The organism is Halorhodospira sp. 9628 (assembly GCF_022228075.1).
Classification (GTDB): Bacteria; Pseudomonadota; Gammaproteobacteria; order Nitrococcales; family Halorhodospiraceae; genus Halorhodospira; species Halorhodospira halophila_A.
This window is the reverse complement of sequence record NZ_JAJNRF010000005.1, coordinates 109,406-200,631: the sequence shown is the minus strand read 5'-3', so window position 1 is coordinate 200,631 and position 91,226 is coordinate 109,406. Positions and strand designations below refer to the sequence as shown.

General features: G+C 69.1%; 81 protein-coding genes, 1 tRNA gene and 1 riboswitch (1 of these 83 cut by a window edge). Of the genes, 48 read left to right on the top strand and 34 right to left on the bottom strand.

Features of this window, described 5'->3' with window-relative positions; all coding sequences use genetic code 11:
- Positions 1–106: 106 nt before the first annotated feature.
- The 4 genes from gyrB to dnaA all read right to left on the bottom strand — a co-directional run bounded on the left by gyrB (position 107) and on the right by dnaA (position 6,314).
- A complete protein-coding gene (gene gyrB / locus LRG10_RS07470; RefSeq protein ID WP_238634246.1) occupies positions 107–2,530 on the bottom strand; it encodes a DNA topoisomerase (ATP-hydrolyzing) subunit B in 2,424 nt (807 codons plus the stop codon).
- Between the two features lie 58 nt (positions 2,531–2,588).
- Positions 2,589–3,638, bottom strand: coding sequence for a DNA replication/repair protein RecF (gene recF / locus LRG10_RS07465; RefSeq protein ID WP_238635057.1), 1,050 nt, complete (start codon positions 3,636–3,638; stop codon positions 2,589–2,591).
- A gap of 5 nt (positions 3,639–3,643) precedes the next feature.
- On the bottom strand, positions 3,644–4,744 hold the full coding sequence (gene dnaN, locus LRG10_RS07460) for a DNA polymerase III subunit beta (protein WP_201170215.1): 1,101 nt from the start codon (positions 4,742–4,744) through the stop codon (positions 3,644–3,646).
- A 220-nt stretch (positions 4,745–4,964) separates the two neighbouring features.
- Complete coding sequence (gene dnaA / locus LRG10_RS07455; protein WP_201170217.1) at positions 4,965–6,314, bottom strand: chromosomal replication initiator protein DnaA; 1,350 nt, start codon at positions 6,312–6,314, stop codon at positions 4,965–4,967.
- Positions 6,315–6,540: 226 nt separating this feature from the next.
- Here dnaA and rpmH point away from each other — a divergent pair, with 226 nt between their 5' ends.
- The 23 genes from rpmH (at position 6,541) to uvrD (ending at position 29,034) form a co-directional block, all read left to right on the top strand.
- Entirely contained in the window at positions 6,541–6,681 is a 141-nt protein-coding gene (gene rpmH / locus LRG10_RS07450) for a 50S ribosomal protein L34 (protein ID WP_011814026.1), read from the top strand.
- 19 nt (positions 6,682–6,700) lie between these two features.
- Positions 6,701–7,069, top strand: coding sequence for a ribonuclease P protein component (gene rnpA, locus LRG10_RS07445; RefSeq protein ID WP_201170220.1), 369 nt, complete (start codon positions 6,701–6,703; stop codon positions 7,067–7,069).
- The gene (gene yidD / locus LRG10_RS07440) at positions 7,054–7,287 is read left to right on the top strand and encodes a membrane protein insertion efficiency factor YidD (protein WP_201170223.1); all 234 of its coding nucleotides are present in this window, start codon (positions 7,054–7,056) and stop codon (positions 7,285–7,287) included. The genes rnpA and yidD overlap by 16 nt, the downstream gene beginning before the upstream one ends.
- Positions 7,288–7,293: 6 nt before the next feature.
- Complete coding sequence (gene yidC / locus LRG10_RS07435; RefSeq protein WP_238635056.1) at positions 7,294–8,946, top strand: membrane protein insertase YidC; 1,653 nt, start codon at positions 7,294–7,296, stop codon at positions 8,944–8,946.
- Entirely contained in the window at positions 8,904–10,313 is a 1,410-nt protein-coding gene (gene mnmE / locus LRG10_RS07430; protein ID WP_201170229.1) for a tRNA uridine-5-carboxymethylaminomethyl(34) synthesis GTPase MnmE, read from the top strand. The genes yidC and mnmE overlap by 43 nt, the downstream gene beginning before the upstream one ends.
- A gap of 112 nt (positions 10,314–10,425) precedes the next feature.
- Positions 10,426–12,327 (top strand): tRNA uridine-5-carboxymethylaminomethyl(34) synthesis enzyme MnmG, encoded by a 1,902-nt coding sequence (gene mnmG / locus LRG10_RS07425; protein ID WP_201170232.1) that lies wholly within the window; start codon positions 10,426–10,428, stop codon positions 12,325–12,327.
- On the top strand, positions 12,317–12,946 hold the full coding sequence (rsmG, locus tag LRG10_RS07420) for a 16S rRNA (guanine(527)-N(7))-methyltransferase RsmG (RefSeq protein ID WP_201170234.1): 630 nt from the start codon (positions 12,317–12,319) through the stop codon (positions 12,944–12,946). Before mnmG ends, rsmG begins: the two co-directional genes overlap by 11 nt.
- Positions 12,947–12,984: 38 nt before the next feature.
- The gene (locus LRG10_RS07415) at positions 12,985–13,779 is read left to right on the top strand and encodes a ParA family protein (protein WP_201170236.1); all 795 of its coding nucleotides are present in this window, start codon (positions 12,985–12,987) and stop codon (positions 13,777–13,779) included.
- 38 nt (positions 13,780–13,817) lie between these two features.
- Positions 13,818–14,711, top strand: a complete 894-nt coding sequence (locus tag LRG10_RS07410; RefSeq protein WP_201170239.1) for a ParB/RepB/Spo0J family partition protein — start codon at positions 13,818–13,820, stop codon at positions 14,709–14,711.
- Between the two features lie 76 nt (positions 14,712–14,787).
- On the top strand, positions 14,788–15,210 hold the full coding sequence (locus LRG10_RS07405; protein WP_201170242.1) for an ATP synthase subunit I: 423 nt from the start codon (positions 14,788–14,790) through the stop codon (positions 15,208–15,210).
- A gap of 39 nt (positions 15,211–15,249) precedes the next feature.
- Positions 15,250–16,050, top strand: coding sequence for a F0F1 ATP synthase subunit A (atpB, locus tag LRG10_RS07400; RefSeq protein WP_201170245.1), 801 nt, complete (start codon positions 15,250–15,252; stop codon positions 16,048–16,050).
- Positions 16,051–16,090: 40 nt separating this feature from the next.
- The gene (gene atpE / locus LRG10_RS07395; protein ID WP_011815220.1) at positions 16,091–16,378 is read left to right on the top strand and encodes a F0F1 ATP synthase subunit C; all 288 of its coding nucleotides are present in this window, start codon (positions 16,091–16,093) and stop codon (positions 16,376–16,378) included.
- 47 nt (positions 16,379–16,425) lie between these two features.
- The gene (locus tag LRG10_RS07390; RefSeq protein WP_201170247.1) at positions 16,426–16,896 is read left to right on the top strand and encodes a F0F1 ATP synthase subunit B; all 471 of its coding nucleotides are present in this window, start codon (positions 16,426–16,428) and stop codon (positions 16,894–16,896) included.
- A 9-nt stretch (positions 16,897–16,905) separates the two neighbouring features.
- Entirely contained in the window at positions 16,906–17,442 is a 537-nt protein-coding gene (locus LRG10_RS07385; RefSeq protein WP_201170249.1) for a F0F1 ATP synthase subunit delta, read from the top strand.
- Positions 17,443–17,454: 12 nt separating this feature from the next.
- Positions 17,455–18,996: a F0F1 ATP synthase subunit alpha gene (gene atpA / locus LRG10_RS07380; protein ID WP_201170251.1), complete on the top strand. Its 1,542-nt coding sequence runs from the start codon at positions 17,455–17,457 to the stop codon at positions 18,994–18,996.
- Positions 18,997–19,059: 63 nt separating this feature from the next.
- Positions 19,060–19,929, top strand: a complete 870-nt coding sequence (gene atpG / locus LRG10_RS07375; protein WP_011815216.1) for a F0F1 ATP synthase subunit gamma — start codon at positions 19,060–19,062, stop codon at positions 19,927–19,929.
- Positions 19,930–19,993: 64 nt separating this feature from the next.
- Positions 19,994–21,370: a F0F1 ATP synthase subunit beta gene (atpD, locus tag LRG10_RS07370; protein ID WP_201170253.1), complete on the top strand. Its 1,377-nt coding sequence runs from the start codon at positions 19,994–19,996 to the stop codon at positions 21,368–21,370.
- A gap of 12 nt (positions 21,371–21,382) precedes the next feature.
- Positions 21,383–21,808 (top strand): F0F1 ATP synthase subunit epsilon, encoded by a 426-nt coding sequence (locus tag LRG10_RS07365; RefSeq protein WP_011815214.1) that lies wholly within the window; start codon positions 21,383–21,385, stop codon positions 21,806–21,808.
- A gap of 20 nt (positions 21,809–21,828) precedes the next feature.
- A complete protein-coding gene (gene glmU / locus LRG10_RS07360; protein WP_238635054.1) occupies positions 21,829–23,250 on the top strand; it encodes a bifunctional UDP-N-acetylglucosamine diphosphorylase/glucosamine-1-phosphate N-acetyltransferase GlmU in 1,422 nt (473 codons plus the stop codon).
- Between the two features lie 9 nt (positions 23,251–23,259).
- A complete protein-coding gene (locus LRG10_RS07355; protein ID WP_238633377.1) occupies positions 23,260–24,087 on the top strand; it encodes a universal stress protein in 828 nt (275 codons plus the stop codon).
- Position 24,088: 1 nt separating this feature from the next.
- Complete coding sequence (gene glmS / locus LRG10_RS07350; protein WP_201170260.1) at positions 24,089–25,921, top strand: glutamine--fructose-6-phosphate transaminase (isomerizing); 1,833 nt, start codon at positions 24,089–24,091, stop codon at positions 25,919–25,921.
- Positions 25,922–25,934: 13 nt separating this feature from the next.
- On the top strand, positions 25,935–26,861 hold the full coding sequence (locus LRG10_RS07345) for a LysR substrate-binding domain-containing protein (protein ID WP_201170264.1): 927 nt from the start codon (positions 25,935–25,937) through the stop codon (positions 26,859–26,861).
- Position 26,862: 1 nt separating this feature from the next.
- On the top strand, positions 26,863–29,034 hold the full coding sequence (gene uvrD, locus LRG10_RS07340) for a DNA helicase II (RefSeq protein WP_238635053.1): 2,172 nt from the start codon (positions 26,863–26,865) through the stop codon (positions 29,032–29,034).
- Here uvrD and LRG10_RS07335 read toward each other — a convergent pair.
- Complete coding sequence (locus tag LRG10_RS07335; RefSeq protein WP_238635052.1) at positions 29,024–29,389, bottom strand: DUF2782 domain-containing protein; 366 nt, start codon at positions 29,387–29,389, stop codon at positions 29,024–29,026. The two genes, uvrD and LRG10_RS07335, sit on opposite strands and share 11 nt — an antisense overlap.
- A gap of 13 nt (positions 29,390–29,402) precedes the next feature.
- Complete coding sequence (locus LRG10_RS07330) at positions 29,403–30,128, bottom strand: TIGR00730 family Rossman fold protein (RefSeq protein ID WP_201170269.1); 726 nt, start codon at positions 30,126–30,128, stop codon at positions 29,403–29,405.
- Positions 30,129–30,218: 90 nt separating this feature from the next.
- Here LRG10_RS07330 and polA point away from each other — a divergent pair, with 90 nt between their 5' ends.
- The 8 genes from polA to LRG10_RS07290 all read left to right on the top strand — a co-directional run bounded on the left by polA (position 30,219) and on the right by LRG10_RS07290 (position 41,849).
- Positions 30,219–32,933 carry a DNA polymerase I gene (gene polA / locus LRG10_RS07325; protein ID WP_238635051.1) on the top strand — a complete coding sequence of 905 codons (2,715 nt, stop codon included), beginning with the start codon at positions 30,219–30,221 and terminating at the stop codon, positions 32,931–32,933.
- A 150-nt stretch (positions 32,934–33,083) separates the two neighbouring features.
- The gene (locus LRG10_RS07320) at positions 33,084–34,496 is read left to right on the top strand and encodes a cytochrome ubiquinol oxidase subunit I (protein ID WP_238635050.1); all 1,413 of its coding nucleotides are present in this window, start codon (positions 33,084–33,086) and stop codon (positions 34,494–34,496) included.
- Positions 34,497–34,505: 9 nt separating this feature from the next.
- Positions 34,506–35,507 carry a cytochrome d ubiquinol oxidase subunit II gene (locus tag LRG10_RS07315; protein WP_238635049.1) on the top strand — a complete coding sequence of 334 codons (1,002 nt, stop codon included), beginning with the start codon at positions 34,506–34,508 and terminating at the stop codon, positions 35,505–35,507.
- A gap of 3 nt (positions 35,508–35,510) precedes the next feature.
- On the top strand, positions 35,511–37,256 hold the full coding sequence (gene cydD / locus LRG10_RS07310) for a thiol reductant ABC exporter subunit CydD (protein ID WP_238635048.1): 1,746 nt from the start codon (positions 35,511–35,513) through the stop codon (positions 37,254–37,256).
- Positions 37,249–38,916, top strand: coding sequence for a thiol reductant ABC exporter subunit CydC (cydC, locus tag LRG10_RS07305; protein ID WP_201170277.1), 1,668 nt, complete (start codon positions 37,249–37,251; stop codon positions 38,914–38,916). The genes cydD and cydC overlap by 8 nt, the downstream gene beginning before the upstream one ends.
- 78 nt (positions 38,917–38,994) lie before the next feature.
- Positions 38,995–40,749 carry an arginine--tRNA ligase gene (argS, locus tag LRG10_RS07300; RefSeq protein ID WP_238635047.1) on the top strand — a complete coding sequence of 585 codons (1,755 nt, stop codon included), beginning with the start codon at positions 38,995–38,997 and terminating at the stop codon, positions 40,747–40,749.
- Positions 40,750–40,758: 9 nt separating this feature from the next.
- Entirely contained in the window at positions 40,759–41,400 is a 642-nt protein-coding gene (locus LRG10_RS07295) for an SPOR domain-containing protein (protein ID WP_201242119.1), read from the top strand.
- 101 nt (positions 41,401–41,501) lie between these two features.
- A complete protein-coding gene (locus tag LRG10_RS07290) occupies positions 41,502–41,849 on the top strand; it encodes a hypothetical protein (protein WP_201170283.1) in 348 nt (115 codons plus the stop codon).
- Between the two features lie 47 nt (positions 41,850–41,896).
- On the opposite strand, the gene LRG10_RS07285 is transcribed toward LRG10_RS07290, so the two are convergent.
- Both LRG10_RS07285 and speA read right to left on the bottom strand, forming a co-directional pair.
- Positions 41,897–42,766, bottom strand: a complete 870-nt coding sequence (locus LRG10_RS07285; protein ID WP_201170285.1) for an NAD(P)-dependent oxidoreductase — start codon at positions 42,764–42,766, stop codon at positions 41,897–41,899.
- Between the two features lie 38 nt (positions 42,767–42,804).
- A complete protein-coding gene (speA, locus tag LRG10_RS07280; protein ID WP_238635046.1) occupies positions 42,805–44,685 on the bottom strand; it encodes a biosynthetic arginine decarboxylase in 1,881 nt (626 codons plus the stop codon).
- A 121-nt stretch (positions 44,686–44,806) separates the two neighbouring features.
- Between speA and speE the strand changes: the two genes are divergently transcribed.
- Entirely contained in the window at positions 44,807–45,643 is an 837-nt protein-coding gene (gene speE / locus LRG10_RS07275; protein ID WP_238633390.1) for a polyamine aminopropyltransferase, read from the top strand.
- 38 nt (positions 45,644–45,681) lie between these two features.
- On the opposite strand, the gene fetB is transcribed toward speE, so the two are convergent.
- The 5 genes from fetB to LRG10_RS07250 form a co-directional block, all read right to left on the bottom strand.
- Entirely contained in the window at positions 45,682–46,479 is a 798-nt protein-coding gene (gene fetB, locus LRG10_RS07270; RefSeq protein ID WP_201170290.1) for an iron export ABC transporter permease subunit FetB, read from the bottom strand.
- Positions 46,476–47,081, bottom strand: a complete 606-nt coding sequence (locus LRG10_RS07265) for an ATP-binding cassette domain-containing protein (protein ID WP_238635045.1) — start codon at positions 47,079–47,081, stop codon at positions 46,476–46,478. The genes fetB and LRG10_RS07265 overlap by 4 nt, the downstream gene beginning before the upstream one ends.
- 9 nt (positions 47,082–47,090) lie before the next feature.
- Positions 47,091–47,861: a hypothetical protein gene (locus LRG10_RS07260; RefSeq protein WP_238635044.1), complete on the bottom strand. Its 771-nt coding sequence runs from the start codon at positions 47,859–47,861 to the stop codon at positions 47,091–47,093.
- Positions 47,862–48,005: 144 nt separating this feature from the next.
- Positions 48,006–49,175, bottom strand: a complete 1,170-nt coding sequence (locus LRG10_RS07255; protein ID WP_370645245.1) for an ammonium transporter — start codon at positions 49,173–49,175, stop codon at positions 48,006–48,008.
- A gap of 111 nt (positions 49,176–49,286) precedes the next feature.
- A complete protein-coding gene (locus tag LRG10_RS07250; protein WP_201170298.1) occupies positions 49,287–49,625 on the bottom strand; it encodes a P-II family nitrogen regulator in 339 nt (112 codons plus the stop codon).
- Between the two features lie 224 nt (positions 49,626–49,849).
- Here LRG10_RS07250 and LRG10_RS07245 point away from each other — a divergent pair, with 224 nt between their 5' ends.
- Entirely contained in the window at positions 49,850–50,131 is a 282-nt protein-coding gene (locus LRG10_RS07245; protein WP_201170300.1) for an accessory factor UbiK family protein, read from the top strand.
- A gap of 60 nt (positions 50,132–50,191) precedes the next feature.
- Positions 50,192–51,703, top strand: coding sequence for a YifB family Mg chelatase-like AAA ATPase (locus LRG10_RS07240; RefSeq protein ID WP_238635043.1), 1,512 nt, complete (start codon positions 50,192–50,194; stop codon positions 51,701–51,703).
- A 47-nt stretch (positions 51,704–51,750) separates the two neighbouring features.
- On the opposite strand, the gene LRG10_RS07235 is transcribed toward LRG10_RS07240, so the two are convergent.
- Entirely contained in the window at positions 51,751–52,449 is a 699-nt protein-coding gene (locus LRG10_RS07235; protein WP_238635042.1) for a TorF family putative porin, read from the bottom strand.
- A gap of 281 nt (positions 52,450–52,730) precedes the next feature.
- Between LRG10_RS07235 and LRG10_RS07230 the strand changes: the two genes are divergently transcribed.
- Together LRG10_RS07230 and LRG10_RS07225 are read left to right on the top strand one after the other, a co-directional pair.
- A complete protein-coding gene (locus LRG10_RS07230) occupies positions 52,731–53,117 on the top strand; it encodes a SirB2 family protein (protein ID WP_201173568.1) in 387 nt (128 codons plus the stop codon).
- Between the two features lie 55 nt (positions 53,118–53,172).
- Positions 53,173–53,631, top strand: a complete 459-nt coding sequence (locus tag LRG10_RS07225) for an Rrf2 family transcriptional regulator (protein WP_201173565.1) — start codon at positions 53,173–53,175, stop codon at positions 53,629–53,631.
- A 40-nt stretch (positions 53,632–53,671) separates the two neighbouring features.
- Here the strand turns inward: LRG10_RS07225 and LRG10_RS07220 are convergent.
- A tRNA-Gly gene (locus tag LRG10_RS07220) sits at positions 53,672–53,745 on the bottom strand.
- Positions 53,746–53,845: 100 nt separating this feature from the next.
- On the opposite strand from LRG10_RS07220, the gene thiS reads away from it, so the two are divergent.
- From thiS to trmB, 3 genes are read left to right on the top strand one after another with little or no spacing between them, the layout of a single operon-like run.
- The gene (gene thiS, locus LRG10_RS07215) at positions 53,846–54,049 is read left to right on the top strand and encodes a sulfur carrier protein ThiS (RefSeq protein WP_238635060.1); all 204 of its coding nucleotides are present in this window, start codon (positions 53,846–53,848) and stop codon (positions 54,047–54,049) included.
- Between the two features lie 36 nt (positions 54,050–54,085).
- The gene (locus LRG10_RS07210; RefSeq protein WP_201173561.1) at positions 54,086–54,874 is read left to right on the top strand and encodes a thiazole synthase; all 789 of its coding nucleotides are present in this window, start codon (positions 54,086–54,088) and stop codon (positions 54,872–54,874) included.
- A complete protein-coding gene (gene trmB, locus LRG10_RS07205; protein WP_201242683.1) occupies positions 54,871–55,566 on the top strand; it encodes a tRNA (guanosine(46)-N7)-methyltransferase TrmB in 696 nt (231 codons plus the stop codon). The genes LRG10_RS07210 and trmB overlap by 4 nt, the downstream gene beginning before the upstream one ends.
- Before the next feature lie 18 nt (positions 55,567–55,584).
- Here the strand turns inward: trmB and LRG10_RS07200 are convergent, their stop codons facing one another.
- Positions 55,585–57,645, bottom strand: a complete 2,061-nt coding sequence (locus LRG10_RS07200; RefSeq protein WP_238635041.1) for a M3 family metallopeptidase — start codon at positions 57,643–57,645, stop codon at positions 55,585–55,587.
- Positions 57,646–57,759: 114 nt separating this feature from the next.
- On the opposite strand from LRG10_RS07200, the gene gorA reads away from it, so the two are divergent.
- Complete coding sequence (gene gorA / locus LRG10_RS07195) at positions 57,760–59,121, top strand: glutathione-disulfide reductase (protein WP_238635040.1); 1,362 nt, start codon at positions 57,760–57,762, stop codon at positions 59,119–59,121.
- Between the two features lie 16 nt (positions 59,122–59,137).
- Positions 59,138–59,668, top strand: a complete 531-nt coding sequence (locus LRG10_RS07190) for a gamma carbonic anhydrase family protein (RefSeq protein WP_201242679.1) — start codon at positions 59,138–59,140, stop codon at positions 59,666–59,668.
- Between the two features lie 60 nt (positions 59,669–59,728).
- Here LRG10_RS07190 and LRG10_RS07185 read toward each other — a convergent pair whose 3' ends face one another.
- From LRG10_RS07185 to LRG10_RS07175, 3 genes are all read right to left on the bottom strand, one after another.
- Positions 59,729–61,090, bottom strand: coding sequence for a sodium-dependent transporter (locus tag LRG10_RS07185; RefSeq protein WP_201243102.1), 1,362 nt, complete (start codon positions 61,088–61,090; stop codon positions 59,729–59,731).
- A 72-nt stretch (positions 61,091–61,162) separates the two neighbouring features.
- On the bottom strand, positions 61,163–61,996 hold the full coding sequence (locus LRG10_RS07180; RefSeq protein ID WP_201173534.1) for an endonuclease/exonuclease/phosphatase family protein: 834 nt from the start codon (positions 61,994–61,996) through the stop codon (positions 61,163–61,165).
- A 128-nt stretch (positions 61,997–62,124) separates the two neighbouring features.
- Positions 62,125–62,769, bottom strand: a complete 645-nt coding sequence (locus tag LRG10_RS07175) for a cytochrome c (protein WP_201243101.1) — start codon at positions 62,767–62,769, stop codon at positions 62,125–62,127.
- A gap of 180 nt (positions 62,770–62,949) precedes the next feature.
- Here LRG10_RS07175 and yihA point away from each other — a divergent pair, with 180 nt between their 5' ends.
- Positions 62,950–63,570: a ribosome biogenesis GTP-binding protein YihA/YsxC gene (gene yihA / locus LRG10_RS07170; RefSeq protein WP_238635039.1), complete on the top strand. Its 621-nt coding sequence runs from the start codon at positions 62,950–62,952 to the stop codon at positions 63,568–63,570.
- A 231-nt stretch (positions 63,571–63,801) separates the two neighbouring features.
- Here the strand turns inward: yihA and LRG10_RS07165 are convergent, their stop codons facing one another.
- From LRG10_RS07165 to LRG10_RS07150, 4 genes are all read right to left on the bottom strand, one after another.
- A complete protein-coding gene (locus tag LRG10_RS07165) occupies positions 63,802–64,047 on the bottom strand; it encodes a hypothetical protein (protein ID WP_201173519.1) in 246 nt (81 codons plus the stop codon).
- Between the two features lie 252 nt (positions 64,048–64,299).
- A complete protein-coding gene (locus LRG10_RS07160) occupies positions 64,300–64,872 on the bottom strand; it encodes a porin family protein (RefSeq protein ID WP_238635038.1) in 573 nt (190 codons plus the stop codon).
- A gap of 185 nt (positions 64,873–65,057) precedes the next feature.
- Positions 65,058–66,536: a PAS domain-containing sensor histidine kinase gene (locus LRG10_RS13255; protein ID WP_238635037.1), complete on the bottom strand. Its 1,479-nt coding sequence runs from the start codon at positions 66,534–66,536 to the stop codon at positions 65,058–65,060.
- Positions 66,533–67,897 (bottom strand): sigma-54 dependent transcriptional regulator, encoded by a 1,365-nt coding sequence (locus LRG10_RS07150; protein ID WP_238635036.1) that lies wholly within the window; start codon positions 67,895–67,897, stop codon positions 66,533–66,535. Before LRG10_RS07150 ends, LRG10_RS13255 begins: the two co-directional genes overlap by 4 nt.
- Before the next feature lie 324 nt (positions 67,898–68,221).
- Between LRG10_RS07150 and LRG10_RS07145 the strand changes: the two genes are divergently transcribed.
- The 3 genes from LRG10_RS07145 to LRG10_RS07135 all read left to right on the top strand — a co-directional run bounded on the left by LRG10_RS07145 (position 68,222) and on the right by LRG10_RS07135 (position 71,601).
- A complete protein-coding gene (locus LRG10_RS07145; RefSeq protein WP_238635035.1) occupies positions 68,222–69,184 on the top strand; it encodes a DmsE family decaheme c-type cytochrome in 963 nt (320 codons plus the stop codon).
- A 36-nt stretch (positions 69,185–69,220) separates the two neighbouring features.
- On the top strand, positions 69,221–71,215 hold the full coding sequence (locus LRG10_RS07140) for an MtrB/PioB family decaheme-associated outer membrane protein (RefSeq protein ID WP_238635034.1): 1,995 nt from the start codon (positions 69,221–69,223) through the stop codon (positions 71,213–71,215).
- Between the two features lie 65 nt (positions 71,216–71,280).
- The gene (locus LRG10_RS07135) at positions 71,281–71,601 is read left to right on the top strand and encodes a high-potential iron-sulfur protein (RefSeq protein ID WP_238635059.1); all 321 of its coding nucleotides are present in this window, start codon (positions 71,281–71,283) and stop codon (positions 71,599–71,601) included.
- Positions 71,602–71,690: 89 nt separating this feature from the next.
- Here LRG10_RS07135 and LRG10_RS07130 read toward each other — a convergent pair whose 3' ends face one another.
- Positions 71,691–72,728: a Wzz/FepE/Etk N-terminal domain-containing protein gene (locus LRG10_RS07130; RefSeq protein WP_238635033.1), complete on the bottom strand. Its 1,038-nt coding sequence runs from the start codon at positions 72,726–72,728 to the stop codon at positions 71,691–71,693.
- Positions 72,729–72,903: 175 nt separating this feature from the next.
- On the opposite strand from LRG10_RS07130, the gene LRG10_RS07125 reads away from it, so the two are divergent.
- Together LRG10_RS07125 and LRG10_RS07120 are read left to right on the top strand one after the other, a co-directional pair.
- Positions 72,904–73,506, top strand: a complete 603-nt coding sequence (locus LRG10_RS07125; protein WP_238635032.1) for a hypothetical protein — start codon at positions 72,904–72,906, stop codon at positions 73,504–73,506.
- A gap of 160 nt (positions 73,507–73,666) precedes the next feature.
- Entirely contained in the window at positions 73,667–75,715 is a 2,049-nt protein-coding gene (locus LRG10_RS07120) for a BCCT family transporter (protein ID WP_238635031.1), read from the top strand.
- A gap of 56 nt (positions 75,716–75,771) precedes the next feature.
- Here the strand turns inward: LRG10_RS07120 and LRG10_RS07115 are convergent, their stop codons facing one another.
- From LRG10_RS07115 to LRG10_RS07080, 8 genes are read right to left on the bottom strand one after another with little or no spacing between them, the layout of a single operon-like run.
- Positions 75,772–76,881, bottom strand: a complete 1,110-nt coding sequence (locus LRG10_RS07115; RefSeq protein ID WP_238635030.1) for a glycosyltransferase family 4 protein — start codon at positions 76,879–76,881, stop codon at positions 75,772–75,774.
- 53 nt (positions 76,882–76,934) lie between these two features.
- Positions 76,935–78,725, bottom strand: coding sequence for an allophanate hydrolase (gene atzF / locus LRG10_RS07110; RefSeq protein ID WP_238635029.1), 1,791 nt, complete (start codon positions 78,723–78,725; stop codon positions 76,935–76,937).
- Entirely contained in the window at positions 78,722–82,324 is a 3,603-nt protein-coding gene (gene uca, locus LRG10_RS07105; protein WP_238635028.1) for an urea carboxylase, read from the bottom strand. The genes atzF and uca overlap by 4 nt, the downstream gene beginning before the upstream one ends.
- 5 nt (positions 82,325–82,329) lie before the next feature.
- A complete protein-coding gene (locus LRG10_RS07100) occupies positions 82,330–82,971 on the bottom strand; it encodes an urea amidolyase associated protein UAAP2 (RefSeq protein WP_370645244.1) in 642 nt (213 codons plus the stop codon).
- Positions 82,972–82,985: 14 nt separating this feature from the next.
- Positions 82,986–83,723: an urea amidolyase associated protein UAAP1 gene (locus tag LRG10_RS07095; protein WP_238635027.1), complete on the bottom strand. Its 738-nt coding sequence runs from the start codon at positions 83,721–83,723 to the stop codon at positions 82,986–82,988.
- Entirely contained in the window at positions 83,720–84,460 is a 741-nt protein-coding gene (locus LRG10_RS07090; protein ID WP_201173464.1) for an ATP-binding cassette domain-containing protein, read from the bottom strand. Before LRG10_RS07090 ends, LRG10_RS07095 begins: the two co-directional genes overlap by 4 nt.
- A complete protein-coding gene (locus tag LRG10_RS07085) occupies positions 84,457–85,281 on the bottom strand; it encodes an ABC transporter permease (protein ID WP_201173456.1) in 825 nt (274 codons plus the stop codon). The genes LRG10_RS07090 and LRG10_RS07085 overlap by 4 nt, the downstream gene beginning before the upstream one ends.
- A 59-nt stretch (positions 85,282–85,340) precedes the next feature.
- Entirely contained in the window at positions 85,341–86,432 is a 1,092-nt protein-coding gene (locus LRG10_RS07080) for a putative urea ABC transporter substrate-binding protein (protein ID WP_238633411.1), read from the bottom strand.
- A 53-nt stretch (positions 86,433–86,485) separates the two neighbouring features.
- Positions 86,486–86,588: riboswitch (guanidine-I (ykkC/yxkD leader) on the bottom strand.
- 339 nt (positions 86,589–86,927) lie between these two features.
- Here LRG10_RS07080 and LRG10_RS07075 point away from each other — a divergent pair.
- A complete protein-coding gene (locus LRG10_RS07075) occupies positions 86,928–88,388 on the top strand; it encodes an RtcB family protein (protein WP_238635026.1) in 1,461 nt (486 codons plus the stop codon).
- A 16-nt stretch (positions 88,389–88,404) separates the two neighbouring features.
- On the opposite strand, the gene cysN is transcribed toward LRG10_RS07075, so the two are convergent.
- Positions 88,405–90,318: a sulfate adenylyltransferase subunit CysN gene (cysN, locus tag LRG10_RS07070; RefSeq protein ID WP_201173448.1), complete on the bottom strand. Its 1,914-nt coding sequence runs from the start codon at positions 90,316–90,318 to the stop codon at positions 88,405–88,407.
- 2 nt (positions 90,319–90,320) lie between these two features.
- Positions 90,321–91,226: the 3' portion of a sulfate adenylyltransferase subunit CysD gene (gene cysD, locus LRG10_RS07065; protein ID WP_207190396.1), read on the bottom strand. It continues 9 nt past the right edge of the window; the window shows 906 of its 915 coding nt (coding positions 10–915); its start codon lies off the right edge, out of view — the gene reads right to left on this strand; it ends in the stop codon at positions 90,321–90,323.

Sequence of the window (91,226 nt, the reverse complement as noted above, 5' to 3'; positions counted from 1 at the left end):
CCCCCCCGGGGGGGGCGGGCGCCCCCCCCCCCCCCCCCCCGGGGGGGGGGGCCCCCCCCCCCCCCCCCCCCCCGCCCCGCCGTGGTCGCCGGGGACGACCGCGGTATTAGACGTCGAGGTTGGAGACCGCCAGTGCGTTGCGCTCGATGAAATCGCGCCGCGGCTCCACGTGATCTCCCATCAGCGTGGTGAAGATCTCGTCGGCGGCCACCGCGTCGTCGATGGTCACCCGCAGGAGGCGGCGGGTCTCCGGATTCATGGTGGTCTCCCAGAGCTGATCCGGATTCATCTCGCCCAGACCCTTGTAGCGCTGAATGGTCTGCCCGCGCTTGGCCTCCTCCATGAGCCAATCCACCGCCTCGCGGAGGCTGCCGACCGGTCTCCGCCGCTCGCCACGGAGCACCTCGGCGCCTTCGTGCAGGAGACCGTCGAGCAGCGAGGCGAGGGCCTTCAGCGTCTCGTACTCCGCCGAGAGGAAGAACTGCGGGTTAAAACGGTACTCCTGATCCAGGCCGTGGCGACGCCGGGTAACGACGGCTTCCTGGAAGCCCCCGTCGGGGCCGCGCTGGACCGTCACGCGATAACGCATGCTGGCATCGGTGGCGGCTTCCACCCGCTCGACCAGCTGTTCGAACCACGCCTGCATGGCCGCGGCATCGGTGATGTCGTCCTCGCCGCGCGGGGCCAGGGTGGTCATCTGCTCGAGGATGGCCGGATCCCAGCGCCGTGAGACGTGCTCGATCAGCTCCATCGCCTCATAGTAACGACGGGCCAGCCGACCCAGGGCCTCGCCGGTGATCGGCGGGGCACCACCGCCGGGGTGGAGGGCGGCGCCGTCAAGGGCCAGCTCCAGCAGGTAATCGGTCAGCTCGCGCTCATCCTTGACGTAGTGTTCCTGCTTACCCCGCTTGATCTTGTACAGCGGGGGCTGGGCGATGTAGACGTTGCCGCGTTCGACCAACTCACGCATCTGCCGATAGAAGAAGGTCAGCAGCAGGGTGCGGATGTGCGAGCCGTCCACGTCGGCGTCGGTCATGATGATGATCCGATGGTAGCGCAGCTTATCCGGATCAAAGTCATCACGGCCGATGCCACAGCCGAGCGCGGTGATCAGGGTGCCCACCTCGGCGGAGGAGAGCATCTTGTCAAAACGCGCCTTCTCCACGTTGAGGATCTTGCCCTTGAGCGGCAGGATCGCCTGGGTGCGCCGGTCCCGTCCCTGTTTGGCAGAGCCGCCGGCGGAGTCGCCCTCCACTAGATAGATCTCCGACTTGGCCGGGTCGCGCTCCTGGCAGTCGGCGAGCTTGCCGGGCAGACCGGCGATGTCCAGGGCGTCCTTGCGCCGGGTCATCTCGCGGGCCTTGCGCGCCGCTTCGCGGGCGCGGCTTGCCTGGATGACCCGCTCGGCGATGGCGCGAGCCTCCGGCGGGTGCTCGGCGAGGAAGGTCTGCAGCGACTCCGAGAGCAGGGATTCGACAATCCCCTTCACCTCGGAGGAGACGAGCTTGTCCTTGGTCTGCGAGGAGAACTTGGGATCCGGCGCCTTGACCGAGACCACGGCGGTCAGACCCTCGCGGACATCCTCGCCGCTCGGAGTGGACTTGAGCTTCTTCAGGTAGCCCTCGGCCTCCAGGTAACCGTTCACCGTACGAGTCAACGCCCCGCGGAAGCCGGCCAGGTGGGTGCCGCCGTCGCGCTGCGGGATGTTGTTGGTGAAACAGAAGATATTCTCCTGGTAGGAGTCGTTCCACTGCATCGCCACATCCACGCCGACACCGTCTCGCCAGGCGGTGACGTAGAACACCGTCGGGTGCAGCGGGGTCTTGTTGCGGTTGAGGTGCTCCACGAAGGCGCGGATGCCGCCGGTGTACTCGAAGACGTCCTCTTTCTCGGTCCGCTCGTCCTTGAGGACGATGCGCACCCCGGGATTGAGGAAGGAGAGCTCCCGGAAGCGCTTGGCGAGGATGTCGTAGTTGTACTGGACCTCGGTGAAGACGGCCTCAGAGGGCTTGAAGGTGATGCGCGTACCGGTCTGCTCGGTCTCCCCGACGACCTTGAGCGAGGTGACCGGAGCACCGTCGGCATACTCCTGCACGTGGACCTTGCCATCGCGCTCGATGACCAGCCGCAGGCGCTCGGAGAGGGCGTTCACCACCGAGACACCGACGCCGTGCAGGCCGCCGGAGACCTTGTAGCTGTTGTCATCGAACTTACCCCCGGCGTGCAACACGGTCATGATGACCTGCGCCGCGGGGACGCCCTCCTCAGCATGGGTGTCCACCGGGATGCCGCGACCGTTGTCGGTCACGGTGACGGAATGATCCGCGTGGAGGGTGACGGTGATCTCGGAGCAGTGTCCGGCGAGGGCCTCGTCGATGGAGTTGTCGAGGACCTCGAAGACCATGTGGTGGAGGCCCGTGCCGTCGTCCGTATCGCCGATGTACATGCCCGGGCGCTTGCGGACGGCATCGAGCCCGCGCAGCACCTGAATGCTCTCGGAGTCGTACTGCGGCGTAATCTCCGTGGTCATCGATGATTCAGCCTCTCAAGGGGTGCGTCTGGACCGGGGGTCCGGCCGTAAAACGGCATTATACCATCGCTGACAGGCTGCCTTCGCGTACGTCGTACCAGTGGCCCGGGGGCAGATTGACCGGGAGGGCGTCGCCGTCGATGGCGGTCAGGAAGATCTGGGTCGGCTGATCGGTCACGGTGTGCAGCACCGTGCGCAAGTGCACCGGATCGAGTTCGGCAGGCAGATCATCGATCAGGAGCAGGGGCGCCAGACCCTGGCGTGCCCAGAGCTGAACTTCGGCGACCAGCAATGCGACGACCAGCAGCTTCTGCTGGCCCCGGGAAAGGGCGTCGGCGGCAGGGATGCGCTCGCGGCTGAGTAGCAGGTCGGCCCGGTGCGGGCCGCGGTGGGTGAAACCGGCGGTGCGGTCGCGCTCGAGCTGCTCATCGAGGACATCCTCCCACGGGGCTTCGGCGGCAGCGCCCCGATAGTAGCGCAGCTCCAGGTTCTCCAGGCCGAGCCACTGGCGCGCCAGATCGGCCCACGTCGGGCGGAGGGCTTGGATAAAGCGGTGGCGGGCGGCATCGACGGCCGTCGCGCAGTGGATGAGCACAGGGGTCCAGGCTTGCTCGCTGCGGCGGTCACCAACCCGCAGGGCGGCGTTGCGCTGGCGCAGCGCGTGTTGGTAGCGCTGCGCCAGCGCGCGGTAGCCGGGCTCCAGGTGGAAGGTGCCCCAGTCGAGGAACTGGCGGCGGACCCGGGGTCCATCGAGCAGCAGGCGCTGGTGCTCGGTGTTGATCAGCTGCACCGGTAGGCGGGCTGCCAGCGCCGACCGGGTGCTGGCGTCGGCGCCGTTGAGACGCAGCCGGGTATGGCCGGGGGAGCGGGCCACCCCCAGGCGATCCTGGCCGCGGCCGGCGATGACCCGCGCCTCGTCCGCCCCCCAGCGGATCAACCGATCGCTCTGCCGGGTGCGGAAGGAACGAACCCGCGAGAGGAAGTAGATTGCCTCGAGCAGGCTCGTCTTGCCCGCGCCGTTGGGCCCGGTCACCACGTTGACGTGAGGGTGGGGCCGCAGCTGGGTCTCATCCAGATTGCGGAAGCCGTGGACCTCCAGGCGTTCCATTCAGCTCAGAGCCGCATCGGCATCACGACGTAGCGGGCGTTGTCCAGGCCCTCCCCGCGGATCAAGCCGCTGCTGCTGGCATCGGTCAGGGTGACCTGCACGCGTTCGGTGTCCAGGGCGCCGAGGGCGTCGAGGAGGTAGTTCGCGTTGAAACCGAGCTCCACGGCGTCACCGCCATAGTCGACGCTGACTTCCTCCTCGGCCTCTTCCTGTTCGGGATTGTGCGAACCGATGCGAAGGGTGTCGCCCTCCACCGCAAAGCGGATGCCCCGGTATTTCTCGTTGGAGAGGATGGCGACGCGGGTCAGGGCCTGACGCAGGTATTGGCGGTCGATCAGCACGTGCTTGTCGCCGTCCTGGGGGATCACCCGATTGTAGTCGGGGAAGACACCATCGATGAGCTTGGAGGTGAAGCGCACCGATTGGAGGGTGACGCGAACGTGGTTGGTGCCGAATTCCAGGGTGGCGGATTCATCAGCGTCATCGAGCAGGCGCAAGAGCTCCTGGACACCTTTGCGCGGCACGATGACCTGCCGAGGTTGGGAGACGCTCACCGGGCTGTCGCTCTCGGCCAGGGCGAGGCGGTGACCGTCGGTGGCCACCGCACGCGCGCCGCTGCCGGTGAGCTCGAGGAGCAGACCGTTGAGGTAGTAGCGGACGTCGTGCTGCGCCATGGAGAAATGGGTGCGCTCGATCAGTTTGCGCAGCTCCGTGCGTGGTATATCGACGGACTCGGTTTGGCCGATGGACTCTACCTCGGGGAATTCGTCGGCCGGCAGGGTGGCGAGGGAAAAACGGCTGCTGGCGGCACGAAGCGTAGCGCGATCCTGGTTCGTTTCGATGCTGATCGAGGCACCTTCCGGAAGATTACGGCAGATATCCAGCCATTTCCGCGCAGGAAGAGTAATGACACCCTCGTCTTGGGTGTGAGCCTCGAGGTAGGCGACGAGTTCCACCTCGAGGTCGGTGGCGGTCAGCTGGAGCTGTTCCGGGCGTGCTTCGACCCGGATATTGCCGAGAACGGGCAGGGTCTGGCGGCGCTCGACGACCCCGACGATGGACTGGAGAGCGGCGAGCAGGGGTTCGCGTTGGACCTCGAAGCGCATGTTCGTCCTCGTTGGCTGTAATGACTGCTTAGGAAAAGAGAAAGCTTGTTGTTGTTATTGGCCCCGCGTCAACCTGTGGAAAGCGTTGATAAGGCACTGTCTGGGAAGGAACAAAGAGTTCACAACAAGTACCGGTGCCAGTGGTGTGCCACGTGTGGAAAACCTGGGGAGGAAAATGAGGCGGGAAAGCCTCCACGGGTTTTCCACAGCTTGCCCCCGGTTAAGTGCTCAGGGTTCTCAACAGGTTGTCGTAGTCCTCGGCGAGGCGTGCATCGTCCTCGATCAGCGATTTGATGTTGCGGCAGGCGTGGAGGACGGTGCTGTGGTCGCGACCGCCGAAGGCGTCGCCGATCTCGGGCAGTGAGTGGGAAGTCAGTTCCTTAGCCAGGACCATGGCCATGTGGCGGGGCCGCGTGATGGACCGGCTGCGACGCTTGGAGAGCAGATCGCCGACGCGGATCTTGTAGTAGGCCGCCACGGTCTTCTGGATGTTGTCGATGGTTACTAGCTTGTCCTGGAGCGCGAGGAGGTCGCGCAGGGCTTCCTTGGCGAAGTCGACATCGATGGCGCGGCCGGTGAACTGCGCATTGGCGGTGATGCGGCGCAGGGCGCCCTCGAGCTCGCGGACGTTCGAGCGCAGGCGTTTGGCCACAAAGAAGGCGACTTCATCGGGGAGGTCGACGCCGTCGCGGATGGCCTTGCTTTTGAGAATGGCGACGCGGGTTTCGAGTTCGGGTGGCTCAATGGCCACCGTGAGCCCCCAGCCGAAACGGGACTTCAGACGCTCTTCGAGGCCGTTGACCTCCTTCGGGTAGCGATCGCAGGTCATGATCACCTGCTGCTCACTTTCGAGCAGGGCGTTGAAGGTGTGGAAGAACTCCTCCTGTGAGCGCTCCTTGCCTGCGAAAAACTGGATGTCGTCGATGAGCAGGGCATCCAGGTTGCGATAATGGCGCTTGAACTCGTTGATCGCATTGTGCTGGAGCGCCTTGACCATCTCGGCGACGAAGCGTTCCGAGTGCAGGTAGAGGACGCGGGCCTCGGGGCGGGCCGTGCGGATGGCGTTGCCGACGGCGTGCATCAGGTGGGTCTTGCCGAGACCGACCCCGCCGTAGAGGAAGAGGGGGTTGTAGGCGCCGCCCGGGTTGTCGGCGACCTGCATGCTGGCAGCACGGGCAAGCTGGTTTGACTTGCCCTCGACGAAGGAATCGAAGGTGAAGCCGGGGTTGAGATTGGAGTCGACGGGTCGCTGTCGCGGTTCGGAGCTGCGCTGCGTGGACGCCTGCGCCGTACCGCCGGTGCTGCCCTGGCGCTGTTCCGGCGTGGGCGGGGAGCCGATCTCAAGCTCCACGCGCAGCGCTTCACCGGGTCGGATCTCGGCGAGGAGTTCGCCGATGCGCGCGGAGAAGTTGTCGCGCACCCAATCGAGGACGAAGCGGTTCGGCGCATAGAGGCGCAGGGCGTCGCCCTCGAGCTGCGCCTGCAGGGGTCGAATCCAGGTGTTGAGCTGCTGCTCGGGGATCTCGCGCTCTAGCTGCTGAAGGCACGCGCTCCAGACCGAGTCGTCCATCGTGACGGCTACCTCGTTGTTCCGGTTGGTGGGCCGGGAAGGCCGGGGGTTGTGGACGACACAGTCTAAATGGGGGTCCGGAGGTTATCCACAGGTTTCCCCGGTTTTCCACAGCAACGCGGTGCGTCGCTGTAGCAATTGACAGGCCCTTGATGGCGAAGTAGATTCGCGGCTCACTGGCCGGAGGACGGCCTCCCGATCCCTTTCTATGAACGAGTCGTGAACCATGAAACGCACGTATCAGCCGAGTAATATCAAGCGTAAGCGGACCCACGGGTTCCGCGCCCGCATGGCCACCCGGGGCGGTCGCCTCGTGCTCAAGCGCCGCCGCGCCAAGGGGCGCAAGCGTCTGACCCCGACGGCCTGATCCGGGTCCCTGCTTCCTCTTGTCGGTCGACGAGAGGTTCCCGCGGGCCGCACGGCTGCTCCAGCGTGCGGAGTTCGAGGGAGTGCTCCGAACCCCGGAGTGGCGGGCGTCGAACCGCTACTTCCGCATCAGCGCGCGGCAAAATGGGTGCGGGCGCCCGCGGCTGGGGCTGGCCGTGCCCAAACGGGTACTGCGCCGGGCCACACAACGGCACCGAGTCAAGCGGATCATCCGCGAAAGTTTCCGGGTCCGGCAGGCGGCTCTGCCGGACCGCGATTTTGTGGTTGGGGTGCGCGGTGCCGTCGCCGAGGCGGACAACGCGACCCTTTTCAGCGCGCTGGAGGAACTCTGGGCGCACGCGCGGGGGCGGCCATGCGATGGCTCCTGATCGGGGTGATTCGAACCTATCAGTATGTGGTGAGCCCGTTTCTGGGGCCGCGCTGCCGTTTCCTCCCGACCTGTTCTGAATACGCCGCAGAGGCGATCTCCCGTCACGGTCCGTGGCGCGGAGGTTGGCTGGCGGTGAAGCGTCTGGGCAAATGTCACCCGTGGCATCCGGGCGGGCTCGACCCCGTACCGGAGCGCACCGACCGTACGCGAGAGTAGATCCCCATGGAGAATCAACGCCTCATCCTCCTGATCGCCCTGGCCGGGATCAGCCTGCTGTTGTACTTCGCCTGGGAGCGGGAGCAGATGGAACCCGCGGAAACAGTGGTGGAGGAACAGGAGGTCGAAGTCGACGACGAGGCACCGGATGCACCGTCCCGGGCCGAGGAGCCCGACGCCGGGGACCCGATGGCGGAAGGGGTCGTGGATCCGGACGAGGAGGATGCCAAGTGGGTGCGGGTGAGGACCGATCTGGTTGAGGCGGAGATCAGCACCCGGGGCGGTGACATTCGGCAACTGGATCTGCTCAAGCACCAGAAGGCTTCGGACGACCCGACGCCGTACCGGCTGTTGCGCGATGAGGGTGAACCGTTGTTCGTCGCTCAGGCGGGGCTCGGCGGCGATGGACCTGTACCAGGCCGAGACGCCCGCTACGAGGTGGAGCAGGAGGCGTTCGAGCTCGGCGAGGGTGAGGACACCGTCGAGGTTCCGTTGGTCTGGGAGCAAGACGGCGTCAAGGTGCGCAAGGTCTACACCTTCCGGCGGGACAGCTACCTGGTGGATGTCCGCCACGAGGTCGAGAACAACGCCGAGGCGGACTGGAGCGGGTTCCAGTTCATCCAGCTGCGTCGGCGGCCGGATCCGCCGGGCACCACGCCGTGGTACATCCACAGCTTCACCGGGGGGTCGCTGTATACGCAGGAGGATCGCTTTAGCCGGATCTCCTTCAGCGACATGGAGGACTCGGACCTGTCGCGGGACGTGCGTGACGGGTGGGCGGCCATGCTCCAGCACTACTTCCTCGGGGTGATGATCCCGGAGCGTGGCGAGACGTACCGTTACTACACGCGGGCACTCCCGCAGGAGACGTACCTGCTCGGCATGTCTTCGCCGTGGCTGCAGCTCGAGGCGGGGGAAAGCGGGCAGAAGACGAACCGGCTGTTCATCGGCCCGAAGGAGCAGGACCGGCTTACGGCGGTGGGGTCGGCGCTGGAGGTCGACGACCTGCGTCTGACCGTGGATTACGGGTTCCTGACCATCCTCGCCAACCCGCTGTTCTGGGCGTTGGATCAGATCGAAAACCTGGTCAAGAACTGGGGCGTGGCGATCCTGATCCTGACGCTGTTGATTAAGATCGCCTTCTATAAGCTCTCTGCGATCAGCTATCGCTCGATGGCGAAGATGCGCAAGGTTCAGCCGAAGATGCAACAGATCCGGGAGCGTTACTCGGATGATCGGCAGCAGATGAACCAAGCGCTGATGGAGCTCTACAAGAAGGAGAAGATCAACCCGCTGGGCGGCTGCCTGCCGATCCTGGTGCAGATCCCGGTGTTTATCGCCCTGTACTGGGTCCTGGTCGAGAGTGTCGAGCTGCGGCACGCGCCGTTCATGCTCTGGATCCAGGATCTGTCCAGCCGCGATCCCTACTTCATCCTGCCGTTGCTGATGGGCGCGAGCATGCTGGTGCAGATGAAGCTGAACCCGCCGCCGATGGATCCGATCCAGAAGCGGGTGATGCAGGTGCTGCCCTTCGTGTTCACCGGCTTCTTCATGCTGTTCCCGGCGGGACTGGTACTCTACTGGCTGACCAACAACATCCTGTCGATCGCACAGCAATGGTACATACTGCGTCAGGTGGAGAAATCCGACACAGCGTAGACGACGGCCGGCAGGCCGACACGATCTGTGCGATGGCGACCCCGTCCGGGCAGGGCGGGGTCGCTGTCGTTCGGGTATCCGGTCGGCGGGCACTGGCGGTCGCGGAAGCGGTGGCCGGTCCGCTGCCGGCGGCGCGGGAGGCGGCACTGCGGCGCTTTCGGGATGCGGCCGGGGAAGTGCTCGATCAAGGGCTGGTTCTGGTTTTCAAGGCGCCGGCGTCGTATACCGGGGAGGACGTGGTGGAGCTGCAGGGCCACGGGAGCCCTGCGGCGGTGGGAGCGATCCTCGGGGCGCTCTGCGCGGCGGGAGCGCGTCCGGCTGGGCCCGGGGAGTTCTCGGAGCGCGCCTTCCTCAATGGTCGGCTGGATCTGACGCAGGCCGAGGCGGTGGCGTCTTTGATCGAGGCGGAGACGGACAGCGCTCGTCGGGCGGCGCTGCGCGCTCTTTCCGGCGCTTTCGGGCAGCGGGTGGATCGGCTCGGGGAGCGCATGCTCGAGCTGCGGGCGCATGTGGAAGCCTTCCTGGATTTCCCGGACGACGAGGACGTGCCGGCCGATCCGCCGGAGCTCGGCAGAGAGGTTCGGGGTTTGCTGGGGGAGCTTGAGGAGATTCGGCGGCGTGCATCGGCAGGGGTCCGACTCGGCGATGGAATGCGGGTGGTGCTCATTGGGCCGCCGAACGCGGGGAAATCGAGCTTGCTGAACGGACTGAGCGGGGAGGAGGCGGCGATTGTCTCGGGTCGCGCAGGCACCACGCGGGATGTGGTGCGGCAGCGGGCGGTGATCGGGGCGAGGCGGGCGGAGCTGCTGGATACGGCCGGATTACGGCGTGCCGAGGAGCAGGACGAAATCGAGGCTGAAGGCGCCCGGCGTGCACGGGCGGCTGCAGCGGAGGCGGATCTGCTTTTAGTGGTTGTGGAGGCCGGTGGGGCGCTCGACGGGGAGCTGCGAGAGCGGCTGGAGGCGCAGGCGCCCGGGCCGGCGGTTGTGGTCTGGAACAAGATCGACGAGACCGGGGAGGCACCCGGGTGGGAAGAGGGTGGCGCACTCGGTGGGCACGTGTCGGTGGCGCGGGTCAGTGCGCGGACCGGGGCTGGCATGGAGGCGTTTCGCGACGGTTTGGAGTCGCTGGTGGCCGGCGAGGCTGGGGACGACGCCTGGGCGGCGCGGCAGCGTCATTTGGATGCGCTGGATCGGGCCGCCGGAGAACTCGAAGAGGCGCTGGGGGCAGCGACGCGGGGCGGTGAGGAAGAGCTGGTCGCGGAGGCCTTGCGTCGGGCGCAGAGCTCGCTGGGCGAGATTACAGGCCGCGTCAGCCACGAAGCACTACTGGATCGGATCTTCTCTGGGTTCTGCATCGGCAAGTAGTTCCACGTGGAACACTCCGGTTTTGGGGAGGGGAGCCCAGTCGGGGGGTGTGCACTGTTCCACGTGGAACATCCCCCTTGAGGGTTCTGCCCCGGCGGCCCAAAATCCCCGCATGAACACCAACCGCTACGATGTCATCGTTATAGGCGGCGGCCATGCCGGCACCGAGGCCGCCGCTGCGGCCGCCCGTCTGGGGCGTTCGACCCTGCTGATCACGCACAATCTTGAGACTATTGGTGCGCTCTCCTGCAACCCCGCCATCGGCGGGATCGGTAAGGGGCACCTGGTGCGTGAGATTGATGCCCTTGGCGGCGTCATGGGGCGCCTTGCCGACGCCTCGGCTATCCACGCGCGCGTGCTGAACCAGCGCAAGGGCCCAGCGGTTCGTGCGACCCGCATCCAAGCGGACCGACCGACGTACGCCCGTGCCGCTCGACAGGCACTCGACGTCCTTCCCAGCCTCGCGCTCTTTCAGGATGCTGCCGACGAGCTGCTGATCGAGGGTGATCGCTGTTGCGGCGTACGGACCGAAAGCGGTGCCCGCTTCCATGCCCCAGCAGTGGTCATCACGGCCGGAACCTTCCTGGCCGGACGGATCCACATCGGGGCCTCCCGCCACAGCGCGGGGCGTGCCGGCGATCCGGCGGCCGATCAGTTGGCGGCATCGTTGCGCGATCTCGGTCTGCCGGTTCAGCGGCTGAAGACCGGCACCCCGCCGCGCATCGACCGCCGCAGCGTCGCGGTTGACCGTTTAGACGCCCAACACGGGGACAACCCGCGCCCACTGTTCTCGCCGTTCTGTCCGCCGGAGCGCCCGCTCCCCGAGGCGGCTTGCCTGATCAGCTGGACGACCCCCGAGACCCACCGCATCATCCGTGATGCGCTCGACGAGTCGCCGATGTACAGCGGTGCCATCCAGTCCTCTGGGCCGCGCTACTGTCCGTCCATCGAGGACAAGGTGGTACGTTTCGCCGATCGCGATCACCATCAGGTGTTCCTCGAGCCCGAGGGGCTCCACGCCACTGAGCTCTACCCCAATGGCGTCTCCACCGGGCTCCCATTTGCCGTTCAGGAGGCCCTGATCCGCAGCATGCCGGGCCTCGAGCAGGCACAAATCACCCGCCCCGGCTACGCCATCGAGTACGACTATCTCGACCCCCGCGGACTGACCCCTTGGCTGGAAAGTGCCACCGTCGGCGGGCTCTATCTGGCTGGGCAGATCAATGGCACCACCGGCTACGAGGAGGCCGCCGCCCAGGGACTGATCGCCGGACTCAACGCAGCCCGTGTACCCGCCGGCGAGGATCCTTGGTTCCCGACGCGGGATGAGGCTTATATCGGCGTGCTGATCGACGATCTGGTCACCACCGGCGTCACCGAGCCGTACCGAATGTTCACCAGCCGTGCCGAGCACCGACTGCGTCTGCGTGATGACAACGCCGAGGACCGCTTGACGCAGATCGGCCGCGGCCTGGGCTCGGTCGGAGAGGCGCAGTGGGCCGGCTTCGCGCGCTACCGGGATGCGCTGGAGAGCGAGCGCCAGCGCCTGCAGGCGACGCGTGTTCAGCCGGGGGGGCTCTCCGCTGCGCAGGAGGAGCGTCTGGGCGCACGTCTTCGGCGCGATCAGAGCCTCTACGACCTTCTGCGCCGCCCCGAACTCTCGTACGACGATGTCCGATTCATCGGCGCCCTGGAGACCGACCGGCCAACCGAGCGTGCCGTGCGGCAGCTGGAGATCGAGGCGCGCTACGACGGCTACGTGGAACGGCAGGACCTGGAAAACCAGCGCCACCAGCGCTATTCGAGCGTCCGTATCCCGGACGCCCTGGACTATGGGGCCATCGATGGCCTCTCGACCGAGGTGCGCGAGCGGCTGACCCGTATGCGCCCAACAACGGTGGGGCAGGCCGCACGCCTGCCCGGCGTGACCCCTGCTGCCATCTCGCTGCTGCTCATTCATCTGCGCCGCCGCGGGTGGCTGCGGGCTGTCAGTGAGGATGAAGATGCCGCGTAACCACCTGAATGCGCGCCTTGAGGAGCTCGATATCGACCTCGATGGCCCTGCCCGGCAGCGCCTCGAGGCGTACCTGTCCCTGCTCATGCGCTGGAATCGCGCGTACAATCTCACCGCTGCGCGGGATACCGGGACGCTCATCGATCGCCACCTGCTCGACAGCCTGGTGGTGCGGCACCATCTCCCGCCCGGCGCCCTGGCGGATGTCGGCAGTGGCGCAGGGTTCCCCGGTCTCGCTCTGGCCCTGGTGGAGCCCGAACGGCCGGTCACCCTGATCGACAGCAACGGCAAGAAGACGCGCTTCCTCCGCCAATGCGCCACCGAACTGGGTCTGAGCCACGTCCAGGTCCGTCAGGCGCGCATGGAATCGTTCGACCAGCGCACCTTTGCGGTTGTCACCGCACGTGCCGTTGCCCCACTGGTCAGACTGATCGAGGGAACACGGTGCCTGCTCGCGCCGGGCGGGGCGTTGCTCGCCCTCAAGGGCGAGCGCATCGAGGAAGAGTTGGCCGAGCTTCCCGGCGAAATTGCCGCGGAGCTCGAGGTTCACGAGTTGCCGGCCATCGCCGGTCAGGGGCGCGCCCGACTCGTCATCCGCCGCGCGCCCGTTCAACCCTGACCCCGGCCTGGCCGGGAGCCGAAACGCAGGAGAGTGTCATGGGTCGGATCATCGCAATCACCAATCAGAAGGGCGGCGTCGGCAAGACCACCACCTGCGTCAACCTGGCCGCCTCGCTGGCCGCCAACCGCAAGCGCGTCCTGCTCATCGACCTGGATCCGCAGGGCAACGCCACCGTCGGCTCGGGGCTGGATCGCCGCGCGATTGCCCCGACCGCCTACGAGGTCTTGGCCGAGCAGGCGGCTGTCTCCGAGGCGATCCATGCCATCGAGGGCGCCGGCTTTGACGTCCTGCCCGCGAACGGAGACCTGACCGCCGCCGAGGTCGAGTTGCTGGAGGCGGACCGACGTGAACAGCGACTCAGTCGTCAGCTCCGCGCCGTCACCGAGGACTACGACTACATCCTCATCGACTGTCCGCCCTCGCTGAATATCCTCACCCTAAACGCCCTGGTGGCCGCTCACGGGGTTCTGATCCCGATCCAGTGCGAGTACTTCGCCCTCGAGGGATTGACTGCGCTGCTCGATACCGTCCGCGGAGTCCAGGCCAGCGCCAACCCGAGCCTCGCCATCGACGGGCTGCTGCGTACCATGTATGACGCCCGCAATAACCTGGCCAATCAGGTCGGTGAGCAGCTCGCCGCCCACTTCGAGGCGCAGCTCTATCGCACCATGATCCCGCGCAACGTGCGCCTCGCCGAAGCGCCCAGCCACGGATTACCGGCCCTTGCTTACGATCGCGCCTCGCGCGGCGCCCTGGCGTATATGGCCCTGGCCACCGAGATGGAACGCCGCCACCGCAGCGGCCAGGCGGCCACGGCCGCCTCCGCCTGATCGACTCACCGCACGCAACCCGAGGAGAGAGCAGACGTATGTCGAACAAGAAGCGTGGTCTCGGCCGCGGCCTGGATGCCCTGCTCGGTGCCGAGCCCGGTGCCGTCGCCGCCGGCCAGCCGGTGGATGGCGGCGAGCTTCATGACCTGCCCGTGGATCTGCTGGAGCGTGGCCCCCATCAGCCGCGGCGCCACTTTGACGATCAGGCCCTGCAGGAGCTGGCCGACTCCATCCGCGCCCAGGGCGTCGTCCAGCCGCTGGTGGTTCGCCCCACCGAGGCCGGCCGCTATCAGATCGTCGCAGGTGAGCGCCGCTGGCGGGCCGCTCAACGCGCCGGTATCGACCACGTGCCGGCGCTGGTCCGCGACATCCCCGACGAGGCCGCCATTGCCGTCGGTCTGATCGAGAACCTCCAGCGCGAAGACCTCAACCCGCTGGAGGCCGCCGGTGCCCTGCAGCGGCTGATCCACGAGTTCGGCCTCTCCCATCAGAAGACCGCCGAGGCGGTGGGGCGCTCCCGTACCGCGGTAACGAACCTGCTGCGGCTGCTCGAACTGAATGAGGATGTACAGCGATTGGTCAGCGAAGGCCGCCTCGAAGCCGGGCACGCCAAGGCCCTGGCCGGACTGACGGGCACCGCGCAGAGCGAGGCGGCCGCCCGCGTAGCCCGCGATCAGCTGACCGTGCGCCAGACGGAATCCCTGGTCCGCCGCTACCAGAAGGCCGCCGCGGCGCCCTCGGAGAGCGAACAGGAGCAGGGCGGTGATGCCCGGCGCCTCGACCCGGATGTCGAGCGACTGCGCGATACGCTCGCCGATCGGCTGGGGGCGCCGGTGGACATCCAGCACAGCCGCCGCCAGGGCAAGGGTCGGCTGGTCATCCGTTACAGCAGCCTCGAGGAACTCGATGGCATCCTCGGACGTATCCGTTGAGTAAGGGAGCCTGATTTGACCCCCCTGATGCCGCCGTTTAGACTCCGCCACTTATCGATGCCGTAGGGCGTAAAGCGTGGAAGTGAGCGAAGCCCTCAATCAGGATTACGAGCCACAGGGCATGTGGCGCAGCCGCCGCCCGGCGTTACGGGTGGTTATCGCCGTCCTGCTGACCCAAGCCGGCGTTGGCACCATAGCCACTGGCCTCTGGCTCCTGGACGGTGGTTGGTCGGCCATCGCCGCGGCCTGCGGTGCCGCGATCGCCATCGTCCCCTCGGCCTACTACGCGGCCCACGTCTTTTCCAAGGCGCCGGGGACGGCGCCCCGGCAAGTGCTCAGGGCTTTTTACATCGGAGAAGTCGTGAAGTTGATTCTCACGGCGGTGCTCTTTATTATCGCGCTCCGATGGTTAAGCGGGCACTTTCTGCCGCTGATAACAACGTACGCAGCCGCCCTAGGCACCTACTGGTTCTTCTTCTTGGGGGCCCTCCGTACCTAGCGCATCCGCGCGGTACCAAACCGGGGAGCAACGTTTGCCATGAGCGCCGACAGCGAGTTCGACGCGACGGACTACATCCAGCACCACCTCACCAACCTTCGCCTGGACCTGACCGAGGGTACGATCGACTCCGGGGCCACCGGCTTCTGGACGCTCCATATCGATACCCTGATCATGTCGTTCGGTCTCGGCGCGTTGTTCTGCTACGTCTTCTGGCTGGCCGCCCGCCAGGCCACGCCGGGCGTACCGGGTGGGCTGCAGAACTTCGTCGAAGCCATGATCGAGTTCATCGACAAGACGGTGAAGGAGACCTTCCACGCGAAGAGCAAGGTCATCGCGCCGCTGGCGCTGACCATCTTTTGCTGGGTCTTCCTCTCCAACCTGATGGACCTCGTGCCGATCGACATGGTGCCGAGCATCATGATGGCCGTGGGGGTGGACTACTGGAAGATCCTTCCCAGTGTCGACCTGAATTTCACCTTCGGCCTGTCCCTGAGCGTGCTGGCGCTGATCATCATCTACGGCGTGATGGGCCAGGGTGTCGGTGGCTGGCTCAAGAGCTGGGTCACCCATCCCCTGGGCCCGTGGCTGGCTCCGGCCAACCTGATCCTCAACGTCGTGGAGTTCATCGCCAAGCCGGTGTCGCTCTCCCTGCGACTGTTCGGCAACCTCTACGCCGCAGAGCTGGTCTTCATCCTGATCTCTCTGCTCCCGTGGTGGATCCAGTGGGCGCTCGGCACGCCCTGGGCGATCTTCCACATCCTGGTCGTGCCGCTGCAGGCCTTCATCTTCATGATGCTCACCGTGGTCTATCTGGCCATGGCGTATGAAGAACATTAAACTGCCCCACTTTCGATACTGAGAATCCGGGAGGAATCACATGGAACTCGCAGAGCTCATTGCTAACGTCCAGGGGCTGACCGCCCTGACCGTGGGCATCCTGATCGCCGGCGGCGCCATCGGCACCGGTATCGGCTTCGGCCTCCTCGGCGGCAAGTTCCTCGAGGGCGTCGCCCGTCAGCCCGAGATGGCCCCGATGCTGCAGGTTCGCATGTTCCTGGTCGCCGGCCTGCTCGACGCCGTCGCCATGATCGGCGTTGGTATCGCGCTGTTCTTCACCTTCGCCAACCCGTTCCTGGGTGCTGTCGAGGCCGCCGCCGGCGCGTAAACACACGCCGGCGCTTTTAAGCCGCCAGCTCGATCGGAGGTGAAACCGTGAACTTTGGTGCCACGTTCTGGGGGCCGATGATCAGCTTCGCGCTGTTCGTCTGGTTCACCATGAAATTCGTCTGGCCGCCGATCCAACAGGCGCTTGCCGACCGGCAGAAGCAGATTGCCGACGGCCTCGCCGCCGGTGAACGCGGCAAGGAGGAGCTGGAGAAGGCTCAGGCCGAGGTCGACGCCATGCTGCGGGACGCCCGCGAGCAGGCCAGCCAGATCATCAACCAGGCCAACAAGCGTCAGGCCGAGATGATCGAAGAGGCGCGGGCCGAGGCCCGCACCGAGGCCGACCGGATCCTGGCCTCCGCCCGTGAGGAGATCGATCAGGAGATCCAGCGGGCCCGCGAGGACCTGCGCAAGCAGGTCTCAACCATCGCCGTGCAGGCGAGCAGCCAGATCCTGAAGCGCGAGGTGGACGCCAAGGCGCACAAGGATCTGATCGACGATCTGGCGACGCAAATCTAGGGAGGCGCCATGGCCGAGCGCAGCACACTGGCCCGACCATACGCGCGCGCCGTCTTCGAGCTTGCCGGTGACGACGCGACCGAGCGCGAGGCTTGGTCGCGTCGGCTTGCGGCGGTGGCCGAGGTGGTGCAGGTGCCCCAGCTCGCCTCGCTGCTCACCCACCCGCGGATCAGTGCCGAGGAACTCGCCGGCACAGTCTGCGAGGCGGCAGGCGACATCGGGCAGGCCGGGAAGAATTTCGTCCGGCTGCTGGCGAGCAACCGGCGCCTGCAGTACGCGCCGGAGGTCGCCCGGGTCTACGAGCAGCTGCGTGCCGAGGCCGAGGGCATCGTCGATGTCGAGGTGCTTTCGGCGACCCAGCTCGAGGACGCGCAGCAAGAACGCCTGGCCGAAGCGCTCCGCAAGCGCCTCGGCCGAGAGGTGCGGCTGCAGACGCGGATCGACGAGTCCCTCATCGGGGGGGCGATTATCCGCGCTGGCGACACCACCATAGACGGCTCGGTGAAGGGCAAACTGGCCCGCCTCTCGAGTGCACTGGTTCATTGACGAGGTAGGACGATGCAAGTCAATCCATCGGAGATCAGCGAGCTCATCAAGCGTCGCATTGAGAACTTCGACGCGGCGGCTGAGGCCCGCAACGAAGGCACCGTCGTCAGTGTCGGCGACGGCATCTGCCGCATCCACGGCCTCGCCGACGTCATGTTCGGCGAGATGCTGGAGTTCCCTGACGACACCTTCGGCATGGCCCTGAACCTCGAGCGGGACTCCGTCGGTGCCGTCCTCCTCGGTGACTATCAGCACATCAAGGAGGGGGCCACCGTCAAGTGCACGGGCCGCATCCTCGAGGTGCCGGTCGGTGAGGCTATGCTCGGCCGTGTGGTCGACGCCCTGGGCCGCCCCTGCGACGGCAAGGGCCCGATCAAGACCGAGGCCAGCGAGCCCATCGAGAAGGTCGCTCCCGGCGTTATCACCCGTGAGGGCGTCGATCAGCCGGTGCAAACCGGCCTCAAGGCGATCGACTCCATGGTCCCGATCGGCCGGGGTCAGCGTGAGCTGATCATCGGCGACCGCCAGACCGGCAAGACCGCGGTGGCCGTCGACGCGATCATCAACCAGAAGGACAGCGGCATTAAGTGCATCTACGTCGCGGTCGGGCAGAAGAACTCGACGGTGGCCAACGTGGTGCGCAAGCTCGAGGAGCATGGCGCGATGGACAACACCATCGTCGTCAACGCCGGCGCCTCCGAGTCGGCCGCCATGCAGTACATCGCCCCCTACGCCGGCTGCGCCATGGGCGAGTACTTCCGTGACCGCGGCGAAGATGCGCTGATCATCTACGACGACCTGACTAAGCAGGCCTGGGCCTACCGCCAGGTCTCCCTGCTGCTGCGCCGGCCGCCGGGTCGTGAGGCGTACCCGGGTGACGTCTTCTACCTCCACTCCCGGCTACTCGAGCGCGCCTCGCGCATCAACGCCGAGGAAGTCGAGCGTCGCACCAATGGCGAGGTCAAGGGCCAGACGGGGTCGCTGACCGCGCTGCCCATCATCGAGACCCAAGCCGGCGACGTGTCCGCCTTCGTGCCGACGAACGTGATCTCGATCACCGACGGGCAGATCTACCTCGAGACGGACCTCTTCAACTCGGGCGTGCGGCCCGCGGTGAACGCCGGTCTGTCGGTCTCCCGCGTGGGTGGCTCGGCGCAGACGAAGATCATCAAGAAGCTCGGCGGCGGTGTCCGCCTGGCGCTGGCCCAGTACCGCGAGCTGGCGGCGTTCTCCCAGTTCGCCTCCGATCTGGACGAGACCACGCGCCAGCAGCTCGAGCGCGGCAAGCGCACCATGGAGCTGATGAAGCAGGGGCAGTACGAGCCGCAGTCGGTCGGTGAGATGGCCTTCGTGCTCTTCGCCGCCAACGAGGGTTATGTCGACGACGTCGAGAACGACCAGGTGGTTCGTTTCGAGAAGGCGCTGCTCGACTACCTGCGTGCCGAGCACGCCGAGCTGCTCCAGCGCATCACGGAGACCGGCGATTACAACGACGAGATCCACGCCGAGATGCAGAAGGCGATGGACGCGTTCAAGAAAAATCGCACGTGGTGAGCACGCGCTGCCGGGGAGCTGCACGCTCCCCGGCCGGCCCCTTAACGACACATAGGTGACGGCATGGCCGGGGCGAAAGAAGTAAAGACCAAGATCAAGAGCGTTCAGAACACGCAGAAGATCACAAGCGCGATGGAGATGGTCGCCGCATCGAAGATGCGGCGTGCCCAGGAGCGTATGGAGGCGACGCGGCCGTACGCCGAAAAAATCCGGCAGGTCATCGGCCACCTCGGCCACGCCAATCCGGATTACCGCCATCCGTTTCTGGTCGAGCGCGACGAGGTCAAGCGCGTCGGCTACATCGTCGTCTCCACCGACCGCGGTCTGTGCGGGGGTCTGAACGTCAACCTGTTCAAGGCGGCGATCAACGACCTCAAGGGCTGGCAGGAGCAGGGCGTCGGCGCCCAGGTCGTGCCCATCGGCGCCAAGGGCATCGGCTTCTTCGAGCGCACCGGGGTCGAGATCCCCGCCGAGGTCCGCGACATCGGCGACCGCCCGAAGCTCGAGCAGATGATCGGGCCGATCAAGGTCCTGCTCGACGCCTACGTGGACGGCACCATCGACCGGGTGAACCTGGTGAGCAACCAGTTCGTGAACACCATGACCCAGCGGCCGCAGGTCCAGCGGCTGATCCCGGTCGAGCCGGTTCGCGAGGAGGAAATGCTCGAGAACTGGGACTACATCTATGAGCCGGACGCTGCCTCGCTGCTGGATGATGTGCTGCGCCGCTACGTCGAGTCCCAGGTCTATCAGGGCGTGGTCGAGAACATCGCCTGCGAGATGGCAGCGCGAATGATCGCGATGAAGAGCGCCTCCGACAACGCCGCGGAGATCATCGACGACCTGCAGATCACGTACAACAAGGCCCGCCAGGCGGCGATCACGCAGGAGCTGACCGAGATCGTCTCGGGCGCCGAGGCCGTTTCGGGCTAATACCGATTTCCAATATCAACGGCGGGCCTGCGCGGCCCGCGAGAAGCTATCTGAGGGGATCCGAATGAGCGCTGGAAAGATCGTTCAGGTGATTGGTGCAGTGGTCGACGTGGAATTTCCGCGTGACCAGGTGCCGCAGATCTACGACGCCCTCGTGGTCGACGAGCGGGGCCTGACCCTCGAGGTCCAGCAGCAGCTGGGCGACGGCGTCGTCCGCACGATCGCCATGGGGTCCTCCGACGGCCTGACGCGCTCGGAGAAAGTCTCGAACACCGGCGGCCCGATCTCGGTGCCGGTCGGCCAGGGGACCCTGGGGCGCATCATGGACGTCCTCGGCGAGCCGGTGGACGAGGCCGGCGACGTGAAGACCGAGGAGCGCTGGCCGATCCACCGCAACGCGCCGACCTACGAGGACCAGTCCGGCGGCCAGGAGCTGCTTGAGACCGGGATCAAGGTCATCGACCTGCTGTGCCCGTTCGCCAAGGGTGGCAAGGTCGGCCTGTTTGGCGGCGCCGGCGTCGGCAAGACGGTCAACATGATGGAGCTGATCCGCAACATCGCGGTGGAGCACTCCGGTTACTCCGTCTTTGCTGGTGTCGGCGAGCGCACCCGCGAGGGCAACGACTTCTACCACGAGATGAAGGACTCCAACGTCCTCGACAAGGTCTCGCTGGTCTACGGCCAGATGAACGAGCCGCCGGGTAACCGCCTGCGCGTCGCGCTGACCGGCCTGACCATGGCCGAGTACTTCCGCGACGAGGGGCGTGACGTGCTGATGTTCATCGACAACATCTACCGTTACACCTTGGCCGGCCAGGAGGTCTCCGCGCTGCTCGGCCGCATGCCGTCGGCAGTCGGCTACCAGCCGACGCTGGCCGAGGAGATGGGCAAGCTCCAGGAGCGCATCACCTCCACCAAGACCGGTTCCATCACATCGGTGCAGGCGGTCTATGTTCCGGCCGACGACCTCACCGACCCGGCGCCGGCGACGACCTTTGCTCACCTGGACGCGACCATCGTGCTCTCGCGCCAGATTGCCGAGCTCGGTATCTACCCGGCGGTCGATCCGCTGGACTCCACCTCGCGCCAGCTCGACCCGCTGGTCATCGGCCAGGAGCACTACGACGTCGCCCGCGGGGTCCAGGGTGTCCTGCAGCGTTACAAGGAGCTCAAGGACATCATCGCGATCCTGGGCATGGACGAGCTTTCCGAGGAGGACAAGCTCACCGTCTCCCGGGCGCGGAAGATCCAGCGCTTCCTGTCCCAGCCGTTCTTCGTGGCGGAAGTGTTTACCGGCATGTCCGGTAAGTACGTCCCGCTGAAGGACACCGTCGCGTCCTTCAAGGCGATCATCGACGGCGAGTACGACCACCTGCCCGAGCAGGCGTTCTACATGGTCGGTACCGTCGAAGAGGCCGCCGAGAAGGCCAAGAACCTGTAATCCGGGGGTGCCATGAGCACGCTCCAAGTCGACATCGTAAGTGCTGAAGAGCAGCTGTACGCCGGCCAGGCGAGCATGGTCATTGCGCCGGCGGCCGAGGGTGACGTGGGTATCGCCCCGCGTCACGCCCCGCTGCTGACCCGGCTGCGTCCGGGTGAGCTGCGCATCACCCCGGAGGGCGACGAAGAGGAATTCTTCTTCTACGCTTCCGGGGGCCTGCTCGAGGTCCAGCCGCACAAGGTGACGGTACTCGCCGATACCGCAGTGCGTGCCCGTGACATCGACGAGGCCGCGGCCCTGGAGGCCAAGCGGCGGGCCGAGGAGAAGCTCCGCGAGCAGAAGGACGAGGTGGATTACAGCTCCGTCCAGGCGGAGCTTGCCGAAGCCATGGCGCAGCTGAGAACCCTCGAGAGCCTGCGCAAGCGGGCCAAGCGCTGACGCGAACGGAGGAACCGACCATGCGGGCACCTGTTGCCGTGGTCATACTGGCTGCGGGCAAGGGGACCCGCATGCGCTCGGCCCAGCCTAAGGTGCTGCAGCCGCTGGCTGGGCGCTCCCTGCTCTCCCACGTGCTCGATACGGCCCTCGCCTTGGGGCCGGAGCAGGTGCACGTGGTCTATGGTCACGGCGGCCAGGAGGTCGCCGCGGCGCACGCCGACTATCCGGTGCACTGGGTCGAGCAGCCCGAGCAGCTTGGCACCGGCCACGCGGTCGCCTGCGCCCTACCGCAGATCCCCGATGATCATCGGGTCTTGGTCCTCTACGGCGATGTCCCGCTGGTTACCCCGGCCACCCTCGAGCCGCTGGTGGACGGCCACGGCTTGGAGCTGCTGGCCGCCCGGGTGCCCGATCCCACCGGCTACGGGCGCGTGATCCGCGATGCAGCCGGGGGCGTGGTGGCGATCGTCGAGGAGAAGGACGCCGACCCGGGGCAGCGGGGCGTAGATGAAATCAATACCGGGCTTATTGCGGCTCCGGCCGCCGACCTGCGCCGCTGGATGGCAGCCCTGTCGGCGGACAACGCCCAGGGGGAGTACTACCTGACCGATGCGGTGGCCGCTGCTGTCGCGGACGGCGTCCCGGTGCTCGCCCGGTTCACTGCGGACCCCGGCGAGGCCAGCGGCATCAACGACCTTGTCCAGCTCGCGGAAGTCGAGCAGGCGTACCAGCGCCGCGAGGCCCGGCGGCTGCTGCGCGGAGGCCTGCGTCTGGTGGCCCCCGAGCGTTTCACTCTGCGCGGTCAAGTGCGCTTCGGCACCGACTGCGCCATCGACCCCGACTGTACCCTGGAAGGCGAGGTGGCGCTCGGCGACAACGTGCACATCGCCCAGGGCACCGTGCTCCGGGACTGCGTTGTCGAGGACGGGGCGCGCCTCGGCCCCTATACTGTCATCGAGCAGGCCCGGATCGGCCCCGGGTGCCGGATCGGCCCCTTCGCCCATCTCCGTCCCGGGACCGTGCTCGAGGAGGGCGCCCGGGTGGGGAATTTCGTCGAGACCAAGGCGGCTCGTCTGGGTCCCGGGGCCAAGGCCAATCACCTCACCTACGTCGGCGATGCTGAGGTCGGGGCCCGGGCCAATCTCGGCGCGGGGACCATCACGTGCAACTACGACGGTGCCCGCAAACACCGCACGCGGATCGGCGACGACGCCTTCATCGGCTCGGGAAGCCAGCTGGTCGCCCCGGTCCAGGTGGGTGACCGGGCGACCATCGGTGCCGGAACAACGTTGACCAGCGACGCGCCGGCCGACGCCCTGACCGTCGCGCGCAGCCGCGCCCGGACCATCCCCGGCTGGCAGCATCCCGGCTTGACGGGCCGTCGCGGACCTCCCGATGATAGCGATGCCACGCCGGCGTCCGACGGTGCCAAGGAAGAGTAAGGAGCGAGCATGTTCGACCACACAGTCGTTGCGGTGCACTTCGAGTCCCCCTACCAGCCCCTGCTCGATGCCATCGGTGAGCTGCACAAGTTCGGGGCGAAGCAGTTTACGCTGGTCGATGTCCTGCGCATCGATGACCCGGACGATCTCAGCGAGAGCCATCGCGCCGAGGCCCGTCGGCGTCTGGCCCAGAAGCAGTCAGACCTCCAGGCGGCCGGCTACCAGGTCGACATCCAGCAGCCGATCGGCTTCCCCGCGCCGGAGCTCGCCAAGATCGGCCGCGGCTACGGCGCGCAGCTGATCCTGCTCGGCTCGCGCGGCGAGGGGCTGCTGCGCGAGTTCTATCACGGCTCCACGGTCCTCGAACTCGCCCGGCAGACCGCGCTGCCGGTGCTCATGGAGCGCATCGCCCCGGACCCGAATACCTTCGGCCACGGCGAGACGTTCCAGCGGCCCATGCTGGCCACCGACTTCTCCAAAAAGGCTGCCGCGGCCCAGTCCCTGGCGCTGGATATCGGCGAGCACACCGGTGCGCTCACCGTGCTGCACGTCACCGACGAGGACACCCGGACCGAGGGCCAGGAGCGCCTGCAGCACTTTGCCGAGCAGGCCGAGGCGCGGGGCATCGAGGTCACGACCCGGCTGGAGACCGGGACCCCGTCGCGGGTGATCCGCAACGTCGCCGAGAAGGAGCGCAGCAGCATGGTCGTGGTGGGCAAGCGCGGTGACGGCCCCGGGCGTGACCTCGCCCTGGGCAGCACGGCGCAGCAGGTCTGCCGCAATTGCCCCTGTTCGGTGCTGCTCGTGCCCAACGAGCAGGGCATCTGGATTCGCTGATATGTGCGGAATCGTCGGTGCCTGCGCGCAGCGAGACGTGGCCCCGGTCCTGCTGGAAGGCCTGAGGCGTCTGGAGTACCGGGGGTACGACTCCGCCGGAATGGCTGTTATCGATCCCGACGGCCGTCTGTCACGGACCCGGGTCGCCGGCCGGGTCGATGACCTGGCCAGCGCACTCGAGCCCCGGCTGCCGGCCGGCGGCACCGGCATCGCCCACACGCGCTGGGCCACCCACGGTGTCCCCAACGACATCAACGCCCACCCGCACACCGCCGCCGGCGAGGTGGCCCTGGTCCACAACGGCATCATCGAGAATCACGAGCGGCTGCGCGAACAGCTGCTCGCCGCTGGTTACGAGTTTCAGTCGGAGACCGATACCGAGGTCGCGGTCACCCTTTTCGCCGACCGCCACACCCGCGGCGGCGTCGATCTGCTCGAGGCGGTACGGGGCGGGCTGCCGGAGCTCGAGGGCGCCTACGCCTTCGCTGTGGTCTCCGCCCGCGAGCCGGGACGGATGATCGCCTGCCGGCGCGGTAGCCCCCTGGTGATTGGTGTGGGTATCGGCGAGCACTTCGTCGCCTCGGACGTGGCGGCGCTGCTGCCGGTAACCCGTCAGTTCATCTTCCTCGAGGACGGCGATCTCGCCGACCTCTCGCGGGACGGTGTCACCATCTACGACGCCGAGGGGCGACCGGTCGAGCGACCGGTGCGCACCTCCGAGCTCAGTGCCGAGTCGGTGGAGCGGGGCGGCTACCGTCACTTCATGCTCAAGGAGATCCACGAGCAGCCGGCGGCGGTGGCCGAGACCCTGGAAGGCCGCCACGCGGACGGCCGCGTCCTCGAGGCGGCGTTCGGCCCCGGCGCCGAACAGCTCCTCGACCAGGCCGAGCGTCTGCAGATCGTCGCCTGCGGCACCTCGTACCACGCCGGGCTGATCGCCCGTTTCTGGGCCGAGACCTACGCTGGGCTGCCCTGCGATGTCGAGGTGGCCAGCGAATTCCGATATCGGGCCCACGCCGTCCCGCCGGGCACGTTGGTGGTGGTGATCTCTCAGTCCGGCGAGACCGCCGACGTACTCGCCGCGCTGCGCGAGTCGCGCCGGCTGGGTTACGGCGGGGTGATGGCCATCTGCAACGTCCCCGAGAGCTCGCTGGTGCGCGAGGCCGACCTGACCCTGCTGACCCGGGCCGGGCCCGAGATCGGCGTCGCCTCGACCAAGGCCTTCACCACCCAGCTGACCGCCCTGTTGCTGCTGGTCGGCGCCTTTGCCCGCCGCCGCGGCCGCCCGCAGGCCGAGCAGGAGTTGGTCCGGGCCGCGGTGCAGCTGCCCGGCGCCCTGGAGCGCGCCGTGGCCATCGAGCCCCAGGTGGCCGAGCTGGCCGAGCAGTTCGTCGACCGTGCCCACGCCCTCTTCCTGGGCCGTGGCGCTCACTACCCCGTGGCGCTGGAGGGCTCGCTCAAGCTCAAGGAGATCTCCTATATCCACGCCGAGGCGTACCCCGCCGGCGAACTCAAGCACGGCCCCCTGGCCCTGGTCGACGACGGCATGCCCGTGGTGGCGGTCGCCCCTCGGGACGATCTGCTCGACAAACTGCACTCGAACCTCCAGGAGGTTCGCGCCCGTGGCGGGCGTCTGTTCGTCTTCGCCGACGACGCCGCCGCCCTGCGCTCCGCGCGTGGTTTCCACGTCCTCCCAGTGCCTGCCGGCCCAGAGGCCATCTCGCCGGTGATCCACACTGTCCCGCTGCAGTTGCTCGCCTACCACGTGGCGGTCCTGCGGGGCACCGACGTGGACAAGCCGCGCAACCTGGCCAAGTCGGTCACCGTCGAATGACAGGACCCGTTGTATGAACCTGCGCGACCTCCGCTATCTGGTCGCCGTGGCCGAGCACCGGCATTTTGGGCGAGCGGCGCGTGCCTGCTACGTCAGCCAGCCGACGCTCTCCACGCAGCTCAAGAAGCTCGAGGAGTACCTGGAAGTCCAGCTGGTCGAGCGCAATCGCCGGCGGGTGCTGCTCACGCCGCTGGGTGAGCGGCTGGCGGAGCGGGCCCGCGGGATCCTCAGCGCCGTCGACGACATGGTCGAGGTGGCCCGTGCCCAGGCCGAGCCGATGACCGGTGATGTCCGCCTGGGGGTGATCCCCACCGTCGGACCGTACCTGCTGCCCCACGTCATCCCGGATCTGGCGCAGACCTTTCCCCGCCTGCGCCTGCACCTGCGCGAGGACCTGACGCAGCGGCTGCTCGATCAGCTGCGTGCCGGCAGCCTCGACGGTGCCATCCTTGCATCGCCGATCGGCGGTGACGACCTGGTCTCGGCGCCACTGTGTCACGAGCCGTTCTACCTGGCCGTGCCCCGTGGCCACGCGCTGGACCATCCGGAACCGGTCCACACCAGCGATCTGCAGCAGACCGAGCTGATGCTCCTGGAGGAGGGGCACTGCCTGCGCGAACAGGCCCTGGAGCTGTGCCGGCGCAACGACGTCGGCGAGGCGGCGGCTTTCCGTGCCACCAGCCTCGAGACCCTGCGCCAGATGGTGGCCGCCGGGGTCGGGGTCACCCTGCTGCCGGCCCTGGCGGCAGGCGCCTCCCGCCACGGGCCGGACCGCGGCGCCATCAGCCTCCGGCCATTCGCTGAGCCTGTACCCAGCCGCGACCTGGCTCTCTACTGGCGGGCCGGGACCGCCCGAGAACCCACTTTCCGGGAGCTGGTCGAACGCATGTGCACCGCCCCTGTCCTTCAGGATCCTACCGAGACCCTGCCTGCTGCCTGATATGCCGATCGATGGCCTGACCACAGACCTCAATGACGCCCAGCGCGAGGCCGTCTGCCTGCCCCCGGGACGAGCCCTGGTGCTCGCCGGCGCCGGCAGCGGCAAGACACGCGTGCTCACCCGGCGCGCCGCCTACCTCGTGCAGGCCGAGGGCGCCTCGCCGTTCTCGATCCTGGCGGTCACGTTCACCAACAAGGCCGCCGGCGAGATGCGCGGCCGCATCGGCGAGCTGCTGGGTATCGCCACCGCCGGCATGTGGGTGGGCACCTTTCACGGCATCGCTCACCGGCTGCTGCGCCAGCACACCCAGCGTGCGGGGTTGCCCGAGGGCTTCCAGATCCTCGACGCCGACGATCAGCTACGGGTGGTCAAACGGGTCCTGCGCGCCCGCGGCACCGACGACTCCCGTTTTCCGCCCCGCCAGGTGCGCGGCTTTATCAGCGGCCGCAAGGAGGAGGGCGAGCGTCCCGCCGACGTGACCGAGGCCGCCGGCGACTATCAGCAAGAGCTGCTGGCGATCTATCACGACTACGAGCAAGCGTGCCGGCGGGGCGGGTTGGTGGACTTCTCCGAGCTGCTACTGCGCGCCTACGAACTGTTGCGCGACGACCCCGAACTGCTCGGTCACTACCAACGTCGTTTCGAGCATATCCTCGTCGATGAGTTCCAGGACACCAACGCCCTGCAATACCGGTGGCTGAAGCTGCTCGCCGGCGCCCGGGCCGAGCTGTTCGTCGTCGGCGATGACGACCAGTCCATCTACGGCTGGCGGGGCGCGCGGGTGGAAAACATCGAGCACTTCCGGCGCGAGATGGGGGATGTTCGGGTCGTGCGCCTGGAGCAGAACTACCGCTCCACCGGCACCATTCTGGACGCGGCCAACCGCCTGATCGAGCACAATGCCGGCCGGCTCGGCAAGCAGTTGTGGACCGACGGGGGCAGCGGCGAGCCCATCACCCTGTACGCCGCCTTCAACGAGATCGACGAGGCGCGTTGGGTGGTGGACCGGATCCGCCAGCTTATCGAAGAGGGCGGTCACGGCCACGCCGACTTCGCCATCCTCTACCGCTCCAACGCCCAGTCCCGCGCCCTGGAGCACGAGCTGCACGCCGCTCGTCTGCCGTTTCGCGTCTACGGTGGGTTGCGCTTTTTCGAGCGCGCTGAGGTCAAGGACGCCCTGGCCTATCTGCGTCTGGTGGCCAATCGCCACGATGACGCCAGCTTCGAGCGTGTGGTGAACACCCCACCCCGGGGCATCGGTGCCAAGACCGTCGACGCTGTCCGCTATGCCGCCCGGGAGGGCGATGTCTCGATGTGGCGCGCCGCCCGCGAGCTGGCGGGCGGGCGGGCCCTGGCGGCCCGGGCGCGCAACGCCCTGTCCGAGTTCCTGGCGTTCATCGATACCCTGGATCAGGAACTCGCCCACCGGCCGGTGCACGAGCAGGTGGAGCAGGCCATCACTCGCGCCGAGCTGCGCCGCTACCACGAACGCGACGAGGCCCGCCTGGAGAACCTCGACGAGCTGGTGACCGCGGCGCGCACCTTCGCCCAGCGCGATGACCAAGAGGAGGACCAGGACCCGCTGGCGGCCTTCCTGAGCCACGCCGCCCTGGAGGCGGGCGAGGGGCAGGCCGACGACTGGGAGCACTCCGTGCAGCTGATGACCCTGCACTCGGCCAAGGGGCTGGAGTTCCCCGTGGTCTTCCTGGTGGGCCTGGAGGAAGGGCTGTTCCCGCACCGCATGTCCGTCGAGGAGCCCGGCCGGCTTGAGGAGGAGCGCCGGCTGTGCTACGTGGGCATGACCCGGGCCCGCCAGCGGTTGATCCTGACCCACGCCGAGAAGCGTCGCCTGCACGGGGTTGACCAGTTGGCCCGGCCGTCGCGCTTTCTCACCGAGCTGCCCGGAGAGGGTCTGGAGGAGGTGCGCCCGCGCATGTCGGTGCGCCGGGGGCCGCCGCCGGCCACCGCCCCAAGCGGACCCTCGCTGCCGGGGGACCAACCGCCGGCGGGGTTGAGCTTGGGCAGCCGGGTGCGTCACCCGCGCTTTGGCGACGGCATCCTGCTCCAGTGCGAGGGCAGTGGCCCGAATGCCCGCCTGCAGGTCCGTTTCGACGAGGCCGGCACCAAGTGGTTGATCGCCGACCGGGCCGGCCTGGAGCCGGCTACCAGCTAAACAGCCGCCACAGCGGCGTGCGCGGTGGCTCGAGCGGGTCGTGCTCACCGCCGCTGCCGTCAAGTACGCCGTCTCCGGTGGTGTCGTAGAGCAGGTAAGGTGGGCCGACCGCCGGTTGGATGCGTACCGCGTAAATCTGCCCCGCGATGCGGTACTCCTCGATGACCGCCCAGTCGCGCTCGACGATGGTCACCGTCGGCTCGAGATCCGGTTCGTCGCGGATCAGCCCCTCGGGTGGGGGAGGCGGGGTCACCGTGATCCGTTCATCGGCCTCGAAGCCGCCGGCGGTGGTGGCCACCAGCATCCCCGCCAGGACCAGCCCCCCGGCACCCCGCGCACCCCGACTGCTGCTCATGGCCACCCTTCCTCTAGAGATCGAGCAGAATCTCCCGCTCCTCGCGGGAGGGCTGGAAGCCGCGGTCTTCGTAGTGGTCGAAGATGGCCGTGACCACCTCCTCCGGTGTATCCACGACCTTGAACAGGTGCATGTCCTCGGCGTCGATGGCCTCCTCGGCCACCAGCCGCTCCTGGAACCACTCCACCAGCTTCTCCCAGAAGGGGCTGTGCACCAGGATGATGGGGATGCGCGGTGTCTTCCCGGTCTGCACCAGGGTGAGGATCTCGGCCAGCTCGTCCAGCGTCCCGAACCCGCCGGGCAACACCACGTAGGCCGAGGCGTACTTGACGAACATCACCTTGCGCGAGAAGAAGTGCCGGAAGTGCAGGGCGATGTCTTGGTACGCATTGGCCTCCTGCTCTTTCGGCAGCTGGATGTTGAGCCCCACACTGGGCGACTTCCCGGCCTGGGCGCCCTTATTGGCCGCCTCCATGATGCCGCCGCCGCCGCCGCTGACCACCGAGAAGCCGGCGTCGGAGACCTCGCGGGCAACACGCTCGGCCAACTGGTAGTAGGGGTGGTCCGGGGCGACGCGGGCGGAGCCGAAGATGCTCACCGAGGGCTTGATCGACGAAAGGCGCTCGAAGCCCTCCACGAACTCGGCCATGATCTGGAAAATCTTCCAGGATTCACGGGTCAGCGTGGCGCCGTTGAGCGGGATGCGCTCCTGGTGCGCGAACGGGTTCTTGGGGTCCATAAGGCTCCGTGGCTGGGCTGTTGATCGTCTCCGGGACTGCAACCTTTATCATAGCCGCGTAGCCCGCCAACAGTCACAGAGAGCGATTGCATGACACAACCGGACGACCGCCTGGTCCTGGTGGACGGTTCCTCCTACCTCTACCGCGCCTTCCACGCCCTGCCGGCGCTGAGCAACGCCGACGGTGAGCCCACCGGAGCGCTCTACGGCGTGGTCAACATGCTTCACAAGCTGCTCGCCGACGAGCCCCAGGCGCGCTTCGCGGTGGTCTTCGATGCCCCGGGCCGGACCTTCCGCGACGAGCTTTTCGAGCAGTACAAGGCCCACCGGCCGCCCATGCCCGACGAGCTGCGCGCCCAGCGCGAGCCGCTCAAGCAGATCATCGCCGCGCTCGGCGTGCCCGTGCTTGAGGTGGACGGGGTTGAGGCCGACGATGTCATCGGTACGCTGGCGGTGCGTGCCCCGGGGCCGGTGATCATCTCGACCACCGACAAGGACATGGCGCAGCTGGTGGACGAGCGTGTCTCCCTGCTCAACACCATGAGCGGCACCCGGCTGGATCCGGCGGGCGTGCGCGAGAAGTTCGGCGTGCCGCCGGAGGCGATCCGCGACTACCTCGCCCTGGTGGGCGATACCTCCGACAACATCCCCGGTGTCCCCAAGGTCGGACCGAAGACCGCGGCCAAGTGGCTCAATGCCTACGGCAGTCTGGAGGCGCTGCGCGAGCGCGCCGACGAGATCCGCGGCAAGGTCGGCGAGAGCCTGCGCGCCCATCTCGACGAACTGCCGCTCTCGGTGGACCTGGCCACCATCCGTTGCGACCTGGAGCTCGATGTCGCCCCCGAGGACCTTGTCCGTCGGACGCCGGATCGGGAAGCCCTCGCGGCGCTCTACCGGCGCTACGGCATGCGCCGCTTCCTCGCCGAAATCCAGGCCGGCGATGCTGCTGCCGCGGCCGATGGCAACGGTGCCAGCCTCCCGCCGGACGCGCCCGAGACGGATTACCAGATCATCCTCGATGAGGACGGCCTCAACGCCTGGCTCGAGCGCCTGCGCGGCGCCGAGGCCTTTTCCGTCGACCTGGAGACGGACAGCCTGAACTACATGGACGCGGCCATCGTCGGTGTCTCGGTGGCCGTCGAGCCGGGGCAGGCCGCCTACCTGCCGGTTGCCCATTGCGGCCCCGGTGCCCCCGAGCAGCTGGACCGCGACCGGGTGCTTGAGGTGCTGCGGCCCCTGCTTGAGGCCGAGCAGCCCGAGAAGATCGGTCAGAACCTCAAGTACGACATGAGCGTCCTGGCCCGCTACGGCATCGAGCTGCGCGGCGTGGCCTATGACAGCATGCTCGAATCCTACGTCCTGGATTCCACTGCCACCCGTCACGATATGGACTCGCTGGCCAGCAAGTACCTGGGCGTCGAGGTCACCAGCTACGAGGAGCTCTGCGGCAAGGGGGCCCGACAGGTCCCGTTTGCCGAGATCGATGTCGAGCGTGCCGGCCACTACGCCGCCGAGGACGCCGACATCGCCCTGCGTCTGCACCGGCTGCTCTATCCCCGCTTGCAGGCGGAAACGGGTCTGCTCAGCGTGTTCAGCGAGCTGGAGATGCCCCTGCTGCCGGTGCTCTCGCGCATGGAACGCCACGGCGTGCGGGTCGACCGGGAGCTGCTCGAGCGCCAGAGCGAGGAGCTGGCCGCGCGTATGGCCGAGGTGGAGCAGCGTGCCCACGAGGAGGCCGGCGAGGCCTTCAACCTCGGCTCGCCGAAGCAGATCCAGGAGATCTTCTTCGAGCGCATGGGATTACCGGTAATCCAGCGGACCCCCAAGGGCCAGCCCTCCACCGCCGAGTCGGTGCTCGAGGAGCTCAGCGCCCGAGGCCACGAACTGCCGCGCCTGATCCTGGAGCACCGTGGGCTGTCCAAGCTCAAGTCCACCTACACCGACAAGCTCCCGCAGCTGATCCACCCGCAGACCGGCCGGGTGCACACCTCTTACCACCAGGCCGTGGCCGCCACCGGGCGGCTCTCCTCCTCGGACCCCAATCTGCAGAACATCCCCGTGCGCACGCCCGAGGGGCGGCGCATCCGCAAGGCCTTTGTGGCCAGCCCGGGGCACCGGCTGATCACCGCCGACTACTCCCAGGTGGAGTTGCGCATCATGGCCCACCTCTCCGCCGATACCGGGCTGCGGGGGGCCTTCGAGCAGGGCGAGGACATCCACCGGGCCACCGCTGCCGAGGTCTTCGCCACCGCCGAGGCCAGCGACGAGCAGCGCCGCGCCGCCAAGGCGATCAACTTCGGGTTGATCTACGGCATGTCCGCTTGGGGGCTGGGCCGTCAGCTGGGCATCCCCCGCGATGAGGCGCAGACCTACATCGACCGCTATTTCGAGCGTTACCCGGGGGTGCGCACCTTCATGGACCGCGCCCGTGAGCAGGCGCGCGAGCAGGGCTTCGTCGAGACCGTCTTCGGTCGCCGCCTGCACGTGCCCGAGATTCACAGCCGCAACCGCCAGCGCCGCGAGTACGCCGAGCGCACCGCTATCAACGCCCCCATGCAGGGCACCGCGGCGGATGTCATCAAGCGGGCCATGATCGATGTCGATGCCCTGCTCGCCGAACGCTTCCCCGAGGCCCGGCTGGTCATGCAGGTGCACGACGAGCTGGTGCTGGAGGTGCCGGCTGGGCAGGAGACGACCATCGGCGACGAGGTGCGCCGGCTGATGACGGCGGCCGATGGCGGCATGCTGTCCGTGCCCTTGGAAGTCGAGGTCGGTGTTGGCGATGATTGGGAGCAGGCGCATTGAGGGCCGACCGGCGCCGCTGCATCGGCCCAAAGACGGGTGGTTATTTAGAAATCTTTTAGTTAAGGTTCCGTTGATTCAAGCGCCCAATCGGCGCTGCCGGCACCGCGCGGCGGTGTCGGATACAGCTGTCAGGCAGGAGGTGCCGCAACGATGGAAGCCCTCGACCCGCTGCTCTTATCGCGGATGCAATTCGCCTTCGTGGTTTCGTTCCACGCCCTGTTCCCGGTGTTCACCATCGGCCTCGCGGCCTACATCGCCGTCCTCGAGGCCCTGTGGTATCGCACCGACAGCCCGGTCTACCGACGGCTGTCCGAGTTCTGGATCAAGATCTTCGCCGTGGTCTTCGGCATGGGCGTGGTCTCCGGCGTGGTCATGTCCTTCCAGTTCGGCACCAACTGGAGTGAGTTCTCCTTCGCCACCGCCAACTTCCTCGGGCCGATCCTCTCCTACGAGGTGCTCACCGCCTTCTTCCTCGAGGCCGTCTTCCTCGGCATCCTGCTCTTCGGCCGCGATCGGGTCCCGCGCGGGACGCACCTGTTTGCCGCTTGCATGGTGGCCATCGGCACGTTCATCTCCTCGTTCTGGATCCTCTCGGCCAACTCCTGGATGCAGACCCCGCAGGGCTTCGAGTTCCGGGATGGCATCGTCCACGTCACCTCGTGGGCCGAGGCGATCTTCAACCCCTCGCTGTGGCCGCGCTTCGGCCACGTGGCGCTGGCCTCGCTGCTGACCGGCGGCTTCGTCGTCGCCGGCGTCAGCGCCTATTTCCTGCTGCGCAATCGCGCCGTGGAGATGAACCGCAAGGCGTTGAGCATGACCCTGTGGCTGCTGCTGCTGGTCGCACCGGCGCAGATCTTCATGGGCGACATCCACGGGCTGAACTCCTTTGAGCACCAGCCGACCAAGGTCGCCGCCATGGAGGGGGCCTGGGAGACCCGCGAGGGGGCGCCGCTCTATCTCTTCGCCATCCCCGACTCCACCGCCGAGACCAACCACCTGGCGGTGGGTATCCCCAACCTGGCCAGCCTCATCCTCACCCACCAGTGGGATGGCGAGGTGCCCGGGCTCAAGGAGGTCAGCGCCGAGGAGCGCCCGCCGGTGGGGATCGTCTTCTGGTCGTTCCGCATCATGGTAGGCATCGGTGTGTTGATGCTGCTGGTCGCCCTGTGGGGCGCCTGGCTGCGCATGCGCGGGCGCCTGTTCGAGAGCCGGGCGTTCCTCAACACCCTGCAGCTGATGATCCCGCTGCCCTTCGTGGCGGTGCTCACCGGCTGGTTCGTCACCGAGCTCGGCCGGCAGCCGTGGCTGATCTACGGCCAGATGACCCTGGCCGAGGGCGTGACCCCGTCGCTGACCGGGTGGATGGCATTGGCCACGCTGATCGGCTACGTGCTGGTCTACGCGGTCATCTTCACCGCCGGGCTGTACTACGTGACGCGCATCGTGCGGACCGGTCCGGAAGGGGTGGGCTCCGTGGAGGAGCCGGCGCACGCCAAGCGGCCCTTCTCGGCAGCCGACGTGCCGTTCGACGACGACCCGGATTTCTCCACCAGCTCGCGGTGAGGTAGCACTATGGATCTGATCGACATCACCATCATCTGGATGGGGATCATCGGCCTCGGGGTGTTCATGTACATCCTGCTCGACGGCTTCGACCTGGGGGTGGGCATCCTCTACCCGTTCACCCCCAGCGAGCAGGTGCGGGATGACCTGATGAACACGGTGGCCCCGGTCTGGGACGGCAACGAGACCTGGCTGATCCTCGGCGGGGCCGGGTTGCTGGCCGCCTTCCCGGCGGTCTACGCCATCTATCTGCCGGCGCTCTACCTGGGTGTGTTCCTGATGCTCGCCGGCCTGATCTTCCGCGGCGTGGCCTTCGAGTTCCGCTTCAAGTCCTCGCGCACGCGCTGGTTCTGGAACGCCGCCTTCGCCGGTGGCTCGATCCTCGCCGCGGCGGCCCAGGGTTTCGTGGTCGGCACCTACATCCAGGGCTTCGAGGTGGAGGGCTTCACCTACGTCGGCGGGCCGTTCGACTGGTTCACGCCGTTCACGGTCTTCACTGCCGTCTCGCTGGTGATCGGCTACGCGCTGCTCGGTGCCGCGTGGGGGGTGCTCAAGACCGAGGGCGCCACCCAGCAGTGGCTTTACCGGGTCACGCCCTGGCTGATCGTACTGCTCGCGATCTGCCTGCTCGGCATCTCGATCTGGACGCCGCTGACCTCGGAGCGGATCCTGGAGCGCTGGCAGGAGGCGTGGACCGTCCTCTGGCCGCTGCCCCTGCTCGGTCTCCTGGCCCTGACGGCGTGCTGGTACGGGATTCGTCGTCGGCTTGAGATGCTGCCCTTCGTGGCCGGCCTGGGCCTGTTCGTCACCGTCTACCTGGGCCTGATCGCCAGCCAATGGCCGTACATGGTCCCGCCGGAGATCACCTTCCGCGATGCGGCCTCGGCCCCCGAGGCGCAGCTTTTCCTGCTGCTGGGGATCCTCTTCCTGCTGCCGATCATCGTCGGCTACACGGTTTGGACCTACTGGATCTTCCGCGGCAAGGTGCGGGCCGGCGGAGGCTATCACTGAGCCGTGACCGCACCGGCCGCTGACGGGGCAATCGACACCCGCCGGGCGGGCGCCTGGCTGCTGGAGCAGGCCCGCCAAGCCCGGGGCGCCATGGCCGCCACCGTCGGTGCCGGTCTGGCCGATGCGCTGCTGGTCGTGGCCCAGGCGGTGCTTATCGCCTGGGTCATCGACCGGGTGGTGATCCACGGCGCGCCCCTGGCCGAGCTTTGGGGGGCGCTGGGACTGCTCGCAGCGGTCTTCCTGGCCCGGGCCGGGGCCACCTGGGCGCGGGCCGCCGCCGGCGCCAGGGCGGCGTGGATCATCACCGCGGCGGTTCGCCGGCGCCTCTACCGCCACCTGGCCGCCCTCGGTCCGGCGCGCCTGCAGGGCCACCAGAGCGGGGCCGTGGCCAGCGCCCTGGTCGAACAGGTCGAGGCGCTGGAGGGCTACTACGCCCACTACCTGCCGCAGATGGTTCTGGCAGTGGCGGTCCCGGTGGTCCTGATCGCCATCGTCGCCGGCGTGGATCCGCTCGCCGGCCTGCTGCTGCTCATCGCCGCGCCGCTGGTCCCGCTGTTCATGGCCCTGGTGGGGATGGGGGCTGCGCGGCTTTCCCGGCGCCAGCAGCAGAGCCTGGCGCGTATCAGCGCTCACTTCCTCGACCGTCTTCGCGGCCTGGCCACGCTGCGCATCTTCCGCGCCACCGACGCCGCCGCCGAGGCGGTGGAGGCCGCCGCAGATGAGTACCGGCGGCGCAGCATGTCGGTCCTGCGCGTGGCCTTTCTCTCCTCGGCGGCGCTGGAGCTGATCGCGGCGATCTCCATCGCCCTGGTGGCCATCTACGTCGGTTTCTCCCTGCTCGGCTACCTGCACTTCGGCCCGGGCCCGGAGCTGGGGCTGTTCGCCGGGCTGTTCATCCTGCTCCTCGCCCCCGAGGTTTTCTTCCCGCTGCGCCGGCTGGCCCAGCACTACCACGACCGGGCCGCCGCCGTGGGGGCGGGGGCGGAGATCCTGCAGCTGCTCGATGAGCCGCTGCCGGCCACAGCGGCGAGCGCGGCCGGGCCGGCGACGGCGCCGGCGCGCCGCGATCCGGAAACCGGCCTGCCGGTCCCGCAGCCGCTGCCGGTCGCCTTCCAGCGGGTCACGGTGACCTTCCCGGGCGGGGAGGCCGCGGCCCTCGACCGGCTCGATTTGACCGTCTCCGCGGGCGAGCGAGTGGTCATCTCCGGACCCAGCGGGGCCGGCAAGTCGACCCTGCTGAACCTGGCCGCCGGTTTCCTCCAGCCCGATAGCGGCGTGGTGACCGTCGGTGAGACGGTTCCCGCGGCCGGGGCGGTGGCCTGGGTGGGCCAGCGGCCCTGGTTGTTCCACGGCAGTGTGCGCGAGAACCTGCAGCTGGCCGATCCGGAAGCGGACGACCGGCGGCTGTGGGCCGCGCTGCGTCACGCCGACCTCGAAGGCGTCATTGCCGCCCTCCCGGAGGGGCTCGACACGCCGCTGGGCGAGGACGCCTACGGGCTCTCCGGGGGCCAGGCCAGCCGGTTGGCCCTGGCCCGGGCGCTGCTCTCCGGGGCACCGTTGCTACTCCTCGACGAACCCACCGCCGGGCTCGACCCGGACAGCCGCGAGCGGGTGCTGGCGGCGGTCGCCCGCCTGGCCGATGGCCGGCGTACGGTGCTGATGGTGGCCCACGACCGCGATACCCACGACTGGGGCGACCGACACCTGGTCATCGAGGCTGGTCGCTGCGTGGAGGATCGCCGTGCGTGAACTCAAGCCCTTCCTGCGCGACCTGCGCCGGGAGCGCGGGCGGCTGGTCCTCGGGACGCTGCTGCTGATCGTAAGCCTCGCGGCTAGCATCGGCCTGATGGGCCTGTCCGGTTGGTTCATCACCGCCACCGCCGTGGCCGGCCTGACCGGCGCCTACCTGGACATCTACCGGCCGAGTGCCGGTATCCGCTTCTTTGCCCTGGCCCGCTCCATCTCCCGCTACTTCGAGCGCCTGGTCCACCACGACGCGGTGCTGCGCACCCTGGCGCGCCTGCGCGGCTGGCTGTTCCGCACCCTGGCGCCGCTACCCCTGGCCCGGGTCGGGCGCCTGCGCCGCAGCGACCTGCTCAACCGCATGACCGCGGACGTCGAGGCCCTGGACAACCTCTACCTGCGCATTGTCGGCCCGAGCCTGGCCGCAGTGGTCACCCTCGCCGCCACGGTTACCGTGCTGGTGCTCCTGGCCGGTCCGGCCGGGTTAGCGGTGGGCGCGGTACTGCTCGCCGGCGGTCTCGTCCTGCCGTTGTGGGCCTGGCGGCGCGGCTCGCCCCACGGTGAGGCGGTGGATCGGCACCTGCCGGCCCTGCGCGGGGCCGGGGTCGACGCGGTCCAGGGTCTGGCCGAGCTGCGCGCCTGCGGTGCGGTGGCACGCCACGAGCAGCGACTGATGGCCGCCGCCGATGGCCTGGCCGCCGCCCGGTCCCGGGCGGCGCGTCTGACCGGTGCCGGCGAGGGCGCGGTGGGGCTGCTGGCCCACGGCGCGCTCCTTGCCGCGCTGGTCGCCGGCATCCCTCTCTATCACGCCGGGACCATCAGTGGTCCGCTGCTGGCGCTGGTGGCGCTGGCCGCGCTCGCGGCTGGAGAAGCGCTCACCACGCTGCCCGGAGCGTGGCAGCACCTGGGGCGGACGCGGGCTGCGGCACGGCGCCTGCTCGAGCACGCCGATGCCGCCCCCGACACGGCGGCGCCGCCGCCAGAGGGTCCGCCGCGCCAGGCCCTGGGGCTGGCGCTGGAGGGGGTTACGTTCCGCCACGAAGCGCACCTGCCGCCGGTCCTGCGGGACTGCTCGCTGGCGCTGGCACCCGGAGAGACCGTGGTGATCCACGGCCCGTCCGGTTGCGGCAAGTCGACGCTGCTCGATCTGGCGGCGGGCCTGACCCGTCCCGAGAGCGGCACGGTCACCCTCGGCGGGGTCCCGGTTGCGCAGCTGCCTGAGGCGGAGCGTTTCGCCCGCATCACCTACCTGACCCAACGCACCGAGCTGTTCGCCGACAGCGTTGCGGGCAACCTGCGCATCGCCGATCCGCACGCCGACGAGGCGCGCATGTGGCGGGCGCTGCACACCGCGGGCCTCGAGGAACGGGTGCGCGCCGCGCCGCGGGGGCTGGACGAGTGGATTGGCGAGGGCGGCGGGCGGCTCTCCGGCGGCGAGGCGCGGCGGCTGGCTCTGGCCCGTTTGGTGCTGGTAGACGCCCCGGTGGTCCTGCTCGACGAACCCTTCCGCGGCCTCGACGATGCCACCGCGACCCAGGTCGCCCGGCGTCTGGCCCCGTGGCTGGCCGAGCGGACGGCGCTGATCATCAGCCACGACCCGGAGAGCGTGCCGGCCCACGACCGGCGCGTGCCATTTCTCGAACTGGTCACACCCGGCGGTGAATAATCCGCTCCGTCGGCTTGGCATTCTGCCCGGCGCGGCGGGATAATACCGGGCTTTTCCTGACCCGAGCGGAGACCCTCCATGAAGCGACACGTGGCCAGTCTCCTGGCGCAGGCCCTGGAGGCCATGCGCGAGGCCGGCGAGCTGCCGGCGGACCTCGAGCTGCCCGAGGTGCAGGTGGAGCGCGCCCGCGACCGCGCCCACGGTGATTATGCCGCCAACACCGCCATGGTGCTGGCCAAGGCCGCGCGGCAGAAGCCGCGGGATCTGGCCGAGACCATCCGCAGCCGCCTGCCGGCCTCTCCGTCGATCGCCGGCGTGGAGGTCGCCGGCCCCGGCTTCCTGAATTTCACGCTCACGGCCGCAGCGCGCCAGGAGAGCGTCCGCGAGGTCCTGCGCCAGGGGGCCGGGTACGGCCGCACCGACGTGGGGGCGGGGCACCGGGTGCACATCGAGTTCGTCTCGGCCAACCCAACCGGCCCGCTGCACGTCGGCCACGGGCGCGGTGCCGCCTTCGGCGACGCCCTGGCCAGCGTCCTCGAGGCTGCTGGCTACGACGTCCACCGCGAGTACTACGTTAACGACGCCGGCCGACAGATGGACATCCTGGCCGCCTCGCTGTGGCTGCGCTACCTGGAGGCCGCCGGCGAGCCCGTACCCTTCCCGGCCAAGGGCTACCAGGGGGCGTACATCGTCGCCCACGCCGGCGAGCTGCTCGAGACCGACGGTCGCGCGCACGTTCGCGGCGCCGACGAGCTGACCGCCGGGTTGCCGGCGGAGGCCGACGACCCGGAGGGCTACCTCGACGCCCTGGTCGCCCGGGCCCGCGAGCTGCTCGGCGAGACGGCGTATCGGCGGGTTCTCGACTTCGCCCTGGAGGCCATCCTCGGGGATATCCGTGCCGATCTGGACGCCTTCGGGGTGCACTACCACCGCTACTTCTCCGAGCGCGAGCTGGTCGAGCAGGGCCGCATCGAGCAGGCCCTGGAGCGGCTCGACGCCGCCGGCTACACCTACCTCGCCGACGGCGCCCTGTGGTTCCAGGCCTCGGCGTTTGGCGACGACAAGGACCGGGTCCTGCGCCGGGACAACGGCCTGACCACCTACTTCGCCGCCGATGTCGCCTACCACCTGGATAAGATCGAGCGCGGTTTCGATACCCTGGTCAACGTCTGGGGGGCCGATCACCACGGCTACGTGCCCCGCGTCCAGGCCGCCCTGAAGGCCCTGGGGGTGGATGCCGAGCGCCTCGACGTGCGCCTGGTGCAGTTCGCCATCCTCTATCGCGGCGGCGAGAAGCTGCCCATGTCCACCCGCTCGGGGGAGTTCGTCACCCTGCGCGAGCTGCGTGATGAGGTGGGCAAGGATGCGGCGCGCTTCTTCTACGTCATGCGCCGCTCGGAGCAGCACATGGACTTCGACCTGGATCTGGCCAAGTCGGAGTCGGCGGACAACCCGGTCTACTACTGCCAGTACGCCCATGCACGCATCTGCAGCGTCTTCCGCCAGCTTGAGGAGCGCGGTCTGGCCTGCCGCGTCGCGCCCGAGCAGGCCGATCTGGAGCGGCTTGAAGTCGAACACGAAGCCATCCTCCTCGATCTCCTCGGGCGCTACCCGGAGGTGATCGAGTCGGCGGCCCTCTCCCGCGAGCCGCACCAAGTGGCGCAGTACCTGCGGGAGCTCGCCGCCGCCTTCCACACCTACTACAACGCGGTGCCGTTCATCATCGACGACGAAGCGCTGCGCGATGCACGCCTGACCCTGGTGAAGGCCACTCGGCAGATCCTGGCCAACGGACTGGGGCTGCTTGGCGTCGACGCCCCGCAGAGCATGTAGCGACGGATTATGGCCCAGCGGAGTACGAAGTCCCGGAGCCCCTCGCGCAGCAAGTCGCGCGCCTCCGCCCGCAGCCGCGGCGGTGGGGCCCAGGCGCGGCGGACCGAGCGGCGCGCCGTGCCCGGCTTCGTTTGGCTGCTGCTCGGGGGAGTGCTTGGGGCGGTCGCGCTGCTGTTCGTGCAGTACCAGCAGGGTCGGGAGGACGCCGCCCCGGTGGACCCGGCTGCCGAGGTCGAGCCCGAGCCGGAGGAGGCGCCCACGGCGGACGAGGACGAGCGCAGCTACGACTTCTACGAGCTGCTGATGCAGGACGAGGTCACCGTCCCCGAGGAGGACCTGGGCCGGGCCGACGAACGTCGCACCGAAGATGAAGAGGAGGAGGCGATCTCCCGGGCCGCGACCTTCGAGGAGGGGCGCAGCTACCTCCTGCAGGCCGGCTCCTTCCGGCGCCACGACGACGCCGAGAGCATGCGTGCCACCCTGGCCCTGGTGGGCCTGCCGGCGCAGATCCACACCGTTGAGCTGGATGAAGGCGAGGAGTGGCATCGGGTCCGGGTCGGCCCGTTCGACGACAGCGACCGGCTTGAAGAGGCGCGCACGCGCATGGAGGACAACGACATCCAGCCGCTGATGCTGCGGCAGGATGGTTAGTTTTCAGGGTTCAGAGTCCAGATTTCAGGGTTGAGCGGTCTGATGCCGGGGCTCTCGGCGGCGGGTCGGGCGCCCCGTTCTTTTTCCGGAGGAGGGATTTCATGATTGTGTTGCGCAGCATCCTGTTGCTCGCCACCGTTGCGTGCCTGGGCTTTCTCGGCTACACGCTCTACACCGCCGATGTGCTCGCCGACCCGGCCGCGGTGGTCACGGAGCTAGAGGCCCTGATCCTCAGCCCCTGGGTGCAGGTGGTGCTGGCCGCCTACTACCTGGGCGTGCTGTGCTTCCTCGCGGCCATCGTGGTCATCGAGAAGCGGGCGGTTCCGCGCATCGCCTGGGCCGTGGTTGGCCTCCTGCTGACCTATCCGGCGCTGGTCTTCTGGCTGCTGCTGCGCGGCCTGCCGGAGATGGGCGAGCGCAGCAGCCGTCGCCTGCGCACGCTCGGCTGAACGCCGGGGTTGTGGCCCCCGGGGGTAAGCCGCCCGGGGGCCGGCGCTCAGTCGGTGCCCAGGTCGCCCCTGCGCAGCCGATAGAGCGCCGAGATGTCCTCGTCCCCGTGCCCCTGCTCGATCAGGCGGTCGTAGTCGGCCAGGGTCCGCTCGATCAGATCCAGCTCGATGCCCTGGGCGGCCAGCACGTCGCGGACGATGCCCAGATCCTTGCGGTGCAGGGCCAGCCGGAAACCCGGCGGGAAACGGTCCTCGACCATGTTCGGCCCGCGCTGCAGCAGCTGCCAGTTGCTGGCCGCCCCGGCGCCGAGCACCTCGATCACCTGCTGCAGATCGAGCCCCTGTCCCTTGCCGTAGGCCAGGGCCGAGGCCACCCCCTGCATGATGCCGGCGACCATGATCTGATTCACCGCCTTGGTCGCCTGCCCGGCCCCGACCGGTCCCATGGCGTGGGCGGCGCTGCAGATCGGCTCGAGCACCGGGTGGATGCGCTCGAGCACCGCCGTGTCGCCGCCGACCATCATCACCATGGTTCCCTGGCGGGCGCCCTCCGGCCCGCCGGAGACCGGGGCGTCGAGGAACGCCGCACCGCTCGGAGCGATGCGCTCGGCGGCGAGTCGTGCCGTATCCGGTGCCACGGTGGAGGTGTCGACCACTACCTTGCCCGGTTCCAGGGCGTCCACCAAAGCGTCCAGGACCTCCAGCAGGTCGGCGTCGGCGTCGACGCTGATAAAGGTCACGTCCGCCGCGGTGGCCACCGTGGCCGGCTCGTCGGCCAGGGCCACGCCGTGCTCGCCGGCGAAGGCCTCGGCCTTCTCGCGGGTACGGTTCCACACCGCCGCCAGCTGTCCGCTTCGGGCCAGATTGGCCGCCAAGCCGCTGCCCATCGCGCCCAGACCGATGACCCCTGCCTTCATGCCGTTGCCTCCTTGTCCGTGCCCCTGCGCCGCGGCGCTCAGGGGCCTTCCAGATAGGTACCGCCGAGCAGCCCGGCCTCCAGATCGGCCAGGCAGGCGCGGCGGGCCGCGTCATCCAGGTCAGCGGCGGCGATGCGGCGCCGGTAGGCGCCGCTGAGCTCGCGCTCATCAAAGCCCACCGAGCGCAGCACGCCGCCGATGCTGTCGCCGCGGCTGGCCGTCACGAACCGGTGGCCATGCTCGTCCACCTCCACGTTCACGGAGTCGGTGGCGCCGAAGAGGTTGTGCCGGTCGCCGAGGATCTCCTGGTAGGCGCCGACCAGGAAGATGCCCAGCCAGAGGGGCTCGCCGGGCTCCGGCTCGGGCAGCGGGAGGGTGCCCTCTACCCCATCGCCATCCACGTAGAGCGAGACCGTGCCGTCGGAGTCGCAGGTCAGATCCTGGACCACACCGCGCCGGCTGGTTGGCCGGTCCAGCCCGGACAGCGGCACGATGGGAAAGATCTGGTCGATGGCCCAGACGTCGGGGATCGACTGGAATACCGAGAAATTGGCGAACAGCTTGTCGGCGAGCCCCTCGTTGAGGGCGTCGAGCACCTCCCGCTGATGCGGGCGGCCCGGGTTGAGTCGGCCGCGCAGGCGCATGCCGATGGCCTGGTAGCAGCGCTCGGCGTACGCCCGCTGGGGCAGGTCGAGGACGCCGTGGAGGTAGAGCCCCCGTGCCTCCTGCAGGTAGTGGCAGGCGTCGTGGTACGCCTCGGTGGCCGGCCGTTGGGCGTGTTCCTCCAAGGTGCGGTAGAGCTCGCGCAGCACCTTGGGGGCGTCCGCCGGGGGTGGCTCCGGGGGGTCGGCCTCGCGGCTGTCGGTATCGATCACCGGCGTGACCAGCACCGCGTGGTGGGCGGTCATGGCGCGGCCGCTCTCGGTGATCAGGGTCGGGTGGGGCAGCCCGGCCTCGTCGCAGGCCGCTTTGAGGGCGGCCACCACGTTGTGGGCGTACTCGGTGATGCTGTAGTTCATCGAGCAGAACGCGCGCGAGCGGGTGCCCTCGTAGTCCACCCCCAGGCCGCCGCCGACATCCACCTTGTTTACCGGTGCCCCCAGGCGGCGCAACTCGGTGTAGAAGCGCGCCCCCTCGGAGAGGCCGGCGCGGATGTCGTGGACATTGGCGATCTGTGAGCCCAGGTGAAAGTGGAGCAACTCCAGGTGCTCAAGGAGCGCGGCCTCGTGCAGCTCCTCCACCACGGCCAGGGCGTCGGCGGCGGTCAGGCCGAACTTGGAGCGCTCGCCGCCGGTGTTCTGCCACTTGCCGGCCCCCATGGAGGCCAAGCGCACGCGCAGACCGAGCCGCGGCGCGACGCCGAGCCGGCGCGCCTCGCGGATGATCAGCCGCGCCTCGGAGCGCTTCTCCAAGACCAGGTGGACCTGCAGGCCCAGCTGCAGTCCGCGCAGCGCCAGGCGGACGTACTCCGGATCCTTGTAGCCGTTGCAGATCACCGTGCCTCCGGCGGGCGCCAGTGCCAGTACCGCCATCAGCTCCGGTTTACTGCCGGCCTCCAGCCCGACGCGCTCGCCGTCGCCAACGATCTCCTGGATCACCGAGCGTTGCTGATTGACCTTGACCGGGTAGACGGGCCGGTACGCGCCCCGGTAGCCGGCCTCGGCCATCGCCTCGCCAAAGGCGGCGCAGAGGGCGTCAACGCGGTCGCGCAGGATCGCCGGGAAGCGGATCAGCACCGGCGGCGATACGCCCTGATCGGGCAGGTCGGCGACGATCCGGCGCAGATCAACGGCCGGACCACGCCCGCGGTGGGGGCGGACCTGCAGCCGCCCCGCCGCCGAGATGTCGAAGTACCCCTCGCTCCAGCGCGGGACGTTGTAGACCTCGCGGCCGGGTCGGTTGCTCCAGTCGTCGCTCATCGGCCCGTCTGCGGCTGTGGCGGAGAGACTGCGGCGCAACGCGCCACACTGCCCCGGGATGGTAACATTCGCGCATCCGCAGCGAGCGGAGCCGAACTACAACCCCACTGGCGGAGGCGCGATGCGCGAGGGATGGTTTACTGAAGCGGTCGAGGACGAGGGCGTGGCCTTCTCCCTGGCCATCGATGACAGGGTCCACGAGGAGCAGAGCGAGTATCAGCACATCGAGGTCTACCGGACCCGGCGTTGGGGGCGGCTGCTGGTCCTCGACGGCTGCGTCATGCTCACCGAGCGCGACGAGTTCCTGTACCACGAGATGATGGCCCACCCGGCGCTCTTCGCCCACCGCGAGCCGCGGCGCGTGGCCATTGTCGGCGGCGGTGACTGCGGCATCCTGCGCGAGGTGCTGCGCCACCCCGGGGTCGAGCACGCCCTGCAGGTGGAGCTCGACGAGCGGGTGACCCGGGTCGCCGAGACCCACTTCCCGGACCTGTGCGTCGCCAACGACGACGAGCGCGCCGAGTTGCGCTTCACCGACGGCCTGCGCTGGATCCGCGAGGCCGAGCCCGAGTCGTTGGATGTGGTCATCGTCGACAGCACCGATCCGGTCGGTCCGGCGGCGGGCCTGTTCACGCGGGAGTTCCTCAGCGACGTGCGCAGCGCCCTGGGGCCCGGGGGGATCGTGGTGCAGCAGAGCGAGTCACCGCTGCTCCACCGCGATTCGGTCATCGCCCCGTTGCACCGCGCCGCCGGCGAGGCCGGCTTCGACGGCGTGCACACGCTGACCTTCCCGGTGCCCAGTTACCCCTCGGGCTGGTGGTCCGCCACGCTGATGGTCAACGGCGGTGACCCGCGCAACTTCCGCGAGGCCGACTCGGAGGAGAAGCCCTTCGAGACTCGCTACTACAATGCCGACATCCACCGGGCCGCCCTGGCGGTGCCGGAACTGCTCAAGTAGGCCCGCCGCCCCTGCGGCAGGCGCCCGGCGGCGGGCGCCTACCGCAGGCGGTCCAGGCGCAGGCGTTCGCGCTCGTCGAACAGCCGCCGGGCGGCGAACCAGACTGCTGCCAGGGTGCCGAAGCCTGTACCGACGGTGATCAGGAACATGATCAGGATCTGGTACTTCACCGCCTCCATCGGTGGTGCCCCGGCCAGGATCTGACCGGTCATCATGCCGGGCAGGCTGACGATCCCCGCCGCCGCCATGGCGTTGATCATCGGGATCATCCCCGAGCGCATGGCGTCGCGGCGGATCTGTTCCACTGCCACGCCCCACGGCTCCCCGAGCGCGAGCCGGGCCTCGATGACGTCGCGCTGCTGCCAGGCGCCGTCGGTCAGTCGGTCCACCGACAGGGCGATGCCGTTCATGGTGTTGCCCAGCAGCATGCCCAGCAGCGGGATAGCGTACTGCGGCTGATACCAGGGCTGCGGTTGCACCAGGGCGATCAGCGCCAGCACCGCCACGCTGAACGAAGACAGGAACATCGCCGCCGTGCCCAGGCCGAAACCCCAGAAACCGGCGAAGCGCCGCTTCTGCCGGGCCATCACCTCATAGCCGGCGACCAGCAGCATGACCACGCCCATCAGCGCCACCCAGTAGAGCGTGGCGTGGGCGAAGAGCGTCTCCAGGACCAGGCCGACGAGCAGTAGCTGGATCACCGTGCGTGCTGCGGCGATCAGCAGTGAGCGCTCCACCCCCAGGCGCCCGGCCCACGAGAACCCGGCCAGGGCCACCACCAGGACGCCGGCGATGACCAGATCCAGCGGTTCGAGGCGGATCAGTTCCTGGGTCACGGCGCCCCCTCCTCGGCGATTCCGTCGCGGATGGTAAAGCGGTGGGCGTCCAGGCGGCGGACCTGCTCCGGGTCGTGGGTGACCCAGACGATGGCCAGCCCGCGCCGGCGCTGCTCACCGATTACCCGCTCCACGGCCTCGGTGGTGGCCGTATCCAGGTTGGCGGTGGGCTCATCGAGGAGCAGCACCCGTGGCTGCAGGGCCACCGCCCGGGCCAGGCCCAGGCGGCTGCGCTCGCCGGTGGACAGCCGCCGCACCGACCACTGCGCCACGTCGGCATCGAAGCCGAGTTCGGCCAGGGTATCGCTCTCCACGGCGGCCAGGTGCTCGCCCACGGTCTCGGCCCACCAGGCGCAGTCGGCGGCCAGGTAGATGACCCGGCGACGCCACGCGTGGCCGGTGTAGGCGTCCCGCGGGCTGCCGTCCAGGTGCACCGCGCCGTCATTGGGGTCGAGGTCGGCGATGGCGCGCAGCAGCCGGCTCTTGCCCGAGCCGGAGGGGCCGGCGAGGGCGGCGCAGCCCCCGGCCGGCACCGCCAGCCGTGGCCAGGCCGCCACCGCGCAGCGCAGATCGCGGACCGTCAGGCGTGGCTCGGCAGCCAAGCCGACGCCCTAGAGCGGCAGGCTGGCGCCGATGCCAAAGGAGACATCGGGGCTGGCGTCGTAGAGCCCCAGACCGACGTAGGGGCGCAGGTGGAGCTGCTCGACCTGCAGCCCGGCGCCGACAATCAGGTCCATGTGGTTGGAACCGGTGGGGTTCTCGTCGCCGCGCAGCTCGAAGTTGAGGTTGGTGCCGGTATCCAGGGGGTGGGCGTAGCCAATGCCCCAGCTGGCGTAGGTGCCGCCGACGTCCTCATCCTGGATGGTGTAGCCCAACTCGCCGTAGACCAGCCCCGGACCCAGGTCGCGCTGCATGGGCAGGTTCACGTAGAAGTCCAGGCCGTCGTTGGGGTAGGGGGCCACGTCGTCGGCCCCGCCGGCGCGGGCGCCGAGTTCCAGGGCGAAGTGCCGGTTGAGCTGGAGCTTGGCGAAGCCGGTAATCCCCTCCAGGCCGGAATCCTCCGGGGCGCCGTCGTCGTCGTCGGAGTTGCTGACGAAGCTGAAGTAGGCGCCGTACTCGAAGTCGTCGGTGAGCCCGTAGCGGAAGCCCAGCGGGCCGAGGCGCAGGGTGTCGTAGTCGCTATTCTCGTTGCCGGGACCCGGGACCTGGACACGAGCCTCGCGCCCGAACTCATAGGCCGCGTGGCCGAAGAGCTCGGTGTTGTCGGTGCCGATTACCGGGACGCTGGAGAGGGTGATCGGCCGGTGGTCGGCGGCGCTGGCGACCGAGGCGCCGGCCACGGCGGCGACGGCGCAGGTCCACGGGATCCACTTGGAATGCATGGTTTTTCTCCTCGGAACGGGGACTTGGATGCTGGCACGCAGCGTACAGGATAGCGGTTCCGTCTACCCCCGTAGCAAAGAAAAGCGGGCGCCGAAGCGCCCGCAAGGTCTCCCGTTCGGGAGAGGAGGAGAGGATCGGTTGCCCTATTTGCGACCGGCGGTGAAGTCCGGGTAGGCCTCCATCCCGCACTCGGTCACGTCCATGCCCTTCTGCTCGTCTTCCTCTTTGGCACGGATGCCCAGGGTGAAGCGCAGGATCAGCCAGACCACCAGGCTGGCCAGGAAGACGAAGGTGAAGATGGACAGGATCCCGGCGATCTGGGCGCCGAAGGTGGCGTCCGGGTTGGAGAGCAGCACCGCCAGGATACCCCAGATGCCGGCCGTGCCGTGGGCCGAGATCGCGCCCACCGGGTCGTCGATCTTCAGCTTGTCGAGGGCGACGATGGAGAAGACCACCAGGACGCCGCCGACCCCGCCGATGATCGCGGCGAGCAGGGGCGAGGGAGTGTCCGGCCCGGCGGTGATCGAGACCAGACCGGCGATGGCGCCGTTGAGGGCCATGGTCAGGTCGGCCTTGCCAAACAGGGCGCGGGCCAGAAGCAGGGCGGCGACGACACCGCCGGCGGCGGCCAGGTTGGTGTTCATGAAGATCGTCGCCACCGCGTTGGCCGCACCCGCCGACGAGACCGACAGCTCCGAGCCGCCGTTGAACCCGAACCAGCCAAGCCAGAGGATGAAGGTGCCCAGGGTAGCCAGGGGCAGGTTGGCGCCGGGGATGGCCCGCACCTCGCCGCGGGGGCCGTACTTGCCCTTACGCGCACCCAGGACCAGGACACCGGCCAGGGCTGCCGAGGCACCCGCCATGTGGACGATGGCCGAGCCGGCGAAGTCCGAGAACCCCATCTGGTCGAGGAAGCCGCCGCCCCAGCTCCACAGCCCCTGGATCGGGTAGATGAAGCCAGTGAGCACCACGGCGAAGATCAGGAAGGACCAGAGCTTCATCCGCTCGGCCACGGCACCCGAGACGATGGACATGGCCGTGGCCACGAAGACCACCTGGAAGAAGAAGTCCGAGAAGTAGGACTCCGTCGCCTCGCCGCTGCGCGCCATCTCGGCGGTGACCGGCTCGCTGGCAGGCAGCAGGAAGCTGAAGGTGGGCAGCAGACTGCCCGAACTCTCGTACATCAGGTTCCAGCCGATGAGCATGTACATGATCACGGCGATGGAGTAGAGCCCGATGTTCTTGGTCAGGATCTCCGTGGTGTTCTTGGCGCGCACCATCCCGGCCTCGAGCATGGTGAACCCGGCGGCCATCCACATGACCAGTGCGCCCGAGAGCAGGAAGTAGAAAGTATCGAGGGCGTAGGCAAGTTCGACTACGTCTTCCATGGTTCAGGTCCTCTGCGTTGAGTGGGGGCGGGCCGGTTACAGCGCGTCCGTGCCGGTATCGCCGGTGCGGATGCGGATGGCCTGCTCGACGTCGAAGACGAAGATCTTGCCGTCGCCGATCTTGCCGCTGTTCGCGGCCTGGCGGATGGCGTCACAGGCGCGGTCCACTAGACTGTCGTCGATGGCGATCTCCAGCTTCATCTTGGGCAGGAAGTCGACCACGTACTCGGCACCGCGGTAGAGTTCGGTGTGTCCCTTCTGACGCCCGAAGCCCTTCACCTCGGTGACCGTGATACCTTGGACCCCGATGGCGGAGAGCGCTTCGCGGACGTCATCGAGCTTGAAAGGCTTGATGATTGCCGTTACCAATTTCATGAGCGTCGTCCTCGTTGTACGCGTTGTACGGAGCCGCAGCGGCGAGTGGATGCGGCTGCGGTCATCAGGGATGTTGCAGGAGGCGTGCCAGGGCCCCGGGGCGACGGCGAAACCGCGCCACACCGGGGGGAACAGACCGGCGGCCCGGTGACCCCTGCACCAGTCGGGGGCGGAAATGGCGCCGCTGCACGGTTTCGGTGCGTGACCACAGGGTTGGAAAGGCGATGATCGATCAGAAAACCATCGACGAACTGGCGCAGAAGCTCACGGCAAGCCTGCCGGCCGGCGTGCGCGAGTTCCACGACGAGGTGGAGAAGAACGTCCGCGCCTCGCTGCAGGCCGGCTTCTCGCGGCTGGATCTGGTGACCCGCGAGGAGTTCGACGCCCAGGCCAAGGTTCTGGCACGGACCCGGGCCCAGCTCGAGGAACTCAACCGCCGCGTTGCCGAGCTGGAGAAGGCCCAGGGCGGTGGCCCGGGCGGTCCTGCCGGCGGCAGCGACGGCTAACCGGCGGGGCGCTATGCCCCGCTGACCGTCGCGTGTGCCCCACGAACCAGGGAGGGTTCCATGGCACTGGCTGTAACCCGGGCGCGGGCGGCGCTCGGCGTGTCGGCCCCCGAGGTCCGGGTGGAGGTCCACCTGGCGCCGGGGCTGCCTGCGTTCTCACTTGTCGGCCTGCCGCGGGCCGAGGTGCGCGAGGCCCGGGACCGGGTCCGCAGCGCCATCATCAACAGCGGCCTGCAGTTCCCCGTCGGCCGCGTCACCGTCAATCTGGCCCCCGCGGACCTGCCCAAGGGCGGGGGCCGGTTCGATCTAGCCATCGCCGTCGGCGTCCTGGCCGCCTCGGGGCAGGTCCACGGCGAGCTCGATTCGCTGGAGTTCATCGGCGAGCTGGCCCTCGGCGGCGAGCTCCGTGAGGTGGGTGCGACCCTGCCGGCGGCCCGCGCCGCCCGCGACGCCGGCCGGCGGCTGATCATCCCCGTCGGCGACGGCGCCGAGGCCGCCCTGGTCCATCCGCAGGGGGCAATAGCCGCGCAGCGGCTGCTGGCGGTCCTCGACCACCTGGACGGCCGTGATCCACTGCCCCCGGTGGGGTCGGCAGCGGCGGCCGAGCAGCGGCCCCGGGGTCCGGATCTGGCCGAGGTCCGCGGTCAGGCCGGACCGCGCCGGGCGCTGGAGGTGGCCGCCGCCGGCGGCCACAACCTGCTGCTCAGCGGGCCGCCGGGCACCGGCAAGAGCATGCTCGCCGAGCGGTTGCCGGGTTTGCTGCCGCCGCTGCCGGAGGCCGAGGCGCTGGAGGCGGCCGCGGTGCGCTCGGTCAGCGGCGCGGGGGTGGATCCGGCCACCTGGCGGGTGCCGGCCTTTCGCGCTCCGCACCACACCGTCTCCGCCGCCGCCCTGATCGGTGGCGGGCAGCCGCCGCGTCCCGGCGAGGTCTCCCTGGCCCACCGCGGTGTGCTCTTCCTCGACGAATTCCCGGAGCTGCCGCGCAACGCCCTGGAGGCGCTGCGCGAGCCCCTACAGGCCCGGCAGGTGAGTATCGCCCGCAGCAACGCCCGGGTGACCTACCCGGCGGCGTTCCAGCTGGTCGCGGCGATGAACCCCTGCCCCTGCGGCTACCACGGCGATCCGCGCGGGGTGTGTCGCTGTACGCCGGAACAGGTGGCGCGTTACCGCGACCGGATGACCGGCCCCCTGCTGGATCGCTTCGACATCGCCGTGGAGGTGCCGCGGCTCAGTGCCCGGGAACTGACCGCCGCGCCGGCGGCCGAGCCGAGCGGTGTGGTGGCCGAACGGGTGGCTCGGGCCCGTGAGCGGCGGCGGCAGCGCTCCGGGGTGATCGCTGCCGAACTGGCCGGAGAGGCCCTCGAATCGGCCTGCGCACTGGTGCCAGAGGCCGAGGCGACGCTGGAGCGGGCCACCGAGGTTATCGGCCTGTCGCCGCGCGGGCACCACCGCCTGCTGCGGGTGGCGCGGACGCTGGCCGATCTCGACGAGGTCGACCCCATCGAGGGGCGCCACGTGGCCGAGGCGGTCGGGCTGCGGCGGGGGCTGGAGGAGCGTGGCGGGGCGGGGTAACCCGACCGGAGGCGCCGGCCGGCGCCCCCGGGTGCAGGGGGGTGCGGCTAGAAGGAGCGGGATACGGTGAAGGCCACCTGGGTCTCTTCGTCGGCGTCATCCGCCTCGTCGGAGCTGTTGTAGGTGCCCACCAGGCTGAGATCGAGCGTGCCGTACTCGTAACCGACGCCCAGGGCGGCATCGAAGCCGTCAGCATCGGTGTCGGAGTCGATGACCAGATAGCCGAGGTGGGCCATGGCGTAGAAGCCGGCGGCCAGCGGCGTCATCCAGTTGGTCTCCAGATAGACGGAGCTCTCGTCGGAATCGAAGTAGTCATCCGAAATGTGGGCGTAGAAGTCCGCCTCCACCTCGCCGAAGGCGGTGCCAGCTCCGGCGTAGATCTCGACGGTGTTATCGTCGGTGTCCTCGGGGTAGGTGTAAAAGACCAGGCCAACATCACCCCAGATGTCCGGGGTCAGGTCGAAGCCGAAGCCGCCGTAGTAGTCCATCTCAAGAGCTGCAGCAGCGTCAGGCCCCAAGCTCGACGCCCAGGTGCCGACGTACGCCCCGGAGGCGTGGTCTAGGTCGAAGCCACCCTGGACGGCCGGCTCCTCGTCGCTCTCGGAGAAGCCGCGGAAGAGGTAGTTGGAGGTGATCGCCACGTTGGAGGAGAGGCTCCAGCCGGCGCCGATCTCCTCGGCCTGGGCGTTGGCGGAGAGGCCGAGGAGCAGGCCGCCGGCGGCGGCTAGCGGGAAAGGCTTTTTCATGGTCGGGCACCTTATGCTGTATCCGTGGGTCAGGGGCGGCCACCGCCACGGGCGGCGCGCGCCGGGTTCTCATGCAGGGGGTGTGCCAGGTCGGGCCGTGCTAGATGGAACAAGGGGTTAAGCGGGAGGTCGGGTGCCGCGCCCGCGCGCGGCGGCGTGCCTGCACCAGGAGCGGACGGCGCGCGCACCGAAGGGGTGCGCGCGTTGTGCGTGGTTGCAGCCGGGCCCGACCGGCAGGAAGAATAGCCTCTTTTCGAAACGGACGACGCGAGGGGGTAGGAATGCACCAGGTGTTGCTGTCGACGCACGCGCTGGCCGCCGTGGTCAGTCTCGGTCTGTTTATCGCCCGGGGGATCCTGATGTTCCGTGGCTCTGCAGCGCTCGAGAACAAGGTCCTGCGGGTGGCGCCGCAGGTCGCCGACACCGTGCTGCTGCTGACGGCAGTGGTGCTGATGGTGATGATCGCCCAGTACCCCTTCGTCGACGGCTGGCTCACCGTCAAGCTGCTCGGACTGATCGCCTACATCGTCCTCGGGGTGATCGCCCTGCGCCGAGGCCGCACCCGGCAGATCCGCATGGCGGCGTTCATCGGCGGCATCGCCGTCTTCGGCTACCTCTACCTCTACAGCATCACCCGCGAGCCGCTGCTGATCGTCGGCCTGGGCTGATCCGGATGGCCCCGGGCGCTGCTATAGTGTCCGGGGCAGCGAACGGAGCCGGATCATGCGTCTAACCCGACACAGCGACTACGCCCTGCGGGTCCTGCTCGCCCTTGGGGCGGCACAGGGCGAGCTGGTCACCATTGGCGCGATCGCGGAGCGCTTTGACATCTCGCGCAACCACCTGATGAAGGTGGTCAACCGGCTGGCTGCCCACGGCTTCGTGGAGACCGTCCGCGGCAAGCGTGGGGGGATCCGGTTGGCCCGCCCGCCGGAGGCGATCGCCCTGGGTGAGCTGCTGCGGCGCACCGAGGAGGACTTCACCCTGGTGGAGTGCTTCCGGGACGAGGATCAGCGCTGCCGGATCGAGGGCAACTGCGCCGTGCGCGCCGTACTCGACGAGGCGCTGCACGCCTTCCTGGCGGTGCTGGATCGCTACACCCTGGCCGATCTGCTGCACAACCGCGGCGCCCTGGCCGTGGACCTCGATCTGATCGACCGCCGTGCGGCGGAGACCGGCTGAACGCAGCCCGGGGCTGTCGGGTCAAAGACAGGGAAGGAATTGGAGCGGGTGATGGGAATCGAACCCACATCGCCAGCGTGGGAAGCTGGAGCTCTACCATTGAGCTACACCCGCTGCGGACAGGTGAAATCATAGCGCTGCACGGCGCCGAGGACAACCGGTGCCGCAGTGCCGCAACCGCGTTAGACTATCCGCGATGAGTACAGCAACCAGCATACAGATCCAGGTCAACGGCGAGGGCATGACCCTCCCCGCCGGCGCCAGCTGCGCCGATGTTCTGCAGCGGCTCGGCGTCAGCGAGCAGCAGCGTCTGGCGGTGGAGGTTAACGAGACCATCGTCCCCCGCAGCCAGCTCGGTGATCACCAGCTGGCTGATGGCGACCGCATGGAGGTCATCCAGGCCATCGGCGGCGGCTGACCCGGTTCCCCTCAAAGCACGGAGTTCAAGACACAGATGGCGGATCGCGATCCCCTGGTCATCGCCGGGCGCGAGTATCACTCGCGCCTGCTGGTCGGTACCGGCAAGTACCGCGACATGGAGCAGGCCCGTGCGGCCATCGAGGCAAGTGGCGCCGAGATCGTCACCATCGCCCTGCGCCGCAGCAACATCGGCCAGAACCCGGACGAGCCCAACCTGCTCGAGGCCGTGCCGCCGGATCGCTACACCATCCTGCCCAACACCGCCGGCTGCTATACGGTGAAGGACGCGGTGCGCACCTGCCGCCTGGCCCGCGAGCTGCTCGACGGTCACAACCTGGTCAAGCTGGAGGTGATCGGCGACGAGCGCACCCTCTACCCGGACGTCCCCGGAACCCTCGAGGCCGCCGAGCAGCTGGTGGCCGAGGGCTTCGAGGTCATGGCCTACACCAGCGACGACCCGATCACCGCCAAGCGGCTCGAGGAGATCGGCTGCGTCGCCGTGATGCCCCTGGCCGCGCCGATCGGCTCCGGGCTCGGCATCCAGAACCGCTACAACATCCTGGAGATCGTCGACCGCCTGGAGGTTCCGGTCCTGGTGGACGCCGGCGTGGGCACCGCCTCCGACGTGGCCGTCGCCATGGAGCTCGGCTGTGACGCCGTGCTGCTCAACACCGCCATCGCCGGCGCGCGGGATCCGGTGCTCATGGCCTCGGCCATGCGCAAGGGCGTGGAGGCCGGCCGCGAGGCCTACCGCGCCGGCCGTATCCCGAAACGGCGTTACGCTGCCGCGTCGTCGCCTGAGGAAGGGACCTTCTTCGAGTGAGCCAGCTGCGACTGACCCGCACCTTCGTCCGTCGCGAGGGGCGCCTGACGCAGGGGCAGCAGCGCGCGCTGGAGCAGCTGTGGCCGGGCTTCGGCATCGATGTGCCGGAGCAGGGCGTTCTCGACCTCGACGGGCTCTTCGGCCGCACGGCGCCACGCGTCCTGGATATCGGCTTCGGCGACGGCGAGGCCCTGGTGGAGATGGCTGCCGCCGATCCCGGGCGCGACTATCTGGGCGTCGAGGTCCACCGCCCGGGGGTGGGCCACTGCCTGCTTTGCGCCGAGCAAGCGCAAGTGGAGAACCTGCGCGTGGCCACCGTGGACGCCGTGGAGCTGGTCCGCCACCACCTCCCGCCGCGGAGTCTGGCGGCGGTGCACATCTTCTTCCCCGACCCTTGGCCGAAGAAGCGCCACCACAAGCGGCGGATCGTCCAGCCGGCTTTCCTCGATCTGCTGGCCGAGCGGCTGGTACCCGGCGGTACCCTGCATCTGGCCACTGACTGGGCCGACTACGCCGAGTGGATGCTCGATACCGTCGAGCCCGACGAGCGCTTCGAGAACACCTGCGGCCCGCGGGCTTTCATCCCGCCCCCGCCGCCTCGCCCGCAGACCAAGTTCGAGCGGCGCGGTCTGCGCAAGGGGCACCAGGTCCACGACCTGATCTATCGCCTCCGGCCCGCCGACGCCGGATAGGCGGGGGCGGGCGGCGGATTACCCGCGGGAGGGGGCCGGGTCGTCGCTGAGTCCGCTCTGGCGTAGCAGCGGTTCGATGCTCGGCGGCCGGCCGCGGAAGCCCTGGAACAGCTCCCGGGCCGGGGCCGCACCGCCCATTTCCAGGATGTTCTCGGCCAGCGACTGGCCCACGCTGCGCTCGAGCAGCCCCTCCTCGCGAAAGCGCTCGAAGGCGTCCGCGGAGAGCACCTCCGCCCACTTGTAGCTGTAGTAGCCGGCGGCGTACCCGCCGGCGAAGATGTGCGCGAAGCTGTGCGGGAAGCGCTGCCAGGCCGGCGGGTGGACCACCGCCACGCGCCGGCGGACATCCTCAAGGGTGCTCAGGATGCCGGCCGCCTCCGGGGCGTCCCGGCGCTGGTGGAGTTCCAGATCGAACAGTGAGAACTCCAGTTGGCGGAGCATCTGCAGCCCGGCCTGGAAGTCGCGGGAGGCCCGCAGCCGTTCGAACAGTGGCTGCGGGAGTGGCTCGCCGGTCTGGTGGTGAGCGGCCAGCAGATCCAGCCCCTCGCGTTCCCAGCACCAATTCTCCAGCAGCTGGCTGGGCAGCTCGACCGCATCCCACTCGACCCCGTGGATCCCCGCCACCGGGCGCCAGTCTTGGCGGGTGAGCAGGTGGTGCAGGGTGTGGCCGAACTCGTGGAACAGGGTGACCACCTCGTCGTGGGTCAGCAGCGCTGGCTCACCCTCGGCGGTGGGCATGAAGTTGCAGGTCAGGAAGGCCACCGGGGGCTGAACGCCGTCGCCGCGGCGGCGCCGGCTGCAGCACTCGCCCATCCAGGCGCCGCTGCGCTTGCCCGTGCGTGCGTAGAGGTCGGCGTAGAGGCCGCCGCGCGCGGCCCCGTCGGCATCGAGCAGCTCGTAATAGCGGACATCCGGGTGCCAGCTCTCGACGTCGTTGCGGAGCCGGAAGCGGACCCCGAACAACCGCTCGGCGATCGTGAACAGCCCCTCGACAACGTGCTCGGCCGGGAAGTACGGGCGCAGCGTCTCGTCGGAGAGCTGGAAGCGCTCCTCGCGAAGCCGCTCGCTGTAGTAGGGGACGTCCCAGACCTCCAGGTGATCGATCCGGTCGCGCTCGTAGGCGAAGCGCTGCAGCTCGTCGAACTCGTCCTGGGCGCGTGGGCGGGCGCGCTCGGCCAGATCGGTGAGGAAGCGGTGCACCTCCTCGGGGGAGTCGGCCATGCGCCGTGCCAGGGCCTGGTGGGCGTAGCTGGGGTAGCCAAGCAGATCGGCCTGCTCGGCGCGCAGGCGCAGGATCTCCTCCATCACCGGGGTGTTGTCGTAGTGCCCGGCGTGGGGGCCGGCGTCGGAGGCCCGTGTGGCGTGGGCGGTGTAGACCTCGCGGCGCAGTTCGCGGTCCTCGGCGTGCTGTAGCACGGCCAGCACGCTGGGCATCTGCAGGGTCAGGCGGTAGCCACTGACGCCGGCCTCGGTCGCCGCCTGGCGGGCCATGGAGCGGGCCGAGCCGGGCAATCCGGCCAGTGCCGCCTCGTCCACGTCCAGGTGCCAGGCCTGGGTGGCGTCGAGCACGTTCTCTTGAAAGCGGGCACCGAGCTCGGCCAGGCGCTGTGCGTTGGCCCGGAACCGGCTGCGTGCCGGCTCTTCGAGCCCCACACCGGCGAGTTCCAGATCGCGCAGGGTGTCGGCGATCACCTTGCGCTGCGCTGGATCCAGGCCCAGCGCAGCGGCGCGTTCCGAGAGATCGTGGATCGCCCGGTAGAGCCGCGGATCCTGGCCCTGCTCGGCGTAGTGCGCGCTGAGTGCCGGGAGGGCGGCGTTGTAGGCCTGGCGCAGCTCCGGCGAATCGGCCACGGCGTGCAGGTGGGCGACCGGTGCCCAGACCCGGGCCAGCCGGTCGTCGGCCTCCTCCAGGGGCAGCATCAGGCCCTCCCAAGTGTAGGGCGGGCCGGCTGCTAGGGCCGTCTCGAGGGCCTCGCGGCTGCCCTCGATGAGGGTCTCCACAGCGGGCTCGACATGCTCGGCGCGGATGCGTGGAAACGGCGGCAGCAAGTGATCGTCAAGCAGCGGGTTTTGCGACATATCACCACCTCAGCAGCGGACGCGTTACACTCTAGCACGCGTGCGGCGAACGATCCCTGCACCGGATCCGGGGGAGCGGGGGGTTCGCCCGATGCCGGTTTTCGAGGAGGGTCCATGACGGACGAGTACGATCTGATCGTCATCGGTGGCGGCAGCGGTGGCATGGCCACGGCGCGTCGCGCTGCGGCTCACGGGGCCCGCGTGGCCATGGTCGAGCGCGACCGGCTCGGTGGCACCTGCGTCAATGTCGGCTGCGTGCCCAAGAAGGTCATGTGGTACGCCAGCGAGACGGCCGCCGCGCTCGAGCGCGCCGCCGACTTCGGCTTCAGCCTGGGGCAGGCCCCCGGCTTCGACTGGGCGGCCCTGTGCCGGGCCCGCGACGCCTATGTCGAGCGGCTCAACGGGATCTACGCCACCAACGTCGAGCGTGCCGGGATCGAGCTCTACCGGGGCACCGGGCAGCTGCGTGACGCCCACACCGTCGAGGTGGACGGCCGAGCCCTGCACGGGCGCTACATCCTCCTCGCCCCCGGCGGGCGGCCGAGCCGGCCGGAGATCCCCGGGGCCGAGCACGGCATCGACTCCGACGGTTTCTTTCAACTCCGTGAGCAGCCCCGTCGGGCCGTGGTCGTCGGGGCCGGCTACATCGCCGTGGAGCTGGCCGGCGTGCTGCACCACCTGGGCACCGAGACCACGCTGACCGTGCGTCGGGATGGTCCCCTGCGCGGCTTCGACCCGCTGCTGCGCGAGGCCCTGGCCGAGAGCCTGGAGGTGGACGGCTTCGACCTGCGCACCCACTTCGTCCCCGCCGCCTGCGAGCGCCAGGCGGACGGCAGGTACACCCTGGTGGCCGAGGACGGCCGGCGCATCGAGGGCGTCGATACCGTCATCTGGGCCATCGGCCGCGATGCCGCCACCGGCGGCCTGGGTCTTGAGCGTGCCGGTATCACCCCACGGGCCGACGGCACCATCCCGGTGGACGACTACCAGCGCACCGAGGTGGATTCGGTGCTGGCCGTGGGTGATGTCACCGGCAACGACTTCCCGCTCACCCCGGTGGCCATCGCCGCCGGGCGGCGCCTGGCCGATCGGCTCTTTGCCGGCCGGAGCGATAGCCGCCTGGATTACCGGGATATTCCGTCGGTGGTCTTCACCCACCCGCCGCTGGGTACCGTGGGCATGACCGAGCCGGAGGCCGAGGCCGCCTACGGCGCCGACCAGGTCACCTGCCACCAGACCCGCTTCTTCCCCATGAACTACGCGCTGGCGCCGCAGGCGGTGAAGCGGCGCACGGCCATGAAGCTGGTGACCGTCGGTGCCGAGCAGCGGGTGGTCGGTGTGCACCTCTTCGGCGAGGGCGCCGACGAGATGCTCCAGGGCTTCGCCGTGGCGGTGCGCATGGGGGCGACCAAGGCCGATTTCGACAACACGGTGGCCATTCACCCCACCAGCGCCGAGGAACTGGTGACCCTGTAATCAAACGGGAGCCGACATGATCCGCGAATTCGGAGGCATCCGCCCGCAGCTCGGTCCCGGGGCCTGGGTCGATGCCACGGCCCTGGTCATCGGCGACGTGACCCTCGAGGAGGAGGTCTCGGTCTGGCCCACGGCCGTCCTGCGCGGGGACGTCCACCGCATCGAGGTCGGTGCGCGCACCAACATCCAGGACGGCGCGGTGGTCCATGTGGCCCACGACGGTCCCTACTGCCCCGGCGGCTTCCCGGCGCTGATCGGTGCCGAGGTGACGGTGGGCCACAAGGCGGTGATCCACGCCTGCCGTGTGGGTGATCATTGCCTGGTGGGGATCGGCTCGGTGATTCTCGATGGGGCCGTGGTCGGCGCCGAGAGCATCATCGGGGCCGGCGCCCTGGTGCCGCCGGGCAAGGAGCTGCCCGGGGGCTACCTCTACCTGGGTAATCCGGCCAAGCCGGTGCGCGAGCTGACCGACGCCGAGCGCGAGCACCTGCGCTACTCCGCCAACCACTACGTGGGCCTGAAAGAGCGACACCGCGGCAGCGCCTAGGCGCCGCGCGGTGTCCGTTCATCCCGTGGCCCGGCGGAGCGCGGCTCCGGCGCCCGCGGGCTAGCCGAGCAGGCCGAGGCTGTTGGCGAAGACCACCAGGATCGCTGCCGGCACGATGTAGCGCACCAGCACCAGCCAGGTCCGGTACAGCCACCCGGGCAGCGCTAGCTCCTCGCCGGTGACGCTGCGCGGCAGCACCCAGCCGGCGAACACCGCCATCAGCAGGCCGCCGAGCGGCAGCATGATGCTGGTGGAGAGGTACTCGGCCAGCTCCTGGAAGTTCAGGCCGGCGATGGTGAACCCGGCCCAGACGTTGAATGCCAGCAGCGAGCCGATGCCCACCAGCCAGGCCGCGGCAGCCACCGCTGCGGCCGCCTTGGGCCGCCTCCAGCCGCGCGTCTCCACCAAGTAGGCCGTGGCCGGCTCCATGATGGAGATCGCCGAGGTGAGCGCGGCGAAGGAGAGCAGCAGGAAGAACAGCGTGCCGAACAGCGCGCCAAGCGGCATCTGCCCGAAGCCGTAGGAGAGGGTCACGAAGACCAGGCCCGGCCCACTGTCCGGATCGAGCCCGGCGGCCAGCACGATGGGGAAGATGGCCAGACCGGCGAGCAGCGCGATGACCGTGTCGGCGCCGGCGATCAGCCCGCTGTTGCCGGGGATCGAGGAGCGCTTGGACAGATACGAGCCGTAGGCCATGATCGCGCCAAGCCCTAGGCTGAGGGTGAAGAAGGCCTGGCCCATCGCCACCAGCACCGCATCGCCGCCGATGGCGCTGAAGTCCGGCGAGAACATGAAGTCCATCGCCTCGACGAACGCCCCGGCGCCCATGCCGTAACCGACCATCACCAGCAGCAGCAGGAAGAGGATCGGCATGAGCAGGCGCACCGCGCGCTCCAGGCCGTTCTGCACCCCGCGCAGGACGATGTAGGCGGTGGCCCCCATGAACAGGGTGTGCCAGAAGAGCATCTGCCACGGGCTGGCCAGCAGGTTGCCGAACACCTCCTCCACCTGGCTGGTCTCGGCGCCGGTGAAGGTGCCGGTGGCGGTGTAGGGGACGTAGGCGAGCGACCAGCCCGCCACCACCGAGTAGAAGGAGAGCACCAGGAAGCCGGCGCAGACCCCCAGCCAGCCAAGGATCTGCCACCAGCGTCCGCCGCCGTACTCGGCGGGCAGGGCGCGCATGGTGTTGATGGGGCTCTGGCGGCCGCGGCGGCCGATGAGGATCTCGGCCATCATCACCGGGATGCCGATGGCGAGGATGCAGGCCAGGTAGATCAGGATGAAGGCGCCGCCGCCGTACTCACCGACGACGTAGGGGAAGCGCCAGATGTTGCCCAGGCCCACGGCGGAGCCGGTTGCCGCCAGAATGAAGGCCCACCGCGATCCCCACTCTCCATGGATCGACTGCCGCAAATCCGTCATGGCCATGCTCCCCGTCGGAACTTGACGCGGGAGCGTAATACAGTTCCGCGGGCGGCAACAAACCCCTGCGCGTTATGCCGCAGGCAGCCGGACTGCCTCGGGCAGGCCCAGCTCCATGGCGATGGGCAGGTGGTCCGAGAGGGGATATTCCAGCACGCGGGCCCGCTGCACCCGGAGCGTGGAGCTGATCAGGATGTGATCGATGTTGTGGCGCGGGCGCCAGCTGGGGAAGGTGTGCAGCCCGTGGATGGGCTCGGAGAGGTCGGTGCGCCGCCCCAGGCGGTCGAGCTCCGGGCTGTCCGTCCGGCAGTTCAGGTCGCCCATGACGATCACGTGCCGGTGGGCGTTGACCAGCTCGGCCAGGAAGTCCATCTGCCGGATCCGGGTCCGCCGGCCCAGGGCCATGTGCACCTGGATGACATTCAGCGCCTCGCTGCCCGCGCCGAAACGGATCTGCAGTGCCCCGCGCCCGGGGATCAGCCCGGGCAGGCGGTGCTCACGGATCTCCGCCGGGCGGTAGCGGGCCAGCAGGCCGTTGCTCTGCTGTGCCAGGCGACCCATGTTGCGGTTGGTCTGGATGTACCAGTAGGGGAAATCCGCCTTGTAGGCCAGGTGCTCCACCTGGTTCATGAAGCCCGTGCGGAAGCTGCCGGCGTCCACCTCCTGCAGCCCGACCAGGTCGTAGGGCTCGATCCAGCCGCCGATGCGCTCGAGGTTCATCTGCCGCTGCCGGTCGGGCAGCACGTGCTTCCAGCCCCGCGTGAAGTAGTGGTGGTAGCGCGAGGTGGCGATGGCGTTCTGGATATTGTAGCTGACCACCCGGATGGTGGCCGGCGCCTCGGGCGAGAGCGTCGGGTGGAGGGTGGCGTAGACGCCCTCGCGCAGACGGTAGGAGATGTTGGTCATGGGTGCCGAAGCCTCGGGCGACGGAGTGGCGTCGTTCCTGCCGGGTATAAAAAAACCCGCCTACCCCCGCGGATGCGGGGGAGAGGCGGGCTTATCCGTGACCTGGTCGGGACAGCGAGGCGTTGCGATCACTCGTCGTCGTCGTCGAGGAGCGTCATGCTCGCCATGTAGGCGGAGACGGCCTCGATGTCCTCCTCGGTCATGCGACCGGCCGTGTCGCGCATCATGCGGTTGCGGTCGCTGGCGCGGTCCTCATTCTTGAACGCGGTCAGCGCATCGTTGAGGTAAACCTCCTGCTGACCGGCCACCGCGGCGAACTGGCCACCCTTGATGCCCTCGCCGTTGGGCCCGTGGCAGGAGGCGCAGGAGGGCACGTTCCGCTCGCCGATGCCGCTGTGGTAGATCTCACGGCCCTGCTCGGCCAGCTCCTCGTCCACGTCCTGTGCCGGCGGCGGGTCCTGCTTCTCGAGCCAGGCCGCCACGTTGCGGATGTCCTCATCCGAGAGCTCGGTGGCGTTGGGTGTCATCAGGAACTCCGGATCCCAGCGGTTCTCGTCCCGGAAAAGCTCCAGATGGTAGACGATGTAGTCCTTGTGCTGCCCGGCGTGGCTGGGCCACTCGGGGACATCGCTGACACCGGTGACACCGTGGCAGGCCAGACAGACCTCGTTGTTCAGCTGCTCGCCCGCATCCAGGTCGACCTCGGCCTGGGCGGTGGTCGCGCCGAGCGCGAGGGCGGCGACCGTAAAGCCGGTCAGGGTGCGCTTGTGCATGACTTGTGTTCGCTCCGCTAATGGAGTGGGCTTTCCTTGTGCGTACCTTGGACGCAGAACGCTGCCACTTATAGCAGCAGCGTCCGCAAGCGTCAATTTGTCCGGCCACGCGCAGACCGGCGACGATTCGCGCTGCCTATGAAACCATGAAAGGACCGAATCGTGACACAAGAGGCAGGCATGACAGCAGACCGTATCTACCGGCGGGCGCAATTCCGGCTCAGCGCGCCCACCCCGGCGGACCTCGGGCCGGACGAGGGGATCGAGGTGGCCTTCGCCGGGCGCTCCAACGTGGGCAAATCGAGCGTGCTCAACGCCCTGACCGGCCAGCGCAAGCTGGCGCGGACCAGCGGCACCCCGGGGCGGACGCAGACGATCAACTGCTTCGACCTCGACGAGACCCGCCGACTCATCGACCTGCCCGGCTACGGCTACGCCAAGGTGCCCCAGGCGGTGAAGCGGCGCTGGGAGCAGGCCCTGCCCGAGTACCTGCGCAACCGCCAGGCGCTCTACGGCGTGGTGGTGATCATGGATGTCCGCCACGCGCCCACCGAGCTGGACCTGCAGATGCTGCGCTGGTGCGCCGATGCCGGGCTGGTGCTCCACGGGGTGCTGACCAAGGCGGACAAGCTCAAGCGCGGCGCCGCCCGCAACCGCTTGCAGGCGGTGCGCCAGGCCGCTGCCGAGGCCGGCGTCACGCTGCCGAGCGTGCAGCTGTTCTCGGCGCTCAAGGGCGAGGGGATCGATGAGCTGACGGAGGTCCTCGATGCGTGGTTCGCGGTGGGGAACTCTTCGGCGTGACGGATGGTCGCACCTAGTGAGCGTCGCTGATGTGCGGTCCACAACCTCCTCTCTAGCGTGGCGCACACAACCCGGTTCCCCCCAAGGCCGGGTTGGCTGTTGCCCCGGATCCTCCCCCCAGGGTCCGGGGTTTTTTTTGACCGGTCGTGCCGCCGTCCATAAAAAAGGAGGCCCCATCCCTCCTGGATGGGGCCTCCCCATAGAGAGCCCGATAGGGGTTACACGGAGCCTTTACCAGTCAAGCTCCTCATCGCCGGCATCGGCGTCGTCGGCATCCTCGTCCCAGGGATCGATCTCGTCGTCCTGCTCCTCGAACTCGAGGCCGTCGTCGTCGAAGCCGTCATCCTCGAAGCCGTCGTCAGCCGGCTCCTCCCACTGGTCGTCTGCCTCGCCCTCGGTGTCGAACGCCATGGCGGCGGTGGAACCCATACCGACCATCAGGGCCAGGAGACCGGCGATCCAGTGCTTGTGTTGCATACGTGACCTCCGCTTTGGATTGCTTGGGTTGCCCGTCGTGATCAACCTCGATCACTCGCCCACTCACCAAGCACGGTGCGTGCCAACATGACCAAAACCCCGTCCGATCAGTGACCTGCGCGCTTCGTGGGTGGGTCTGGCCCACCGCGTGCAGCGGTCGGATGTCGTCTGAGGGCGACACCGCAAGGTGGGGTAGTGCCGTAACCTGCTGAATTGGGTTGTGACCGGCGTGTCGCCCGGAGGCGACATCTTCTAGAAGCGGAGGACGATGCCGCCGCGCAGTTGCCGTGTCTCGTAGCCCAGCGACAGACCGTCGGGCTCCGGGTCGGTGAGCAGGCCCTCGACCTGTACACCCAACCGGCCCGGGCCGCGGTAGCCGGCGATGACGCCGGCGGTAAAGCCCAGGTCGCGGTCTGAGGCGTCGTCTGCCGGCTGGATGCTGGTGCGCGTCAGTGCCACGTGCCAGCCGAGGAACCAGGGCGACTCACCGAGCAGTCGCCGCGCCTGGTAGTAGATGTCGGTCTGGTTGGCCTGCACCGACGCCCCGCCGGCGCCCTCCGGATGCGAGGCCGTCTGCGTGTAGGCCAGGCCGACCTCGAAGTCCCAGTACCGCCCGCGGTCGTTGATCACGTGGGCGCCATTGGCCAGGGCCAGGGTGTGCGCGGTGCCGGTCTCTGTGCCGTCGGCCACCTCGAGTGTGCCGGTGGCCACCGCCACCCGCCAGCCGTCGTCCAGCACGCCGCCGTAGGATCGCTCATCCCCGGCGCCGGCCGGGCCGCAGGCCACGAGCAAGCAGACCCAGACGGCTGGCCGCCACCCCCTCATGAGCAGGCTGCCTCTTCGGTCCGCTGCGGCGCCCCGGGGACCGGCATCGGGGTGGCGGATAGGGGCGGGTGCATCCTCATGGGCTGGCGCTCGTGGCAGTGGCACGGTGGATGGGCCGTGGGGCGTTCCGGGTGGACCCCGAGCCTATGCGCGGCAAGTGGCCCGTGCAACCGCAGGCGCCGCGATCAGGCGGGCGAGGCCTGGCCTGGGTACGGGGTCGGTGAGCGGCCCGGTGCTTCGCCGGCCCCTGGCCAGTGCACCGTGAATGTGGTCCCGGCTCCGGGCGTCGAGTCGCAGGCGACCTCGCCGCCGGCTTCCTCCACGTAGCGCCGAACCAGCGCCAGCCCCAGCCCGGTGCCGTCGGTGCGGCTGGTGGCAAAGGGCTCGAACAGCCGCTCGCGCAGCGACGGTGGGATGCCCGGGCCGTCGTCCGTCACCTCCAGAACCAGCGTGCCGCGCTCATCCACACGGGCATCCACCTGCACCCGGCCGCCGGCGGGCACGGCCTGGACGGCGTTGCGCACCAGATTGGCGTAGACGATGCGAAAGCCCCCGGGCAGCTCCACCGGGGCGTCGGCGATCTCCGCGCTCAGGTTCACACCCTTGGCCTGGGCCTCGTTGCGCAGCACCGTCGTCCAGCTCTGCAGGATCTCGGTTAGCGCGCCGCTGCGCCGCTCGCTGCTGCGCCCGCAGCCGAATGCCATGAAATCGTTGACCAGCTCGTGGATGTGATCCAGCGAGCGGAAGATCGCCTCCCGGTCTTCCGTCTCCAGCGGGGCGACCTCGCAGAGCAGGCGCACCGGCACGATGCTGTTCTTGATGTCGTGGGCCAGCTCGGTGGCCATTTCCCCCAGCGTGGATAGGGCCTGGAGCTTCTCCAGATGCTCGTGGAGCCTGCGGTATTCGCTCAGGTCGGTGATCTTGATCAGGATCAGCTCACCCAACACCCGGTAGGAGACCAGGGCGGGGCAATGTCGCCCCTCGAACGGGAGCTCCTGCTCGAAGGTGCCGGACCCGCTGCGCTCGATGCCGTTGCGGATGCGCAGCCATAGCCCGTTGCCGAGGATGTCCGGCACGCTGGCGCCCTGGCAGTCGGCGACCGGGCAGCTGGCGCAGCGCGTGCCGATGGCCGCGTTGCCGTGGCGGATGGTGCCGTGGGCATCGACCAACATGACCATGTCCTCGACACTGTCGAGCAGCCACTGCGAACGCCCCAGCTGGTCCACGGTGTTGAGCAGCTGCCGCTCGACGGTGTCGAGCTCGTCCTCGCCCGGCCTGGGGCGGGGGCTGCCCGGGCAGGGCGCCGGCTGCTCGCCACCGCCCTGGGCGCGCCGTGCGCGGCGGTGGCCCTGCTCGACGATACCGCGCATCCGTGCCCGCCAGCGCGCCGCGATGAGGGCGCCGATGCCGGCGGCCAGCAGCGCACTCAGGCCGACCACCAGAATTGCCAGGCCGCGCACCCGGTCGAAGGCCTCGGAGACCACCGCGGCGTCGAGGATCATGCGCGCGTCCGCCCCCTCGACGGCCCGCTCGACGGCGGCCTCGATCATGCCCCGGGCGTAGTGGTCGAACCAGAGTGTCAGTGGCAGGGCCACCAGCAGGGTCACCAGCAGGAAGGTGGCACCCAGGCGTACCGCCATGTTGCGCGGCAGCCAGCACCTCACTCCGTCGGTTCCTCCATGGCCTGCAACCGCGCCCGGAGCGTGTTGCGCGAGACGTTCAGGGCCTCGGCCACCCGGCTCTTGTTGCCGTTGTAATGCTTCAGCGCCCGCTGCACGGCACGGCGCTCGATCTCGTTGAGCAGCTCCGGCAGCTCGCCTTGGTGGAGCGCGCGGTCGAGCGCGCCGTCCAGCGCCGCCTCGAAGTCGCCGTCGCCGGTCGGCTCGCCCTGTCCGGTGGCGAGTTCCAGGCTGTCGATCAGCCCGCGTTGCCGCTTGGCCGCGGCCCGGTAGACGGCGTTCTTGAGCTCGCGGACGTTGCCCGGCCAGCCGTGCTCCTGGGCCTGGCGGCGCACCGCCGGGGTGATGCCGTGGATATCCAGGTCCATCTCCTGATTGGCCGACTGGATGAAGGCCTCGATCAGCGACGGGACGTCCTCAAGTCGCTCGCGCAGCGGCGGGATGTGTACCGGGATCTGCGCCAGGCGGTAGTAGAGGTCGCTGCGGAACTGACCCGCGTCCGCGCCGAGGAGCTGGCGGTTGGTGGCGGCGATCACCCGCACATCGGCCTGGCGCGGGGTCGACTCCCCCAGGCGGTAGAAGCGTTTGTCTTCCAGAAAGCGCAGCAGCTTGGCCTGGAAGGCCAGCGGCATGTCGCCGATCTCGTCCAGGAACAGGGTGCCGCCGGTGGCTGCCTCCACCTTGCCCTCGGCGGCCCGGTTGGCGCCGGTAAAGGCGCCGCTGGCGTGACCGAAGAGCTCCGCCTCGAGCAGGCTCTCCGGCATGGCGGTGCAGTTGATGGCCACGAACGGCCCGTCCGCGCGGTGGGAGTGGCGGTGGATGAGTTCCGCCGAGACCTCCTTGCCGACACCGGTCTCGCCGGTGAGCAGGACGTTGAGGTCGTTGGCCGCGGCCACCCCCAACGCCTTGAAGACCTCCATCATCGCCGCCGAGGTACCGAGCACCTCGTGGGCCTCGGCGCTCAGCCCGGAGGTCTCGGTACCGGATGGGGTCTGGCTCAGGGCCTCCTCCACCGCCGCCACCAGGGCCTCCGCCTCGATGGGCTTGGCGAGGATCTGCAGCGCGCCGCGCTTGCTGGCCTCCACCACGTTGTCCGGAAAGGTGTGGGCCGACAGCACCAGCGCCGGGGTCTCGTTCCCGGCGCTGCGCAGGCGCTGGAGCAGCGCCAGGCCGTTGTCCTGCTCCAGCTGGATGTCGAGGATCAGCGCGTCCGCCCGCGCGACCAGCGGCTCGGCCTCGGCGGCCGAGGCGGCGCTGATCACCTCTAGGCCGCGGCTTTCCAGCAGCCGCCGGACGGCGTAGACGATCTCCCGGTGGTCATCCACGACCAAAACGCATCCGCGCATGCCTCTCCTCCCGGCGCCCGGCAGGGCGTGTCTGGCCCTGGTGGGCGCAGCGTGCCCTGCTTTTTATAATTTGACATTAATCAACCCAGTCACCATGGCACAAGGGCGAGCCGCCGACCACCGGGGGGACGCTGCGCAGGCTGCGACCAGGCTGCGCAGCCGTTGACCGCTGGCAGGCCCCGCCGACCCCCGTCCGCAACCCCGGCCTCCCGCTGAACTCCCGGAATCGCGGGGCTTTGATCGCGGCCCGTTTGACCTGGCCTGCCTTTTGCTAAGTGCAGGTTTGATAACGATCAAACCTGCACCGAAGGGGAGGAGGGTGCCTTGTTCAGACAACCACTCAACCGGCTTGCGATCTCGGCCGGCGGCGTCGCGGCCCTCTTCGCACTGCTGCTGTTCGCCGCCACGGCCCCGGCTCAAGACCTCGACCCCGAAGAGATCGAAGAGTTTGTCGAGGAGGTGCGTGGCCTCTCGCCGGTGATGGCCGAGCGCCGGGTCGATGACCTGCGCGCGCACATCGGTCGCATGGAGGAGACCCCTCACGCCGTCGCCTCGGACCCGCGCACCCCGGCGGGACAGACGCCGGAAGACGGCAACTACTGCTACCAGTGCCACGGCGACGGCTGGGAGCACTTCTACCAGATCGGTGAGGACATCAGCACCGATGAGGCCAACCAGACCTGCCTGGACTGCCACAGCGGCGGTGATCGCATGCACTGGCACGGCGGCGCCCACGAGTTCCAGGACATGGCCTGCGTCGACTGCCACAACATGCACGGCGAGAACGAACGCCTGCTGCACACCGAGAATGAGCTGCAGCTGTGCGCCAGCTGCCACCAGGAGCGCCGCGTCGACTTCAACCGCCCCCACCACCACCCGGTGGAGGAGGGGCAGGTGACCTGCACCAATTGCCACAACCCCCACGGCACCGGCGGCGAGAGCCTCCTGCGCGAGGGCCAGGTCAACGAGACCTGCTACAACTGCCACGCCGAGTACCGCGGCCCCTTCCTGTGGGAGCACATGCCGGTCCGCGAGGACTGCACCAACTGCCACGACCCCCACGGCTCAGTGCATCCCAATCTGCTCGAGGCGCGCCCGACGCAGCTGTGTCAGTCGTGTCACATGCACGCCTCCGGTCCGGCCGGACATCCCGGCATGGATCCACATGACTTCGACACCAGCGGTCCTTGGGCGGACGGGGCGGAGTTCCTCGGCCGCGGCTGTCTGAACTGCCACTCGGACATCCACGGTTCCAACCACCCGGGCGGCGACAGTTTCCGGCCGTGACGCCGGGCGGCGCAACAGCATAAGGAGGAAGGAATCATGACCAAGCAGCGCGCCCTGAGCAGCGCCCTGGTGCTGACGGCCCTCGGGTTGCCCGCCGCCGCTGGCGCGGGCACGCCGGAGTCATCGGCCACCTTCGTCGGCCCGGCCAGCTCGCAGCTGTGGCTGGGGGTTGGTTACCTGAGCGAGGACAACTACCACTTCCGCCGCTATACCGGGCCGGTGGACGAGGGTTTCTACCCGGAGGCCCACCTCGACCTGCGCTACCGCGGCGAGGGCGATGACGACGCCCGATACGGCCGTCTGGAGGGGCGGGACCTCGGGCTCGACTCCCGCCGCCTGCGCGGCCGCTACGGCGTCCAGGGGACCTACGGGCTCTCCCTGGAGTACGACGAACGCCCGCGCTTCTACGACCGCGACGTGCAGAGCCCCCTGCGCAGCGACGGCACCGACCGGCTCTCGCTGCCGGAGGGCTGGCAAAGCAACCAGGATTTCGAGGACAGCCCGGAACGGCTGCGCGACTGGAAGGTGGAGCGCCACCGCGAGCGCTTAGCCTTTGATGCCCTGCGCCACCTGGACGACGAGTGGAAGGTGAACTTTTCGTTCAGCCGGGAGGAGACGGATGGGTATCGGTACGGGCGGGTGAATGTGTCCGAGCGGGTAGAGATACCGGTCCCCATTGATCAACGGACTGATCAGTACACCTTGGGACTGGAGTACACCGGAGATCAGTTTCAGGGGCGCGTTGGTTACCACCTCTCTAGCTTCCAGCAGCTGGCGGACGAACGCCTGACCGTGGAGGATCCGGACGATCCCGGCGAGTTCGGTGAGGTGTTCCGCGAGCCCGACAACCTCTACCACCAGGTCTTCGCCTCCGGCGCCTACGCCATCCAGCCGGGGACGAACGTCAGCGCCGACCTGCAGCTGGGCCGCGCGCTGCAGGATGAACGCTTCGTTGAAGATGACGACGACCTACCCTCTTCGCTGGATGGGCGCATCGACACGACTCGGGCTACCCTGCGCGGGATCCACCGTTTCCATCCGCGTCTGCAGGTCCGCGGCAGCTACCGCTACGACGACCGGGACAACCGCACGCCGCAGTACTTCACGGAGGATGATCTGGAAGACCGGACGCGGCCTCACGGCTGGACGCGGCACATCGCCGACGTTGACGCCGATATCCGCCTGCCGGCGCGCTCCAACCTGGTCCTGGGTTACGAGCACCGCTACACCGACCGCGACTTCACCGACGGCAGCACCCGGGACGATACCTTCCGCACGCGGCTTCGCAGCCGGATCACCCCCCAGCTGGAGGGGACCGTGTTCGCCAGCAGGCTCTACCGCGAAGGTGCCGAGTACGTCGGTCCGGCGTCCGAGGCAGGCACCATCCTGCCCGCGGAGGTCTACCACCTGGCCGAGTTGGAACAGACCCAGTTGGGTGTCAGCGGCACCTACAGCGTGATCCCCGAGCTGGCCCTGGGCGCGGAGTTGACCTACAGCGAGGACGACTTCACCGACTCGGATATGGGGCTGCAGGAGCGCAACCGCGCTTCCTACACATTGTCCCTGGACTATTTCCCCACCGAGCAGTGGACCGGTTACGGCTTCGTCACCTGGGACGACGGGGAGCGGCAGCTCGCCGGCGAGCAGCGCAGCCTGCTCCAGGACGAGGAGACGCTGACCGTCGGGCTGGGGACGGAGGCCACCGTCACCGAGGACGAGCGCTGGTCCCTGGGTGCGGAGGTGCTCTACGCCAGCACCGATGTCGACATCGGTTTCGATCGCGCCCAGGACACCGACTACCCGACGCTGACCACCCGGCTCACACAGCTGGAACTCTACGGCAAGTACCGGGCCTCGGAGCAGTTCCACTATCGCCTGGCCTACCTGGGCCAGCGCTTCGAGGAGGACGACTGGGCCCTGGGCTTTGGGCCGGGACCGGTAGATGAGATGGGCGACTATGTGCTCATGGGCCGCGACAACTACGACTACACGGCCCACATGGTGGTCGGCTCGGTGGGGTACACCTTCTGACCGGCCTGACTGGGCGCGGGCGCACTGCGACACAACGGGGAGGAAGTGCCATGGAGGAGAAGAAGATGGATGACACCATCGATCCCAACCGCCGCAGGCTGCTGCAGGCCACGACGCTGGCGGCCGCCGCCATCCCGCTGAGTGCGCTGGTTCACCAGCGCACGGCCACCGCCATGCCGCAGGCCGACGATGGCCACGCCCACGACTATGTGAGCGATGCGGCAGATGCGGAGGACCACGCCCGTTACGAGTCCGGGCAGCGGTGCGCCGACTGTCGGTTCTGGGAGGGGGAGGTCGAGGACGGTTACGGCGAATGCTCCCACCCGGATTTCGCCGACGTCCTGGTCAACGGCGACGGTTGGTGCGACGTCTTCGCGCCGGCGTGACTGCCTCACAGCTCGCCCTGGCTGCCGGCTCGGCGTCAGCGCCGGGCCGGCAGTAGGCTGGCGCGCGGAGAGGAGCCGGCGCCAGCCGCCTATTCGCCTTCCAGTCCTGTCCGGGCAGCCGCCTGGTGTGCGTGGGCCAGGAACTCCCGGAAGAAGGCGCCGAAGATCCCCAGCATGCCGCCGAGTACCGCGGACAGGGCCATGATCAGGCTGGCGCCCGCGTCCTGAATATCGCCTTCCGCAGCGGTGGCAGGCGCGTCAGGGGCCTGGAGGTCGGCCAGCCTATCCTCAAGTTCCGCCTTGTCGATGCTCAGCTCCTGGACCGTCTCCCGGCGTTCCGTGCGCAGTTCGCTAATGACCCGCTGTAGCTCGCGCACTTCCGAATTGGCCATCGAGAGGTCCTCGCGCACCGCTTCCAGTCGGATACGCAGCAAATCCTCGGACTGTTCCGCAAGGTTCTCGTCTTCCAGATCCTCCTGCAGACGGCCCCGCGCCTCCTGCAGCCGCTCACGTTCGGCGCGGGCGCGTTCCAGCTCATCGCGGGTCGCAGCGAGATCCTCTTCGATCCCCGAAACCTCCGACGCCAGGCGCTCCTCCACTTGCTCGAGGTCACGCTCAAAGCGGGAGCGGTTCCGGTCGTAAGCAGAGTCCTGGCTTGATAGGAACCAGTCCCGGACCGCGCCGTGGAGGGCCTCTACCCGGGGCAGGCGATCCTCGCTGACACTGCTCTCCAGGATTAGCAGCCGTGAGCCTTCAACGTGGGTCAGCTCGATGGACGGTGCCCCCACCTCGTGCTCCGCCTCAAACCGCCTTTTAAGCTCCGGCAGCACCACCCGCTCCAGGCGGGCCATGACAGCGTCGGAGGAGATCAGCGGCTCCTCATCCTTGGCGGCGAACTCCAGCGTGGTGGTGTAGGCCTGGCTCGGTTTCTGCAGCAGGGCGTAGGTGGTGCCCAGCGCGAAGACGATCAGGGCGATGCCGAACAGCCACCAGCGCCGCCGCACCAGAACCAGCCACAGGTCGATCAGGCTGATCTCGTCATCCGGGACCCGGCGTGACTCCTCCGGGAAGTTTGCATCGCCGCGGTGGCTGGGAGGCCGGGTGCCGGGGGTGTTCTGTTCGTTCATGGGCCTTGGTGGGATCGGGTGTCAGGGATATGCGCGGAAGCTACAACGAACGGCCGCTAACAGCAAGGCGATCAGGTTTACTTCCGGTCGGATCGTGCCCTCAGGATTCCCGCTGGCCCGCCGATACGCCGGTTAGCAAGCTGACTGACCGAACCCGGCGAAGAAGGAGCCCCTCATGCGTCCTCGCAGCATCCGCTCGTACCTGATGGCCGCCGTGTTGGCCCTGGCGCCGGCCGCGGGGATGGCGGGGGTCAACTACAACTGGGTCCAGGTGGGTTATTCGGTGACCGATTACGGGTTCTCCGAAGACTTCGAAGGTGTTGATCTGCGCGCCTCCGCCTGGCTACACCGCCATGTATTCGTGGAGGGTCTCTATCGCCATCAGGATGCGCGTATCGGGCATTCTCGGTCCGAAACGCACGCGGAATACGGCGCCATCGCCCTCGGTTTCCGCTACGGGGTCACTCGGGAGGCCGACATCTACGTCGCGCCGGCCCTGGAGTACGTGGATCGTCAGGGGGTTAGCAGCGAGTACGAGCTTGGGGCACGGATCGGTTTCCGACAGCGGCTGAACCGCCTGGAGGTCGGGCTTGAGGCGCGGTCCCTGTTCACCGGGGACGAGGGGGATACGCTTCTGGATGACGCCAGCGGTACCACGGTCAATGCGCTGTTCCATGTGAGCCGCGACGCGGCCCTGTTCGTCGAGTACGACAATACCGACTACGGCGCGCTGGACACCATGGAGACCCTGACGGTCGGCGGTCGGGCGAACTTCTAAGCCGCTCGGTGGGCGACCCAGGCCTGCGTACGCCTTACCGCCCCGTTGTGCGCCCCCACCAACCGGCCTAACCTTCAAAAGAAGCCTGTCTGGCCGCCGCGCCCGAGCAGCGCATGGGCCCGTGTCGGACCGGCGTCTTCGGCTACCACGAGAAGGGCCCATGACCGATCGCAAGCGCGCCTTCCGCACCGCCATCCTCGCCCCGGTCTTCTTCCCCGCCATCGCCGTCGCCCTGCTGCTGATTGTCGGCGCCATCAGCAGTCCGGATCTGGCGGGGGCGTTCTTCGAGAAGCTGCTCGCCTTCATCACCGAGACCTTCGGCTGGTTCTACATGCTGGCGGTGGGGGCGTTCCTGGTCTTTCTGATCAGCATCGCCTTCACCCGGTGGGGCAACATCAAGCTCGGCCCCGAGCACGGGGCGCCGCAGTACAGCTTCCCGGCCTGGTTCGCCATGCTCTTCTCGGCGGGCTACGGGATTGTGCTGCTCTTCTTCGGGGTCGCCGAGCCGGTGCTCCACTACGCCGATCCGCCCCGGGGGGATGCCGAGACGGTAGAGGCGGCGCAGCAGGCGATGCAGATCGCCTTCTTCCACTGGGGCTTTCACATCTGGGCCATCTACGGCCTGGTGGGCCTGGTGCTGGCGTACTTCTCGTTCCGCCACGGCCTGCCGCTGTCGATCCGCTCGGCGCTCTATCCGCTGATCGGCGAGCGCATCCACGGCCCCATCGGCCATACGGTGGATGTCTTCGCCATCCTCGGCACGCTGTTCGGCATCGCCACCACGCTGGGCCTGTCGGTGGCGCAGATCAATGCCGGCCTGAACTACCTCTGGCCGTCGATCCCCACCAGCACCACGGTCCAGGTCATCGTCATCGCGGTGATCACCGCACTGGCCACCATCTCGGTGGTGGCCGGGCTGGACAAGGGCATCAAGCGGCTGTCGATCGTCAACATGATCCTCGCCGCCTCGCTGATGCTCTTCGTCTTTCTGGTCGGCCCGTCGATCCTCATCGTCGAGAGCTTGGTGCAGAACACGGGCAGCTACCTCAGCGGCATCGTCGAGCGCACCTTCAACCTGGAGGCGTACGACCGGCGCGAGTGGATCGGCAACTGGACGCTGTTCATCTTCGGCTGGACTATCGCCTGGGCGCCGTTCGTGGGCATGTTCATCGCCAAGATCAGCCGCGGGCGGACCATTCGGCAGTTTGTCTTCGGCGTCATGCTGGTGCCGACGCTGTTCACCTTCCTGTGGTTCTCGATCTTCGGCGGTACCGGGCTGAACCTGATCATGAACGAGGGCTACGAGCAGCTCATCGGCATGGTCCAGGACGACGAGGCGGTGGCGCTCTTCCAGCTCTACGACATGCTGCCCTGGAGCGCGCTGGCCTCGTTCGTGACGGTGATCCTGATTATGACCTTCTTCGTCACCTCGTCGGACTCCGGCTCGCTGGTCATCGACCAGTTGGCCTCCGGCGGGCGGGCGGCCACGCCGGTCTGGCAGCGGGTCTTCTGGGCGGTGATGGAGGGCGCGGTGGCCGCGGTGCTGCTGGTCGCCGGCGGTCTGGCGGCGCTGCAGACCATGGCGGTGACCAGCGCGCTGCCCTTTGCCGTGATCATGCTGGTGGCGGCGGTCGGGCTGTGGCGGGCGCTGATCATCGAAAGCCACCACGACACCAGCCTGCAGAACCACGTCCAGCGCCGGCAGCGCTACGGCACCCTGCTGTGGAAGAAGCGCCTTTACGAGCTCTTCGACTTCCCCGCCCGCAAGGACGTCATGGCCTTCATCCGCGGGCCGGTGATCCAGGCCCTGGAGCACGTGCAGAAGGCGCTGCACCAGCGCGGCTGGCCCGCCGAGGTGGTCTTCGACGAGGAGCACGGGCGGGCGTACCTCACGGTCCACCGGGACGGGGTCATGGACTTCATCTACGACGTGCGCCTGACCGAGCGGCCGCGGCCGGCCTTCGCCTACCCGGAGATGGACCGCACCCCGGGGCCGGACGAGGTCTATTACCGCCCGGAGGTCTACCTGCGCCGGGGCGGGCAGTCGTACAGCGTCTACGAGTACAACGAGCAGGAGATCATCGACGACGTCCTCGACCACTTCGAGAGCTATCTGCAGTTCCTCGACACGGCGCCGGCGACCCTGCCCTGGGCCACCGAGGAGCACGACGAGATGATCGACGCCCCGGAGGGCGGCGGGAGCCGCTGAGGACCGTACACAGGGCGGCGTCGGGGCGCAGCGGCCCCGGCGCCTGCCCGCCGGGCTCAGTGCGCCGGGCTCAGTGCGCCGAGTACGTCGGCGTAGAGGGCCAGGGTCTCGCGGGCGGTGCGCTCGACGGTGAACCGCGTGGCGATGCGCTCGTGGGCCGCCGCGCCCATCCGCGCGCGCAGGTCGGGATCGGCGACTAGGTCGTGCAGGGCCTCGCCCAGGGCGGCCACGTCGCCTGCCGGTGTCACCCGGCCGCTGATGCCGTCCTCCACCAGCTCCGGATTCCCGCCGGAGTCCGAGACCACCGCCGGAATCCCCTGCGCCATGGCCTCGATGATCGCCCGCGGCAGCCCCTCGCGGCGTAACGAGGGCAGGGTGGCGATGTCGAAGGCGCCGGCGATCTTCGGCGCGTCGGCCCGGAAGCCGGTGATGCGGATCCGCTCCGCCGCCGGGCTGGCCGCCGCCGCCCGCTCGATGGCCGGGTACTCGATGGGCCCGATCAGCACCAGGTGGGCGTTCTGTTCGGCGGGGATCTGCTCGAAGGCGCGGATCAGCTCGACGATGCCCTTGCGTTTTTTCATCCGCGCCACGCAGCCGATCACCGGCGCGCCCTCGGGGATGGTGAGATCGGCCGGCAGCTGGGCGTCGGGCTGCTGATACCAGGCCGGGCGGTGGCCCTTGTGGATGGTCACCACCCGCTCCGGGCGAAAGAGCCGGGTCCCGGGCAGGAAGGGCTTATCCAGGAAGTACTGGCGGATCGCCTCGCAGACGCAGACGATGCGCTCGATGCGCGGGTCGAGGAACGAGAGCCAGGAGAACGGATCCCAGTAGCTGAGGTTGCCGATGATCCCCCGGTAGGCCACCACCGGCAGCCGCGGCAGGCCGATGGCCGCCAGGTTGTAGTTGGTCAGGGCGATCTTGTAGTAGGCGTGCACCAGGTCAAAGGTGCGCTCCCGACGCAGGCGGCGCAGCGTGGCGATGGCCGCCCGGTCGACCTTGCTGCGCATGCGCACCGGGATGACCTCCAGCCCGGCCGCCTCGAAGCGGCTGCGCATGGGCGCATCGGGCTGGCAGACGATGGTCGGCACCACGCCGTGGCTGGCCATCTCGATGACGCTCTCGCTCTCGGCGCGGTCGGTGGTGTCGAACAGATACAGGACTCGCACGGCAGGCCCTTCGGCGTCTGCGGGTGGTTGAACGCCGGCATGGTACCACCGCCTCAGCCGCCCACGTAGCGACGCCACCCGCCCAGGTGGGTGATCTCCTCGGCGCCCTCGAGTCCGGCGGCCTCACACAGAAAGCCCGGGATCCAGCGCCCGTCGGCCAGTTCCACCCGGCCGATGCCCAGCGGCGCGGGGACGCCGGCGATGAAGGGGCCCACTTCCTGGGCCGGCAGGCTCCACACCTCCACCTCGACGGCGCCGCCCTCCCGCCGGTCGCGGATCAGTCCGGGGCGCTGCGGCGCCTCGCCGGGCAGGGCGTAGAGCCGGTAGCGGGGCGCCGTCTGCATGGTGGCCAGCAGGCGGCCGCGGCGCTCGGTGAGCTGGTGATTGAGCGCCAGGCCGCTGAGGTGCGCGCCGCAGACGGCCAGCTCCACGGCGTGCCCCGGGTCGGGGGGCGGCGGCTCGCTCGGCGGCAGCGGCCGGCCGGTGGCGCCCACGGTGTCGACACCGCTCTGATGGAGCTGTGCCGCCAGGGCGAGCAGGTCGGTGTCGTAGAACGCCGGGGCGAAGAGCGTGACCCCGAAGGGCAGGCCCTCGTCCTGGAATCCGGCGGGTACGGCCACGGCGCTGCAGTCGAGCAGGTTCATGAAGTTGGTGTAGTAGCCCAGCTCGCTGTTGCGGGCCACGGGCTCGGCGGCCACCGCTGTCTGGCTGGGGAGGGTGCCGGCGGTGGGGGTGATGGCCAGATCCACCTGCTGCCAGGCCGCTTGCGCCTGGCGGCGCAGGGCCTGCAGGCGGTAGGCCGCGGCGAAGGCGTCGGCGGCCCGGGGTTCGCTGCCGGCGCCGATGATCGTGCGGGTGACCGCCAGCAGGCTCTCCGGCTGGCGGTCGATGAAGGCGCGGATGGCGGCGTAGCGCTCGGCCACCCAGGGGCCCTCGTAGAGCAGCCGCGCGGCCTCGAGGAAGGGGCTGAAGTCCAGCTCCACCGGCACGCCGCCGAGCGCCTGCAGGCGCGCAACGGCCCGTTCGAAGAGCGCCGGCGTGTGCGCGTTGCCGAAGAAGGCGCGCTGCTCGGCCGGGGGTACGGCGAAGCGGAAGCCGTGGGCCGGGATCCGCCCTGGCCCCAGGGTCGGCGGCTGATCCGCGCGGGCGTAGGGGTCGGCGTCGTCGTAGGCGCCAGCCACGGCGAGGATCCGCCCCGCGTCGGCGGCGGTGCCGGCAAAGATCGAGGCCGCATCGAGGCTGCGACACGCCGGGACCACGCCGCGGGTGCTCAGCCGCCCGCAGGTGGGCTTGAGGCCGATGAGGTTGTTGAACGCCGCCGGCACCCGGCCCGAGCCGGCGGTGTCCGTGCCCAGGGCGAAGGGGACCTGGCCGAGGGCGACGGCCAGCGCCGAGCCGGAGCTGGAGCCGCCGGCGACGTAGTCCCGGTGAAAGGCGTTGGGGCAGGCGCCGTAGGGCGAGCGCGTGCCCACCAGGCCGGTGGCGAACTGATCCAGGTTGGTCTTGCCCAGGGGCACCGCCCCGGCGTCGATCAGCCGCTGGACGACGAAGGCGGACTCCGCCGGGGTGTAGGCGTAGTCCGGGCAGCCGGCGGTGGTCGGGACGCCGGCCAGGTCGATGTTGTCCTTGATGGCGAAGGGGATGCCGTAGAGCGGCAGCGACGCCGGGTCGAGCCCCTCCAGGCGGTCCAGGTAGGGGGCCAGCTGCGCCTCGTCCAGCACGTGGATCCAGGTGTGGTGGGTGTCGGCCAGGGCGGCGGCCCGGGCCCGGTGCAGTTCGCTGCGCGGATCCAGGGTGCCGTCCCGGTAGGCGGCCAGCCGTTCGGTTACGGTCAGCGGGGTCATGGCGTGCTCCCGTCGCTGCTCAGGGTCAGGAGGGTCTGCCCCGGGGCCACTTGGGCCCCTTCGTTGCACAGCAGGCGGCGGACCGTGCCGTCCTGTTCCGCGCAGATGGGGATCTCCATCTTCATCGATTCGAGCACCAGCAGGGTCTGGCCGGCCTCCACGCGGTCGCCCTCGCGCACCTGCAGCGACCACAGGTTGGCGTGGACGTGGCCGTTGACGGCCTGCTCGTCGGCGGCGAGTTCGACGCCCTCGGTGGCGGGCGGCGGCGGTTCGCTCTCGGCGTCGTAATCCGCCTGGCCGTTGGCGATCCAGCGCTGGCGCTCGGCCTCGAAGGCCTCCTGCTGGCGGGTCTTGAACGCCTCGATGGAGGTCTGGTGCTCGGTGAGAAAGCGGTTGTAGCGCTGCAGCGAGAAGGTGGTCTCCTCGATCTCCAGCGCCAGGCCGCCGCGGGGGAAGGCGTCACGCATCTCCAGCAGTTCTGCCTCGCTCACCTCATAGAAGCGGATCTGGTCGAAGAAGCGCAGCAGCCACGGCTTCTCGAAGGCCGGGGTGACGTGGTAGCGGTTCCAGATCTGCAGCGTCCGGCCCACGAACTGGTAGCCGCCGGGCCCCTCCATGCCGTAGATGCACAGGTACGAGCCGCCGATGCCCACCGCGTTCTCCGGCGTCCAGGTCCGCGCCGGGTTGTACTTGGTGGTCACCAGTCGGTGGCGCGGGTCCACCGGTGTGGCCAGGGGCGCGGAGAGGTAGACGTCGCCCAGGCCCATGACCAGGTAGGAGGCGTCGAAGACCGTCCGCTTGACCGCGGCCTCGTCGGGCAGGCCGTTGATGCGCCGGATGAACTCGATGTTGTCCGGGCACCAGGGGGCGTCGGCGCGCACCGACTGCATGTACTTCTCCGTGGCCAGGCGGGTCTGGGAGTCGTCCCAGGCCAGCGGGAGGTGGACGATGCGCGAGGGCATCTCGGCCTCGGAGAGATCGCGCAGCTCGCCCTCGGCCTGCTCGAGGATCGCCACCAGCCGCTCCTGGGGCAGGCGCCGGGGCTCGTAGTGGATCTGCAGGCTGCGCACGCCGGGGGTGAGTTCGAGGATCCCCGGGATGGCCTGCTCGGTCAGCCACTCGAGCAGGGCCTGGACGCGAAAGCGCAGGTTCAAATCGAGCACGATGGGGCCGTACTCCACCAGCAGGTAGCGCTCGCCGGCGCTGCGGTAGGTCACCGAGACCGGGGTCGTCCCCGCGTTCGCCGGGGCGCGGGCCGGATCGACCCGACCCGGGTTGGTGGCGGGCAGGGGCGGGTCGGCCGGCTGGCCGGCGGCGATGGCCGCTTCCTGCGCCTCGGCCAGGTGCTGCCCGGTGGCGGCGTCGACGGCCTGGAAGCGGACCCGGTCGCCGGGGCGCAGCTGCCCCACCTTCCAAAGGTCGGCGCTGACGATGGTCGCCGGGCAGACGAAACCGCCCAGGCTCGGCCCGTCGGGGCCGAGGATCACCGGCATGTCGCCGGTGAAATCCACCGTGCCGATGGCGTAGGCGTTGTCGTGGATGTTCGACGGGTGCAGGCCGGCCTCGCCGCCGTCCGCTCGCGCCCACTCGGGCTTGGGTCCGATCAGGCGCACGCCGGTGCGGCTGGAGTTGTAGTGGACCTGCCAGGCGGTGGTGAAGAAGCGCTCGATGTCCGCCTCGGTGAAGAAATCCGGCGCGCCGTGGGGGCCGTAGACCGCGCGCACGGTCCACTCGGTGGCGTGGGCGGGGATGGCCTCGGCGGGCAGAGGGGTCGGCGGGTGCTCCGGCGCCGGGCCGAGGTGCAGCACATCGCCGGTCTGCAGGGCGCGGCCGCCGTGGCCGCCCATGCGCCCCAGGGTGAAGGTGGCGCGGCTGCCCAGGTGGCGGGGGACGTCGATGCCGCCGCGCACGAGCAGATAGGTACGCACCCCGGGGCCCTCGGCGGTGCCCAGGCGCAGCCGCGCTCCGGCCGGGACGCTCACCGCCTGCCAGAACGGCACCGGGGCGCCGTCGAGCTCGGCGGCCATGGCTGCGCCGGTCAGGGCGATGGTGGCCTCGGTGTGGAAGCGCAGGTCGGCCCCGCTGGCGGTCATCTCCAGCCCGGCGGCCTGCTCGGCGTTGCCGACGATCCGATTGCCCAGGCGGAAGGCCAGCGCGTCCATGGGGCCCGAGGGCGGGACGCCGACCTCCCAGTAGCCCACGCGCCCGGGCCAGTCCTGCACCGTGGTCTGGGTGCCCGGCTGGAGGACGTCGATGCTCGCCGGCTGGTAGGCGAAGGTGTCCAGGTAGCGGGTGGTGGCCCGTCCGGCGGCGAAGGTGGCGTCGGCGGCGATGGCGCGCAGGTAGGGCAGGTTGGTCTCGACGCCGTGCAGGGCGGTCTCGGCCAGGGCCTTGCGCAGGCGCGTCAGGGCGTCGGCCCGGTCGGTGCCGTGGACGATGAGCTTGGCGATCATCGGGTCGTAGTGCGGGGTGATCGTACTGCCGCCCTCGACCCAGGTCTCGATGCGGGCCGTCTCCGGGAAGCGGACCTCGGTCAGCAGTCCGGTGCACGGCTGGAAGCCCTTGCCGGGGTCCTCGGCGTAGACCCGCGCCTGGATGGCGTGGCCGCGGGGCGCGGGGCGGCGGGCGGCGAGGTCGGTCAGGGTGCCGGCGGCGGCCTCGAGCATCCACGCCACCAGGTCGATGCCGGTGACCGCCTCGGTGACGCCGTGCTCGACCTGCAGCCGGGTGTTCATCTCCAGGAAGTAGAAGGCGCCGGTGTCGGCGTCGAGGATGTACTCCACGGTCCCGGCACTGCGGTAGGCGACCTGGCGGCCCAGCCGCTCGGCGGCGTCGAGCAGGGCCTGGCGGATATCCGCATCCAGGCCCGGGGCGGGGGTCTCCTCGACCACCTTCTGGTTGCGCCGCTGCAGTGAGCAGTCGCGCTCGCCCAGGGCGATGACGGTGCCCTGCCCGTCGCCGAAGAGCTGCACCTCGATATGGCGGCCGTGCTCGACGTACTTCTCCAGAAAAAGGCCGTCGTTGGAGAAGTTGTTCGCCGACAGGCGGCGCACCGAGTCGTAGGCCTCTTGCAGCGCGGCCGCGTCGTGGCAGAGCTGCATGCCGATCCCGCCGCCGCCGGCGGTGCTTTTGAGCATCACCGGGTAGCCGATCCGCTCGGCCTCGGCCACTGCCTCGGTCACACTGCCCAGCAGCCCGGTGCCGGGCAGCATCGGTACGTCGCTGGCCTCGGCCAGGGCGCGGGCGGTGTGCTTGAGGCCGAAGTCGCGCATCTGCTGCGGCGTCGGGCCGATGAAGGCGATCCCCGCTGCCTCGCACGCCTCGGCGAAGGCGTCGTTCTCCGACAGGAAGCCGTAGCCCGGGTGGATGGCCTCGGCGCCGGTCTGCCGCGCGGCGGCGAGGATGGCCTCGTGGTTGAGGTACGACTCGGCGGCACTCGCCGGGCCGATGCACATGGCCTCGTCGGCCTGGCGCACGTGCAGGGAGTGGCGGTCGGCCTCGGAGTGGACGGCCACCGAGGCGATGCCCAGCCGGCGCAGGGTACGCAGGATCCGGCAGGCGATGGCGCCGCGGTTGGCGATCAGGACCTTGCTGAACATGGCGGTCACTTCCAGACGATCATCTCGAGGGGGGTGGGGTTGTAGTCGCTGCACGGGTTGTTGAGCTGCGGGCAGTTGGAGAGCAGGACGAGGACGTCCATCTCGGCGCGCATCTCGACGTACTTGCCCGGCCCGGAGAGGCCGTCCTGGAAGCTCAGGCCGCCCTCGGGGGTCAGCGGGACGTTCATGAAGAAGTTGATGTTCGGGCCGATATCCCGCTTGCCCAGGCCGTAGTCGCTCTCGGCCAGGGCGATGAGGAAGTTGTCCCGGCAGTTGTGCATCGGTTTCTTGTCCAGGGCGTAGCGCACCTGGTTCGACTCCGCCGCGCAGGCCCCGCCCAGGGTGTCGTGGCGTCCGCAGGTGTCGGCGGTGATGGTCAGCATCGGCCGCCCGGCGGTGGAGCGCAGGCAGCTGCCGGTGCTCAGGTAGGCATTGCCCTGCTCGCGGACGGTGTCCACGGCGCTGTAGCGCTCCCCGCGCGGGTTGTCGAGGTTGTAGAAGAGGGTGTCGGCGGCCTGGTTGCCCTCCAGGTCGACGATGCGCAGGGTCTGTCCGCGGCGCAGCTCCCCCAGCCACGGCTCGCCGGCGGGGACGGTGACGCGGGAGAGGGCGTCGCAGGGATCGAGGGGGCTCTCGACGAGGTTCATGCCGGTCATGGCGCTTACTCCTGGCTGTGGTAGGCGGCGGTGTTGGCGTAGGCGCGGGCGTTCTCGGGGTGGCTGACCAGGCACGGATCCTCCGCCGCCACCGGCTCCGCCCGATAGACGGTCAGATCCACCGCGCCGGGGGCGTAGTCCGGGCCCGGGGCCATGGGGTGGGGGGCGGTCTGCAGGATGATCAGGGTGTCCATCTCCGCGCGCAGGTCCACGCAGGCGCCGGCGTGGCTGTGTCCGGGGCGGTAGCGCAGGTTGCCCGCCTCATCCGCCTGGACCTTGCTGAAGAAGTTCACGTTGGGGAGCAGATCGGCGCGCCCCAGCCCCCATTTGGCCAGCTCGATGAGAAAGAGCTCGCGGCCGCTGCGGTGGAAGTCGTTGAGCCGCTCCTGGTAGCGGGCCTGGCCGTAGGTGCCGCGCACCGCGTCGGCGTCGCTGATGCCGCCGATCGGGTCGTGCCAGTCGAGGCTGTCGGCGGTGATCGAGAGCATCACCCGGCCCATGTCCGAGTAGAGCATGTGGCCGGCGGTCAGCCGCGCGGTGTGCTGCCCCTTGAGGGTGTCCGGGGCGTTGTAGCGCTCGAGCAGGTTGTGCGGGTTGTAGAGCAGCACCGCGGCGTTGGCGGTGCCGTGGGCGTCGGTCAGGCGCAGGGCGAAGCCGCGCCGGAGGATCAGCGAGGCGTAGCGGGCGCCCGGCACATGCTCCTGGTAGACGATGCGCTCCGGGGGCAGCGAGGGGGTGCTCATGGGGAATCCTCCGCGTTGCGGTCGAGGGGGATGTCGTAGGTGATCTGGGCCCCGTAGGCCTCGGGGGCGTGGGGGTCGTGGCGGACCTTGTCGAAGACGAGCAGCCGGCTGCCGAGGGTGAAGCCCTCCTGCAGGTCGTGGGTGACCATGAAGACGGTGACCCCGGTGCGCTGCCACAGGCTTTGCACCAGGGCGTGCATGTCCTGCCGGATGCCCGGGTCGAGGGCGCCAAAGGGCTCGTCGAGGAGCAGCACCCGGGGGTTCTTGATCAGGGTCTGGGCGATGGCCAGCCGCTGCTGCATGCCCCCGGAGAGTTCCGGCGGGTACTTGTCCAGGGCCTGCTCCAGGCCCACCGACTCGAGCGCGGCCACCGCCTCGGCCCGGGCGTTGCGCCGTGCGGCACCGAAGAGCCGCCCCAGCCACGGGGCGCCGGCCAGCTCCAGGCCGAGGAGCACGTTCTGCACGGCGGTCAGGTGCGGGAAGACCGAGTAGCGCTGGAAGACTACCCCGCGGTCCGGACCGGGCTCGCCGGGCAGTGGGGCCTCGTCCATGAGCAGGCGGCCGCGGCTCGGCGCCTCCTCGCCGAGGAGCATCTTGAGGAAGGTGGTCTTGCCGCAGCCCGAGGCCCCCACCAGGGTGACGAAGGAGCCGGCGGCGACCTCCAGCGAGAGGTTCTCCAGGACGACGTCTTGGCCGTAGGACTTCCAGACGTTCTCCAGGCGGATGGTGGCACTCATGAGCGGGCGCTCCTTCCGGCATACCAGGGGAAGAGCCAGCGATTGACGCCGCGCAGGGTCAGATCGATGAGGAAGGCGAGCAGGGTGATCCACGCCACGTAGGGGAGGATCGTCTCCATGTCCAGGTAGCGCCGGACCAGGAAGATCCGGTAGCCGAGCCCCTCGGTGGCGGCGATCGCCTCCGAGGCGATGAGAAAGAGCCACGCGGCGCCGAGGCTCAGCCGTGTGGCGTCGATCAGCCGCGGCAGGGTCTGCGGCAGGACCACCCGCAGCACGATCTGCCAGGTGGAGGCGCCCAGGGTCTGCGCCTTGATCAGCTGCTCGCGGGGCAGCTCTTCGACCCGCTGCTGGAGGTCGCGCATGATGAACGGCGCGATGCCGAAGACGATCAGCATCACCTTGGCCAGCTCGCCGACGCCGAAGGCGATGAACAGGATGGGCAGGACCGCCAGCGGTGGGATCATGGCCACGGCGGTGACGAAGGGGGAGAAGGTGCGCCGGGCGTAGGGCAGCGAGCCGTTGAGGATGCCGACCAGCAGGCCGGCGGCGGCCGCCAGGGCCACGCCGAGCCCGAGCCGGGTCAGGCTGGCGCCGGTGTCCAGCCACAGCAGCACCTCGCCGGTGCGCCGGCTCTGCTCTGTGGCCAGGCGCAGGAAGGACTCGGTCAGGGTGATCAGCGACGGCAGCACCGGGTCGTTGGGGTTCTCGGCCAGGCGCTGGGACGATGCGATGGTGTAGGCGACTAGGGCGAGGACGAAGGGGAGCATCGCCAAGGCGACCCCTCCCACCCGGCCCGGGTGGCGGTTGATCAGGCGTTTCATGGATGACGCTCCTGCTGCCGATGGGGCCCGGGGCGGGCTGATCCGCCCCGGGCGGGGCGTTACAGCTCGCCTTCAGCGGCCTTGCGCATGAAGCGGTCGGTGAAGCGCAACTGGACGTTGGCCTCATCGCCCAGGGTGGAGCCGTCGGCCAGCTCGATCCCGACGAAGTCGGGGCTGGGGGCACGCTCGCCGAGCAGCCCGTGCTTGTAGGCGAACTGGCGGACGTTCTCCATGGTCTCGGCGGGCTGTTCGCTGGTGACGAAGTCCACCGCCTCGGCGGGGTCGTAGAAGAAGGTGGTGGAGGCGAGCTGCGCCTCGTAGCCGGCCAGATCGGTGCCGGCCGCCTCGGCCATGGCGGTGCGGGCAGCCTCACCGGCGGCATCGTCGCCGGACATGACGTCCATGATCTCGTACCAGGCCCCGGTCAGTGCCTTGCCGAGCTCCGGGTGCTCTTCCAGCACCTCGGTGCGCACGCCGAGCAGGTCGATGATCTCGCCGGGGATGTCCGAGGAGTCGAACACCACGTGGGCGTCCTCGTGGTTGCGGATCTCCCCCAGTTGCGGGTTCCACGCCACGGCGGCGCGGACGTCGTCCGAGCGGAAGGCACCGACGATGTCGGCGTCGGCGGTGTTGACCACCTGCACGTCCCGCTCGCTCAGCCCCACCGAGTCCAGGGCACGGGCCAGCAGGTAGTGGGAGACGGACAGCTCCACCAGGTGGATGCGCTGCCCTTCGACGTCGGCCAGGTCGTCGGTCCCTTTCAGTACCAGGCCGTCGTTGCCGTCGGAGAAGTCGCCGGCGATCAGCGCGGTGGTGTCGACACCGCTGGCCGCCGGGATGGTCAGGGCGTCCATGTTGGTCAGGGTCACGCCGTCGAAGGAACCGGCGGTGTAGAGGTTGATCGACTCGATGTAGTCGTTGATCTGGACCACATCGATCTCGATGTCGTACTTGTCCGCCCACTTGTCGACGATGCCCTCGGCCTCGCCGAAGTCCCAGGGCATCCAGCCGACGTAGATGCTCCAGGCGATGCGGAAGGAGTCGCGTTCATCCGCCGAGGCGGCCAGGGGCAGTGCGGCGGTGCTAAACAGGGCCGCGGCGGCACACAGGTGGGTGAGTCGTTGGCGCAGGGGGTGCTGGTTGCGGCTCATGGGATCTCTCCCTCGGGGTTGCCGTTGGGTACAAAGCGGGAGCATCGATCGCGATCTCCCGGGCTTTTGTCCCTCCGTGTAACCCCCCTGAGAGAGGTCGGCGACTCTCGGACCAGGCCCCGCGGATGTGCGGACGGAACCCTAGTCGCCCTTTTGGCCAGATTGTCTGCGGTGACGCGTCGGGCCGGATCCTCCGAGCCGTAGCCCTTCGCGGTCGATACTGCCGCTGCCTGTACCACAAGCAAGACGCGGGCCAGGTCGGCGAGGCATGGGGAAACAGTCAGTTACGGGCCGAGGCAGCCGGGTCGTCCCGGTCAGCCCGGTCCGCGCGCCCGATGCGGGGGCACCACCCCGGGGCGAATGCACCGCCATGGTGCGCGCCCGAGGGTCTAACCTTGCGGAGGGGGGAGGACGAGGCTGGCCGGGCATGCGACCTTGGGGGCTGGGATCGGCCCGGGATCACGGGGCACGGCAGCAACCGTTGAGGAGGCGGGCATGGCGAAACACATCGAGGCTACCGATGGCCTGGTGCTGGAACGGCTCAACGGGTGCCGCTGGCGGCTGCCGCGGCAGGGGCGCATGCAGGTCGACGGGCTGATCTTCGCCAGCGACGCCCTGATCGAGGATATCCGCGACACCGAGGCCGTCCGCCAGGTGGCCAACGTGGCCTGCCTGCCCGGGGTGGTGGGTCGTTCCATCGGCATGCCGGATATCCACTGGGGGTTCGGTTTTCCCATCGGCGGCGTGGCGGCCTTCGATCCGGCACAGGGGGGCGTGATCTCGCCCGGAGGTGTGGGCTACGACATCAACTGTGGGATCCGGTTGTTGCGCACGCCCCTGCGTGCCGAGGAGCTCGGCACCCACTTGCCGCGCCTGATGGATCGGCTCTTCGAGCGCATTCCGGCCGGCGTGGGGCGGGGGTACAGCGATACCCTGCTGCGCAACCGGGACATGCGCCGGCTGCTGCGCGAGGGGGCGGAGTGGGCCGTCGAGGTGGGGCTGGGCGAGCCCGCGGATCTGGGGCGGATCGAGGACGGTGGCCGGCTGCCCGGTGCGGACCCCGAGGCGGTCAGCGATCGGGCCATCCAGCGCGGCCGGGATCAGGTGGGCACCGTCGGTTCCGGCAACCACTTCATCGAGATCGGCTGCGTTGACGCCGTCTACGACGAGCCCGCTGCCCGGCGCCTGGGGCTGGAGGCGGGGACGCTGACCGTGCTCATCCACTCTGGCTCGCGCGGGCTCGGCCACCAGGTCTGTGATGACTTCCTGGTGACCATGGAGCGGATCACCGGGCGCAACAGCATCGAGCTGCCCGACCGACAGCTGGCCTGTGCGCCGCTGAGCTGCTCCGCCGCCCGGGATTACCTGGGGGCCATGCAGGCCGCCGCCAACTTCGCCTACGTCAACCGCCAGGCCATGACCCAGCGAGTGCGCCAGGTCTTCGCCGAGGTCCTCGGCGAGACCGCACACCTGGAGCTGGTCTACGACGTCTCGCACAACATCGCCAAGTTCGAGCGCCATCGGATCGACGGCGAGGAGCGCGAGCTGTGCGTCCACCGCAAGGGGGCCACCCGCGCCTTCCCGCCGGGGCATCCGGAGCTGCCCGAGGACCTGCGCGGGCTGGGGCAGCCGGTGCTGTTGCCCGGCGACATGACCCGCTACTCCTACGTCCTGCTCGGTACCCAGGGCGCCTACGCCGAGACCTTCGGCTCCTGCGCCCACGGCGCCGGGCGCCGGCTAAGCCGCCGTCAGGCCAAGCGGGCGGCCAAGGGGCGGGACCTGGATGCCGAGCTGGCCGCCGCCGGCATCGAGGTGCGCGCCTCGTCGCGGGATACGGTGGCCGAGGAGCTGGCCGAGGCCTACAAGGACGTGGCCGACGTGGTGGACGTGGTCGCCCACGCCGGCATCGGCCGCCGGGTGGCCCGGCTGCGTCCGCTCGGCGTGCTCAAAGGGTAGGTAGGCGCGGGGCGGGCTAGCGCAGCACCCCGCGCTCCTCCAGGGCGGCAAGGATCCGGCGAACCGAGGTCTCCAGATCCTCCGCCACCGTATCGACGTGGACCTCGGGCTGCTCCGGCGCCTCGTAGGGGATGTCCACGCCTGGCAGCCCCTGGATCTCGCCGGCGTCGGCGCGGGTGTAGAGGCCGTCCAGGTCCGCAGCGCGGCACGCCTCGATGGGGGCGTCCACGTACACCTCGATGAACTCGCCGGGCTCCACCCGCTCGCGGACCATGGCGCGGTCGTCGCGGTAGGGCGAGAGGCTGGCGCAGACGGTGATCAGCCCGGCGTCGACGAACATGGTGGCCGTCTCGGCGATGCGGCGGATGTTCTCGGCCCGGGCGTCCCGGCTGAAGTCCAGGTCGTGGCTCAGGCCGTGGCGGACGTTGCCGGCGTCGATCAGGTAGCTGTGGTAGCCGCGGCGAAACAGTGCCTGCTCCAGGGCGTTGGCCAGGCTCGACTTGCCCGAGCCGGACAGGCCGGTGAGCCAGACGATGCACGGCCGCTGGCCCTTCTGCCCGGCGCGCTGGGCCTTGCTCAGCGCCAGCTGGCGGCGCGGCACGTCGGTCTCGGCGCCGGCGGCCTCGGTGGCGGCGCGGGTGACCATGCCGGCGCCGACGGTGTGCAGGCTCATCCGGTCGATGACGATGAACGCACCGGTGTTGGCGATCTCTTCATAGGGGTCGAACGGCACCCGCGCCGAGAGCTGGACGCGGCACAGGCCGATCTCGTTGAGCCCGAGTTCCTCCGCCTGGTGGTGCTCGAGGGTGTTGACGTCGATGCGGTGGTGGATGCGCTCGACCACCGCCGGGACGGTGGCCGTGCCCAGCTTGATGTCGTACTGGCGTCCGGGCAGCAGGGGTTGTTCGGCCATCCACACGATGCGCGCATCCAGGGTGTCGTCCACCGTCGCCGGTCGCCGTGGGCTGGCGAGGACGTCGCCGCGGGAGATATCGATCTCGTCGGCCAGCGTGACGGTCACCGACTGCGGCGGGAAGGCCACGTCTAGGTCGCCGTCGTAGGTGACCACGCGCTCCACGCGGCTGCGCAGCCCGGAGGGTAGGGCGACGACCTCATCACCGGGGCGGACCGTGCCGGCGGCCAGGGTGCCGGCGAAGCCGCGGAAGTCGTGGGAGGGGCGGATCACGGTCTGCACCGGCAGGCGCAGATCACGCAGGTTACGGTCGGCCTTGGCCTCGATCGTCTCCAGAAATTCCATTAGCGTCGGGCCGTCGTACCACGGCATCTGCTCGCTGCGGTGGACGACGTTGTCGCCCTTAAGCGCAGACAGCGGCACGCAGCGCACGTCGGGGATGCCGAGCCGGCGCGCGAAGGCCGTGTACTCGTCACGGATGCGCTCGAACGCGCCCTGATCCCAGTCGACCAGATCCATCTTGTTGATGGCCAGCACGACATGGCGGATGCCCAGCAGCGCGCAGATGTAGCTGTGCCGGCGGGTCTGCACCTGCACCCCGTGGCGGGCGTCGACCAGGATCACCGCCAGCTGCGCCGTCGAGGCACCGGTGGCCATGTTGCGGGTGTACTGCTCGTGGCCCGGGGTGTCGGCGATGATGAACTTGCGCTTGTCGGTGGAGAAGTAGCGGTAGGCGACGTCGATGGTGATGCCCTGCTCGCGCTCGGATTGCAGGCCATCGACGAGCAGCGCCAGGTCCACGTCGTCGCCGGTGGTGCCGTAGCGACTCGAGTCCTGGCGTACCGCGGCCAGCTGGTCCTCGTAGACCAGCGCCGAGTCGTGGAGCAGCCGCCCGATGAAGGTGCTCTTGCCGTCGTCCACCGAGCCGCAGGTGATAAAACGCAGCAGATCCTTGTGCTCGTGCTGCTTGAGATAGGCTTCGATGTCGGTGGCGATCAGATCGGAGGCGTGGGACATGATCAGAAATACCCCTGGCGTTTTTTCTCTTCCATCGACCCCGCCGAGTCGTGGTCGATGACCCGCCCCTGCCGCTCGGAGGTGCGGGTGAGCAGCATCTCCTGGATGATCTCCGGCAGGGTATCGGCCTCGGAGCGGATCGCGCCGGTGAGCGGGTAGCAGCCGAGGGTGCGGAAGCGGACCTTCTCGTAGCGCGGCTGCTCGCCTTCTTCCAGCGGCATGCGCTCGTCGTCGACCATGATCAGGGTGCCGTCGCGCTCGACCACCGGGCGCTCGGCGGCGTAGTAGAGGGGGACGATGGGGATGTCCTCCAGATAGATGTACTGCCAGATATCCAGCTCCGTCCAGTTGGACAGGGGGAAGATGCGCATGCTCTCGCCCTTGTGGACGCGGCCGTTGTAGAGCTGCCAGAGCTCCGGGCGCTGCCCCTTGGGGTCCCAGCGGTGGTGGCGGTCGCGGAAGGAGTAGACGCGCTCCTTGGCGCGGGATTTCTCCTCGTCGCGGCGGGCGCCGCCGAAGGCCGCATCGAAGCGGTGCCGGTCCATCGCCTGCTTGAGCGACTGGGTCTTCATGACGTCGGTATGCACCTTGGAGCCGTGGCTGAACGGCCCGATGCCCTGCTCGACGCCCTCCTGGTTGATGTGGACGATCAGCTCCATGCCCGACTCGCGCGCCATGCGGTCGCGGAAGGCGATCATCTCGCGGAACTTCCAGGTGGTGTCCACGTGCATCAGGGGGAAGGGCGGCTTGCCCGGGTAGAACGCCTTGAGCGCCAGGCGCAGCATCACCGAGGAGTCCTTGCCGATGGAGTAGAGCATCACCGGGTTGTCGAACTCCGCGGCGACCTCGCGGATGATGTGGATGCTCTCCGCCTCAAGCTCCTTGAGGTGGGTGAGCCGTGCCTCGCT

What these genes read in the sequence shown, in the direction of transcription:
- LRG10_RS07185 (WP_201243102.1), bottom strand. Translation starts at nt 61,090, where the DNA reads ATGACGGATTTGCGGCAGTCGATCCATGGAGAGTGGGGATCGCGGTGG.
- LRG10_RS07095 (WP_238635027.1), bottom strand. Translation starts at nt 83,723, where the DNA reads ATGAGCACCCCCTCGCTGCCCCCGGAGCGCATCGTCTACCAGGAGCAT.
- LRG10_RS07235 (WP_238635042.1), bottom strand. Translation starts at nt 52,449, where the DNA reads ATGAAAAAGCCTTTCCCGCTAGCCGCCGCCGGCGGCCTGCTCCTCGGC.
- LRG10_RS07125 (WP_238635032.1), top strand. Translation starts at nt 72,904, where the DNA reads ATGCGTCCTCGCAGCATCCGCTCGTACCTGATGGCCGCCGTGTTGGCC.
- LRG10_RS07090 (WP_201173464.1), bottom strand. Translation starts at nt 84,460, where the DNA reads ATGAGTGCCACCATCCGCCTGGAGAACGTCTGGAAGTCCTACGGCCAA.
- yidD (WP_201170223.1), top strand. Translation starts at nt 7,054, where the DNA reads ATGCGATGGCTCCTGATCGGGGTGATTCGAACCTATCAGTATGTGGTG.
- rpmH (WP_011814026.1), top strand. Translation starts at nt 6,541, where the DNA reads ATGAAACGCACGTATCAGCCGAGTAATATCAAGCGTAAGCGGACCCAC.
- dnaN (WP_201170215.1), bottom strand. Translation starts at nt 4,744, where the DNA reads ATGCGCTTCGAGGTCCAACGCGAACCCCTGCTCGCCGCTCTCCAGTCC.
- LRG10_RS07255 (WP_370645245.1), bottom strand. Translation starts at nt 49,175, where the DNA reads ATGGCCGCCGGGTTCACCATGCTCGAGGCCGGGATGGTGCGCGCCAAG.
- atpG (WP_011815216.1), top strand. Translation starts at nt 19,060, where the DNA reads ATGGCCGGGGCGAAAGAAGTAAAGACCAAGATCAAGAGCGTTCAGAAC.
- mnmG (WP_201170232.1), top strand. Translation starts at nt 10,426, where the DNA reads ATGAACACCAACCGCTACGATGTCATCGTTATAGGCGGCGGCCATGCC.
- LRG10_RS07140 (WP_238635034.1), top strand. Translation starts at nt 69,221, where the DNA reads ATGACCAAGCAGCGCGCCCTGAGCAGCGCCCTGGTGCTGACGGCCCTC.
- recF (WP_238635057.1), bottom strand. Translation starts at nt 3,638, where the DNA reads ATGGAACGCCTGGAGGTCCACGGCTTCCGCAATCTGGATGAGACCCAG.
- gorA (WP_238635040.1), top strand. Translation starts at nt 57,760, where the DNA reads ATGACGGACGAGTACGATCTGATCGTCATCGGTGGCGGCAGCGGTGGC.
- atpD (WP_201170253.1), top strand. Translation starts at nt 19,994, where the DNA reads ATGAGCGCTGGAAAGATCGTTCAGGTGATTGGTGCAGTGGTCGACGTG.
- LRG10_RS07075 (WP_238635026.1), top strand. Translation starts at nt 86,928, where the DNA reads ATGGCGAAACACATCGAGGCTACCGATGGCCTGGTGCTGGAACGGCTC.
- cysN (WP_201173448.1), bottom strand. Translation starts at nt 90,318, where the DNA reads ATGTCCCACGCCTCCGATCTGATCGCCACCGACATCGAAGCCTATCTC.
- LRG10_RS07135 (WP_238635059.1), top strand. Translation starts at nt 71,281, where the DNA reads ATGGATGACACCATCGATCCCAACCGCCGCAGGCTGCTGCAGGCCACG.
- gyrB (WP_238634246.1), bottom strand. Translation starts at nt 2,530, where the DNA reads ATGACCACGGAGATTACGCCGCAGTACGACTCCGAGAGCATTCAGGTG.
- mnmE (WP_201170229.1), top strand. Translation starts at nt 8,904, where the DNA reads ATGGTACATACTGCGTCAGGTGGAGAAATCCGACACAGCGTAGACGAC.
- yihA (WP_238635039.1), top strand. Translation starts at nt 62,950, where the DNA reads ATGACAGCAGACCGTATCTACCGGCGGGCGCAATTCCGGCTCAGCGCG.
- LRG10_RS07335 (WP_238635052.1), bottom strand. Translation starts at nt 29,389, where the DNA reads ATGAGCAGCAGTCGGGGTGCGCGGGGTGCCGGGGGGCTGGTCCTGGCG.
- LRG10_RS07385 (WP_201170249.1), top strand. Translation starts at nt 16,906, where the DNA reads ATGGCCGAGCGCAGCACACTGGCCCGACCATACGCGCGCGCCGTCTTC.
- polA (WP_238635051.1), top strand. Translation starts at nt 30,219, where the DNA reads ATGACACAACCGGACGACCGCCTGGTCCTGGTGGACGGTTCCTCCTAC.
- yidC (WP_238635056.1), top strand. Translation starts at nt 7,294, where the DNA reads ATGGAGAATCAACGCCTCATCCTCCTGATCGCCCTGGCCGGGATCAGC.
- LRG10_RS07210 (WP_201173561.1), top strand. Translation starts at nt 54,086, where the DNA reads ATGGCGGATCGCGATCCCCTGGTCATCGCCGGGCGCGAGTATCACTCG.
- LRG10_RS07295 (WP_201242119.1), top strand. Translation starts at nt 40,759, where the DNA reads ATGGCCCAGCGGAGTACGAAGTCCCGGAGCCCCTCGCGCAGCAAGTCG.
- LRG10_RS07100 (WP_370645244.1), bottom strand. Translation starts at nt 82,971, where the DNA reads ATGAACCTCGTCGAGAGCCCCCTCGATCCCTGCGACGCCCTCTCCCGC.
- LRG10_RS07120 (WP_238635031.1), top strand. Translation starts at nt 73,667, where the DNA reads ATGACCGATCGCAAGCGCGCCTTCCGCACCGCCATCCTCGCCCCGGTC.
- LRG10_RS07180 (WP_201173534.1), bottom strand. Translation starts at nt 61,996, where the DNA reads ATGACCAACATCTCCTACCGTCTGCGCGAGGGCGTCTACGCCACCCTC.
- speE (WP_238633390.1), top strand. Translation starts at nt 44,807, where the DNA reads ATGCGCGAGGGATGGTTTACTGAAGCGGTCGAGGACGAGGGCGTGGCC.
- LRG10_RS07330 (WP_201170269.1), bottom strand. Translation starts at nt 30,128, where the DNA reads ATGGACCCCAAGAACCCGTTCGCGCACCAGGAGCGCATCCCGCTCAAC.
- LRG10_RS07165 (WP_201173519.1), bottom strand. Translation starts at nt 64,047, where the DNA reads ATGCAACACAAGCACTGGATCGCCGGTCTCCTGGCCCTGATGGTCGGT.
- LRG10_RS07345 (WP_201170264.1), top strand. Translation starts at nt 25,935, where the DNA reads ATGAACCTGCGCGACCTCCGCTATCTGGTCGCCGTGGCCGAGCACCGG.
- LRG10_RS07190 (WP_201242679.1), top strand. Translation starts at nt 59,138, where the DNA reads ATGATCCGCGAATTCGGAGGCATCCGCCCGCAGCTCGGTCCCGGGGCC.
- LRG10_RS07260 (WP_238635044.1), bottom strand. Translation starts at nt 47,861, where the DNA reads ATGCATTCCAAGTGGATCCCGTGGACCTGCGCCGTCGCCGCCGTGGCC.
- atpE (WP_011815220.1), top strand. Translation starts at nt 16,091, where the DNA reads ATGGAACTCGCAGAGCTCATTGCTAACGTCCAGGGGCTGACCGCCCTG.
- LRG10_RS07085 (WP_201173456.1), bottom strand. Translation starts at nt 85,281, where the DNA reads ATGAAACGCCTGATCAACCGCCACCCGGGCCGGGTGGGAGGGGTCGCC.
- glmU (WP_238635054.1), top strand. Translation starts at nt 21,829, where the DNA reads ATGCGGGCACCTGTTGCCGTGGTCATACTGGCTGCGGGCAAGGGGACC.
- LRG10_RS07240 (WP_238635043.1), top strand. Translation starts at nt 50,192, where the DNA reads ATGGCACTGGCTGTAACCCGGGCGCGGGCGGCGCTCGGCGTGTCGGCC.
- rsmG (WP_201170234.1), top strand. Translation starts at nt 12,317, where the DNA reads ATGCCGCGTAACCACCTGAATGCGCGCCTTGAGGAGCTCGATATCGAC.
- LRG10_RS07225 (WP_201173565.1), top strand. Translation starts at nt 53,173, where the DNA reads ATGCGTCTAACCCGACACAGCGACTACGCCCTGCGGGTCCTGCTCGCC.
- LRG10_RS07200 (WP_238635041.1), bottom strand. Translation starts at nt 57,645, where the DNA reads ATGTCGCAAAACCCGCTGCTTGACGATCACTTGCTGCCGCCGTTTCCA.
- atzF (WP_238635029.1), bottom strand. Translation starts at nt 78,725, where the DNA reads ATGACCCCGCTGACCGTAACCGAACGGCTGGCCGCCTACCGGGACGGC.
- glmS (WP_201170260.1), top strand. Translation starts at nt 24,089, where the DNA reads ATGTGCGGAATCGTCGGTGCCTGCGCGCAGCGAGACGTGGCCCCGGTC.
- argS (WP_238635047.1), top strand. Translation starts at nt 38,995, where the DNA reads ATGAAGCGACACGTGGCCAGTCTCCTGGCGCAGGCCCTGGAGGCCATG.
- LRG10_RS07150 (WP_238635036.1), bottom strand. Translation starts at nt 67,897, where the DNA reads ATGCGCGGATGCGTTTTGGTCGTGGATGACCACCGGGAGATCGTCTAC.
- LRG10_RS07355 (WP_238633377.1), top strand. Translation starts at nt 23,260, where the DNA reads ATGTTCGACCACACAGTCGTTGCGGTGCACTTCGAGTCCCCCTACCAG.
- atpB (WP_201170245.1), top strand. Translation starts at nt 15,250, where the DNA reads ATGAGCGCCGACAGCGAGTTCGACGCGACGGACTACATCCAGCACCAC.
- LRG10_RS07315 (WP_238635049.1), top strand. Translation starts at nt 34,506, where the DNA reads ATGGATCTGATCGACATCACCATCATCTGGATGGGGATCATCGGCCTC.
- atpA (WP_201170251.1), top strand. Translation starts at nt 17,455, where the DNA reads ATGCAAGTCAATCCATCGGAGATCAGCGAGCTCATCAAGCGTCGCATT.
- LRG10_RS07415 (WP_201170236.1), top strand. Translation starts at nt 12,985, where the DNA reads ATGGGTCGGATCATCGCAATCACCAATCAGAAGGGCGGCGTCGGCAAG.
- dnaA (WP_201170217.1), bottom strand. Translation starts at nt 6,314, where the DNA reads ATGGACGACTCGGTCTGGAGCGCGTGCCTTCAGCAGCTAGAGCGCGAG.
- LRG10_RS07160 (WP_238635038.1), bottom strand. Translation starts at nt 64,872, where the DNA reads ATGAGGGGGTGGCGGCCAGCCGTCTGGGTCTGCTTGCTCGTGGCCTGC.
- LRG10_RS07285 (WP_201170285.1), bottom strand. Translation starts at nt 42,766, where the DNA reads ATGAAGGCAGGGGTCATCGGTCTGGGCGCGATGGGCAGCGGCTTGGCG.
- LRG10_RS07080 (WP_238633411.1), bottom strand. Translation starts at nt 86,432, where the DNA reads ATGAGCCGCAACCAGCACCCCCTGCGCCAACGACTCACCCACCTGTGT.
- LRG10_RS07365 (WP_011815214.1), top strand. Translation starts at nt 21,383, where the DNA reads ATGAGCACGCTCCAAGTCGACATCGTAAGTGCTGAAGAGCAGCTGTAC.
- LRG10_RS07290 (WP_201170283.1), top strand. Translation starts at nt 41,502, where the DNA reads ATGATTGTGTTGCGCAGCATCCTGTTGCTCGCCACCGTTGCGTGCCTG.
- uca (WP_238635028.1), bottom strand. Translation starts at nt 82,324, where the DNA reads ATGTTCAGCAAGGTCCTGATCGCCAACCGCGGCGCCATCGCCTGCCGG.
- LRG10_RS07410 (WP_201170239.1), top strand. Translation starts at nt 13,818, where the DNA reads ATGTCGAACAAGAAGCGTGGTCTCGGCCGCGGCCTGGATGCCCTGCTC.
- LRG10_RS07245 (WP_201170300.1), top strand. Translation starts at nt 49,850, where the DNA reads ATGATCGATCAGAAAACCATCGACGAACTGGCGCAGAAGCTCACGGCA.
- speA (WP_238635046.1), bottom strand. Translation starts at nt 44,685, where the DNA reads ATGAGCGACGACTGGAGCAACCGACCCGGCCGCGAGGTCTACAACGTC.
- LRG10_RS07175 (WP_201243101.1), bottom strand. Translation starts at nt 62,769, where the DNA reads ATGCACAAGCGCACCCTGACCGGCTTTACGGTCGCCGCCCTCGCGCTC.
- LRG10_RS07320 (WP_238635050.1), top strand. Translation starts at nt 33,084, where the DNA reads ATGGAAGCCCTCGACCCGCTGCTCTTATCGCGGATGCAATTCGCCTTC.
- LRG10_RS07230 (WP_201173568.1), top strand. Translation starts at nt 52,731, where the DNA reads ATGCACCAGGTGTTGCTGTCGACGCACGCGCTGGCCGCCGTGGTCAGT.
- LRG10_RS07250 (WP_201170298.1), bottom strand. Translation starts at nt 49,625, where the DNA reads ATGAAATTGGTAACGGCAATCATCAAGCCTTTCAAGCTCGATGACGTC.
- uvrD (WP_238635053.1), top strand. Translation starts at nt 26,863, where the DNA reads ATGCCGATCGATGGCCTGACCACAGACCTCAATGACGCCCAGCGCGAG.
- LRG10_RS07130 (WP_238635033.1), bottom strand. Translation starts at nt 72,728, where the DNA reads ATGAACGAACAGAACACCCCCGGCACCCGGCCTCCCAGCCACCGCGGC.